The following is a 115343-nucleotide window of genomic DNA, read 5'->3' on the forward strand; positions in this document are numbered from 1 at the left end:
TTACGCTTCGGTGCATCGGTAGAGCTTGCAGTGGGTACAGAAACTGCACTGGGTACAGAACCGTAGAGAGGTGTTTCGGACATCGTTGTCCCTTTCTGGCCTCGAGGCCCTGAGCGTTGATCGCCTTCGGGTCCCCGGGTGTGGGTGATGACGTGTTCAGTCTGCCACCGGACATCGCCGACACGAATAGTTGACGGGGTGCAATGGGTCACATCACCGCGCGCGTATCAGGTAGGTGCCGAGACGAGGCGAACCGCTGGCTATCGCGGTTTCCTGGCACCATCGATGGCATGTCGAAGTTCGTTCGCCTCTCCGGTGCCCTCGCCGGAAGCGCAGCAGTGCTCGTGTTGGTTGTCGGTTGCACCAGTTCGGAAGGCACGCCCGAATCAGTGGAACCTGCTGGTTCTGCCGCGTCCGCGGTGCCGTCCGGCCTCGAGAAATTCTACGAGCAGACGCTCGACTGGGGTTCGTGCGACCAATTTGTCGAAGAAGGAACTGCGCCGCTGGGGCGTGGGATCGACTGCGCCGAGGTGAGCGTTCCCGTCGACTACGCGAATCCGAACGGCGACACCGCGAAGGTGGTGATCTCGCGTTCGAAGGCTACCGGCGACCGCATCGGCTCACTGTTGCTGAACCCCGGCGGGCCGGGTGGGTCCGGGCTGTCGATGGCGACCTCGGGTTCGGGCACCGAATTGCAGGAACGTTTCGACATGATCGGCTTCGATCCGCGGGGGATCGGGGCGTCGACCCCGCAGGTTCGGTGTTTGACGCCGGAGGAGACCGACGCGGAGCGTGCGGAGGTCAACGTCGACATGACGCCGGAGGGCATCGCTCTCGCCGAGGCGGACAGCAAGGACTACGCCGCCAAGTGCGCTGAGCGGACCGGTACGGAGTTCCTCGCTCATGTCGGTACCTACGAGGTGGTGCGAGATATGGACGTCATTCGGGGCGTTCTCGGCGATCCGAAGATGAACTACCTCGGGTTCTCGTACGGGACCCGGCTCGGATCCACGTACGCGGAAACCTTTCCGCAGAACGTCCGAGCGATGGTCCTCGACGGCGCGCTCGACCCCGAGCAGGATCCGGTCGACGAAGTGGTCTTGCAGGGGCAGGGCTTCCAAGGCGCGTTCGACGCCTTTGTCGCCGACTGTGTCTCGCGAACGGATTGCCCGCTGGGTGATGATCCGGCGCAGGCGCAGGCACGCTTTCAGGCACTCGTCGATCCGTTGATCGAGAAGCCGGCACAGACCACCGATCCGCGAGGGCTGAGTTATTCCGACGCGATCACGGGCGTGCAGCAGGCTCTGTATTCGCCACAGTTGTGGACGCCGTTGCGTGGGGGTCTGTCGAGTCTGGCCGACGGACGCGGCGACTCGCTGCTCAATCTCGCCGACATGTACGAAGGCCGTGAGGATGACGGCAGCTACTCCAACATCAACGACGCGTTCAACGCCATTCGCTGCGTGGACGATCCGGCAATCACCGACCGCGCCGAGGCCGGCGAATCCGACACTCGGTACCGCGAGGCGGCGCCGTTCCTCGACGACGGCCGCGGGACGGGTCAAGCGCCGCTCGACCTGTGCGCGTTCTGGCCCGTTCCGGCTACCGGCAGCCCTCACGCGCTCGACCCCCAGGCACTCGCTGACGCCGGTCTGCCGCAGCTGGTCGTCGTGTCCACGACGCAGGATCCGGCGACCCCGTATCAGGCGGGAGTGGATCTCGCGAAGCAGTTGGGCGCTGCTCTGATCACGTTCGACGGAACCCAACACACGGTGGTTCTGGACGGAAACTCCTGCGTCGACGATGCCGTCGTCGACTACTTCGTTTACTTGAAGGCTCCGGAAGAGGGTCTGACATGTTAGCCGGCGCGGCGCCGTACGCTGCGCCTATTCGATGGTGACCAATCACTCTGTTAACCGGGACCACTGATGTAACACAGATTTAACGTGGCTTGCTTAGTCTCGCGTGCATGGATCGCCAAAAAGAATTCGTGCTTCGTACCCTGGAAGAGCGCGACATTCGGTTTGTCCGCTTGTGGTTCACCGATGTTCTCGGGTACCTCAAATCGGTGGCGATCGCCCCCGCCGAACTCGAAGGCGCTTTCGAGGAGGGAATCGGATTCGACGGTTCCGCCATCGAGGGATTCTCACGAGTCTCCGAAGCCGACACCGTCGCTCGGCCCGACGCCTCGACATTCCAGATCCTGCCGTGGGCGCACAAGGACGGTGCGCAGCATTCCGCTCGCATGTTCTGCGACATCACGATGCCCGACGGTTCGCCGTCGTGGGCCGATCCGCGCCACGTACTGCGTCGCCAGCTGAGCAAGGCCAGCGACTTGGGCTTCAGCTGCTACGTCCACCCGGAAATCGAGTTCTTCCTTCTGGAGAACGGCCCGATCGACGGCACTCCACCGATCCCGGCCGACTCGGGCGGATACTTCGACCAGGCCGTGCACGATTCGGCTCCGAATTTCCGCCGCCACGCCATCGACGCACTCGAGTCGATGGGCATCTCGGTCGAGTTCAGCCACCACGAGGCCGCGCCGGGTCAGCAGGAGATCGATCTGCGCTACGCCGACGCACTCTCGATGGCCGACAACGTGATGACGTTCCGGTACGTCGTCAAGGAGGTCGCGATCGGTGAAGGCGTCCGGGCGAGCTTCATGCCCAAGCCGTTCAGCGATCAGGCCGGCTCCGCGATGCACACCCACATGAGCCTGTTCGAGGGCGACACCAACGCCTTCCACAATCCGGACGATCCGATGCAGCTCTCCGAGACCGGCAAGGCGTTCATCGCCGGCATCCTCGAGCACGCCAACGAGATCAGTGCGGTCACGAACCAGTGGGTCAATTCGTACAAGCGACTCGTCCACGGGGGAGAGGCACCCACTGCCGCGTCGTGGGGCCCGTCCAACCGATCGGCTCTCATCCGCGTCCCGATGTACACGCCCAACAAGGCGTCGTCACGTCGCGTCGAGATCCGTAGCCCAGACTCGGCTTGCAACCCGTACCTGACTTTCGCGGTCCTGCTTGCTGCCGGTCTTCGCGGCATCGAGAAGGGCTACACCTTGCCGCCCGAGGCAGAAGACGACGTGTGGTCGTTGACCTCCGCCGAGCGCCGCGCCATGGGTTACAAGGAACTGCCGAGCAACTTGGACAGCGCTCTGCGCGAGATGGAGAAGTCGGAGCTGGTGGCCGAAGCACTCGGCGAACACGTCTTCGATTTCTTCCTGCGCAACAAGCGTCGTGAGTGGGAGGAATACCGCAGCCACGTGACGCCGTTCGAGCTCAAGACCTACCTCGGTCTGTGACGGTGAAACCGCCCGCTGCGAGATCAGCAGTTCCAGGACCGGGTCGACTCGGGCTGGTCGAGCCCACCGCTGCCGACGAGTTGCGTCAGCTCGGTTGGGTCGACGCCGAGAGCATCGAACTCTTGTGGTCGCTGTCGCGTGCCGCGAACGCCGACCTCGCTCTGCGCACCCTTGTGCGGATCAAGGACGGGCTGGGCGACGGGTGGCGCGAACTCGATCAGGCATTGCGCAAGGACAAGAGCCTGCGCGGCCGTTTGTTCGCACTGGTGGGTGCGTCGTCGGCATTCGGCGATCACCTGGCCGCGGATCCGATCGGCTGGAAACTTCTCGACGGCACAGCTCTGCCGACCAAAGACGAGGCGACTGCGGCCTTGCTCAAGGCCGTGGGTGCCACGCTCGACGAGGGTGCCACCGAAGGCTCACTGACCTACCGCGCCACCGTGACCGGACCGGAAGCTGTTGTTGCTCTGCGTAAGAGCTACAAGGATCAGCTGATGCTTGTGGCCGCGGCTGATCTTGCGGCGACCGTCGAGAACGAACCGGTGGTGCCGTATCAGACTGTGGGGCATCAGCTTTCCGACCTGGCTGACGCTGCGCTGACCGCTGCACTCGCGGTAGCCATCGCAACGGTGTGCCCTGAGGGCAGTTGTCCGATCCGGCTCGCAGTCATCGCCATGGGCAAATGTGGTGCGCGCGAACTGAACTACGTCTCCGACGTCGACGTCGTGTTCGTCGCCGAACCGGCCGACGCGACGGCCAGTCGCGTTGCCGGTGAGATGATGCGTATCGGAACCTCCGCATTCTTCGAGGTCGATGCTGCGCTGCGTCCCGAAGGTAAGCGCGGAGAACTGGTTCGCTCGCTCGAATCCCACATCACGTACTACAAGCGTTGGGCCAAGACCTGGGAGTTCCAGGCGCTGCTCAAGGCTCGTCCGATGACGGGCGACATGGAGCTCGGTCGCCAGTACTCCGAGGCGATGAGCCCGATGGTGTGGATCGCCTCCGAGCGCGAGGACTTCGTCCCCGAAGTCCAGGCCATGCGTCGACGCGTCGAGGAAATGGTTCCCCCCGAACTGCGTGAGCGTGAACTCAAACTCGGCCGCGGAAGTTTGCGCGACGTCGAATTCGCCGTCCAACTCCTGCAATTGGTGCACGGGCGCGCCGACAGTTCGTTGCATGTCCAGAGCACCGTCGATGCACTGACTGCATTGGCGGCGGGTGGATACGTCGGCCGCGACGACGCCGCCAACCTGACTGCGTCGTACGAATTCCTGCGTCTGCTGGAGCACCGTCTGCAGTTGCAGAAGCTCAAGCGCACACACACCCTGCCGCCGCCGGACGACGAGGAAGCGCTGCGTTGGCTGGCCCGCGCCGCGCACATGCGACCCGACGGTCGTCTGGATTCCCTGGGAGTCCTGCGCGCCGAGATCAAGCGGAATTCGCATCGGATTCGCCGCCTGCACGCCAAGTTGTTCTACCGCCCGCTTCTCGAATCGGTGGCGCGGATGGACAAGGAAGCACTGGTCCTGGGGCCAGAAGCCGCGGTTCGCCAGTTGGCCGCTCTCGGTTACACGGCACCCGAGCATGCTCTCGGGCATCTGACTGCACTGACGAGTGGCGCTTCACGCAAGGGTCGCATTCAAGCGCTCCTGTTGCCGACTCTGCTCGAATCACTCGCGGACACACCGGATCCCGATGCCGGGCTGCTCGCTTACCGCAGGCTCTCGGACGCGCTCGTCGACCAGACGTGGTTCCTGCGCCTGCTCCGCGACGAGGCTGCGGTGGCCGAGCGTCTGATGACCGTGCTGGGCTCGTCGGCGTACCTACCCGACCTGCTCATCAAGGCTCCCGACGTGATTCGCTTGTTCGCGGATTCGCCGAGTGGACCGCGCCTGGTCGAGCCGAAGCCCGAGGACGTCGCTCGCGGAATACTCACCGCCTCAGGCCGACACAGTGATCCCAATCGTGCTGTTGCCGCGGCCCGCTCGCTGCGGCGACACGAACTTGCGCGAATCGCGTCGGCCGACATCCTCGGCATGCTCGATGTTCCCGCCGTCTGCAAGGCGCTGTCCTCGGTGTGGGCCGCGGTGCTCAATGCGTCGCTCTCCGCTGTGATCAAGGCCAGCGTCACCGAACTCGGGACCGAGGCTCCCGCCAGTTTCTCCGTCATCGGCATGGGTCGACTCGGCGGCGGCGAACTCGGCTATGGATCCGATGCTGACGTGCTGTTCGTGTGCGAACCTCGTGAGGGCGCCGACGAGACTGTCGCGGTCAAGTGGGCCAACAGCATTGCCGACAAGGTCCGCAAGCTCCTCGGGGCACCGAGTACCGATCCGCCGCTCGAGGTCGACACCGGACTGCGCCCGGAAGGTCGCAACGGTCCGATGGTACGAACCCTGGAGTCTTACGACGCGTACTACGCGAAGTGGGCTCAGGCGTGGGAGATTCAAGCGCTGCTTCGTGCGCACCCGGTTGCCGGTGATCCTGAACTGGGACTGCGGTTCCTGCACATGATCGACAAGACCCGCTACCCCGAGGGCGGCGTCAGTGATGCGGCGGTGCGCGAGATCCGGCGCATCAAGGCGCGAGTCGATTCCGAAAGGCTCCCGCGCGGAGCCGATCCGGCGACGCACACGAAACTGGGTCGCGGCGGCTTGGCCGACATCGAGTGGACTGTGCAACTGCTGCAGCTACGCCATGCCGACAAGATCGAGTCGCTGCACAACACGTCGACGCTCGAGACTCTCGACGCCATCGGGGCCGCGGAACTGCTCAGCGAAGGTGACGTCGAACTGCTGCGTGACGCCTGGATCACCGCGACGAAGGCACGCAACTGCCTCGTTCTGGTGCGGGGGAAGCCGACCGATCAGCTTCCCGGTCCCGGACGCGTCCTCGCGGCGGTGGCGCAGGTCGCCGGATACGGCGACGACGCAGGGGAGTTCCTCGACAATTATCTGCGCATCACGCGTCGGGCAAAAGCTGTGGTGGAGAGGGTGTTCGGCGGCGAGTAGCGCTCTCGCTCAGTCTTGGCGAACCGGCGCATTCGCGGCGAACTTACGCACTTCGGCGTCCTGCCACACGTGGGCGGGAACGCCGCCGCCGAGGAGCTCGCGCGCGAGCGCGGGTTGCCCGCCGATCGGTACGTCGCTGCCCGCGATGATCATGTTGCCGTAGCGGCGGCCCTTGAGCATCGCGGGATCGGCGATGATCGCCATGTGTTCGAACTGTGCGCCGATCGTTGCGGCCTCGCTGCGCGCGCCCTGGAGATCCGGGGTGTCGCCGCAGTTGACGATGTAGATACCGCCCGGTGCGAGCACGCGTCGTACGTGGGTGGTGAATTGCGCCGTCGTCAATGGTGTCGGAGTTGTGCTGCCGGCGAAGACATCTCGAATCACGATGTCCCGGGTGGACTCGGTGAGAGTTTCGGTGACGGCGCGGGCTTCTCCGACGCGGATGCGCAGAAGAGGCGCGCGCGGGAGGTCGAACCAATCGCGTACGAGTTCCGCCAGAGCACCGTCGATTTCGACCACCACTTGACGCGCGTCAGGGTACGTGGCGGCGAAGTATCTGGCCATGGAGCAGGCGCCACCGCCGAGATGAAGCACCCGCAGGCGCTCGGCCTTGTCACGTTCGGAATCGACCAGATGCGCGATCCACCGCATGTACTCGAAATCGAGCACCGTGGGATCCGCGACGTTCACGTGGGAACTGGGCACTCCGTTGATCTGGATGATCCAACTGTCATCGGAGTACTGATCGCGGACTAGTTCGCACGTCCCGGTATCGATGGGGAAAGTGCCGGCGACGGGACCGGACTCGCCCCGCTCGGGAGTACTGCTGTGAGTTCTGGTCTTGCGAGTTCCCTTGGCCACTGTGTCCATGTTAGCCGTGCGCCTTTCTGGTAGAGGCGGCTACCAAAAAGGCACACGGACCGACGGTATTCTCGGGCTACTTCAGGCACACTCGTACATGGAGTGTGATCGGCGACACAAATGCCGGCGCGTTCTTTCGTCGTCCGTGCATCACGAAGAATTTCGAGGAGTGCAGGTGAAGGTCAAGGCAGCGGTAGTCAAGGCGCCAGGTCAGGCGTGGGAGATCGAAGAGGTCGAGCTGGGGGACCCGGTCTCGGGTGAGGTGCAGGTCCGACTCGCCGCATCGGGGCTGTGCCATTCGGACGAACATTTGCGTACGGGCGCCAGCCCGCTGCCCTTCTACCCGGCCCTGGGCGGGCACGAAGGCGCCGGAGTGGTGACGAAGGTCGGCCCGGGTGTCGCGAGCGTCGAAGAAGGCGACCACGTGGTTCTCGCCTTCATCCCGGCGTGCGGACGTTGTCCGTCCTGTGCGAAGGGTCTGCAGAACATCTGCGACGAGGGAGCCGGCCTGTTGACCGGGCAGGCGATCTCCGACAAGACGTACCGCGTCACCCTCGACGACGAGCCGGTCATCCAGATGTGCCTGCTCGGAACATTTTCGCCGTACGTGACCGTCAACGAGGCGTCGGTGATCAAGATCGAGAAGGACATCCCGCTCGACAAGGCGGCCTTGCTCGGCTGCGGTGTTGCCACCGGTTGGGGATCGGCCACCGCAATCGGTGGAGCCAAGGTCGGCGACACGGTGGTGGTCGTCGGCGTCGGCGGCGTCGGAATCAACTCGGTGCAGGGTGCGGCGTCCGCCGGAGCACGATTTGTGATCGCGATCGATCCCGTCGAGTTCAAGCGCGACAAGGCAAAGGAATTCGGCGCCACACACACTTTTGCCTCCCTCGAGGAAGCGCTACCGGTGATCGGCGAGATCACCTGGGGCAAGATGGCCGACGTCACCGTGATCACCGTGGGCGAGATTCACGGCGACATCATTCAGCCCGCGCTCAGCGCGACGGGCAAGGGTGGCCAGGTCGTGGTCGTCGGAATGGGGCATTACGCAGATTCGCAGGTGACGCTCAGCCTCTTCGAGCTGACCCTTCTGCAGAAGCGTTTGCAGGGAGCCATCTTCGGCGGGGTAGGGCCACGGTCCCAGATTCCCAAGTTGCTCGATCACTACCGAAGCGGCGCACTCAAACTCGACGAGTTGGTGACCAAGACTTACAAGCTCGAGGAGATCAACGAGGGGTACGCCGACATGCTCGAAGGAAAGAATCTGCGCGGGATGATCGTCTACACGGAGGACGATTACTGATCGTTTCCCTTTGACTGAAGGCTCCGGCCCGGCACCACGCTTCGTGGTGTCGGGCCGGAGTCTTCTGCCCCCACGCACATTTCTGTCGATCGATGAGTCGACTGCCCCCGTAGTGGGCACTCGCAGAGTGAGGAAACCGGGCACCGTGTCCGGATCTCAGTCCACGACTCGACAGAGAAGAGCAGAGCATGCCCTACATCACCACCTCCGACGGAACCGAGATCTACTACACCGAGCACGGCGTCGGCCGGCCGATCGTCCTCAGCCACGGGTGGCCGCTGAGTTCTGACGCGTGGCAGGTCGAGATGAAGTTGTTCGCCGACGCCGGATACCGGACCATCGCGCACGATCGTCGAGGACACGGTCGCTCGTCGAAGACGTACACCGGCAACGACATGGATACATATGCCAAGGACCTGGCTGAGCTGATCGACACACTCGACCTGAAAGACCTGGTCCTGGTTGGCCATTCGACCGGCGGCGGGGAAGTGGTCCGGTACGCGGCGCAGCACGGCAAAGGGCGCGTGGCGAAGGTGATCACCGCCGGCGCCGTACCGCCGATCATGGTCAAGTCGGACGGCAACCCCGAAGGCACACCGATCGAGGTCTTCGACGGCATCCGTGAGGGAGTTCTGCGAGACCGATCGCAGTTCTACAAGGATCTCAGCGAGAGCTTTTACGGCGCGAACCGCGAAGGTGCCGACGTCTCGCAAGGGGCGAAGGACGACTTCTGGCGGCAAGGTATGTTGGTCAACCTCGCCGCGGCCTACGACTGCGTCAAGGCATTCTCGGAGACGGACCAGACCTCCGATCTCGAAGCCATCGACGTTCCGTTCCTCATCGCTCAGGGCGACGACGATCAGATCGTGCCGATCGGCGCAGCGGCCGAGAAGGCGATCAAGCTGGTGAAGAAGGGCACGCTGAAGGTGTATCCGGGCGCACCTCACGGTATCTACGGCTCATATCAGAAGACACTGGACCAGGACATTCTCGCGTTCATCGAGGACTGACGTCAGCGAGGCGGAAGGGAGCGGAGTCGAAAGGACCAGAGTGGGAAGGATAAAATTGCCATGTCTACACACGTTGCCTCACTACGCAATGGCCCCAGTGTCTTCGAGAACGAACTCGGGTCGATCTCGCAGCTCGACACGAGTTCGTTGCCGATCCTGTCCGGTCTGTCGATCAAACGAATTGTTCTCGGTCCCGGCGCGATCCGTGAACCACAATGGAACGTCAACGCGAACCAGATCGCCTACGTCACCAGCGGAACCGTGCTCGTCTCGATGTTGGGCAATGCTGACGAGTTCGCCAGTTTCGTGGTGCGAGCGGGGCAGATGTATCACGTCGAATCCGGCGCGATTTATCACATCGAGAATGTCGGAGAGGAGGAGGCGGAGATCATCGCCGCCCTGCGTACTTCTCTGCCGCAGCACTTTTCGTTGCAGAGTAGCGTCAGCGCAATGTCGAACGCGGTGCTCGGCAATACGTACGATCTCGCCGCATCGGCCTTCGACGTCTTCGGTAGAGCCGATGCGTCCCAGATAGTTCGGCGGGACGGCGCCGCCGTCGTTCCCGATACCGCCGGCCTTCCCAACGCGCATCTCTTCGATCTCGAAGGCCAGATCGCGCCTCTCGCATATCCGTACGGACAGGCGAAAGTGGCGCGAAAGCAGTATTGGGCGGCGCTGGAGGATCTTTCGATGTACTCGTTGACTATTCGCGAGAGTGGAATGCGTGAGCCACACTGGCATCCCGTCACTGCCGAAATGGGATACGTGCATCGTGGTCACGGGCGGATGACGGTCCTCGATCCGGACGGTTCGCTCGACACCTACCTACTGGAGCCCGGTCAGGTGTATTTCGTTCCGCGTGCCTATCCCCATCATATCGAGGTTCTAGGCGACGAGGACATCAATTTCCTCATCTTCTTCGACCAGCCGACACCGGGCGACATAGGCTACCGTGCAACGGCTTCCGCGTTCTCGCGCAGCGTTCTCTCGGCCTCGTTCGGCGTTCCGGAGCGGGAGCTGCCGCACTTCCCTTTCACTCCGATCGATCCGCTCATCGTCTCGCGGATCAATCCGATCGACCGCCAGCACTGACCGGCAAGGACGCCCATCATGGCCACCACGCTCACCGTGACCGATTACGGGACGATGCTCGACTTCACGTACGAGGACGCCCTCCGCTATCACGGTCCGCAGGCCCCGGGCGGCGTGGCGCATGCCTACAAGGTTCTCGAGCGCGCTCTCGGTGTGCTCGGCGGGGAAGGCTCCGTCGAGCGTCGCGAGCTGGTCGTCACCACCGCACACGGCGGACCAGGAGTGCGCGATGCGTTCGAGTTGGTCACGCGCGCGGTGACCGAAGGGCGGTACACCGTTGACAGTTCCTTGGCCAGGCGTGAACGTGGAAATACGCTCGCGCTGTATGTATTTCGGATCACCTATCGCGGCGCGAGCGTCACGCTGACTGTTCGGGAGGGGTTCGTCGTCGACGAGTTCATTACTCTGTCCCGTAAGTCCGACCGGACGGCCGAAGACGAGTCACGGCTGACAGAGCTCAAGCAGGAGATGGCGGATCGAGTGATGTCGAGCCCGGCCGAGAGCGTGTACGACGTCGACACCGGCACGCTCCCCGTCTGAGCGACGGCGGCGCAGGCGTCGGCGTGCAGAAATCTGGGCTGTCTGAAGTCAGCGGCTGGCGAACATCCTTATTCGTTGGTCGCGGCTGCGCTCGAGATGGTTGCGCATGTAGCCACGCGCGGACGATTCGTCCCTGGCGCGGATGGCGTTCAGGATCTCTTGATGTTCCGAATTGAGCAGGTCAGGTTCGCCGTAGTTCGACGGCGGGCCGCTGTCGTAGATTCGCAATTGGGTGGTGAGGCGGATCAGCAGTGAGGTGATCGTGGAATTGTGGGCGGCCTGCCAGAGGGCCTCGTGAAACTTGAAGTTCCCGGAACGCACCTCGGTGCCTTCGGTTGCAGTGCAGCAGAACTCGTGTAATCCGTCCAGGCGAGCAAGGTCGAGATCGCTGTGGCGGAGTGCGGCGGCGCCTGCCGCTTCCGATTCGAGAGCTACCCGCGCCGCGTAGATCTCGATGACGTCCTCGGGTGTGCCGGAACGGACACGAAAACCGCGAGCGGCTCGTTCGAGTAGTCCGTCGTGTGCGAGCCAGTTGAGTGCTTCCCGGATCGGGGTGCGGGATGCGCCGTACGATTCGCACAATTGAGTCTCGTGCAGCGGAGCGCCCTGGGGGAACTTGCCGGCCAGGATGTCGGCTCGCAGGCGCAGGTACTGCCGCGAGGTCTGATCGGACCGGCCGAGCGCAGCCTCCGGCACCAGCAGATCGGTGGTGCTCGTATCGGCGTCGAGATCCATGTGTCCTCATTCCTGTGCATGCAAGTAGAGCGCGTTCGATTATGCCATCGACGACGAGTGAGTACTTGCGTATACGCTAGTACTCATTTAGGTTCGTGCTTGTTCGTTTCCGAGGGAGAGGGTCCGAAGTGGCTGGAGAGACCGCGTCGCCGCTGGTGAGTGCCGTTGAACTCGACGCGATGCTGCGTGAGGGAGGCGTCGCCGTGCTCGACGCGACGGTTCATTTTCCTCCCGCGCGATTTGACGGCGACTATCGCCCGGAGTCCGGGTACGACGGCTGGGTTTCCTCGCACATCCCGGGTTCCCGACACGTCGACCTGATGGACGTCTTTTCCGAAAGGGAAGCGGCGCTGCATTTCACACGCCCGTCAACGGAGCAGTTGATGTCCGATCTCCAATCCAGTGGTATCGAACCGGGTGCGACAATCGTGATCTACGACCAGGGTTCGACCACTTGGGCATCACGGCTCTGGTGGGTGTTTCGCAACGCCGGCATCGAAGCAAGGGTCCTCGACGGTGGCCTCGCCGAATGGACTCGATGCGGCTTCGCCCTCGCGAGCGGCGACGACGTCACCCACACGTCGGCGTCGAAGCGTTGGAGTGTGACGGACCTTGGCCTGTGGGTCGATCTACCTCGCGTTGCCTCACTGTCCTCAGGAGAAGAAGCCGGAACGCTGGTGTGCGCGCTGGCGCCTGAGCAGTACGAGGGAACGGAGAAGACGCGATATTCGCGACGCGGACATATTCCGTCAAGTGTGAATCTGTCTGCGAAGGGTCTTCTCGACGCCGATGCCCGGATGCTTCCGGCGGACGATGTTCGGTCGAAATCTGCTGACGTTCTACCACCCGTCGCTGAACCTGTCGTGATCTATTGCGGCGGTGGAGTTTCGGCGTGCCTGACAGCACTCGCACTGATCCGCGGCGGCTATGAGGACGTCAAGGTCTACGACGGTTCGTTGGAGGAATGGACTGCAGATCCGACTTTGCCGATGGTTGTCGGCGGTGAGCCCGGCGGCGCGCTTGCGGATGTTCGATGTCCGCGGTCCTGAATCGCCGCAGTCCTCAATTACCTCCCGTTCTGAAGGAATTCTCATGTCTGACACTGTCTCTGTCGAAACCGTCGCGTCGGCGATCGACGCACTCCGCGATCAGGTACCGCTCGTCCAGTCGCTGACCAACATCGTTTCTGCGAACTTCTTGACCAATGTTCTGCTCGCCGCCGGCGCAAGCAACGCTCACATCGACAACGTCCACGAAGCGGGTGGGTTCGCTGCCATCGCCGGGGGAGTGCTCGTCAACCTCGGAACGCCGGACGACGGGACAGCCGAAGCTTTCCTGATAGCAGCAGAAGCGGCCCGAACTGCCGGTACGCCATGGGTTTTGGATCCCGTCGGTGTCGGCGGACTACCCTGGCGGAGCGGTATCGCTGTGGATCTGCTGCGCTTTCACCCCAGCGCCATCCGCGGGAACGCATCGGAGATCATCGCTCTGGCCGGACTCGGCGGTGACACCCGCGGCGTCGACAGTGCCTCCGATTCCGCCGACGCGGTGCCCGCCGCTCTGTCACTCTTGAAGCATGCGGATGCCGTGTCGGCATCCGGACCGGTCGACTACATCGTCGGCCGCGATGCGGGCGGTGACACCCAGGGCATCCGAGTCTCCGGTGGCAGCGCGCTGTTGCCGCGCGTGACCAGTACCGGTTGCTCTCTGGGCGGTCTTGTCGCCGCCTACCTCGCCGTCACGTCGACCGCGCTGGACGGATTGGTTGCCGCGCACACGCATGTTGCCGTGGCATCGGAGATCGCCGAGGAAAATGCCTCGGGCCCCGGTTCTTTCGCGGTCGCATACCTCGATGCGCTCTACAGCGTGAATGCGGACACCATCCGCTCACGTGCCCGAATCGAATCGTTCGACCTGCCGGCTGGAGTGCAGAACTGATGGGCATCAAGACATTTTGGTATCTCACCCAGGCAGACGGGGACTACCCGTGGAGCCCCGGTGGGCTGTTCCCCGTGGACGGGGCCAGGCAGATCGAGCTCGCGAAGACCATCGACGACGGCGGATTCGAAGGTGCGCTTGTTGCCACCTGGCCGAACGATCCGTTCATCTCGGCGACGTGGGCGGCAGCGCACACCACGCGCATGAAGTTCCTCGTCGCCGTCTACGCGAACATGACGCCGGCGCGACTGCTGGCGGAGAAGGCATTGACTTTCGACGCCTTCAGCGGCGGCCGACTGTTGATCAACTCGGTCAACGGACGCGAGAACATCCTGACCAAGTACGACATGAACGTGCCCCACGACGAGCGTTACGAGTTGGGGGAGCAGTACTGGGCGGACTTCCGCCGCATCTACGCCGAAGGCACGGAGTCGAACTTTCCCAACACGCCACTGCGTATCGATGCGCCCGCTGGGCATCAGGTTCCGCTGTGGGGTACCGGTGATTCGCCTGCAGGCCTGGCGAATTCAGGCAAGGTGCTCGACACCTACTTGGCGATGTTGCGCGAGACTTCGTTCATCGAAGACAAATTCTCTGCCGCACGGGCGGCGGCGGAGGCAGCCGGGCGCGAGTTCACCGACTTCGGTGCGCTCACCGGTGTGATCGTTCGCCCCACCAAGGCGCAGGCGCACGACCGGTTCCGTTCGTTGTTCGAGAAGACGGGCGTCGAGCAGATCGCTCATGTCTTGGACAACGCAGTGCGTCGTCGTACTCAGGGGAAGCAAGACCTCAAGACCTTCACCGCCCGCGACGCTCAGCGACAGGGTTGGGCGGACAAGATTGCCTCCGGCCGACTTCCGGAACCGGAGGAGTTGTACGTCGGTGACGGGCTGTACGCGGGTATCACGGCGTGGTCACCCCTCGACATCTTCGGCACCGGGTCATCGGCCGTGTACTACGTCGGCGATCCGGATTCGATCACGGACTCGGTACGCACGCTTCGCAGCCGAACCGGTTTGACTGCACTGATCCTGGCAGGTTGGCCTCTGATCGAGGAAGCGAAGTGGGTTGCGGAGCATCTTGTTCCGCGATTCGACGAACTCAGCTGACGGCGCGCCGCAAGACAGTGGCACCGAGACCTAGAACGTCGCGGAGAAATGCTGTGGCAGTGTCGATTTCAGACGCAGTACATTCGAGAAGGATCTTGACTTCCACGTCCTTCTTGACGATGTCGGCAACAACGGCCACGGCGACAACACCGTTGCCGACGGCCGAGCCTCGGAACAGATCGATCCCGTCGCCGTCCGCGCTGACTGCGCCGTCGAGATAGCCGTAGTCGAGCGGATAGATCGCATCGGGGTACCGCGGGTGTGCCGACCCTCGGGGGCGATCGATCACGACAGCTGACGTGGCAGCCAGGTGATCGAGGGCGGCGAACAGATCTTCGCTCATCGTTACCGGTGCTCGCGCAGTAGCTGAGTCGGTGTCAGACCTGCCAGTGCACGCGTATCGCGTGCGAGGTGGGCTTGGTCGGCGTAGCCGGCGCGACCGGCCAGCGACGACAGCGTGAGTTTTGCGCCGCGGCTGAGAGTCAACACGTCCTGCATTCGTTGCACCTTCTGAATCAGTTTGGGGGACAGCCCGACCGCCGATGTGATCGATCGTCTGAAATGACGTTCGGAAACACCGAGGTCTGCAGCAATCTCTCGTATCGGCGTGGAAGGGGAGGAGATGAGCGCGGAGTAACCACGCTCGATTCCGTGGTCGGGTTCCAGTCCGCGCCACAACTGGCCCAGTAGGTGAGCGTCGACTGCCTCGTGGCTCAGGGCGTCGGCAAGTACCCGCGCTTGTCTGGAAGTGAGGATGTCGTCGAAGGCGATCTTCGAATCCTGCACCGCGTCGGCAGCTGTGCCGAGCAGGCTCCGCAGAGCCGGTGGATTGATCCGGATGCCCCACATGGTTGTACCGGCGGCGACCGAAACCAGATCGGCACCGGTGGCAGGTCCGACGAGCCACGACTTTCCGGTGCTGTCGACGATGAAGTCGGCGCAGAGATCGGGAAGAATCCGCTTTGCTTCCGTGGGCGTATGGGCTTCGCTGGTGCTTTTCCACGTGCAACTGAAGAGGCCGGCCGAATCGGTGATCCGAGTCTCGACATAGGTGTGGCCGTTTTGTTCAAGACTCGACGCTACCGTCCGACTACCGTCAAGAGCGAGGGTGTCAGTGCCGGTCATCAGATCATCGTCACACACTCGCCGATCACTTCTCGACCCGAAACAGGAGAAATACCGTGTCCGTCTCTCCGAGACTCGATCTCGTCGGAATCGTCACCAACGATCTCGCGCGTTCCCTCGCGTTCTACCGAACCCTCGGGCTCGACATTCCGGAAACACCCGCTGACGCTCCACACGTGGAGTTCACTTTCGACGGTGGGCTTCGGCTGGCCTGGGACGCGCTGTCCACCATCACGAGCTTCGATCCGGACTTCGCTGTCGGGGAAGGTCGACACCCCGTCGCTTTGGCCTTCGATTTCGGGACACCCGCTGCAGTCGACGAGGCGTATCAGCGCATCACAGCCGACTTCCCCGGACATAAAGAGCCATTTGATGCCGTGTGGGGCCAGCGCTACGCCGTTCTTCTCGATCCCGACGGCAATACCGTGGATCTCTTTGCCGCGCTCTGAATTCGAACGACGCAGGCCCCGAACGAATATCGGTCGGGGCCTGCGGTTGTCGGTGATCGAGTCGTTGTCAGTTCACCAAGCGTTCAGGGTGTCGAGGATCTGGCCTCGGGCCTTCCACAGTTCTGCACCCCAGTACGGCCACGAATGAGTGCCGTTGGCCGGGAAGCTGTACGTTGCCGGAATTCCCAGGGAGTTCATGCGCAGTTGGAATGCCCGTGAGTTCATCAAGGCAAGGGCCTCGAGCCCGATGGCACTTCCGGTATTCACGAAGTCGACGGGCCGACGCGGTTGATCGAACTGCCCGGGCAGGCCGCTCGCAGCGGATATGTACAGCGAGAGCCCAGCCAGTTCGGGTGCAAACACGAAGGGATCGTTGCGGAGCCAAGCGGGGTTCCACGGCGGTCCCCACATTGCATCGACATTGAAGGACCCGGCGCTGACCATGGCCACCCGGATCGCCTCACGCATGCCTGGAGCTGAGATGTTGAGGTATCCCGAGAGCGAACCGGCGAACTTGAACTGATCGCGGTGGTAGGCGGCTAGCGTCAGTGCCGCGCTGCCACCCATGGACAGTCCGAGCACGCCGTTGTTGGTTCGGGAGACGCCGCGCGATTCCAGATAGGCGGGAAGTTCCTGGGTGAGGAAGGTTTCCCATTTGTACGTGACCGGCTGGCGATTCAAATTGCTGTTCGCATACCAGTCGGAGTAAAAGCTGGACTGCCCGCCGACCGGCATGACCAGGGTGACGTTGTCGCCGCGATACTGCTCGAGAGCGTTGGTCTCGAAACTCCATGCGTTTCGGTCGTCGCGTGCTCGTAGGCCATCGAGAAGATAGAGCGCCGCGTTGCCGCCGCGCGAAGCCCACTGGATCTGAACCTTGATCGGTCCCATCGACGAGTCTACGAACACTTCCTCGTAGCCACCGGCCGGGGCGGTACGCGCGGGCGCTGCGGTCGCTACCGATCCGCTGATCAGGCCTGCGGTCAGGGGGAGTGCGAGTGCTGTCGCTGCGAGGCCCAGGATCCGACGCTTGATTCGTTTCGAAATACGGTTTCTCGAAAGATCCGGGTTCGAAATATCTGGGTTCTTCGCCAAATCTGTGTGAGCCTCGTGCATGTATCACTCCCGCCCCAAAGGTGCTTGCACACCGAAATCCGACCGAGCCCCCCGAGGCGCGGAATTCCTTATGACACTAAGTGGTCTGTATTGACCTCGACGGCACCGTTACCGGTTCGTTATCAAACTGGTCCGATTTACCGTAATGCCGTCAGGCGTCGTCGACCGGAGGTTGTGCCACGATTTGCCAACCTCCACGAATCAGGTGTTCACGTACCCGAGCGACGTCCGATTCGTGCGGAATATCGTCGGTGACCTTGGTGATGAGGACGCCGATGTCGATCGGATCGACCGAACCGGGAAAGTCGATCGGATCGACCGGAAGCGGAAAGCCGGCGACGAGATCGTCAGCAAGAACGGCGATCTCGTCGTCGGACAGTTGTCGCCGGAGCAGGGCCATCAAAGGGACGTAGTCCTGCTCCGGCACACCGTTCGGATACCCGGCACGCAGCCAGCCGAGTATCGAAGCCAGAAGTGGTGGAAGACTCAACGAATCGAGCTTCAGTGGTTGTCGAGATCAGCGAGGGGCCACCCGGCGGCAGCAAGGACGGAGGCAACGCGCGCGATGTCCTCGTCCGAGGGAGTCTGGCTCGTCAGATCGGCGATCTGAGCGCTGATCTCGTCGCTCGAGATCACCTGGTCGCTGTTGACGTCGCTCAGTTCTGCGAGTGCAGCGCCGATGGCAATGTCTCGAATTTGCGCGTCCGAGAGTTTGCGTCGTAGCAATGCGACCAGCGGAATGCGGTCCTTGGGCGGTATGCCTTCGGGGTAGCCGGCGCGAAGCCAGTCAAGAATGGATTGAGGAAGGGATGGAGTCGGTGCAGTCACGGTGATGTCTTTCCGCTCGTGAGGGCGCACGGGATCAGAAGATCTCGATGCCGAATGTGTGGCTGAGGAAGCCCTGCATGATGAAGAGGATTCCGGTGACGATCGCGATGAGCACGACCGCGAAGCACACCACTGCGCCTGCCACGGCCAACGGACTGCGAGCCGCGACGGCAGTGCGCCCGCCGCCACTGCCACGTTGTCCGGCGTCGAGCGACTTCAGGCCGATTGCGAAGATCGCCGGTAGTCCGGCGCCCAGCAGGAGGCCGACCAGTACGACCTGCCAGAGCGAGTCGACGGTGTTTTTCAAGATATCCATGTCGATTCCCTCTTTCAGGCTTTGGCGTCGGTGGTGACGCGGGCGTCCGGACCGGGGACCTCTGCAGGCACCAGGCCGCCGTCCCACTCGGCGTTGACGTTGCTCGGATCGATGGGCTCCTTGCGGGAGCGCAGGTACATCCAGCCGGCCAACGCGATGAGCACGGCGAAGACGACCAGGACACCGGGCAGGCCGCCGACGATGTCGGCCAGTCCCCAGCACAGAGCGCCGACGATTGCAGCGGACGGAAGAGTGATCAACCAGGCGACCGCCATACGTCCGGCTACGCCCCAACGAACTTCGGCGCCCTTGCGTCCCAGACCGGTTCCCATGATGGAACCCGTCGCCACATGGGTGGTGGAGAGCGGAAGGCCGAGGTGGCTGGAGGTGAGAATGATTGCAGCAGAGGATGCTTCGGCTGCCATGCCTTGTGGTGCGGCAATCTCGACAAGTCCCTTGCCGAGAGTGCGGATGACTCGCCAACCGCCGAGGTAGGTTCCGGCAGCGATCGCGAGCGCACAGGTGAGCTTGACCCAGAACGGCATGTCCGCGTCGGCGGAAATGGTTCCGTGGGCGACCAGGGCGAGGAAGATGACGCCCATGGTCTTCTGAGCGTCGTTGGTGCCGTGTGCGAGGGAAACGAGTGAAGCCGAACCGATCTGGCCGAGTCGGAAACCTTTGTCCTTGGTTTCTTCTCCGACGTTGGAGGTGATGCGGTAGATGAGCCAGGTGCCGGCCGCGGCAACCAAGCCGGCCACGACGGGAGCGAGAACTGCGGGGATGACAACCTTGCTGAGGACGCCGCTCCAGGCGACACCGCTCATGCCGAGGGACGCGATGGCGGCGCCGATCAGGCCGCCGAACAGTGCGTGTGAGGAACTCGAGGGGATGCCGAGCAACCACGTTGCCAGGTTCCAGATGATGCCGCCGACAAGGCCGGCGAAGACGATGGTGAGCAGCGCTTGGCCACCCACATTTCCGAGGTTCACCACGCCCTTGGCCACGGTGGCAGCAACCTCTACCGAGAGGAAAGCTCCGACCAGGTTCAAGGAAGCAGACAGAGCGACTGCCACCTTGGGCTTGAGGGCGCCGGTTGCAATCGACGTGGCCATAGCGTTGCCAGTGTCATGAAAACCGTTGGTGAAGTCGAACCCCAGAGCGGTTACGACGACGACGAGGAGAACGATGAGTTCCGCATTCACGAGAAGTCATGTTCCAACACCTCCGGGCCTCAAATCGACCTCAGACGTGGTCGTTCCGCGACATTTCCACCACTCGGCACCTGTTGTTCACCTTCGTCCGGATAATTGTCCGTTTTGAAACTCCTGGGGTAGAGAAAATTCATTCGCGTGCATGGTCGTGGAGGTTGTGGAGGCATACGCTCGTTTCATGTCCCTGGGCGAAGAGAAGACGATCTCGGTCACCACATTCCGTAAGAGCGGTGATGGCGTAGCCACGCCGACGTGGGTCGTGCCTCTGCCTGACGGACGTATCGGCTTCTGGACTTCCTCGAAGTCGGGTAAGGCCAAGCGTCTGCGGAACAACCCACGCGTCACCGTGGTGCCGTGCAACAACCGCGGAAAGGTTGCCGACGGTGCGTCGCCGGTCACCGGGACCGCTCAGTTGGTGAGCGGTGGAGCTGAATTCGACGAGATCCGCAGCAAAGTCAAAGCGAAATACGGTGTGATGGTGCCTATTTCGAAATTCTTCAACACCCTTGGTCACATCGGTAATGGTCCGTTCCCGTACGGCGACACCGGCGTGATCATTTCCGTCGATGCGTAGTCGGGATTGCGTAGCGGAGTAGTCTGAAGGTATGGAACCCACGACCGGGCACCTCTGCCTGACGGTTCCACGAATCCTCCGTCAAGGAGCCTCGTCATGGCGCACATCAGCACTCTCGACTATGCAATGGAAGCGCCGCAGCGCCATGTCGGGCAACCTTTCCCGTCGCCGACGCGGACTCCGCGATTCCTGCTTCGTGGGCAAGGTGCCGTCAAGGCATCGGTTGACGGCGCGTGGTTCCCGTGGACCACGAACGTCACGGCGGAGCTTCACGATCTGATATCCGCACTTTCGCTGAGGTTGGGGCCGATCGCGCGGGTTGCGTTCGACTGGAACACGATCAGCAGCGCGCAGCGTCGTATCGACGAGGTCGACGGACTGGAAGTGCGGGGTCCGTACCCTGGCCAGCCCCACGATTTGATGTATCTCGACGACATCTATGGTCGTCAACTCGTTTTGATGATGATTCCGCCGTACACGGATCCGGACCGCGCGTACGAGGTCATGCGGCGGTTGGTGGATCCTGTCCGCAGCGAAACCTATCGGGTGCAGTGAGATCTTTCTGACGTGCGGGGGTCGAATCTCGCGATTCCTGAACATGCGTCCAGTTTGTCTGGTTTGATGGTTCTCGTAACCACGATCTCAGGCGCATTCCCTCAGGTCAGCGCTTGGGCGCGGCAGCTTGACTCCCTGCCGTGTCGTCGGTCCGGCATGTCCACCACCCTCCCACTGTGCGTGAGCGCCGGACCAGAGGAAGCCCCGCCCTCCCCACGGGGGTGGGGCTTCTACTCTGTTCGGGCTGAGCGGCGTTCGCATCGCCGAATCCGCCCGCTTGTTCGGCAGTTCGGGACGCCCTGGCCCGTAGCATCGCCACCGTGAACATTTCCCTACTCGGTGCGGCTGGGCTTCAGGACTGCGCCGACAGTGGAATGGACTGCATGGACGGATTCGAAGCATTCTTTCTTCTTTACGGCGGCGGATTCATTCTCGCCTTGATTTGGCTTTCCCTGTGTCTTGTCGGAACGGCCGATGTGGTTTCTGTGTCCGGGCGAGTCGGTGTGTGGCGCGCTGTCGCCTTCTCTGTCGGGATTTGGCTTGTGCCCATCGTCGGGTTGAGTGCATGGTTTGTTTACCGACGCTCTCGCCAAATCTCGAAGAAGGTCGGTCCGGATCAAGCCCCCCACTGGACTTGAATGAGACTGACATTTTCACTGAGTCCGCACCTAGCCTTGAAACTATGTGGCATCCTGCCGCTGCAGCCAGTTCAAGATCGCTTGGTTGGTCTCTTCGGGTCTTTCTTGTTGGATCCAGTGACCGCAATCGAGATTGACTACTTCCACATTGGGCACGAACTCTGTCAGGTTCTCAGCTCTCGCGATCGCGTCACGGTCGCCGTAGATCATGAGTGTGGGCTGTTGGATGATCGGGTCCACCTCCGCCAGCAGATGCCAGTTGCGGTCAAGGTTCCTGTACCAGTTCACACTGCCCGTGAATCCTGTCGATTCGAAGGCGGAGACGAAAACGGCCAATTCTCTATCGCTCATCAGGGGCTCACCGAGTGGTGTCTCTGCTTTGGCGAGATCGATCAGCGCCATACCCGGCTGAGGTTCCCTGAGGGGTTCGTTCTTCCGGTACAGGTTGCGGAGGAACCGGAAGGTGTTGTCTTCGAACACCGCGTCCGCGACGCCCGGCTGTCGATTGAAATGGACGAAGTAGAAATCACCGCCAAGCACGGCTTCCATGAACTCAATCCACGGCTGCTCTCCGCGATCCTGGTAGGGCAGGCTCAGGTTGATCACTTTGTTTACCCGGTCCGGGTGCAACAGGGTAAGGCCCCACACGACAAAGGCACCCCAATCGTGACCGACAAAGGTGGCATCGTCGTAGCCGTAGTGATCGAGAAGTGCGATGAGATCACCCGCCAAATGTTCGATGTCATAGTCCGTCACTTCGGTCGGACGTGACGAATTGCCGTAGCCGCGTTGATTCGGGACGATGACGTGGTAGCCCGCCTCGACAAGGGCGCGCACCTGGTATCGCCAGGAATAGGCGTGCTCTGGCCATCCGTGACACAACACGATGGGTTTCCCGGCATTGTGTCGCCCTGCTTCGAAGACTTCAAGTTCCACGCCGTTCACTGGGATGAGGACGGGCCTGGGGAAGTCGGATGGATTCACGGATGCTCCTTTGAGTCGAGTACCGATCTCGTGTCTGGATCGACCGGTTGCTCCGACGATAGGAAGCATCGTGGACACATAAAGTCCTAGATCGCTGGCAATCTGAAGAAATGCGGAACGATCCCACAGGCCGAGCACTGCAACTGCTCTCGCTCCTTCAGACCCATCGCTTCTGGCACTGTGCCGAACTTGCCGCACGACTCGATGTCACGCAGCGGACGGTACGTCGCGACATCGATCGCCTACGCGACCTCGGCTATCCGGTCGATTCCACGTCCGGAAAATACGGGGGCTACCGACTTGCAACGGGGGCGCACGTGCCGCCCCTGATCCTCGACGATGACGAGTCCGTGGCCGTAGCCGTCGGACTGCGCTACGCCGCCGAGGCCGCCATCGGCGGCATCGAAGAAACGTCGCTGCGCGCGCTGACGAAGATCGAAACACTCCTGCCCCATCGACTTCGCCGACGTGTGTCGGCATTGCATTCGAGCGTCAGTTCCATACGGCGGGCAGATGACGACATCGTCGATCCCGAAGCACTCAGTGTGCTCGCTGCGGCATGTCGTGACCACGAGCACGTTCGTTTCGACTACCGGCGAGGTGATGGCGAGAGCAGCAGACGGCTCGTCGAGCCGCACCGCCTTGTCACGGCGGGACGTCGTTGGTATCTCGTAGCATGGGACCACCATCGTTCGGATTGGCGAACATTTCGACTGGACCGGCTCTCGGAGCCCTGGCTGGCAGGCAGTCATTTCACGCCACGCGAGATCCCGGGCGGTGACGCGGCAGGCTTCGTCGCGAGATCAGTTGGCTCGCCACCCCGTCACCACGATGCAAAACTCGCCATCGAAGCTACGTTCGCCGACCTCGAGGGCGTACTCAGATGGATTGACCACACACCGATCGAGGTGGCAGCGGACCGCTGCCTTGTCGAGATCCGCAGCGAAGATCTCGGCAGGCTCGCCATGACGGTTGCGCGCATTGCGCTCACCGCCCCAGTGGTCGTCATCGAACCAACCGAGCTTGCCGACACCGTCAGTCGGCTCGCCCTTCACCTCAGGGTCTCGCCACCATGACAGTCAGAAGAGGATTGCGCGACAAGACCATTCACGTCCAAGTTGCCGCGGGGACGTGTTCCCTGCGCAGGCCCCTCGTCTATCGAGACACGTATCCGATTCCCTCTAGGCTTGGAGAGTAAGTGACCGATTCGAAATCATCGCCGCCGGCTTCCGTCCACCCCCCGACGTGGAAGTTCGACTACCCGATCATCCACGCCGAGACTCGCGAACAGTGGCGAACTTGGTTGACGGACAATCACACGTCAGGCCGTGGAGTGTGGTTGTGCTCCTGGCGCACCACCACCAGCCGACCACGCTGCCCCTACCCTCAGGCCGTTGAGGAAGCGATCTGCTTTGGGTGGATCGATTCCACTAACACCATCTTCGACGAAGAGCGCAATTTGCAACTGTTCACACCGCGGAGACGCAAGAGTTCCTGGACCCGACTCAACCGCGAACGCGCAGCTGATATGGAGGCGCGTGGCCTCATGACCGCTGCTGGTCGTGGTGCCATTGCTGCCGCGAAATCCACTGGTTGGTGGACGATTCTCGACCAAGTCGAAGACCTCGAGGAACCATCTGACTTGCAGGCGGCGCTGGACCTGGACACGCAAGCGCGAAGCAACTGGGACAGTTTTCCGCCCAGCGCCCGCAAACAGATGCTGTGGTGGATCGTCAGTGCCGCTCGAGACGCAACACGGGCAGGTCGAATCGCCCATATCGTCAACAATGCGGCCATCGGTCAACGTGCCCGCGGCTGATCCGCGATTCGACCGCGTCCGGTATGAAGGCCGGTCATCATCTGTCCGAGGGTTTTCCTCGGACGAAACAAGTCCACCCGCCCCGCAGAAGCGGGACGGGTGGACTCGGTACTCGCAGGTCTGACTTACGTCAGGATGCGGATCACACGTCGTAGTAGAGCTCGAACTCGTACGGGTGCGGACGCAGGTTGACCGGAGCGATTTCCTGCTCGCGCTTGAGCGAGATCCAGGTCTCGATCAGGTCGGTGGTGAAGACGCCACCCTCGGTCAGGTACTCGTGATCGGCTTCGAGGCGGTTGATGACCGTCTCGAGGCTGGTCGGAGCCTGCGGGATGTTGCGAGCCTCCTCCGGGGGAAGCTCGTAGAGGTCCTTGTCGACCGGAGCCATCGGCTCGATCTTGTTCTTGATGCCGTCCAGGCCGGCCATCATCTGTGCAGCGAAGTTGAGGTACGGGTTACCCGAGGAGTCGGGTGCGCGGAACTCGAGACGCTTTGCCTTCGGGTTGTTGCCCGTGATCGGGATACGGACAGCTGCCGAGCGGTTGCGCTGGCTGTACACGAGGTTGATGGGGGCTTCGTAGCCCGGCACCAGACGGTGGTACGAGTTGATCGTCGGGTTGGTGAAGGCCAACAGCGACGGAGCGTGGTGCAGGATGCCGCCGATGTAGTGGCGAGCCATGTCCGAGAGGCCCGCGTAGCCGGACTCGTCGTGGAAGAGGGGCTTGCCGTCCTTCCACAGGGACTGGTGGACGTGCATGCCCGAACCGTTGTCACCGAAGAGCGGCTTCGGCATGAAGGTGGCGGACTTGCCGTGCTGCCAGCAGGTGTTCTTGACGATGTACTTGAATAGCTGCAGGTCGTCGGCCGCTGCGAGCAGCGTGTTGAACTTGTAGTTGATCTCCTGCTGTCCGCCGGTGCCGACCTCGTGGTGGCCGCGCTCGAGCTCGAAGCCTGCGTTGGTCAGGTTGGTGGAGATTTCGTCGCGCAGGTCCACGTAGTGGTCGTACGGAGCGACGGGGAAGTAGCCACCCTTGGCGCGAACCTTGTAGCCGAGGTTCGGGGAGCCGTCGGCGTTGGTCTCTGCGCCGGTGTTCCAGGAACCGGAGATGGAATCCAATTCGTAGAAAGCGGAGTTCATGCCGGAGTCGTAGCGAACCGAGTCGAAGATGTAGAACTCGGCCTCGGCGCCGAAGAATGCGGTGTCCGCGATGCCGGTGCTGACCAAGTACTCCTCGGCCTTGCGGGCAACGTTGCGCGGGTCGCGGCTGTAGGACTCACGGGTGAACGGGTCGTGCACGAAGAAGTTGATGTTGAGGGTCTTCGCCTTGCGGAAGGGGTCGATCTGCGCCGTGGTGACGTCGGGAAGCAACATCATGTCGGACTCGTGGATCGACTGGAATCCGCGGACCGAAGATCCGTCGAATGCGAGGCCGTCCTCGAACACGTCCTGGTTGAAAGCAGACGCCGGGATCGAGAAGTGCTGCTGGACGCCGGGCAGGTCGCTGAACCGAATGTCGACGTACTCGATGTTCTCGTCCGCGATGTACTTGATGACCTCTTCGGCCGTGGTGAACGCCACGCTTGTGCTCCTTAAGTCGCTTCAGCCAAGTGATGTCGGTTGAATCCGTCGAGGCAGACGGTAGGGAGCTGGTGTTGCCCGCTCGTCAACCCTTTGTTTCGGCAGTGTTACGCGTCGCAGCATCCTGGGGATTTCCGAAGTCCATGTGACCGGCCACACAGTTAAAACCCGGCAAATCTGGACTACGGTGCTGCGACGCCTATCCTGGACAGCATGGCACGTATCACCGGAACTTGGCTCTCTGGGCCGCAAGCAGCTTTGCCGAAGAGCGCGGACGGCCGTGAGCAGTCGTACCGTGGCGAGCTCCTCGGTTTCCCTCAGGAGGGTCCGGGTTCGCTGGTCGGTTCGGGCCGTCGTATCGCGGCACTGTTGGTGGATTGGGTGATGGCTGTGGGAGTGGCCTCGCTCATCACCGGCGACTTCTTCGACGGTATGACCTCGACTGTCACGCTGATGGTGTGGTTCGCCGTCGGTGTCGTCACCGTGGCTCTGTTCAACTTCACCCCGGGGCAGTTCGTCCTCGGACTTCAGGTTGCGCGTATCGAAGGCCCGATCCGAGTGGGCTTCGTGCGCGCGCTCGGACGTCAGGCACTGCTTGTGTTCGTGATTCCCGCGACCATCACCGACATCGACGGTCGCGGTATGCAGGACCGCGCGACCGGCACTTTGCTCGTGAAGTCGCGCTGACACAAATTTCTCGAAGTAAAGAAAGACCCGGGTCCGTGTGGGCCCGGGTCTTTCGTTTTGCTGTGGGGGAGTGTCAGCGACGACGAATGGTTCGCTGCATTCCCTTCATCTTCGCGCCTCCGGGCATCGGGCCCTTGGGAAGCGCTGCTCCGCCGCCGCGTGCGCTCAGTGCAGCGAGGCGACCTTCGATGTTGTCCATGCGCTTGGTGTCGATGTTGCGGGGCAACTTGTTCAAGTAGCGCTGGAGCTGCGAGAGCGGAACCTGGCCCTCGTCGTTGCCGATGATGATGTCGTAGATCGGGGTGTCGCCGATGAGGCGGGCGGTCTTCTTCTTCTCCTGCGCGAGGAGGCCCTTGACGCGTTGCGGCGAACCTTCGGCGACGAGGATGACACCCGGCCGTCCGACGACGCGGTGAACGGCATCGAGTTGGGTAGTGCCGGCGACGGCATTCGTGACGCGCCACGCACCCTGCATGTTGTCGAGCGCCCACGCAGCGGCACCGGCCTGACCTTCAGCCTTCTTGTACACCGATTTCTGGACGCGACGACCGAAGATGATGAAGGCGCCGAGGAGACCGAGAACGATGCCGATCGGCAGCAGGAACCACTGAAGGCCCCAGATGAGGCCGACCAGGAAGAAGACCAGAGCCGCACCGACGAGGGTGCCGATCATCAGCGGCAGGAGGAGCTTGTCGTCCTTGCGCTGCATCTGGAATGCCTGCCAGAGCTGAGTTCTACGTTCCTTGGAAGCCTGCTTGCGGGCAGCCTTCGCTGCAGCCTTTGCCTCTTTGGTGGGTTTGCCCTTACCGGATTTGCTGCCGTTCGCCATGTACCCAGGATACGTCCATTGCTGTGCGCCTTTACTAACCGCCCGCGGTTAATAAAGGCGCACAGCAAAAAGTGGATCAGCGATTCAGGCGCGCCATGAGTGAGCTGGCTTCCTGGGAAGCGTCGCCGCCCTCGGTCAGATGACGCTGCGCCTCGGGAAGTTCACGGCCGTGATGTGCCATGGCCTGCGCATACAGGCGGCCGGCGCGGTACGACGAGCGAACCAACGGACCGGCCATGACGCCGGCGAAGCCCATCTCTTCTGCAGCCTTCGAGTGTGCGACGAACTCCTCGGGCTTGACCCACCGCTCGACGGGGTGGTGCCGGGGCGAGGGTCGAAGGTACTGGGTGATGGTGAGGATGTCGCAACCGGCGGCGTGGAGATCCGCCATCGCCTCGGTGACCTCTTCAGGGGTTTCGCCCATGCCGAGGATCAGGTTGGACTTGGTGACCAGTCCGTAGTCGCGTGCTGCGGTGATGACGTCGAGGCTGCGCTGGTACCGGAATGCCGGACGGATCCGCTTGAAGATGCGGGGGACGGTCTCGAGGTTGTGGGCGAGGACCTCGGGGCGTGAGGCGAAGACCTCGTCGAGCAGTTCGGGCTTGCCGTTGAAGTCCGGCACCAGGTTCTCGACGCCGGTGCCCGGGTTGAGTTCGTGGATCTTGCGGACGGTCTCGGCGTAGAGCCAGGCGCCGCCGTCGGGGAGGTCGTCGCGGGCGACGCCGGTGATCGTGGAGTACCGAAGGCCCATGGCCTGAACGCTTTCCGCGACGCGACGGGGCTCGTCGCGGTCGAGGGCTTCGGGCTTGCCGGTGTCGATCTGGCAGAAGTCGCAGCGGCGTGTGCACTGCTCGCCGCCGATCAGGAACGTGGCTTCGCGGTCTTCCCAGCATTCGTAGATGTTGGGGCAGCCCGCTTCCTCGCAGACGGTGTGCAAACCTTCACGCTTGACCAGGCCCTTGAGCTCTGTGTACTCGGGGCCCATCTTTGCTCGGGTCTTGATCCAGTTGGGTTTGCGTTCGATGGGCGTCTCCGCGTTTCGGATCTCGAGACGGAGCAGCTTACGTCCTTCTGGGGCGATAGTCACGACAGTGATCCTACGCCCGGTGATTACTGCAACGGGGTTCGGGCGAGCCCGTCAGCTGTACTGAACGGTAGTAAAAGTCGGAGTAGGCGAGGCGCTTTCGAAGGTGACGCGCTCGACGTTCCGTTCGGTGACGGGCATGGTTCCGTCGAGAGCAGCGATCACTGCCTCGGTCACAGCGGGAGTGACTTCGTCCACGGTGACGTCGCGACCGAGTTCCTGCGACAGCGTCGTGACTCCGGCGTCACGGATGCCGCAGGGAATGATGTTGTCGAATCCGGTCAGGACCGAATTGCAGTTCAGGGAGAAGCCGTGCAGTGCCACGCCCCGTTGGACGCGCACGCCGATGGCTGAAACCTTGCGCTCGGGCTTCCATTGCCCGTTTGCGAGTTCGGCGGGCAGCCAGACGCCGGAGCGGCCGTCGATGCGCCCGCAGTTCAGGCCGAGGTCCGTGCACACCGTGATCAGTGCTTCCTCGATGCGTCGGACATACCGCACCACGTCGATGGGCTCGGCCAGTTTCACGATCGGATATCCCACCAGCTGGCCGGGGCCGTGCCAGGTGATCTTCCCGCCGCGGTCGACGTCGATGACAGGCGTGCCGTCGACGGGACGATCTTCGGGTTCCGTGCGTCGTCCTGCCGTGTACACCGGCGGGTGTTCGAGGAGCAGTAGCGTGTCCGGTCCGATGTCGTCCGCCCGCGCAGCCGCGAGCTCACGCTGGCGGTCCCACGCGGCGTTGTAGTCGATCGAACCGTGTTGCTCGACGGCGATCGGCAGTTTCGAGAACCGGGCGGAAACGGCAGCGCTGCTCATGGACGTAGAGATTACGCCCGACTTCGGAATCAACCGAGTGCGGCCGCCAGCGCTTCGCCGATCGTGTTGTGGCGGAAAGAGAATCCCGCCCTTTCCAAAGCTGCGGGAATGGCGCGCTGGCCACCGAGGATGCCGCTCTTGGCGAATTCTCCGATCAACGCTTCGAGTGCGAACCCGGGAACGATCCAGGGAGCCGGTCGGTGGACCGCACGGGACATGGCGTCATTGAACTGGGCATTGGTGACAGGGGCCGGACCGGTCAGGTTGACGGGACCGGAGAGTTCGGAATTCGTGAGCGCGAACTTGATCGCGTCGCACTCGTCCTCGAGTGAGATCCACGGAAAGTACTGGCGACCGTTGCCCAGTCGCCCGCCGAGGCCGAACGAATAAAGGCGCCGAAGCCGACCGAGCATGCCCCCATGAGGTGAAATCACGACGCCGGACCGCAGATTGACGACGCGGGCACCCGCCGCACGCGCCGGTTCGGTGGCAAGTTCCCAATCGCGACACGTCGTGGCGAGAAAGTCTGTGCCTGCCGGCGAATCCTCGTCGACGATCTTGTCGCCGGTGTCGCCGTAATAGCCGACGGCGCTCGCGTTGGCGAGGACGGGAACCTTCTGACTCGCGACCGCTTCGGCCAAGACGTCGGTCGCGACGATGCGGCTGTCACGGATCGCTTGCTTGTAGGAACCCGACCACCGTTTGTCGCCGATGCCGACGCCGCAGAGGTTCACGACGGCGTCGGCGCCCTGCAGGACGGAGAGGTCCAGACGGTCGTGGTCCGGGTCCCAACGCGATTCGTCGGGGCCGGCGGTCGAGCGTCGCACCAGACGCACCACGTCGTGGTTGTCGGAGCGCAACGATGACACCAAGGCCGTTCCGATCAAACCGGACGAGCCGGCGATGACTACTCGCATTCGGAAAGCCTCCTTCGATTCAGCGTGCTTCGATATCCGAACGTATATCTCCGACCGTACTGAAAAAGCCGGGGCGCCACCTCCTGATGGAGATGACGCCCCGGCCGGCCGAGCAGTTGCTTACAGGCCCAGATCAGCTTCGAACGAGGCTTCTTCCAACCGCTGCTTCACAGTGGTGAGGAATCGGCCGGCGTCGGCGCCGTCGACCAGACGGTGATCGTAGGTCAGCGGCAAGTAGATCATCGAGCGAACGCCGATGGACTCGTTGCCGTTCTCGTCGGTGACCACCATCGGGCGCTTGACGATCGCGCCGGTTCCGAGCATGGCCGCCTGCGGCGGTACCAGGATCGGGGTGTCGAACAGCGCGCCCTGGCTGCCGATGTTGGTGATGGTGAAGGTGCCACCCGAGAGCTCGTCCGGCTTCAGGCCACCCGAGCGTGCACGCTTGGCGATGTCGGCGATGGCGCGGGCCAAGCCGGCCAGGCCGAGATCGCCGGCGTTGTGGATGACGGGGGAGAGCAAGCCCTGATCGGTGTCCACTGCGATGCCGAGGTGCTCAGCGTCGTAGTAGGTGATCTGCTTGGCAGCCTCGTCGTAGCTGGCGTTGATGTTCGGGTGCGACTTCAGCGCCTCGACGACTGCCTTGGCGAAGAACGGAAGGAACGTCAGGTTGACGCCTTCGCGCTCGATGAAGCCGGCCTTGGCACGGGCCCGCAGGGCGACGATCTTGGTGACGTCCACCTCGAAGGTCTGCGTGAGCTGAGCGGTGTTCTGCAGCGACTCGCGCGTCTTGGTGGCCGTGATCTGCCGAATACGGTTGGCCTTCTGCGTGGTTCCACGCAGGTGTGCCAGTTCGGGTCGGACGCCTGCGGCTGCGGTGGCGGCCGGTGCGGCCGCGGGTGCTGCAGCAGCAGGAGCTGCGGCGGCGGGAGCCTTCTTGGCCTCCGCAGCGGCGAGCACATCCTGCTTGCGGATGCGGCCGCCGACGCCGGTGCCGGTGACGGTCGCGAGGTCGACGCCGTTGTCCGTTGCGAGCTTGCGCACGAGCGGGGTGACGTACGGGCTGCTGTCGCCGGACGCTGCGGGTGCGGCCGCCGGTGCGGGAGCCGCAGCAGGCTTCGGAGCGGGTGCGGCCGGTGCGGCAGCAGGCTTGGGTGCCTCGGCCTTGGGTGCCTCAGCCTTCGGTGCCTCAGCCTTGGGGGCAGGGGGTGCGGCCGGTACTGCGGGAGCGGCCTTGGGTGCCGGAGCCGCGGCGGGTGCGCCGGATCCGACGACGGCCAGCTGGCCACCGATCTCGACGGTGTCGTCTTCCTGCGCATTGATCTCGAGCAGGATTCCGGCGACGGGGGACGGGATCTCTGTGTCGACCTTGTCGGTCGAGACTTCGAGCAGCGCCTCGTCGACGGCAACCTCGTCGCCGACAGCCTTGAGCCAACGGGTGACGGTGCCTTCGGTGACGGACTCGCCGAGGGCGGGCATCGTCACGGCGGTACCTTCAGCGGAACCGCTCGAAGCGGCGGGTGCCTCGGCAGCGGGAGCTTCTTCAGCGGGAGCTTCGGCAGCCGGCGCTTCCTCGGCGGGAGCTTCCTCGGCGGCGGGGGCGGGTGCCTCTGCCGCGGGTGCTGCGGCTTCGCCGGCTTCACCGATCTGGGCGAGCTCGCCACCGATTTCCACGGTGTCGTCTTCCTGCGCGACGATCTTGGTCAGGACGCCGGCGACGGGAGACGGAATCTCGGTGTCGACCTTGTCCGTGGAGACTTCGAGCAAGGGTTCGTCGACTTCGACCGTGTCTCCTTCCTGCTTGAGCCACCGTGTGACAGTTCCCTCGGTGACGCTCTCACCTAGGGCTGGCATCTGGACGGAGAAGGCCATGTCTTTTGACTCCTCGACAGTTGTGTTCGGGTTGTTGAATTTTGTCGACTTGTGGTCGTAATGCATTGTGCTCGAGTGGCGCGCGACGTGCGGCTACTTGTAGCTATTTTGCCGATGTCGACGCGCGGGCGCGGCGTCACCGTCGTTCATCTTTCCATTGATACGCCGGGCGTGTCCGATGAGGGGGATGCCGTCCGTTTCGGGTGTGTCGGCTACTGGCGAGTAGGTATGCGTCGGGCGTCCGGCTGTAACGTCGTAAGCGGACCAAACGGTATGTCGTGCGCAGGCACAACGGACATCGCCTGGCAAACTTGACATATCGCCGGGGTGCATCCGCGGCGTCGGTACCGAGGAGGGTACGACCGTGGGACTGTTCGATCGTTTCAAGCGTCCGCCGAGTGCGGCTCAGGCCGCAGCGCAGAGTGATGCGGATCATCTGGCGAATTGGGCGCACTCGCACGAAGGCGTCGAAGCCTATGTGGAACCGCAGACGACGGTGACCGAGGTGACCGTCGTCCTGGTTGCGAAGGACGGGGAGTGGACTCGTCGTCGTGTCGGCGGCGAACGTGGCGCCCGCAAATTGGGACAAGACCTGAAGATCCCGGTCTACGACGTCCGCAAGACGGGATATCCGCAGCGTATGCGCGATCACGACGAACGTAAGCGAATCGAACGCAAGCGAGCCCGAGAGCAGGAATTACGCGACGGCGCCTGAACTGCTGTGCGCCTTTATTAACCGCGGGGGGTTAATAAAGGCGCACAGCAAGGGGTCAGCCGTTTACCGCGATGTCCTCCAGGACCGAGATCATCGTGCGAACGGGAACGCCGGTACCGCCCTTGCCGGTGTAACCCCACGGCCCTGACGTGTTGTAGGCAGGACCCGCGACGTCGATGTGCGCCCACTGGACACCCTCGGGAACGAATTCCTTGAGGTAGTGAGCTGCGACCAGCATGCCGCCCCAGCGGTGCGGGGTGACATTGGCCATGTCGGCGACCTTGGAGTCGAGATCTCCGCGCAATTCCTCCGGCAGCGGCATGGCCCAGCCGTTCTCGCCGACGCTCTGCGAGATGGAGGCGACGCGGTCACGGAACTCGTCGGTGCCCATGACTCCGGGGGTGCGGTTGCCGAGCGCGACCATCTGCGCACCGGTGAGGGTGGCGGTGTCGATCATGTAGTCGGGATCGTCCTCACCCGCGCGAACCATCGCGTCGGCAAGAATCAAACGGCCCTCGGCGTCGGTGTTGACGACCTCGATGGTGATTCCGCCGTACTGGGTCAGCACGTCGCCGGGACGCTGGGCGGTCGCGGACGGCATGTTCTCGGCCATCGGTACGTATGCGACGACGTTGACGGGCAGGCCGAGCTTGGCGGCAAGCACGACGGTGGAGATGACGGCTGCGGCGCCGCCCATGTCCGAGGTCATGTTCTCCATACCGGCGGCGGGCTTGATGGAGATTCCGCCGGTGTCGAAGGTGATGCCCTTACCCACCAGTGCGACCTTGCGGGCACCACGCTTCTTCGACGCGTATTCGAGGCGGACGAGACGCGGCTGGCGTGACGAGCCCTTGCCGACGCCGATGATTCCGCCGTAGCCACCCTTCTCGAGTGCCTTCTCGTCGAGAACCTGGACGGTGAGCCCGGCCTCGACGCCCAGTGCCTTCGCGCGCGCGGCGAACTCGGCGGGGTAGAGGTGGCTCGGGGGAGTGTTGACGAACTCGCGTGCGGTGGCGACGGCCTCGGCGATGGCAGCCGACCGTGCCAGCGTCGCTTTGGTCTCCTTCGTGCGCGGCGACGGCACCAGAAGTTCGACGCGGGCCAGTGGCTGCGAATCGGGACCGGGAGCCGTCATGGACGACTTGAATTCGGTGAAGCTGTACGCGCCCAACGCAAATCCCTCAGCGGCTGCACCGAGGTCGAGGATCGAGAGCGTGGTTGCGACGGTGTCGATGCCGGACAACGAGCGAGCTGCGGCGCCGGCGGACTTACGGATCTGCTCGCTGCCGAGCTTGTCGGCAGAGCCGAGTCCGACGGCGAGAACGCTGGTGAACGACAGTTCGCTCGGTGCCGGGACACGAGTGAGCTGCTCGGGCTTGCCGGTGGCGCCGACGGCGATGAGGCTGTCGAGGATCTCGGCGAGTACGTCTTCGGCGACGATGCCTTCGCTGAGTGCGATTTCGGGGCCGTCCGGACCCGACGTCAGACCGACGACCAGTATCTCTGCGCGCTTGGCGACTGTGCCGGCGAGAACGAGGTCGGGTCCCAACGATCGGGCTGTGCGAGTGCTCAAGGTGTCTCCTGTGAGGTGAGTGTGCGATGCGTCCGGTTCTGGCGGATGCCTGAGTCGATGTTAGGCCCTTTGCAGTTTGCGGACGGGCGATCGTCACGGCCGGGTGAGCTCTCGCTGCGGACATGTTTCGATCGGCGAAGTCCGATAGGTTGTGGGCCATGACCGACGAACAACTGTTGCAGGGCCCGATCCACCCCGTCCACGTCGAACTCGGCGCGACGTTCGCGCCGTTCGGGGGGTGGCAGATGCCGGTTTCGTACGCCGGCGTCGTGGCCGAACACACCTCTGTGCGTGAGAATGTCGGACTCTTCGACGTCAGTCACCTCGGCAAGGCCGTCGTGCGTGGCGCGGGCGCCGCGGAATTCGTGAACTGCGCACTGACCAACGACCTGAACAAGATCGGGCCGGGTAAGGCTCAGTACACGTTGTGCTGCAACGAGTCCGGTGGTGTCATCGACGACCTCATTGCGTACTACGTCAGCGACGACGAGATCTTCCTCGTCCCGAACGCAGCCAATACCGCGGACGTCGTTGCGGCTCTGGTCGCTGTGGCACCGGACGGAATCACCGTCGAGGATCAGCATCGTGCCTACGGTGTGCTGGCTGTGCAGGGTCCGAAATCGGTGGCGGTTCTGACCGCTCTGGGACTTCCCACCGAGATCGAGTACATGGCGTACGAAGATGCGGAATGGAACGGCGTGCCTGTTCGTGTGTGCCGCAGCGGTTACACCGGTGAGGTCGGCTACGAACTCCTGCCGCGGTGGGACGACAGCGAGCCGTTGTTCCGCGCGCTTCTCGAGGCAGTGCGCGCCGAGGGTGGGCAGGCCGCCGGACTCGGCGCCCGTGACACTCTTCGTACCGAGATGGGGTATCCGCTGCACGGGCATGAGCTTTCGCTCGAGATTTCTCCGCTCGAAGCGCGCTGCGGATGGGCGATCGGTTGGAAGAAGCCGACATTCTGGGGCAAAGAGACCTTGACCGACGAGAAGGCTGCCGGCCCGGCTCGCAAACTCTGGGGGATCAAGGCTCTCGATCGCGGCGTGCTTCGTGCCGGCCTCGGTGTTCTGCGTGACGGCGAGGCAATCGGCGAGACCACCTCGGGGACGTTTTCGCCCTCGCTCAAAGTGGGAATTGCGTTGGCGCTCCTCGATTCCGGTGCCAATGTCTCGGCCGGCGACGAGATCGAAGTCGACGTCCGTGGTCGTGCTCTTCGGTGCGTCGTGGTGTCTCCTCCGTTCGTGGAGACCAACACCAAGTAGAGAGCTTTTTCACGTTCGATAGGATTGCGCCCATGACAGGTGCCGCCGATTTCGTTCGTGTTCAGAGCTCGTCCCCGAAGTCCGACGCCGAGCGCCGTGACATTTTGGCGGCGCCCGGCTTCGGGCGGCACTTCACCGACCACATGGTCTCGATCGACTACACCGCGGGCAAGGGCTGGCACGACGCCCAGGTGTTGCCGTACGGAAACATCGAGCTCGATCCGGCCGCAATGGTTTTGCACTACGGACAGGCCATCTTCGAGGGCCTCAAGGCATACCGTCAGCCGGGTGGCGAGATCAGCTCGTTCCGCGTCGAGGCCAACGCCGAGCGTTTCGCGGCATCTGCGCGCCGTCTGGCCATGCCGGAGCTCCCGTCGCAGATGTTCATCGATTCCATCACCGAACTGATCGACGTCGATCTCGACTGGGTTCCCGCAGCCGGTGGCGAGGACGCGCTCTACCTCCGTCCGTTCATGTTCTCCACCGAAGCCGGACTCGGTGTCCGTCCCGCCGACGAGTACCGCTACCTGCTGATTGCCTCGCCTGCCGGTGCGTACTTCCCGCGCGGCGTCAAGCCGGTCAGTGTGTGGCTGTCCACCGAATACGTTCGCGCGGCCCCCGGTGGTACCGGCGCGGCCAAGTTCGCCGGCAACTACGCCGCTTCACTCCTCGCCCAGGCGCAAGCCGCCGACGAGGGTTGCGACCAGGTGGTCTGGCTCGACGCCATCGAGCGCACGTACGTCGAGGAAATGGGTGGAATGAACCTGTTCTTCGTCTTCGGCTCGGGCCCCGACGCTCGCCTCGTGACGCCGTCGCTGTCCGGTTCGTTGTTGCCAGGCATCACGCGCAACTCGTTGCTCGCCCTTGCCGCCGATTCCGGTTTCGCCGTCGAGGAGCGCAAGATCAGCACCGACGAATGGCGCACCAAGTGCAAGAGCGGTGAAATCACCGAGGTCTTCGCTTGCGGCACAGCAGCAGTCATCACCCCCGTCGGACGCGTCAAGTCCGCCGAGGGCGAGTTCACCATCGCCGACGGCGAGCCGGGTGAGGTGACGATGGCACTGCGCGACACCCTGACGGGTATCCAGCGCGGAACCTTCGCCGACACCCACGGCTGGATGACGAAACTTCACTGATCGCTGGTTCGTTCCGCGAGCAATCGCTCCCGGAAGAACTGCAGAATCTCGTCTCGTGCGACGGTGGTGGGCGATCCCGCCTCGTCGACGAGATGAGCCGTCACCACGCTGTGTGGATTGGCAATGACGTGTTCGAAGAACGGCGACGTTGTCGCGTTGGCCGCTTCGTCGGGTAGTACCTTCCCGACGAAGCGCTCGCCCAAGGCCTTCGAATAGGCGGCGAATCGTTGTGCGCGGCAGAACGAGTCACCTCGAAAGCGGTATGCAAGCACCGTGAGGTCTTCGGCCTCGAGTCTCGAGCGCACGGCTTCGAGTTCTTCGGGCCCGCTGTCGGTTTCGTCCGGTCGATCGAGCGGTAACGACGGTTGGGCGAGAACCGGCGCGATGACCGAGGGTTCGAGCATCATCGACAACGCGAAGTTACCGGTGAAGCACATTCCGATCACGCCTACGCCAGGTCCGCCGCTCTCCTCATGGGCGGAAGCGGCGAGTGAACGCAGCCAACGGACCGCCGGACTCGGTTCGTTGGCAGCGAGGGCGCGGAATTCTGCACTGACGCAGGCTCTCTTGAACACCGTCAGCCCCTCGTTCACTGTGGGGACCGCGCCGTCGTGCCCGAACAGTGACGGAACGAAGACAGTGAAACCGGCGTCGCGCACCCAGCGGGCGAATCGCGCTACATGCGGGCTGATGCCCGGCATCTCCGGCATGACGATTACTGCGGGACCGGTGCCGGCCACGTACACGGACTTCGCCACTGCGTCGATGGTGATCGTTCGACGGTCGAAGTCTTCGAGCGGATCGTCTTCGGTCATGCTCCGGTTCGGCACGGTGAGCCCTCTCAGTAGTCGAAACAATTCCTCTGCACAGTCTTTCGGCGCGGGATCGACTACAGAAGAGGGCGGTTCGCCATGTTTTCGGGCGGGCTCGCCTCGCACCTATCCGGCGCCGCCGTTGCGGAATCGCTTTCGGTAGTCGGCCGGGCTGATGCCGACGCGGTCGGTGAACAGGCGACGGAAGGTTCCAGGATCCTGATAGCCGATGTGCCCCAGGATCTTTCCGAGAGACCAGTCGGTCGATTCCAACAACCGTTTAGCTTTTCGGATCCGTGCACGCTGCAGATAACTGCGCGGCGATTCCCCGGTCTCGTCCTTGAACTTCCGAAGCATGGTTCGGGTGCTGAGGTGAAAAGCACTCGACAGCAGATCCAAGTCGTAAGGTTCCGCCATCCGTTCGACCAGCCACCTTCCGACGTCGTCGGCAAACTGTGTGTGTTTGGCGGGCAGCATCGAGTCGAGGATGTACGGAGCTTGACTGGTTCGGTTTTCGGGCGCCAGCGTAATTCTTGCGGTCGTACGCGCAATCTTGTCGCCGACATGCTCGCGCACGAGTGCTGTTGCGAGGTCGAGCGCGGCGGTGAACGCAGCAGTGGTGGTGACGCCGTCGTCCTGGACGATCAACGAGTCGGTTCGAACCGTCGCACCGGGGTAACGACTTGCGAGGTCCGCACCGTACAGCCACGACGTCGTACATCGGCGTCCGTCGAGCAGTCCCGCCTCGCCCAGCAGATACGCGCCGACGCAGACCGACGACACTCGAACGCCGCGCGCCTCGCACGCACGGATGAACTCGATTTCTCTGTCCCACAGCGACAAACGCGTCGCAGGGTCTTCGGACGGCACGAGTTCGAACCCCGGCACAACCAGGTGATCGATGTCGTGATGCCCCTCCTGCACGCCGAGCGAAAATCCACCTGCCGCAACGACGGGCGTGCCGGACGCTGCGATGACCGATACCTCGAAGGGGTCGGCGGGCGCTCCATCAGCGACGCGATTGGCGATCAGGAGAAGGTCGGTGAAAACGAAGATCTCGGCCGCGAGGCAACCTTCGTACGCAAGGACACCTACTCGCACGACGTCGGATCACAGTCCGAGAGTGAGGCCGACGGCCGTAAGCGTCACAGTGAGTTCGAGTGCGAATCCGAGAACGTCTCCGTTGAGTCCGCCGAATCTACGGACGCAGTGACGCACGCACAGCACACTGATCACCAGCGCCGACGCGGTCACGAGAGGGCCGAGCCACCACCGGTCGGTGGCAAAGCCGGAAGCGGCGATCAGCGGAACCGACCACACGATTGCGGCCCACAACGGTTGTGAATCGGCGACGAGCGCACCGAATCCGCTCGGGCCAGACGCGAGAATACCTCGGCGGCAGGCAAAAACGACGGCCACACGACCCGCAGCGACAGATACGAGAACGGCGATCCACTGCGTGGGGGAGTCGGCAACAGCGAGGACGCCGAAGGAGACCGATTGCAGCCCAAGGAAGATGAACAGCGCCGCGACCCCGAACGGTCCGGCACCGCCGCTGTGCATGACCTCGCGGGCGCGCTCCGGTGGACCGTAACAACCCAGTCCGTCGACGGAGTCTGCCAGTCCGTCCACGTGCATCCCGCGTGTCCCGAGAGCGAGCGCACCGACCGTCAGCAAGCCTGCGAGATAGGGATTCAGGCCGATACTGGTTGTGCCCCAGAGCAGAAACGTCGCGGCAATGCCGAGAGCGATCCCGGTGAGCGGAGCTGCGGCGATGGCGCGACGGCCGGCAGTTCGATCGATGTCGGAGGGACCACGAACCGGAAGGACCGTCAGCCACGAGAAGGCCAGCGGCACTCCGGACAGCGGGCCCGCCACGCTCACTCCGCCGTATCGGTCTTGGTCAGGTCGATCGACTCGGGTTCGTCGACAGGTGCGCTGCCCTGAGTGCTGACACCGGCTTCGGAGAATGTCGCCATCTTGCCCAGGATTGCCACTGCGCCCTGAAGAATCGGGAGCGCTGTGACTGCGCCTGAACCTTCACCGAGACGCATGTCGAACTCGACGATCGGGTCGAGACCCATGCGGGTCAATGCGATGGTGTGGGCGGGTTCGGTGGAGCGGTGTCCGGCGACCCACCATTCACGTGCGCCGAAAGCCAGTTCGTCGGCAACCATGGCGGCTGCGGTGACCACTACGCCGTCGAGGATCACCGGCGTGCGACGCGAAGCTGCCTGGGCCAGAAAGCCGGCCATCGCGGCGAGGTCGGCACCCGAAGACGTGCGCAGCAGCGCGACTGTGTCGCGAACGTGCGGACGGGCACGCCGGAGAGCGTCGCGAATCGCTGCGGTCTTGCGGATCCATCCGGCGTCGTCGATACCGGTACCTCGACCCACGACCGCGACGGGTTCACTGTCCGTGAGTGCGGCGATGAGTACGGTTGCGGGCGTCGTATTGCCGATGCCCATGTCGCCGGCGATGAGGAGATCTGCGCCCCCGTCGATTTCCTCGTCCGCGATCGCTCGGCCGGCGGCGATGGCCTGAAGGGTTTCCTCGTTCGACATGGCGTCTTCGCGGTCGATGGACCCGGAAGACCTGCGCACCTTGTGGTTCGAGACGGACGGATCGGTATCGCCGTCCACTGCGATGTCGACGACGCGTACCGTGGCGCCGGCAACCTCGGCGAGGACGTTGACCGCCGCGCCGCCCCCGAGGAAGTTGGCGACCATCTGTGCGGTCACTTCCGGCGGATAGGCGGAGACGCCGTTGCGGGCGATTCCGTGATCACCCGCGAACACGACGACGCGAGGCCGAGCGAAAGCGTGTGGGGGACAAACTCCTTGGCAGGCTGATGCCCAGCCGGCGAGAGCCTCCAGTCGGCCCAGCGAACCGGCCGGCTTGGTCAGATCACGCTGACGCGCATCGGCCTGCGCTCGCACCTCGCGGTCGGGCGGGGTGACGGGTTCGAAGTCGGCGCTACTGACTGGCGCGACGTCAGGGTTGGCATCTGGATTCGCCCCTGAAATGGCCCCTGGATTGGCCTCGGTACTCACATCGTGCCTTCCGGTTGTGCAGCAGTATCTTTCAAGATGAGCGGTAACCCTGCAACCACTAGTACGACACGATCGCACACCGCCGCGATACGAGCGTTGAGAGTGCCGATCTCGTCGCGGAACAATCGTCCGGACCGCGTCTCGGGGATGACGGCCAAACCCACTTCGGGGCTGACCAGCACCAGGTGTCCGCGATAGTTCTCGACACTGGCGACCAGGCTGTCCGCAGCGGGCGTGACGGTGCCGCGCGGTGCGTCCCAGGCGCCTTGCCGATCGAGTTCCGTGGTCAGCCACGTTCCCAGATCGTCGACCAACGTCGCTGTGTGTGAATCGCTTTCGAGCTGCGCCGCGAGATCGCCGGCATCTGCGGTTTCGACAGTCGACCAATGGGAAGGCCGCCTGTTGCGGTGCTGGTCGATCCGGCTCTCCCAGTCTGCGTCGGAGACATCACGTCTGGCTGTCGCCAGATACCGGATCGGTGCCGAACTTTCGGGTAAGTGGCCTCCACAAACCAAATCCTCGGCGTGCGCGGACTTACCAGACCGCGCGCCGCCGAGGACCAAAGTTCTATACGTGTTCGTCACGCTCAGATTGCGTCGCCCGGCCCCACACGAGGCTTCGGTGCGCGCAGCTTGCGGATCTGCGACGCGCGAACGAACGCGTACCAGCCGAGCTTGAAGCCGCCGTCGGTGCTGTCGGGGAAGCGCTCGGCGACGCGGTTGTTGATCATGCGACCGAGCCAGATGCCTTCACCGACCATGAAGAGCATCATCACGAGCATTGCCAGTGTGACGATCTGCTGGAGCGCGGGCGTGACGAACATGGTCATGATGAGGATCAACGCGAGCGGCATGAACAGCCCGACGAGGTTGCGGCGAGCGTCGATGAAATCACGGACGTAGGCGCGAACCGGTCCCTTGTCGCGGGGGAGCAGGTACTTGTCCTCGCCGGCGAGCATGCGGGCGCGGCGGTCTGCCGACGATGCGCGACGCTCGGCGGCTTCGGCCTTGCGGTCCTCCTTGGAGCCGCGGGTCGCCTTGCGGCGGGCGCGGGCTTCCTTCGCGGTCAGCGGGGCAGGGGCAACGGGGCCACGCCTCTTCGCCTCGGCGTCACGACGCTTGGGTGTGGGGCGGCCCTTGCCCACCTGCTCGATGGGCGCCTCTTCGGAGGCCGAGGATGCCTCAGTGCCCTCGACGTCACGTTTGTCGGAGTTGTCTGAGTCACCGCGGCGTAGCAATTTCACACCTCCAGGCTATTGGATAAGTGCACGGTCTGGGAAACCGACCTCGGTCTTTCTGAAAAACCCGATCGCCCGAGGCACTGAAACGCGCGAGATCGTGAAACATCGGGGTCATTCGGGACTCTTAGACTTCGTCTATGCGGGTAATAGTTGCTCCAGATTCGTTCGGTGAGACGTTGACGGCCGTCGAAGCGGCCGAATCCATTTCTGCCGGTTGGCGACGTGGCCGACCCGAAGACGACGTCGTCACCGCGCCACAATCCGACGGTGGTCCGGGATTCGTCGACGTCTTGGCCACGGCCGGGGGCGACATCCGGACTGCACGGGTGTCCGGGCCTTTGACCGCCGCCGTCGACGCCACGTGGCTGTTCGATTCGGACACGGCGTACATCGAGTCCGCCGAGGCCGTCGGGCTCGGCCTGCTCGGAGGTCTGCCGACGCGGGACACCGCACTCGCCGCGCACAGTCGCGGTGTGGGAGAGCTGATCGCTGTCGCGCTCGAGGCAGGCGTGAGGACGGTTGTCGTCGGACTCGGTGGGAGTTGCTGCACCGACGGGGGACGTGGACTGGTGGAGGCGCTGGGCGGCCTGGAGGTTGCAGCGGCGGCTACGGCAGGCACTCAGTTGGTCGCCGCCACCGACGTAGAACACGTACTTCTCGGCGAGCACGGTGCGGCAGCGGTGTTCGGCCCGCAAAAGGGCGCCGACGCCGAAGCCGTCGCTGTCCTCGAAGCGCGGAACGCGAGATGGGCCGAACAGTTGGAGTCCGCCACCGGAAAACGAGTGTCGGATTTTCCGGGTGCCGGCGCCGCGGGTGGTATCGGTGCCGCGCTCTTTGCGCTCGGTGCACAGCGGCGATCCGGGGCCGACGTCGTCGCGGATCGCACCGGACAGGCCGCGCTACTGGCTTCCGCTGACCTGGTGATCACGGGCGAAGGCAAGTTCGACCACCAATCTCTGCGCGGCAAACTAGTCACAACGCTCGCTTCGGCGGGGGCAGCGCACGGCGTTCCGACGCTCGTCTTTGCCGGCCAGGTGACGCTCGACGAGGCGGACTATGCGTCGACCTCGATAGTCGCGGCGAAGTCGGTGACGGATTTCGCCGGGTCGGTGGAACGTGCGATGGAGGAAGCGTCGGCGTGTCTCGAGGGACTCGCCGAACACACGGCACGCGAGTGGAACTTCTGGCGCGGCGTCCGGAGGTGAGGATCCACAAGCGTCGACGCGCCGTTGCCGTGTCTGGAAGACCGGATAGGATGAAGACGAATCGCACCCGGTAAAGGACTGGCGGGAATAAGTCGGCAGCGGCGTACCGTTGAAGCGTTCACGGGTTGGTACGAACATTAGGGAGAGCCCATGACTGTGCAGAACGAGACCGCCACCCACGGCGTCAAGATGACCGAGGCCGCGTCCGCCAAGGCGAAGGCACTCTTCGATCAGGAGGGTCGCGACGACCTCGCGCTGCGTATTGCAGTGCAGCCCGGCGGCTGTGCCGGACTGAAGTACCAGCTGTTCTTCGACGACCGCACGCTCGACGGTGACCTCACTGTCGACTTCAACGGCGTCAACCTGGTTGTCGACCGGATGAGCGCGCCGTACGTCGAAGGTGCGTCCATCGACTTCCTCGACACCATCGAGCAGCAGGGCTTCTCGATCGACAACCCCAATGCAACAGGCTCCTGCGCCTGCGGTGACTCGTTCAACTGAGTCTGTCGATCACAACTCAATTCACGAACAACTGACGCGGAACCGACATTCGGTTTCGCGTCAGTTGTTTGTGGTGACTCGTACGTAGACCGTTCCGATCCGACAGCTCGGGCGCCGATGACGGCGCTACGGGCGGTAACGTGAACTTTTGCTCCTCTTTCATTCTTGTACTCACTTCGCTGAAAGGCCACGATCCGTGACTATTGCGGTAACCGGTTCCATCGCCACCGACCACTTGATGCGCTTCCCCGGCCGCTTCGCCGATCAGCTCCTCGCCGATCAGCTCGCCCACGTTTCGCTGAGTTTCCTGGTCGACGATCTCGTGATTCGCCGCGGTGGTGTCGGCGGCAACATCGCTTACGCCATGGGCGTGCTCGGTGGGTCCCCGCTACTCGTCGGCGCAGTCGGTGCCGACTTCGCCGAGTACCGCACGTGGCTCGAGGACAACGGCGTCGACTGCAGCGCGGTCCGTATCTCGGACAAGGCACATACGGCGCGTTTCGTGTGCACCACCGACGAGGACATGGCGCAGATCGCGTCGTTCTACCCCGGTGCGATGAGCGAGGCTCGCGAGATCGAACTCGCGGCAGTGGCCAAGACTGCGGGCGCAGTCGAGTTGGTGCTGATCGGCGCCAACGACCCCGAGGCCATGGTTCGCCATACCGACGAATGCCGTCTGCTCGGGATTCCGTTTGCAGCGGATCCGTCGCAGCAGCTTGCCCGCCTGTCCGGTGACGAGGCCAAGGCGCTCATTCACGGCGCGAAGTACTTGTTCACCAACGAGTACGAGTGGGGTCTGCTTCAGCAGAAGACTGGTCTGAGCGAGGAAGAGATCCGCGCGCAGGTCGGCATCCGTGTCACCACCCTCGGCTCCAAGGGTGTGGAAATTGTTGACGCCGAAGGTAATTGGGTGCGCGTCGACGTAGTGCCCGAGACCGGCAAGGTGGATCCGACGGGCGTTGGTGACGGCTTCCGCGCCGGGTTCCTGCTCGCACACGGCGCCGGTCTGAGCTTCGAGCGTGCTGCACAGTTGGGATCTTTGGTCGCTGTGTTGATTCTCGAGACCGTGGGAACGCAGGAGTGGGTGTTCAATCGCGACGAGGCACTCAAGCGCCTTACCGACGCATACGGCAGCGCGGCAGCGGACGAGATCGCGACGATCCTGCCGAAGTAGGGCTCCGCCCCGTGAGTGGTTGAGGAGTCCGGAGACTCCCTAACCGCTCACGGGGCCGAAGGCCTAGATATTGACCGGGTACACCGGTTCCTGGATCTGCGGCACGATGCGCTTCTCCACGAAGATTCCGTGCCAGACCATGAAGGTCAGGACGGTCCACAGGCGTCGGCTGTGGTCGGACACGCCCTCGCGGTGATCGTTGAGCATCTTCACGACGGCCTGCTTGTCGAAGATGTGGTCGGTACCCGACTCCTCGATCTGCAGATGTGCCCAGTCGAAGAGTTCGGTGCCGCGCAGCCAGTGGCGTAGGGGAACCGGGAATCCGAGCTTCGCACGGTGCAGAACATGGTGCGGCACAATGCCTTCCAGGGCCTGGCGCAGTGCGTACTTGGTTGTGTCCTTCGTGATCTTCTGATCGAGCGGTACGCGTGACGCGACGTCGAAGACCTCGGGATCGAGGAACGGCACACGCAGTTCCAGCGAGTTGGCCATCGTCATCTTGTCTGCCTTGACGAGGATGTCGCCGCGCAGCCAGGTGAACAGGTCGAGATGCTGCATCCGCGCAACCGGATCCCAGTCCCGTGACTGCGCGTAGATCGGCGCAGTGACGTCCTGGTGAGTCCACTCGGGGCGGAAATCGCGCAGGACGGCGCGGAGCTGAGCGTCGTTGAAGCTACGAGCATTTCCGTAGTAGCGCTCCTCGAGCGTCAAGGAACCGCGGTTGAGCAGACTCTTGCCACGAGTGCCGTCCGGGATGCGTTCGGACAACTTGCCGGCAGCCCGACGCAGTCCCTTGGGGAGGTACTCGAAAGGCTTGAGCGACAACGGCTCACGGTAGATCGTGTAGCCGCCGAACAGCTCGTCGGCACCCTCGCCGGACAGCACGACCTTGACGTGCTTGCGCGCTTCCTTCGCGATGAACCACAGCGGAATCAATGCCGGATCGGCTACCGGGTCGTCGAGGTACCAGACGATCTCGGGAATGGCAGCGGCGAACTCGGCGGGGGAGACCACCTTGACGACGTGCTTCGCGCCGATCGCTGCGGCAGATTCTGCAGCGACGTCGACCTCGGAATAGCCCTCACGTTCGAAACCGGTCGTGAAGGTGATCAGGTTGGGGTTGTGGCGCATCGCCAGCGCCGCGATCGCCGTGGAGTCGATACCACCGGACAAGAACGAACCGACGGTGACGTCGGCGCGCATGTGCTTGGCGACCGAATCCTCGAGTGCCTCGGCGATTTCCTGGTAGCGCGCCTTCTCGGTGCCAGGTGCAAAAGGCTTGGCCGGGAACTTCGGCGTGAAATACCGCGTGAACGTGGGCTCCTCGCCCGGACGCACCCGAGCGAAGCTGCCCGACTCCAGGCGTCGGATCTGCTTGTGCAGTGTTTCCGGCTCCGGTACGTACTGCAGAACGGTGTAGTGCTCGATGGCACGCGGATCCAGCTCGGTACCGATGCCGATCAGATCGGTGAGTTCGAGCAGGCTCTTCTTCTCGCTGCCGAACGCGGTGCCGCCGGCGCCGGTCGCGATGAACAGCGGCTTGATCCCGAATGGATCGCGCGCGATGAACAGCTCGCGTGTGTCGGTGTCCCAGATCGCGAACGCGAACATTCCGCGCAGGCGCCGGACCGCGTCCTCACCCCAGTAGTGGAATGCAGCGACGATGGCCTCGGAGTCGCCCTCGGTGAAGAACTTGGCGTCGTGGTCCTTGACCAGTTCGGCGCGGATCTCCAAGTAGTTGTAGATCTCGCCGTTGAACGTGAGCGCATAACGCTCCGGGTTCTCCGGTGGGCCCCAACGCAGCGGCTGGTGGGAATGAGCGATGTCAATGATCGCCAGGCGGTTGAACCCGAAGACGAGGTGATCGTCGTTCCACGTCCCGTGTTCGTCCGGCCCGCGGTGACGAAGGCAATGCATCGCCTGGTCGACCCGCGAGACGGCGTCCTCGCTGGTTCCGCCAGATGTCAGTAGCCCGAGCAGTCCACACACAGCGTCCGGTTCCTCGATTCAGAATTTTTGTACAGAAGGCTCCCGGACACGAGTGTCGGGGAGAGGTCAACGAACTCTTGACGAAAGTATGCCGCAGATCGACGTCCCTGCCGATCGCGGCGGAACGAATCGACGTGATGTGCGTCGCCGAAACGACCTGAGCCGTTCCTGAGCAGCACCTGAGAGAGCTGTGTGACGTCCGCCGCGACACGGGCGAGGACCCGAGGATGGATAGCGCCCGGCTTTGGTCTACGCTGCGTAGTAATTGGGCCTTCCCTCCGGGCATGCCCTAGTTGAATTTTGTGGCGATCAGGAAGGCGTGAACGTGGCGCAAGGTCGGATCCTTCGGCGAGCGGGGCTGGCAGTATCTCTGGGCATTGCTGCCTTGCTGCTGTCGGGTTGCTCCATCGACAACGAAGTGCTTCGTTTCGGGTGGCCTTCGGGCATCACCCCGGAGGCGACGCGCATGCGTGAGCTGTGGACGTGGTCGGTTGTAGCCGCCCTCGTCATGGGTGTGCTGGTGTGGGGGCTGGTCTTCTGGGCCGTCATCTTCCACCGCAAGAAGAAGGACTCGCCGGAATTCCCGCGTCAGACGGCATACAACGTGCCGCTCGAACTCGGTTACACGGCAGTTCCCTTCGTCATCATCGCGGTTCTCTTCTACTTCACCGTCATCGTTCAGAACCATGTTCTGGACAAGACGGACAATCCTGACGTCGTCGTAGACGTCACGGCCTTCCAGTGGAACTGGAAGTTCGGCTACCGCTCCATCGAGTTCGGTGACGGCTCCGCCAAGTACAACGGAATCGACGTCGAGGCCGAAGAGGCTGCAAAGACCGAGGGTTCCACCGTGAACGAACACGGGGAAGACGTCCCCGGCCCGATCCACGGCAACAGCACCGAGGACCTGAGCTACCTGCACTACGACAAGATCGAGACCGTCGGCTCCAGCCAGGAGATCCCGATCCTCGTTCTGCCCACCGGCAAGCGGATCCAGTTCGAACTTGCTTCCTCGGACGTCATTCACGCTTTCTGGGTGCCTGAGTTCCTGTTCAAGCGCGACGTTCTCCCGAACCCCAAGGAGAACCACTCGGACAACATCTTCCAGATCAGTGAGATCGAGAAGGAAGGCGCGTTCGTCGGGCGTTGTGCAGAAATGTGTGGCACGTTCCACGCGATGATGAACTTCGAGGTTCGTGCGGTTTCGCCCGAGGACTTCGCCAAGTACATCGAACTGCGCAAGGGTGACGCGGAGGGCAAGGGTGGTCTGACGACCGCCGAGGCTCTGCAGGCAATCGGTCAGTCGCCGGTGGCTACGTCGACCACGCCGTTCAACACCGACCGCGAGTACCGTCAGGCAACCGTCGCCACTGCAGGCAACTGAGCCGGCCAGCCTCTTCACTGAACAAGGACAAGTGCTGATATGAAGATCGAAGCCAAGCTCTTCGAGATCCTGACGATGTTCTTCATTCTCGTCGCGATCATCTACGGAGTGTTCACCGCTCTGTCACGCACAGGTATCGAGTGGGCCGGACTGACGGCCATCGTCCTGTCTGCAGGTCTGACGCTCATCGTGGGTACCTACTTCCGCTTCGTCGCCCGTCGTCTGGACACCCGTCCCGAGGACTACGACGACGCTGAAATCTCGGATGGTGCAGGAGAACTGGGCTTCTTCAGCCCGGGTAGCTTCTGGCCGATCCTGCTTGCCGCTGCTGCTGCACTCGCGGCAGTGTCGCTGGCGTACTTCCAGCCGTGGCTCATCGCAGTCGCAGTTGTCTGTGTGCTCGCCGCAGCCGCAGGCCTGGTGTTCGAGTACTACACCGGACCCGAGAAGCACTAGTTTCACCCGCACTCGAACAGAGGCGCCGCACCCACCCGGGTACGGCGCCTCTGTTGTCGTTTATGTGAGTTTCGGTGGTAGGAGGGTGCCTGTCAACAACCGCTCTCTGTCAATCGTGGAGCGAGTATTCGAGGTCGTAGCGGTGCAGACCGTCGACGACCTCCAGCTCGAGAGTGCCTGAGATGCCCTTCAACTCGCCGGTTCCGGACCCCGGCACGATCTCGTACAGAAGCTTCTGCGTTCCGTCGATCATCTGACCGAACTGCTGCAGGGCGAACGATCCCACAGCTTCGTCGACCTGCCCCGTGACAAACTCCAAAGCGACATAGCCCGCTGCACCGGCTGTCGGATCGCCCGCGGACAGCATCAGTCCGGACGACGTGCCTTCGACGCCGCCGATGAACGTCTTGTCGAACTCGAAGCGTCCGACGCGTCCGGAGAGCTCAGGATCGGCGGGGCGAAGATCGATCTCGAAGGTGCCGCGTGCATGGGATGTCATGGTCCGAGTATCTCACCAGGCGACAACGCCTCGAGGGGACTCCCGAGAACGTGCAACACTCGGTAGATGATTCTCGAACATGCCGTCCTGCAGGTCGATCCGTCGCAGTCAGCGCGTTTCGAGGCCGCATTCGACGTGGCCCGAACCATCATCTCCGAGGTTCCCGGATTCATCAGGCTGCGGCTCTCGCACTGCCTGGAATCACCGGAGCGATATCTCCTGCTGGTCGAGTGGGAAGACGTGGAGTCACACACCATCGGGTTCCGTAAGTCGCCAGGATACGAGAAGTGGCGAGAACTTCTCCATCACTTCTACGAGCCGTTCCCGACGGTGGAGCACTATTCGACTGTGCTCGAGGTCTAGCAAAGCGTAGTGCCTGCTGTTGTCGGCGCTCAGACGACGAACCGGGGGAGTGGTGCCCACTTGGAGGTTGTCCATACTGAATCGCTCAGAGAACGAGTGAGGCCCCGAACCGGAATCCGGTTCGGGGCCTCACTGGTCAACTGACGTTCTTAGTGGAGTTCTCCACTTGAACCATCGGACTTGCCGTTGGTTCGGTTCTGGTAGTCCAGAAGGATCTGAAGCTGCTCGTGCTCAGCTTCGTGATGAGCGGCTTCGAGAGCCTCGCTCTCCTCGACTGGGTCAGCGGTGATCAGGCTACCGCTACCGGGCTTGCCGGCGAGGCCGAGCTTGTTCATCTTCTTCGGGACAGCAGCACCCTGGTACTCGAGCGGGATCGGGTGTCCGTGCTCGTCGACGGGGCCGAGCGGCTGGTGGATCTCGATGTACTGGCCGTTCGGCATCCGCTTGATGATGCCGGTCTCGATGCCGTGTTCGAGGACTGCACGGTCACTGCGCTGCAGGCCGATGCAGAACCGGTACGTCACGAAGTACGCGATGGGCGGAAGGATGACCATGCCGATACGGCCGATCCACGTCATTGCGTTCAGCGAGATGTGCAGGTGGTACGCGATGATGTCGTTGATGCAGGAGATCGTGAGCACCAGGTAGAACGCGATGGACATCGCACCGATAGCGGTACGGACCGGCACGTCGCGCGGGCGCTGCAGGATGTTGTGGTGAGCGTCGTCTCCGGTGAGACGCTTCTCGATCCACGGGTACGCGATCAACAGTGCGAAGACGAGGCCCATGATCAGGGCGACGGCGAACACTGCAGGGATCGTGTACCGGTTGAACAGGTAGATCTCCCACGCCGGCCACAGTCGAGCAAGGCCGTCCGTCCACATCATGTAGATATCGGGCTGGGAACCTGCCGAGACCTGTGACGGGTTGTACGGACCGATGTTCCACACGGGGTTGATCTGGAACAGACCACCGAGCAGTGCGAGCACGCCGAAGGTCATGGCGAAGAACGCGCCACCCTTCATCGCGAAGACCGGGAGGATGCGGACGCCGACGACGTTCTGTTCCGTACGGCCGGGGCCGGGGAACTGCGTGTGCTTCTGGTACCAGACCAACGCGAGGTGGCCGGCGATCAGAGCCAGGATGATGCCCGGGAACAGCAGCACGTGAGCGACGTAGAGACGCGGGATGATGAGGTCGCCGGGGAAGTCGCCGTCGAAGATCAGCCAGTGCATCCAGGTACCGACGATCGGGATACTCATCGTGATACCACCGAAGGCGGCGCGGAGGCCGGTGCCCGAGAGCAGGTCGTCGGGGATGGTGTAACCGAAGAAGCCTTCGAACATCGCCAGGATGAGCAGCAGGCAGCCGATGACCCAGTTCGCTTCACGTGGGCGACGGAAGGCGCCGGTGAAGAAGATGCGAGCGAGGTGAACGATGATCGACGCCGCGAACATCAGTGCAGCCCAGTGGTGAATCTGGCGAACGAAGAGACCGCCGCGCACCTCGAAGGAGATGTTCAGGGTCGTCTCGTAGGCGCGAGACATCGTGACACCGCGAAGCGGCTGGTATGCGCCCTGGTAGACGACGTGTGCCATCGACGGATCGAAGAACAGCGTCAGGAACACACCGGAGATCAGCAGGATCACGAAGCTGTAGAGCGCGATCTCGCCGAGCATGAAGGACCAGTGCGTCGGGAAGACCTTGTTGATCTGCCGGCGCATGCCTGCGGCGAGGTGGTAGCGGGAGTCCATAGCCTCCGCTTGTCCAGCCGCTGCCGCGCTGATCTTGGACGGTTTGGTTGTTGTTGTGGTCACGGTCGACGCTCCCAAAATGCCGGGCCGAGTGCTTCGATGAAGTCACCGTCGGCGACCAGGAAGCCCTCTTCGTTCACTGTAATAGGCAACTGCGGAAGTGCGCGAGCAGCGGGACCGAAGATCGGCTTGCCGTAGGTCAGTGCGTCGAACTGCGACTGGTGGCAGGGGCACAGAATACGGTTGCTCTGCTGTTCGTAGAGCGAGGTGGGGCAACCCAGGTGGGTGCAGATCTTCGAGTAGGCGAAGTAATCGCCGTAGTTGAAGCTTTCCTGGCCCTTACGCTTGGTGACACGCGCGGTGTCTTCCGTGCGAAGGCGGATGAGCATCACCGAGTTACGAATGCCGCGCAGTGCTGCGAGCAGAGCGTGCTCGTCGCCACGGTCGGACTCGCGGAACGGGAAGACCGTTTCCATCGAACCGGCATCGAGATCTTCCGGGCGAACGAGGACGATGTCCTCGGGACGGCCGGTGTCACGACGCAGGTAGATGGTCTCGCCCGGGTAGTTCGGGGTCCAGCCGGACACCCACAGAGGTGAGTCGTCGCCCTTGGCCCACGGGTTCTTGATGAGTCCGCCGAGGGGCATGACCATCATGACGCCGAGTGCGCCGCCGCCGAACATCAAGCTGCGCTTGATGGCCTTGCGGCGGGGGAGGGTGGACGTCTCGAGGGTGTCGCCGAGCTCGGCGACGATCGTGCGACGATCGACCTCGGTGGAACCACCGTCGTGGCGGTCCTGGATCGAGACCTCTTCGGGGATGAACTTCTTGGTGAACTGAACGGCACCGATGCCGACGCCGAGGATCGCCAGACCCATGGTCAAGCCGATCAGCGGGGTGTACAGGCTGTACTTGCCGTAGTTCTCGTCACCGGCGCCTGCGTACTCCCACGGCCAGAACAGGTAGATCGCGATGAACGCGATCGCCGAAACGCCGGCGAGGCCGAACCAGAAGGCGACGTTGCGCTCGGCGCGCTTTTCCGCCCTGGTGCCCTTTACCGACCAACGATCACGGCGGTAGACGACATCGACGCCATCGAGATTGGTACCCAGCTTGACCAGGTCGTCGCGTGACATCGCGTCGAGCTCTTCATCTGTGTACTTCTTAGGCGTATCGCCGCCATGCTGGCCAGCGTCGCTCATGACCTTGCTCCGATCCACAATGCTGCACCGACGACAGCGATGATTCCGACGGCCCACATGGCGAGACCCTCAGAGGCCGGACCGAGGCCACCGAGCCCGTACCCACCGGGGTCCTTCGACTCGCCCGACGACTTGACGTAGGCGATGATGTCCTTCTTCTCCTCGATCGTCAGCTGACGATCCGAGAACTTCGGCATGTTCTGGGGACCGGTAACCATGGCAGCGTAGATCTGCTGCTCGCTGGCCGGATCCAGGACCGGGGCGTACTTGCCCGAGGACAGTGCGCCACCGCGGCCGGTGAAGTTGTGGCACGACGCGCAGTTGAGCCGGAAGAGCTCACTGCCGCGTCCGACGTCGCCACCGCGCAGCGAGGACTGGGCGATTTCGCCGTTCTCGTCGCGGATGAGCGTCGGGCCGCCGCCGTTGGCCTGGATGAAAGCGCCGAGGGCGTCGGTCTGCGCAGCATCGAACTTGGGGTCCTTGCGTGCAGCCTGGGCCTCGTTGCGAGCTGCCGGCATACGACCAGAGGAGACCTGGAAGTACACGGCTGCTTCGCCGACGCCGATGAGGCTGGGACCGCGGTCCTGCACGCCCTGCAAGTTCGCGCCGTGGCACGTGATGCATGACGTGTCGTACAGCTGCTTGCCTTCACGAATCAGGGCTGCTGAATCGTCACTGGCGGTCGCAACCTGCGGAGCTGGTGTCAACGCCGAAGCGAGGAAACCTGCGCTGATCAATCCCATCATCAATACGAGCGCGCCAGTGACGCGCCGGCGGATTTTCCGCTGGCGACGCGACTTCGCGGCATTCGCTGAGTTATCGGATGCGGGAGGGGGGGATGAACTCATCTGTATCCCTTTGGTATGTCGGGACGGAACTGGACGTCAGGGGCTGCCTGGGGCGTACAGCTGATTAACGGATGAAATAAATCGTGGCAAACAGCGCGATCCACACGATGTCGACAAAGTGCCAGTAGTACGAAACAACGATCGCGGCGGTGGCCTGGGCGGGCGTGAACTTGCTGACCCGGGTACGTGCGATCAAGAAGACGAAGGCGATGAGACCGCCGATGACGTGCAGACCGTGGAAGCCGGTGGTCATGTAGAACACCGAGCCGTACACGCTGCTCGAAATCGTGGTGCCCTCGTGCACGAGGTGGTAGTACTCGTAACCCTGGCCGGCGACGAAGAACGCCCCCATGACCAAGGTGATGGTGTACCAGCGACGAAGTCCGAAGACGTCGCCACGCTCAGCCGCGAAGACACCCATCTGGCAGGTGAACGAAGATGCGATAAGCACCAAGGTCACCGGCACGGCCAGATAAAGGTTCAATTCGGTTGGCTCCGGCGGCCAATTTCCGTTCGCCTGAGCTCGTGCCACGAAGTACATGGCAAAGAGCCCTGCGAAGAACATGAGCTCACTTGACAACCACACGATGGTGCCAACGCTGACCATATTCGGCCGGTTCAGCGAGTGCACGCGTTGGGTGATTGCCGATCCTGAAGTCCCTACTGCGCTCGTCACAGACAGAAGTATGACGCTTCGTCGTAAGAGACGACCACTCGGGTCCACCATCGGCGCGTCGCTCGGCTCGAGTTCGCGGGATCGGGCGGCGAACGCGCTGGTGGCGTGGTCGGAATATGCTGGCGCGATGGCAGCTACACACAAGAGTAGACCGTGGTTCCTGAGAATTTTCGGCACGAAGATTCCGACACCGCTCGATGCAGGGCGGTCGGATCTGGTCGTCGTTGCCGAAGGCTTCGACGACGCCGAGGCGAGCTCGACGGCTCTCGAACGTGCCGCCTCCACCGAGCCGGAGTTCAGGGCGGAGTCCGAAGTGGTTCTGCGGCATCATCTCGACCTCCCGGAGGGCTCGGTAGCCGATGCCGAGAGCATCGTCGCCCAGGACGGATATGTGCGAGGCGTGGGTCGGCCCGAGGACGTGACTCCGGTGGTCGAGAATTCGGTTCGCGTCGTCTTCGAGCGTGTCCAGGTGCTTGACGCCCTGCATTGCTCCCAGGAGCGGTCACGAATGGCCGGTCTGGCGCAGCGACTCGGTGGTTCGGTCGCCGGGTGGGACGCGCTCCAGCCCCCGATACTTGTGGAGGCGCCGCCCAAACGCGGTCGCAGAAAGTCCTGAGCGGCCCTATTCGGTTTCCTCGTTACCTCACTGACTAGGCTGCGAGGGTCATCGGCAGCACAAAATGGCAGCGCGAAACGACAGCTCGAAACGACAGCTCGAAATCCAGCCCACTTGAACGACAGGGGACCAAGGCACTATGGCCGGCACCGACGCATCCAACGCCGTGAACGTCGATTCGAGTGCAGTGGTGCGGTCCTGGCCGATGATTCTCGGTTTGCTCACGGACGGCAGTGACTTGTCGGAAGCCGACAGTCGCTGGGCTATGGGCGAGATCATGTCGGACAACGCCACCTCCGCTCAGATCGCTGCTTTCGGGGTCGGTCTGAAGATGAAGGGAGAAACCCCCGCGGAGTTGGAAGGGCTCGCCGCCGCGATGCTCGAACACTCCAGGCGCGTGCCGGTCGATTCCGACGTCGTCGACATCGTCGGCACGGGTGGTGACCGCTCCAACACGGTGAACATCTCGACGATGGCCTCGATCGTGGTTGCCGCGTCCGGTGTGCGAGTTGTCAAGCACGGCAACCGCGCTGCTTCGTCCAAGAGCGGTGGCGCCGACGTGCTCGAGGCGCTCGGCGTTCGCATCAACCTCGGGCCGGAGCAGGTTGCGAGGTGTGTCGAAGAGGTCGGCATCGGCTTTTGTTTCGCGCCGGTCTTCCATCCCGCACTGCGCTTTGCGGCGGTGCCTCGCAAGGAAATCGGCATTCCAACGGCATTCAACGTGCTCGGTCCACTGACCAATCCGGCTCGTCCGCGTGCCGGGCTGATCGGGTGCGCATTTCCGAAACTGATCTCGGTCGTCGCGGGAGTCCTTGCGCAGCGCGGCAATTCGGCGTTGGTGGTACGGGGAGACGACGGACTGGACGAACTGACCACATCGACGACGTCGACGGTTCACATCGTCGGCGGTGGAAGTGTGCGAACTGTCACGCTGGATCCGCGTGACCTCGGAATCGACCGCGTTCCTCTCGAAGAGTTGCGTGGAGGCGACGCCGAAATCAACGCCACCGTCGCCAGAACGCTGCTTTCCGGGCAGAAGGGGCCGGTCCGGGACGCGGTCCTGCTGAACGCGGGAGCAGCCATCGCGGCATTCAACGGTGTCGGCGACGATCTCGAGAGTGCGATCTCTGCCGGGATGACTGCAGCCGCTGCCGCGATCGACAGCGGCGCGGGCGCTGAACTGCTTCACAAGTGGGCGGCGCTCACCGCCGAGCTGGCCGACCAAGCCTGATCGAGGGGCTATTCACCCAGCGAGAAACCGGCCTCGACGTCTGCGCTGGAGAATGACTGGAACGCAATGTGTGTGGCGGTTCGGAGAACGCCGGGCACCTTGTTGATTCCTCCGGTGACCACGTCGGCGATCTGGGCGTGGTCACGCACTTTCACGATGGCGATCAAATCGACGTCACCTGCGCACGAGTAGACCTCGGTCACTCCGGACAGGTCGGCGACGGCCTGCGCGGTTTCCGGGATCCGAGCGGACTCGGCGTGAATCATGACGATGGCGTTGATCATTTCTCTCCTCGATTTCCCTGCGGGTTGTGATGACCCGGTGGTTTCGATCGAGCTTAGGGGTGCCGCCCCGCCGTTACGTCATCGATGTTCGGATTCGGTTCCGGCTCGGGCGAGTCGGCACCAGGCTTCCCACTTGCCGGCGCCGCTCACAGGTTCGACGTATCCGGATGTCGCCGACACGATTCGGACACCGTCCGACGAGAGCCACCTTGCGATCAGTCCCAGTTCTTCGGGTGACGCGCCGCGGAACGGGGCGTCGTCCGGTAGGACGGTTTCGGCCGCCGCGGTGATGGCGTCGACGACGGGCATCGGGTGAGTCCCACGTCTGGCGAGCCCGGCGGACGCGAGACGCCCGGACCGGATCACCGACAGCTCCCAGCCGCCGTCTCCGGTGGGGCGGGCGAGAACGAGTTGTTCGATCGCCGCGACTGCGGCGAGTCGCTGAGTGCGCCGCACTGCGGTGGCGACTGCGACCGTTCGGTCACGCAGACGCGCAGCATTCTCGAACAACGCGTGTGCGGACAGCTCGTCGATCCGGGCCTGCATCTGTTGGAGGGGAGCGTCGTTGGTTCCTCGGAAGAATCCACGCACGGCCTCAGGGGCGGCCGCGTAGTCCTCTGCGTTGATTTCCGGGGTCCAGGAGGCTGGACACGCCCCCAGTTCGCGAGCGGGGCAGTCAGGGCCGTGAACGGCGCCGCGTCCGAGACGCTTGGTACACGTGCGCAGACGACTGAACTCTGCGACGGTGTCGGCGACGTCGACTGCGTCGGCGCGAGAGGTGAACGGGCCGATCGAATCGGCCGTGGGCGTGCGAACCACGGACAGTCTCGGAAACGCCTCGTCGGTGAGGGTGATCCACCAACCTCGCTTGGGAAACTTGGAGCGACGGTTGTACGGCGGCGCATGCGCGCTCAGCAGTCGTAGTTCACGCACCCCGGCTTCGAGAGCGTGCGCGCACTCGACATGGTCCACGCGGGTGGCCAGCGCGACCATTTCCTTCATCCGGCCGCGGGTCTCCGAACCGGTGAAGTAGTTGCGGACGCGGCGTCGAAGGTCGGTAGCAGTTCCTATGTAGAGGGCTTCGTCGGAAGGACCGCGGAAAAGGTAGACACCGGGGCTTCGCGGCAGGTTTGCGGCGAAGGACCGTTTGGCCCGTTGATGCGAGGAAATGTTGGGCAGGTAGTCGACTAGTTCGCTGTAACTGTGGACACCCTGGTTTCCGACCCTGTCGATCAGTCCGTGGAGGACGTCGACGGTCGCACGCGCGTCGTCGAGAGCCCGGTGCGTCGGCTGGGTGGTCACTTGGAAGAGATGGGCGAGTGCGGAGAGTTTCACCGAAGGTGCTTCGTCGCGTGTGAGTACGCGCCGGGCGAGTTTGACGGTGCACAGGACACGGAACGCAGGCCACGGGCGCGCGCTGCGTGACGCCGCTGCTTTGAGGAAACCGATGTCGAACGGCGCGTTGTGTGCCACCAGCACCGCGCCCTCGGCGAACTCGAGAAATGCAGGCAGGACACGTTCGATGGGAGGTGCGCCGATCAGCATGGCCGTGGTGATTCCGGTCAGTTCGACTATGTAGGGCGGAATCGACCGGCCGGGGTCGACGAGTGTTGCCATTTCGCCCAGTACCTCGCCGCCGCGGATCTTGACGGCGCCGATCTCGGTGATGGAGTCCTGGTCGGCGCTGCCCCCTGTGGTCTCGAGGTCGACGACGACAAATGTTGTCTCGCTCAGCGGTGTGTCCAGTTCGTCGAAGCTCAGTTGCCGCCCGACGTCGAACTTCTCCCCGTCGGAGAACGGGGGCGGAGACGGAAATTCTCGGGCCGAGGCGGGACTCACACCGCAGACAGTAGAAGTACCCCCCGACACGAATTCGAGAGTGCAGACACGGAATCCGACCCGCACGGACTTCCGTTGCGAAATCGGTCGATGAACGCCCGACAAAAGTAGGAGAGACGAGGATCACACTTGCGGTGGGAACTCGCGAATGTGGACGCGCGCCTACTTGTGAGTAGGGCGAGTCGAGGGGGTCTTCGGTGCGTCTGTCGACGGCTGAAACCGCGTCCGTGACCGGAACAAGTTCTAGTTTCAAGTAATCATCGTTGAACTGCATGGAAGATCGGATTGTCGGGTTTGGTGAGCCTTGGCAGTGGGTAGCGGGCGCGGGTTTGACGGCCTGGAGTGGGTCGCCGAACCGACCTGTTGTTATCTCCCCGTGACCCGCCGGGCGTATCGCGGGCGCGGCACCACGATTTCCGGCGAATCGGGCGCGATTGTCACGAAGCGGTCGACATCGTCGCGATCATTTCGTAACCTTCCTGAGACCTAACGAAGTCTTGCCGGACCAAACAGGACCGGCATCGTCAGGAACCGCCTAATCGGGATCTCCGCGAGGAACCCGAACCGGGAACCCAAGTTTCCACTGGGGTGAATCCCGCCTGGGGTGCAGCACGCAGGATCGCTGCAGACCACGCGGGTAGGGCTGATCTTCCCAGCCCGAACCCGTCAGCTAACTCGGTCGGCGGATGAATGGAAGAAATGGAGCACCCCTTAAGTGGCGTCACAGAGTTTCAAGCGTTCAGCGCAGTTGGCAGTAGCCGGCGCGCTCGCAGTCGGAGCATTCGCTGCAACCGCTGCACCTGCCTCGGCAGACCCCATCACCATCCCCGGCGTCGGCACGTTCGAGGTTCCGGGCGTTTCTATTCCTCAGTTGCCGGTCATTCCGGGCATCACCGACATCGCACCGGCTGCACCGGCCGCTCCCATCTCCAGTGCTGGTGAGCAGGCAGTTCGCGCCGCAGAGAGCAAGCTGGGCTCCCCGTACGTGTACGGCGCAGCCGGCCCGGACGCATTCGACTGCTCCGGTCTCGTTCAGTGGGCATACAAGCAGGCCGGTCTCAACCTGCCTCGCACGAGCTACGACCAGGCTGCAGCCGGCGTTGCCGTCGCACAGTCCGATCTTCAGGTCGGCGACGTGATCTCCTTCTACGGCGGATCGCATTCGGGCATCTACGCCGGTAACGGCAATGTCATCCACGCGTCGACCGCTGGTCAGCCCGTGAAGCTCGCTCCGGTGTCCTCGATGCCGTACGACGGCGCTCGCCGTTACTGATTTCTGAACACGCTCGACGGCTGTCTCCGGTAGGCAGTCGGAACGATCCGCCGCTGTGATGCGGCGGAGCTCGGGGGAGCTCCGGATCTTCGAATGTGGGCCTCGAATCTTCGATTCGGGGCCCACATTTTCGTTTCGCGACAATTCGCCCGGTACTTCACCCCGACACGCCTACCGGCGAGTAGACACAAACGTATGCCGTTCCGTAACCTTATCGAGACATTGCGCGGCCGAGACAGGTACTGTGGATAGTTGACAGCCAGCTAACAGATCGTCGACCGGTCCCGGTCGGCGTCGCTTCACCGAGACGGAGAGTTGCATTCCGTGGTTTCATCGAAAAACAACAGTCGAGTACGGGCCGCATTGACAGTGGGAGTGCTGGCGTTCGGACTCGTTGCAGGGCCTTCGATGCAGGCCGGTGCCGACCCCGTCATCACCAACCCCACCGAGGCGCTCGACAAGCTCGGTGAACTCTCCCGGGTTTCCGAGCAGACCAACGAAGCGCTGCACAACGCGCAGATCGACCTCGACGCGAAGCTGGCAGTCGCGAATGATGCGGACGTGCGATCGGCAGCCGATCAGGGTCTTCTCGACGCGGCTTCGGCGCGCGTCGCCGAGTTCGCTCCGGCGGTAAACCGTATTGCCACAGCGAATTACCAGGGTGCGCGAACCAATCGCCTCTTTGCGTTGATGGTGAGCGACTCGCCGCAGCAGTTGCTCGACCAGATGTCTGCGCTCGACGTGATTTCCAACGACGCGGCAGTACAGGTCTCTCAGTTCAACCAAGCCACTGCCGATGCGCGTGCCGCCTCGGAAGCGTCGAAGCGATCGGCCGAAGAAGCGCGAACCGCCGCCGATCAAGCCCGCGCGCTCAGTGACGATTTGCAGCGCAAGCAGAGTGAACTGCAGACGCAGATCGCCGACGTGACCAAAGCCTTCCAGAATCTCACCGACGACGAACGTAACCAACTGAGCGGTACGCCTTTCCCGCCGGACGTCGATCTCAGCAAAATTCTGGCTAACTTGACCCCTGGCTCGGGTGCTGCTGCTCTGCAGGCAGGCCTCACGCGGATCGGTGACCCGTACGTCTGGGGCGCGACCGGCCCGAACGAGTTCGACTGCTCAGGTCTGGTGGTGTGGGCCTACAAGCAGATCGGAAAGACTCTGCCGCGATCGAGCCAAGCGCAGGCGCAGGGCGGTGTACCGGTGTCGAGGGACCAACTACAGCCCGGCGACGTCGTGACTTTCTACAGCGACAACTCGCATGTCGGCATCTACGCCGGCGACGGAAACATTCTGCATGCGTCGACGTTCGGCGTACCGGTGAAGGTCCAGTCGATGGCAGGCATGGAGTTCTCCACTGCGCGTCGTTACTGACGGCTTGCTGCGCCCGAGCGGCGTGTGGCCAGCCGCCGTGAAGCGTCGAGTCGAGTTCTCCTACACTCGGCACCGTGCCGACTGAACCGATGACGACGCCCGACGTCGGCGCAGATCGACCACGCCGTTGGGAGTATCCGGCCCTCGTGGCGCTCGGTGTAGCCGTGGTGCTCGTTCTGGGCCTGACGATCTTCCTGACGAACAGGTCCGATTCCGACGAAAATGCCGCCGCCGAACAGGACGCGGAACGCAGCGCTCAAGTCCAGAGCTTTCTCGATGCATGGGCCGCGGCTCAGATGTCCGACGATCCGTCGGGGCTGGCGAAGTTCGTCGACAGTGCCGCCGCACCCGGTGTGCTCGAGGCGGAAGTTCGACGAGCCACTGCTGCGGGAGCGCTTGAATTCTCCGACTGGGGATACGAGATTCCCAGCGGCGGCCTGACTCCGGCGCCGCGAACCGGTGCGCCGGGCGGAGACGTCGAAGTATGGAATGCGCAAGTTCTGTTGCGGTACGCCCTCGACGGCGTCGACGCATTGCCCACGCGCAAGGCAGTGTCCATGACGCTCGCGAAACGCGGCGATCAGTGGTCGGTTCTTGCGGACGGGTCGATCGTCGGACTGGACGGCGCCCGAACGGCGGGCGAATCCTGGAACGGCCCCTGGGACTTCGGCCCGCTTGCCGTCGCCGAGAATTCTGCGGGTAACGCGCTGGTGATCGGCCACCCGGGTCAGCAGGCGTTCGTCGACGCTTTGGCTGCCGATGTGGACTCAGCCATCGAGAACACGACGCAGTTGTGGGGGCCGTGGTGGTCCGAGCGCGCGGTGCTCATGGTGGCGGGGTCCGCTGAGGAATTCACCGCACTGGTCGGCTCCCATCACGACGGCGCTTCGATTGCCGCAGTGTCGGTCGCGGATGCGACGGCGGACGGGTCATCCGACGTGAGTGGCCAGCGAGTGGTCTTCTCGCCTGCCGCGGCTTCGAGGTTGACCGACATCACCAGGCGAACGGTGTTGCGCCACGAACTGATGCACATAGCCGCCCGATCGAAAACCCGTGACGGGTCGCCGATGTGGGTATTGGAAGGGTTTGCCGAATACGCGGGAAACCGTGGATCCTCGCGGGCCTGGGGTGAGATCGCGCCGACTCTGGCGGCAGCGGTACGCTCCGGCGATACTCCGACCGAGTTTCCGGACGACACGCAGTTCAGCGGTGTACCGGTCGTGAGTTCACTGGCGTACGAATCGGCGTGGTCGATCAACGCGTATATCGCCGATCGATTCGGAGAAGCAAAGCTGACCGACCTCTTTCGCGCTCTCGCCTCCGGAAAGATGACTGCCGAAGACCTCGATTCGCGGATCCGAGCGGTCGTTGGCGTCGGAACCGAGGAACTGCGAGCCGGATGGGTCGACTGGACCAACAGCCATCTGGGCTGAGCGGTTCGCGGCTGGGTCGATTGCAGCGGCGAGGTGCCCTTCGCACGTTTGAAGCACCGAGTGCCCTACGGTGGACGGATGCGCCGGACCCTCTTGGTGACCAACGATTTTCCTCCTCGCCCCGGAGGTATCCAGTCCTATCTCCACACGTTCGCCGGGCATCTGCCGCCGGACAAGTTGGTGGTGTACGCACCGCGGTGGCGGGGCGACTCGCACAAGAAGTTCGATGCGGCACAGCCTTTCGAGGTTGTTCGGCACCCGACGACGCTGATGCTGCCGTCGCCTTTTGTCGCTCGTCGAGCCGCGAAGTTGGTCAAGAAGCACGACTGCGAGTCGGTCTGGTTCGGTGCGGCAGCGCCGTTGGCGTTGTTGGCGCCGGTTGTTCGACGTGCCGGAGCGAGCCGAGTGATCGCGAGTACTCACGGCCACGAGGTCGGATGGTCGATGATTCCCGGTGCGCGGCAGTCGTTGCGTGTGATCGGTGACCACACCGATGCGGTGACGTTCGTCAGCAAATACACCCGTGGGCGGTTCTCGGCGGCCTTCGGCCCGCAAGCGGCGCTCGAGCACCTTCCTTCCGGAGTGGACACGTCAGTGTTCCACCCGGACTCGGTCGCCCGCGCGGAACTGCGTAAGCGATACGGGCTGGGCGAGCGGCCCACGATCCTGTGCCTGTCGCGGCTCGTGCCACGCAAGGGGCAGGACATGCTCATCAAGGCGCTGCCGACCGTACGCAAGAGCATTGACGGGGCGGTACTGGTGATCGTCGGAGGTGGGCCGTACGAGGACCATCTCCGCCAATTGGTGCGTAAGACCGGGATGGACGATCACGTCGTCTTCACGGGCACGGTGCCCGCCGCAGAGTTGGCGGCGCACCACACGATCGCCGACGTGTTCGCCATGCCGTGCCGTACCCGAGGCGCCGGATTGGACGTCGAAGGACTGGGAATCGTCTACCTCGAGGCCTCGGCTACCGGTGTGCCGGTCATCGCCGGGCGCAGTGGTGGCGCTCCGGAAACGGTGCAGCAGAACAAGACCGGGCTCGTGGTCGACGGCACCTCTGTTCGCGACGTCGCCGAATCCGTGATCGAGGTGCTGTCCGATCGTGATCGCGCGGCCGCGATGGGAGCAGCCGGCCGGGCATGGGTTGCCGAAGACTGGAAGTGGGACACGCTCGCTTCGAAACTGCGTAATCTCCTCGGCTGAGCAAACGGGACTCGAACGCGAACGGCCCGCACCGAATTCGGTGCGGGCCGTTCATGTCGGCACGTTCGTGTCGGCAGAGGACTGATCGGCGAAAGACTACTTGGCGTAGATCTTTTCGATGTCGGCGGCAAAGCTCTCGTGCACGACGTTGCGCTTGAGCTTCATCGTGGGCGTGAGTTCGCCTGTGTCCTCGGAGAAGTCGACCGGAAGAATGCGGAACTTCTTGATCGCCTCGGCGTGTGAGACGAGCTTGTTGGCCTCGTCGATGGCGTCCTGGATTTCGCCGACCAGTTCGCCGTCCGAAACCAGGTCGGCCGCTGTGGTTCCTGCGGCCTTGTTGTTGCGCTCGTTCCAGGCGGGGAGAGCTTCGGCGTCGATGGTGATGAGGGCGCCGATGAAAGGCTTCTGGTCGCCGACCACGATGGCCTGGCTGATCAGCGGGTGCGCGCGAAGGGAATCCTCGAGCTGAGCGGGGGAGACGTTCTTGCCGCCTGCCGTGACGATGATTTCCTTCTTGCGGCCGGTGATGGTGATGTAGCCGTCCTTGTCGACGGTGCCGAGGTCGCCGGTGTGGAACCAGCCGTTCTCGATCGACTCGGCGGTGGCCTTCTCGTTGCGCCAGTAGCCGGTGAAGACCACCGGTCCCGAGAGGAGGATTTCGCCGTCTTCTGCGATACGAACGGAGTTGCCGGCCAACGGCTTTCCGACAGAGCCGACCTTCTGTGCGCCGATGGTGTTGACGGCGAAGGCCGCGGTGGTTTCGGTCAGTCCGTAGCCCTCGTAGATCGTGACGCCGATACCGCGGAAGAAGTGGCCGAGTCGAGCGCCCAGAGGTGCACCACCGGAAATGGCCAGCTGGCACTGCCCGCCGAGCGCTGCGCGCAGCTTCGAGTACACGAGCTTGTCGAAGAGAGCGTGCTTGGCCTTGAGAACGATGCCGGCGCCGCCCTTGTCCTGCGCCTCGCTCCACGCGACGGCGGTGTCTGCGGCCGCGTCGAAGATCTTTCCCTTGCCGTCGCCGTGCGCCTTGGCGCGTGCGCTGTTGTAGACCTTCTCGAACACGCGCGGCACCGAGAGGATGAAGTCGGGCTTGAACTCGCCGAACGTCGGAACGAGGTTCGGGATGTCACTCGTGTGCCCCAGCGCTGCACCGGCGTCGAACGACGCGATGCTGACTGCGCGAGCGAGAACGTGCGCGAGCGGCAAGAACATCAGCGTGCGGACGCCAGGAGTCTTGAGCAGCGTGCCGAGGTTGGAGTCGAGGATGCCCTTCGACTCGGCAATCAGGTTGGAGTGCGTCAGCTGGCAGCCCTTGGGTCGGCCCGTGGTGCCCGACGTGTAGATCAGGGTCGCGGGATCGGATGCCTTCAGTGCCGCGACGCGGGCGTGGACGTCCTCGTCAGAGATGTCGGCGCCCAGTGCGGTCAATTCCTCGACGACACCCTTACCGCCCGCCGCGGCATCGATCTGGTAGACCGTGCGCAGCGCGGGTGCGGCTGCAGCGACGTCCTTCACGGTCGCGGCATGTGCGTCGTTCTCGACGATGAGGTCGATTGCTTCGGAGTCCTCGAGAATCCAGCGAACCTGCTCGGCTGCGGAGGTTTCGTAGATCGGAACCGTCACGCCGCCGGCCGCCCAGATGGCGTAGTCGACGAGCGGCCATTCGAAGCGAGTCGCCGACATGAGGCCGACGCGATCGCCCTGCTCGACTCCGATCGCGATCAGGCCCTTGGCGACGGCAGTCACCTGAGCGGCGAAATCGCCTGCAGTGACATCGACCCATGCATTTCCGACTTTGCGCTTGTAGACAACCGCCGCCGGCTTCGTCTTCGCGAAGGCGAAGACCGAGTCGACCGCGGAGGCATCCTCGGGAATGGTGAACGTCTGGGGTGCGCTGAACTCAGGCACGAAATACCTCCGACACTGCGAAATACTGACGAGTAGGGTTTTCGTCTCCTACTGTAGTCGCATGTCCGACGCAGTTGTGGCCAGGCTTACAGTCTGTCCGGTATGTAGTGTTGCGACACCCCTCGACGCTTCGCGGACGCGATATGTGAAGCTACTTCGGTGAGCAGCATTCAGGTCGCAGACCAGACTTTCATCGCCGCCCCGCCCGAGCGGGTCGCCGAACTGTTGTCCTCGCGCGCGCAGTGGCGTCGCTGGTTCAGTGATCTCGAGCTCGAAGTCCGGGAAGATCGCGGTCCCGCAGGATTCCGTTGGGGAGTGTCAGGTCAGCTGGTCGGCACCATGGAGGTGTGGCTCGAACCGGTCATGGACGGGACGATCGCGCACTACTTCCTGCACTGTGAGCCGGTCGGCGTATCGCCGTCCGATCTGGCGACCCTCGACCTCGCCGGGATGAACCGCAAGCGTCGGGTCGATGGCAAGGTCATGTCGTTCCAGCTCAAGCGCGAACTCGAAGCGGGACGTGCCGCCGGAGTAGCACCGGACTGATAATCGAAGCACTGCACGCTGTGCAGGTTCTGGACTTTTGACGAAGGAAGGTAGCGCAGTCGTATGGCCGAGAAGACCAAGGGGTTGATCAGCATCGACGCTCCTGCCGACGCCGTGATGGACGTCATCGCCGATTTCGAGCGGTACCCCGAGTGGGTGGCCGCGGCGAAGTCCGTCGAGGTGACGGCGCCGGGACAGGGCGGCCGCGCGGACCGAGTACGTTTCGTCCTCGACGCGGGGATGGTGAAGGACACCTACGAACTGCAGTATTCGTGGGCACCGGACGGTATGGCGGTGAGTTGGGAGCTGATCTCGGGCGAGATTCAGAAGTCCCAATTCGGTTCGTACACCCTCGAGCCCGGCCCGAACGGCACCACGTCGGTCACCTACGAGTTGACGGTCGACCTGACGATTCCGATGATCGGACTGTTCAAGCGCAAGGCCGAGAAGATCATCACCGACACAGCTCTGAAGGAACTGAAGAAGCGAGTCGAGGGCTGAGTGCCGGAGCAACGATCGCGCGTCCAACTGTTCGTCGGTAAAGGCGGAGTAGGCACGACGACGCTTGCCGCAGCGACTGCTGTGTCGGCTGCGACCGATGGGGCGAGAGTGCTGCTCGTGTCGATCGATCAGGCAGGTTCTCTTGCAGACGTCCTGGGCGTGCCGAATCCGCGAACGACCACATCTCTCACCGAGCGTCTCGACGTCCGGCAACTCGACACGTCAGCGCTCCTCGAGGACAAGTTCCGAGGATTGTCGGGGTTGATCGACGCTGCAGGAACTTTCGGAGCGGGAGATCACGAACACGGTTCGTCGTTCGAGGGCTTGGAACCGGAAGAGTTGACGGGATCCCTGGGCATCCAAGACATGCTCGGGCTCGCCGAGATCGTCGACTTCTCGGACAGCGGCGACTACGACCTCGTGATCGTGGACTGTCCGGCCGCAGCCGAAGCGCTGCGGATACTCGGCTCGCCGTCGATGGTGTCGGAGTATCTCGAGCGATTGTGGCCGCGGCACAGGCGGATGGTCGCTGTGACAGGTACGGACATGCGGCTGCTCCTGCTCGTGTCCGTCGTCGAACGCGTGCTCGCGTCGGTGGATCGGATCGCGGTTCACCTCTCGGATCGGGAGAACACCGGCGTGCGTGTGGTGACGTCGGCCGACGGCGTGTCGGTCGCGGCGACTCGTCGGACGTTGTCCGGGCTGGCTCTGGCCGGGTTGCGAGTTGACGGGATTGTGGTCAACAACCTTGTCCCGCAGTTCAACTCGTCCGCCGGGAAGGGTGTCGACGATTCACCGGCGGCGCAGTGGCTCGCGTCGATCCGGGCGGCTCAGGCACTCGTCGTGGACGAACTGCGTGGATCAGCCGATGGAATGTCCGTCACAACGGTCGAACGCGCTTGCGCCGAACCGGTAGGGTTGGCCGCTCTGGGCGAGATCGCGGCCACGTTCGAGGGTGGAACGGGCACGGATTCGGGCACCGTCGGTACCGCGGACAACATCGTGGTGTCGTTGGAGTCCGGGACCGGAGTCGATTCGGTGTACGTGATGCGGATGTACCTTCCGCTCGTGGATCCGTCGTCGTTGTCGTTGGGCCGGGTGGAGGACGATGTGCTGGTGGGAGCAGACGGCGTACGACGCAGAGTTCGTTTGGCGTCGGTGCTGCGTCGTTGTGTCGTGAACGGGGCGGAGTTGGACGGCAGTTACCTGATCATCCGGTTCAGCCCGGATCCCGCGGTGTGGCCGGTATGAGCGAAGAGCACGAGCGCCTCGTCGCGGAGTTTCGCGCGCTGGCGGAAACCGTTCTGACGCGCCTGGAACCGGTGCTGCAGAAGGCTGCAGCAGCGACGGCCGACGTTGCGAGTGACTCGGCGTCCACGGACACGCAGCCGGTGTTCACCGGCTGCAGCTGGTGTCCGGTGTGCGCCCTCGCCGCACTGGTTCGCGGTGAGCACCACGAACTGTTGGCATTCCTCGCGGGTCAAGCAGCAGCATTCCTTGCGTTGCTTCGTGAGATTCTCGACGAGTTTCTCGGGGGGCCGTCAGGCCCCGATCGTGGACCCGAAGGCGGTCCGACGACGCCAGGTGCGGAGCGAACTCGCACGGCGGCATTTGTCCCGATCAACGTGACGGTCAAGGACTGACTCAGTACCCCGGGTAGAGCGAACGGCCCGAGATGAGCACAATCGACACAATGGTCACCGACGCACGAGGCACCGATTCAGGGTGCGCACTCCAGCGGACGCCGCTCGCGCGGGAATCGTCGCGATGAGCGCGCGCCGCTTGAAAGCGGTCTCCGACTCCACCATGGACGACATCTTGACGGTCGGCATCGACGTCGGCGGGACGAGTATCAGGGCCTCCGTCGTGGACGTCGACGGACAAGTGCTCGAGATGATTCAAGCCCCGACCCCGCAGTCGGCCAGGGCACTCGAAGACGGTCTCGATCGCGTCGTGCGCGAATTGGTCACCAGGCACGAGGTATCGGCCGTGGGGTTGGCGGTCGCCGGCTTCATCACCTCCGATCGAAGCTCGGTTCGGTTCGCTCCGCACTTGCCGTGGGTGGACGCGCCGGTCGGAAGTGACTTGAGCAAGCGGCTCGGCTTGCCGGTCGTTCTCGAACACGACGCCAATGCGGCGGCTTTCGCGGAGCATCGATTCGGCGCGGCCGCAGGTGGCCGCAATGTCGTGATGGTGGCAATCGGGACCGGCATCGGTGGTGCGCTGCTGATCAACGGTGAGCTGTACCGGGGGAGTCACGGCGTCGCCCCCGAACTGGGCCACATCCAGGTCGTTCCGGGCGGGCGTCAGTGCGCGTGTGGCAAACGTGGGTGTTGGGAGCGCTATTGCAGCGGAACGGCGCTCGTCGACACGGCAATCGAACTGCTTGCCGCCGACCCGGCCGCGTCGACGGTCCTGGCGCGCGAGGTAGCGGTGGATCCTGGTTCGCTCACCGGTCGCCGGATCGCCAACGCCGCGCAGGACGGTGACCCACTCGCGCTGGCAACGATCGCCGAGTTCACCCGTTGGCTGGCCGTGGGTCTGGCCATGGTCGGTGACGTCTACGATCCCGATCTGGTCGTGATCGCCGGCGGCGTCGCGAGTTCTGCCCCACTGTTTCTCGACGACGCCCGCGAGCAATACGCGACATTGTTGACCGGGGCGAAGCACCGCCCACTGGCCCGCATCCGTTCCGCTCAGCTGGGCGAAGCTGCGGGCATGGTCGGCGCCGCCGCTTTGGCCCGATCGGTAGTGCCTCAGGATCTCGGTGGGGTCGACGGCGCTGGAACCACGTCTGCCGGACTGTGATCGGGTCGATCCTGCAGGGGCGTGTGTAGCGGGGGTTACCGGTCGGCAGTAAGGTCGTACTCAGCGAAATTCAGCTGTGAATGGGAGGGACGCCGTGTGGTATTGGCTCTTCAAGTATGTGTTGCTGGGGCCGATTCTCTGGCTGCTCGGGCGTCCGACGGTCAAGGGTCACGAGAACATTCCGACTGACGGGGCGGCCATTCTGGCCAGCAATCACCAGGCGGTTCTGGACTCGTTCTACCTTCCGCTTCGCGTCAACCGCCGCATCACGTTCCTTGCCAAGAGTGAGTACTTCACCGGTTCCGGTCTGAAGGGCGCTTTCCAGAAGTGGTTCTTCACCGCGGTCGGTCAGGTCCCCATCGACCGAACCGGTGCAGACGCGGCGCAGGATGCACTCAACGCCGGTCTCAAGGTCCTCGGTTCGGGCAGCCTGCTGGGTATCTACCCCGAGGGGACGCGCTCGCCTGACGGTCGCCTCTACAAGGGCAAGACCGGAATGGCGCGCCTCGCACTTGAATCGGGCGTCAAGGTGATCCCGGTAGCGATGGTCGGCACCGACAAGATGAATCCGATCGGCTCACGGATGTGGCGTCCCGCCAAGGTCACCGTGATCGTCGGCGAACCCATCGATTTCTCCCGCTTCGAAGGCATGGGCGGAAACCGCTTCGTCGAGCGCGCTGTGACCGACGAGGTGATGTACAAGTTGATGAAACTCTCCGGCCAGGAGTACGTGGACATCTACGCGGCAAGCCTCAAGAACCAGGCGCCCACGAAACCCGAAGCTGCCGTCGACGTTCCGGCGGAAGGCGGCGAGTCGGTTGTCGATCTCGTGGCCTCGGCCGAGTCGAAGGAATCCGCGAAGACCGACAAGGATTCGCTCCCGGACGCACAAGCCAGCTAGAGATTTCCCACACCGGCCGCACGCGCATTGGCTCCAGAGCCTGCGCGTGCGGCATAGTTTTCGGACGTGCGCTACTTCTACGACTGTGAATTCATCGAAGACGGTCGAACCATCGATCTCGTGTCCATCGGCGTTGTCTGTGAGGACGGCCGAGAGTACTACGCGGTTTCGACGGAGTTCGATCCCGCCCGTGCCGGTAGTTGGGTGCGCAAGAACGTGCTGCCGAAGTTGCCGCAGCCTTCGTCGCCGCTGTGGAAATCACGCGAGAAGATCCGCGACGATCTTCTGAAATTCTTCGTTCCGCGGCCGATGGTGGTTCCGGAGCTCTGGGCGTGGGTCGCCGCCTACGACCACGTCGCGCTGTGCCAGTTGTGGGGCGACATGACGGAACTACCGCAGTCGATGCCGCGGTACACCCGCGAACTCCGACAGTTCTGGGAAGACAACGGCAGTCCTGCCCTCCCGTCGGCGCCCGCCGACGCACACGACGCACTTGCCGACGCCAGGCACAACCTCGTGAAGTTCGACGCCATTTCGGCTGCACGGTCACTTCGCTGACCCAGGTTTCGGTGCGCGGGAAGTGTTCCGATTGGGCTGCGATCGAGAGCCTGTGTGACGCGCCGACGAGCGAGCGAATATCCTGTAGAGGTGAACTGGACTGTCGACGTGCCGATCGACCGCTTGCCCGAACTCCCGCCGCTGCCTGCCGGACTGCGTAAGCAGCTCGACGAGGCGCTCGCGAAGCCCGCTGCTCAGCAGCCCTCGTGGCCCGCTGACCAGGCGGCCGCCATGCGGACTGTGCTCGAGAGCGTGCCTCCCATCACGGTGGCCAGCGAAGTCGAGGCGCTGCAAGAGCGTCTCGCGCAGGTCGCGCGTGGTGAGGCATTTCTGCTCCAGGGCGGTGACTGCGCCGAGACCTTCGCGGACAACACCGAGCCGCACATCAAGGGAAACATCCGCACGTTGCTGCAGATGGCCGTCGTGCTCACCTACGGTTCCTCGATGCCGGTCGTCAAGGTCGCTCGCATCGCCGGCCAGTACGCCAAACCGCGCTCGGCCGACATCGACTCGTTGGGTCTGAAGTCCTACCGCGGCGACATGATCAACTCGCTCGTCGCCGACGAGGCAGTCCGCGCCCACGATCCTTCGCGACTGGTGCGTGCATACGCCAACGCCAGCGCCGCGATGAACCTGGTTCGCGCACTCACCGGCGCCGGCATGGCCGACCTGCACAAGGTGCACGATTGGAACCGCGAATTCGTCGCAGCGTCTCCCGCGGGCGCACGCTACGAGCAACTGGCAGCCGAGATCGACCGCGGCCTGCAGTTCATGAACGCGTGTGGCGTCACCGATCCGAGCCTGCACCAGGCACAGATCTTTGCCAGCCACGAGGCCCTGGTTCTCGACTACGAGCGCGCGATGCTGCGTCTCGACAACGACAGCGATCACCCCAAGCTCTACGACCTGTCGGCTCACTTCCTCTGGATCGGTGACCGCACTCGTCAGCTCGACGGCGCGCACATCGCCTTCGCCGAGTTGGTGTCCAACCCGATCGGCCTCAAGATCGGCCCGAGCACGACGCCGGAAATGGCGGTGGAATACGTCGAGCGTCTCGACCCCACCAACAAGCCAGGTCGTCTGACTCTGATCTCGCGCATGGGCAACGGCAAGGTCCGCGACCTGCTGCCGGCGATCATCGAGAAGGTCCAAGCCACCGGTCACCAGGTCATCTGGCAGTGCGATCCGATGCACGGCAACACCCACGAAGCCTCCACCGGGTACAAGACGCGCCACTTCGACCGCATCGTCGACGAGGTTCAGGGATTCTTCGAGGTCCACAACGGTCTCGGCACGCATCCGGGTGGCATCCACGTCGAGCTGACCGGTGAGAACGTCACCGAGTGCCTCGGCGGCGCGCAGGACATCTCCGACCTCGATCTCGGCGGTCGCTACGAGACGGCGTGCGACCCCCGATTGAACACCCAACAGTCGTTGGAGCTCGCGTTCCTCGTGGCCGAGATGCTGCGAGGCTGAAACCTTGCTTCGCCGAAGCTGATTCGCGCCGGCATTGATTTCCGGCAAACGCCCTCACCCGCTCGCGCAGGTGGGGGCGTTCGCTATTGCGTGAATCGTGTGACGAATCGGCGCTGCCAGGGCATTTCGACGGCGCGAGGTGAGTAACGCGCGCGAACGTACGCGGTGGCGTCCTTACTGGGCACTCCGTCCATGACGGCAAGAGCGGCCAACGCTGTTCCGGTGCGGCCGTATCCACCACCGCACGCGATCTCGACTCTTTCGGTTTCCGAGCGCACCCACACTTCGTGCAGGGCCCTGCGCAGCGCATCGGGATCGCTCGGCAACCAGAAATCTCGCCAGCGGACCCACTCCGACTCCCACTCGGTGTCGGGAGGTTCTTTACCGGTCAGATAGACGCCGAAGGTGGGGAGAGGTCCGGAAGGAAGTGGATTGCGGAGTCCTCGACCCCGAATCGATCTCCCCGACGGCAAGTCGAGTATCCCAATGCTCTCGGGTTCCCACGTGGCCATGAATTCAGATTAGGCCGAAGCGGACTGTCAGGGAATTGCGACGACGCTGATGTCGGTGCCCTTGGCAACGAGGTCGTTCTTGACGCTCTGGCTGATGATGACCGAGCTGTCGTTCTGGGTGAGCTGACGCACGGTGATCTCGAGGCCGAGGCGGCCGAGTTCTTCGCGTGCTGAGGAGACGGAGCGGCCGATCAGCGAGGGAACCTTGACGGAGTCGGAGATGAGGAGAACCACGGAGGTGCCGGCGTTGACGGAGGACCCGACTGCGGGATCGGTGCCGATTACGCTACCGCCCTCGACGGCGTCGTCGAACGTTGTTCTGGTGGTGCTGACTGAGATGCCTACCTTGTCGAGGGCGGCGCGCGCAGCGTTCTCGGACATGCCCTTCACATCGGGAATGTCCACGGGCGGTGACCCTTTGGATGTGATGACCTTGACCGAGGAGCCCACGGCAACTTCGGTTCCCGGTGCCGGGTCGAGCGCGGCCACGCCGCCGATCGGGATCTTGGAGCTGAATGTGTCCCCGCCGTCGACCGCGACGAGAGTGCGGTCGGCGAGTTGTGCGACCAGGGCCGAGACGTCGCCGCCGGCCGGAATGGGCGGGACAGTCGGACGCCCGAGCGAAGTCAGTAACGCCACGGTCGAGCCTTTGGTGACCCTCGAGCCGGAGGCCGGGTCTGTCCCGATCACCGTGTCGATGGGTTGGGCGTCGGAGTACTGACCCTGGACGTCGGGGGAGAGCCCGGCGTCCTGCAGAGCGGTGACCGCAGTGTCCTTGGTCAGCCCGTCGATCGAGGGAACGGCTGTATAGCGGCCCGATCCCATCCACCATCCGCCGAAGCCCAACGCGAGCGCGAGGACCGCGATGACGAGCAGCCAGATCAGGGTGGCTCGTCGCGATTTACGACGTGCCTCGACAAAATGAGCATGCGGATCGTCGTGCCCCGGGTGGTCGTCGCCGAAATCGGAACCGTCGTCGAAATCCGAGTCACCGTCGACCGTCGCCGGACGAGCAGTTTGTGCGGTGACCGCGCGAGTGTGCTGGATACCGCCAGGGGGAGGAGAGCCCGTGCCGAGCGCCGTGGTGGCTGCCACAGCCGGGGCCACGCCGGACGCCAATACCGTCGTGGCAGCAGGGTTCGGGCGCGCAGCAGAGTTCGGATGTACCTCCGTGGGAGGCGCGGGCGCCGGTTGTGGCCGGGCCGGGGCAACTTGCGCGCTCTGGTGCTGGGCGCTTCGACGCGGAGCGGGAACGCGGTATGACGGAAGTTCCAGTTGCTCGCTCACACTGCGAAGTGCAGCTGCCATCTCACCGGCGTCGGCGAAACGATGTGCGGGCTCGCGGTGAGTGGCTTCGGCGACCAGACGATCGAACTGCGCCGGTACACCGGGGATACGTGAACCTGGGCGCGGGACATCGTCGTGGATGCGTTGGTAGGCGATGGAGAGTGACGTATCGCCGGTGAACGGTGTTGTACCGGTGAGAAGTTCGAACATCAACACACCGGTCGAGTAGACGTCGCTTCGAGTGTCGGCAATTCCTGACGTCACCTGTTCCGGCGACAGATAGGCCGCGGTGCCGAGGATCACGCTGTTGGAGGTGGTGGTTGCTGCCGCAGCTGCACGCACCAATCCGAAGTCGGCGATCTTCACTTCGCCGGTGTCCGAGATCAAGATGTTCTCGGGTTTGACGTCACGGTGAACCAGTCCCGCTCGATGCGCCACCGCCAACGCGTCCAGGACAGGTGCCACGACTGCAGCGACTGCGTGTGGCGGCATCGGTCCGCGCTCACGAAGGAGTTCACGCAAGGTGCCACCGTCGACGAGTTCCATCACGAGGAACACGTGATTGCGATCGCTGCCTTGGTCGTAGACGGCCACAAGGGCCGGATGCTTGAGTCGGGCCACGGCCCGGGCCTCGAACTCGAAACGAGTCAGGAACGCTGGATCGCCGGCGAATTGCGGGTCCATCACCTTGATCGCGACAGGTCGATCCAACCGTGTATCGAGGCCTCGATACACGGTCGACATACCGCCGCGCGCGATCGGTGCGTCCACTCGATAGCGGCGCTCGAGCATTTCGCCGATCAACCCTCGACCTCCGTAATGACTGTTCCTCCGTGCTTGCGATCTGCGTGCTTGTGATCTGTCTGCTTGCGGTCTAGGTGGTAGCTGTCGGCATGTGGGTGGTTGTTTACCGCGTACTGGCTCCCGCAGTGAGGGCACCCATTTACATCCACCGCGAAATCCCGGTTACTGATACGCCGCATCCCGTCCATCGTAGCCAGCGATACCGACGCGGAAGTCTCGAGAACGTCACAGAGCGCTGTGACCTGAGCGGAGCGGCAGTTTCGAGCACTGCACCGGGCGGTACACAGCGGGCTCGCCGGACCGGATAAACTTCTCGCGGTGAGCGCGATTCCTTATTGTGATGATGTCCTGGATTCTTCGGTTTCCCTGTTCCAGCTGGTGGATGTGGCGAAGAACGTCGGGTTGCCGGTGAGCAAGGTTCACCAGTTGCTTCGCGATCACAAGATCATCGCAGTCAAGCGGCATGGCGTTCTCGGTGTCCCCGAAGTGTTCTTCGGCGAGGACGGCCAGATCGTCAAGTGGCTGCCCGGTCTGCTGGCGGTGCTGCACGACGGCGGCTACACCGATGTCGAAATCCTCCGCTGGTTGTTCCTGGCCGACGATTCCCTGCCGGGGCGCCCGGTGGACGCACTGCATGGTGATCTCGCGCGTGAGGTCATCCGCCGCGCACAGGCCATGGCTTTCTGAGCTGCCGGCCTTCTGACAACTCACCGCATGCGGTTTTTCGCCGCGTAGGTTGCCGACCGGACCAGACCCGGCGCAGCGACTCGAAGTCGCGTGCGTCCTGGAACGGACACACGTCGATGCAGTATCCGGAAGTCGGCGCGCTCGACCTGGTCGAGAATTGCTCCGTACAACACGAAAGCCGTGCGGATCGACGGCTGGACCCGCCGATCGAGCATCGGGATGCCAGATTCGGCAGACCGATACCGCCCCCGCGTCACGGCAATGAAGTGTGCCAGCGCGCGCTTGACCCGAACGTCCACCGTTCCGGTTCTGCGCCCGTGCTCGAGCATCTCGATGTCGACCCCGAATGCGGCGAACTCGCCCGCCGGTAGATACAGACGTCCCCGGTCGAGGTCTTCACCGACGTCGCGGATGAAGTTGGTCAGCTGAAACGCCTCACCGAGATTCGACGCGGGCACTACCGCTTCCTGCTGCGGAACGCTCACTCCGAGAATCGGGAGCATCTGCAAACCGATGACGACGGCAGAGCCGTACATGTACTCGCTGAGTTCGTCCATCGTGTTGTAAACGGGTCGAAACTTCGCCGTGTCGGGGGCGTCCATCCGCATGGACTCGAAGAAGGCGTCGAAATATGCGCGCGGGATGTCGAACGTCTTCACAGCATCCGCGAAGGCCGGGAGTACGCGTGTCAGGTCGAGGGGAACCGTCGACGGGAAGCCACCTGTCGCAGTGGGGTTGTCGAGTGCGTTGACGGCTGCACGTTCGACGTCGGCGAGCACCGTGCCTCGTTCATGCGGACCCGAGGGTTCGTCCACGATGTCGTCGACGACGCGAGCAAATGCGTAGAGCGCGTGAACTGCGCGGCGTCGAGGTACGGGCAACAACCGGGTGGCCAGAAAGTACGTTCGGCCGTGTTCCCTCGTCACGTCCTCGCAGAATTCATAGGACGCAGGCAGTGCGTTCATGACACGCGGATCACGCAGATCCTGACGTCGAGGGCGCCGAGGCGGCTGACGTCATTTCGATCGGTTTCTCGTGTTTGCGTCCACGAAGTCGCAGTGGGTCTTCCGTCTGCAAGGACATCGCCGCGATCACGGCAGCGACGATGGCCAGAGCCACGTGCGGGAAGGTGTACAGGCCGATCGATCCGTCCGGCTGGAACACCAGCATCAGCCAGGTGGACAGCCCGGTCAGTACGGCGAGAGTCGTCGGCGACATTGCGAAACCGGCCGCTACTGCCAGCGGCCAGGAGTAGTACCAGGGGAGTGCTGCGGGGGACAGAACGACGATGGCGACCATCACGATCACGATGCCCATGACGGCGTCGCGTTCGGTCTTGCGGTAGCGCCACCACACGACGGCGATGATCGCGATCAACACAACCGCCGAGATGGTCCGGGAGACTTCGAGGATGTCGTTGAAATGGTCGCCGGCGAACCAGGAGGTTGCCATGGTTCCGATGTGCGCCACGATCGTGGGCAGCGAGAGCCAGTTGATGATCTTTGCCGAACCGGAGAGTGCCGTCGTCCAGCCGAGGCCGACTCCGGCGATCAGTGAGGTGGATCCGAGTACCGCCACGAACACCGCGAAACCTGCGCCGGCTGTCTTGACGAACGATCGGATCGGTGACGCCGGTTCTCGCCCGGCCGCTGCGGCGTCCTCCCGATCGTGGATCATCCAGATCCAGACTATGAAGGGAAGTGCGACGCCTGCGGTTGCCTTGATCGCGACGGCGAGCGCGATCAGCCCGATCCCGAAGAGGTGCTTGCGTTCGAGAGCGAGCGCAATGCCTGCGGCCATGAGGCCGACCATGAGCATCTCGTTGTGAACGCCGCCGATCAGGTGGATCAGGACGAGGGGATTGAGTACTGCGAGCCACAGGGCGATCGAGGTGTTTCCGCCGAGCTTCGTCGCGAGATGGGGAACGGCCCACATCATCAGGGCGAGTCCGGGCAGCATCGTGATCCGCAACAGCATCGTGCCGGCGATGACGTTCTCGCCGGTCAGCCGAACGATGGCGTCGGCAAGGAGAAGGTGAACCGGACCGTACGGGGTAGTTGTCGTCGTCCACACGTTGGAGACGTTGTCGAGCAGGATTCCCGGATTGACGACGGGGCCGACGGCATACGGGTCGAAGCCGTTGCGCAACAACGCGCCTTGCGCCAGGTAGGAGTAGGCGTCACGGCTGAACATGGGCACCGCGAACAGCAGCGGAAACGTCCAGACCGGGACGACGTAGCGCAGGCCGCGCAACGAGACGTCACCGCGCAGAGTCGAGCGGCCCAGTCGAACCCAGGCGGCGATCATGCACAGGACACCGATCCAGACGATGGCCGCCGACAGAATCGATCCGTGGCCGAAACGGAGCCAGGACAGATGCATCGACTCGAGCAGCGGATCTTGGCGCCGGACGCTACCGGCACCGAATCCGCCGAAAGTGATCATGACTGCGCCGAAGAAACCGAGCAGTGCACTGTGACCTTCGGGAGTCCGAAGGAAATTGGCGGCCCTTAGGTGCCACGGTCTTTCAGTGGCTGCGGCAGAGGACGTCATCGGTGCAGGTTCCTCCCCCGAGGAGATCGGTGTCGATCGGCGCGTGCAGCGCCCGAGTCGGTGAATCGTGGATGAATGGTCGGTTACGAGGGGCCAGTTTAGTTGCTCGCACGAGTGCCCACCGCGCTGGCTCGCTCGCGTGTACCGGTAATACGTTCGGCGGCGAGCCGTCCGGACAGCAGAACGGTCGGTACTCCCACCCCCGGAACGGTTCCCGATCCGGCGAGAACGACGTTGTCGAAGCCGCGGGCGAGGTTCTTGCGTCGGAACGGCCCCGTCTGGGTGAAGGTGTGTGCCGCTGCGAACGGGCTACCCGCGGCCATGCCCTTCTCGAGCCAGGTCTGCGGGGTGTCGACGTGATCGATCTCGAACCCTTCGACCAGTCCCGTGTAGCCACGTTCTTGCAGCGTGAGGATGATTTCGCGCACGTAGGGCGGGCCGAGAGTCGACCAGTCGAGACTTGCACTGTCCAGATTCGGACACGGCGCGAGGACTGACAGCGGTTCACGGATTCGGCCGTCTCGCGAGAAGGCCAGGCTCGGATCGGTCTGTGCCGGTCGGGTGACGAGCAGTGACGGATCACTCATCAGTCGCCCGCGGCCGCGGCGTGCCGTGATCTCGGCGAAGGTACGCTTCCACGCCTCGCCGAAGTCGATCATGTGGTGTCGCTGCGCGGGCCATTCGTCGGCGACCGCGGAGGAAACAGTGCCGTGAATCACGACAGCGGACGGCGATGTACGCACCGGGCGCGGACGCAATCGCGTATGCGGGCGCAACAGCGAGTCCGTGACGGCCATGTCGGGAGTGAGGACGGCGGCGTCACAGTCGAAGCGCTCGCCGTCGCGTGTGTGAACGGTGTGCACGCGCCGTCCGCTCACCTCGAGGCGTTCGACAGTGCGGCCGAGATGCAGAATTCCGCCGGCCTCGGTGAAGGCGTCGGCCATCGACTCGGCGATCGTGCGCATCCCGCCCTCGGGGAAGTAGACGCCGAGTGAGGTGTCCATGTGAGCGATCGCCCCGTACACCGCGAGGGCCCGAGACGGAGCAACGCCCGCATACAGCGCTTGGAAGGTGAAGATCCGCCGGAGGCGAGGGTCGCGGATCTTGCGATCCACCTGCCCGCCCAGTCTCCCGAATCCTCCGAGTGCGACGAGCCGGCTCAGATCTTTGACTGCGTCACGCGAATTGACCAGTCCGAGGGGAGAATCGAAGTCGGCGTCCATGAAGCGGTCGAATTCCGCGTCGAAGATCCGGTTCAGCCATCGCCGCAACGCACGGTATCGCTGCGCTTCTTCCGGCCCGCAGACACGGGAGACCTCGGCAGCCATGTCTTCTGGATCGGCGTGGACATCGAGAGCGGTGCCGTCTGCGAATCGCGCGTGGTACGTCGGATCGAGCTTGTGCACAACGAATTTGGGGTTTGTCGAGGCTGGGTCGGCACCGACGGCGGCAAGCGCGTCTTCGACGAGTTCGGGCATCGTGAGCACCGTTGCGCCGTTGTCGATGCTGTAGTCATTGCCCTGGTAGACACCGACTCGCCCACCGACCGAGCTGTTGCTCTCGAGAATCGTGACGTCGCGGCCGGCGCCACGCAGATACAACCCCGCAGACAGTCCGGCAAGTCCCGCGCCGACGATCACGACTCGATCGGTCGGCGAGCTGACGGTTCGAGTGCGGTGCACGTGTGCCACGGTCAGTAGCTTCGCTTCGTGGCCGCGATCGCCATGTCGGTCAGGCGAGCCTTGGACTCTGCCGTTGCCGTGCTCGAGTCGAGGGCGTTCGCAGCTGCCTCGACGAGGGTGTCGATCTGCGTTTCGACGTCGGTGACGGCGCCCAGATCGGTGATCACCTGGCGCAGAGTGTCGACCTCGGTGTCGGTCAGCTGGGTGCCGATTCCGTTGCGGAGCAGTTCTGCTGCCGCCGGATCTGCGGCGTCGGCGCGGGCAAGCGCCATCGCGAACAGGACAGTTCGCTTACCGGCGATGAGATCGTCGCCCGACGGTTTGCCCGTGACGGACGGATCTCCGAAGACACCGAGCAGGTCGTCGCGAAGTTGGAAGGCGATACCGATGTCCGTGCCGAAGGTCCGGTAGGCGTCGACCAACTCGGCGTCCGCACCGAACAGCGCGGCGCCGAGGTGCAGTGGGCGTTCGATCGTGTACGCGGCGGTCTTGTAGCGGTTGACCCGCATGGCTGCCTCGACGGTCTCGTCGCCTCGGGCTTCATTGCTGATGTCGAGGAATTGGCCACCGAGCACCTCGGTGCGCATTGCCGACCAGACCGGGCTGACACGTGCGGCCGCATCGGGGCTGATCCCGGATTCTCGGATCATGTCGTCCGCCCAGGCCAAGGCCAGGTCGCCCAGAAGAATGGCGACGGCCTCGCCGAAGTGCGCGGAATCGCCGCTCCACTCCTCGCCTCGGTGCTGGTCCTCGAATTCGACGTGAACGGTCGGGAAGCCGCGCCTGGTCGTGGATGCGTCGATGATGTCGTCGTGGACGAGCGCGCAGGCCTGCACCAGTTCGAGGGCGGCGCACGCACGAATCACCGCGTCTGCGTCCTTACCGTTCGGGTCGCCTCCGGCGCCGAGCCATCCCGTCCAGGCGAACGACGGTCGGACGCGCTTTCCTCCGCGCAGGACGAAGGCCTCGAGGGTGCTGACGGCCTCCTCGTATCCACCGCCGATGTTCGAGACGAGTTCGCGGCGTGAAGCGAAGAAGTCGCGGAGCGCTGCTTCGAACAGACCTGGCAGTTCGAGTGAGGTCGGATGCGGTGCGGTGTTGGTCGAACTCTGTCCAACGCGCGCGGTTCCTGCGGACAGGGTGGCCTCCAAGATCGGTATGTTCTCGCGCCGGATGGTTACACGGAAGCGAGCTTGGGGCCCAGCTTAGTAGGGGTTGGATTCAACGGCGGGTCGGGCCGTGAACTGCGCGATCCTGACATTCGGGATACGCAGTACTGGGCGATGAGCTTGTTTGCAGCTGGAAAACATATGCTTGACCGGTGACATTCGATCCAGTCAGGGGCCGCTCCAGCGAGGGGTGGGCCACCCGAACACCGTCGATCGTCGATCGGATCGCTTCCTCGACAGGTAGCCGTATTCCGTTCTCGGTCGAGTTTTCGCCGCCGCGTGACGCGGACGCCGAAGCGCGCCTGTGGCGTGCGGTGCGTACCTTCGAGCGGCTCGGACCGGCGTTCGTCTCGATGACCTACGGCGCAGGTGGCTCGACGCGCGATCGTACGGTGCGTGTCACCGGCGAACTTGCCGAAGAGACGACCCTGCTGCCGGTTGCTCACCTGACTGCTGTCTCACACAGCACCGAAGAGCTTCGCGCCATGGTCGGTGCCTACGCCGATCGTGGGATCAGCAACATCCTCGTATTGCGCGGCGATCCGCCCGGCGATCCGCTCGGCGAATGGAAGAAGCATCCCGAAGGCGTCGAGTACGCCGAGGAACTCGTGCGGATGGTCCGTGACCTGGGCGACTTCCACGTCGGCGTCGCGTCGTTCCCCGAGGGGCACTACCGCGCTCCGGACTTGGCATACGACACGAAGTACCTGGTGTCGAAGTTGCGTGCCGGCGCCGAGTACTCGATCACGCAGATGTTCTTCGACGTGGAGGACTACCTGCGTCTTCGTGACCGGGTGAGTGCGTACGACGCAGAACAGGGCGCCAAGCCGATCATCCCGGAGATCATGCCGGTGACGTCGCTGCGCTCGGTGCGGCGCATGCTCGAGCTCTCGGGCTCGTCGTTGCCCCCCGCTCTCGAGCGTCGATTCGACGCCGCGGCCGGAAGCGGTCCGGACGAGAACCGTGCAGCGGTCCGCGAACTCGGCATCGATCTGGCCACCGAGATGGGTGAGCGGTTGATCGCCGAAGGCGCTCCGTGCCTGCACTTCATCACTTTGAACTTTGCGCGCGCCACCAGTGAGGTCCTCGAGCGACTCGGTCTCACCCCCGACACCTCTGTCGGGACAGCACAAGCCGTCTGATCCCGGTTGCCCCGCTCGACACCAATCGAGTGGGGCAATCGAGTGGGGCAATCGCCAGGCGCTACTTCGTGGTGTTTTTCGGATTCCTGTTGTCAGCTTGCTTGCTGGCAGGTGATTTCGTGACAGGCGTCTTCATGACCGGTGCTTTCGCTGCGGGCGCGCGCTTGATCGGTGCTCGATTGCGCGCCATCCAGGCCATCGCACCGACGACAATCGCGACACCGAGCGCCAGCCCGGCCATGATTCCTGCCCACCCGGCGAAGCTTCGGGTGCTTGGGTCCGCGTAGTTGACCTCGGCGCGCATTGTCGACACCTCGCCGGCGGGCAAGGTCCACGACACCCGGGAATCGCCGTCTCGTGTTCCGTTGGTCGTGCCGACCCGTGCCGGGAAGGCGATGCTGACCTGGACGTCGGCGCCCTGAGTTGGAACCGTCTTCAGGTCTGCCTTGCCGTCGAGCGTGACGGTGTCCCCGGATCGCTTGAGGGTGATCTGGAACGACCCGGACCCCTCGGCGTACATGGAGCCCAGTTGGGCGACGTCACCGAAGGACAAGTCGCTGAAGAACGCCTGGCTGCCGACGTACCCGTCCTTCTTGTACTCCTGAACCCGTATCTTGTCCTCCAGCGACGAAGGTGGGGTCAGCTGCGGACCCTTGTCCGCCTCGTTCGCCGGAATAGCGGCAGCTACCACCTGTCCGGTCACACGATCGTTCGCGGACACTCCCATCGACACCTGCACGCGGATGCACCCGGCAAGCAAGGGAACAAGCATGAGGGCGAGCGCGGCAACCGTCAGGAAACGTTTCCGACTGGTCGGCTTGGCGGCGGGATCGGTGGACTGTTGCACAGTGGTCATCGTGCCAGCCGTGGCGTAGCCAGTCATCGAGGCGGGGGCGTGTCGGCGGGTGAAGTTCGGCGGGTGACCTTCACGACCTGCTCGAACGACGCATCCAACGACGAGTCGCGCCCCGGCGGCTGTCCGACAGTGCGATTCGAGCCGCACTGCGACCACTGGCTCCGGACACACCGCCACCGGGATGAGTCGATGCTCCGGTCAGATACAACCCGTCTGCTCCCGGAACGCGATGGCCGGACAGTTCCGGAAGCGGTCGCCACAACATCATCTGATCGAGTGACATCTCGACGTGCATGACATTTCCGCCGATCATCCCCAATTCCGACTCGATGTCCCGGGGAGTCTGAATGAACCGGTCGAGGACGGAATCGGCGAACCCGGGTGCGAAAGCCTCCATCTCGCCGACGATCCGGTCGGCCTCCGCCTCGGCGACCGATGCCCAATCGCGATGTCCGCTGAGGCGATACGGCTGCCACTGCGACCACAGTGTCACCTGATGCCGACCGGCCGGGGCGATCGTGGGATCGATTCCGCTGAAACTCATTCCGAGAACCGCAGGGCGAGGAGGAAGTTCCCCCGCCAGTGCTGCGCCGTGTGCAGTGCGCAAGTGTGCGCGATCGGAGACGAGTAATTGCAATCCCGAGGTACTTTCCCGTGTCGTGGCGTCGCCGCGGTACGACGGAAGCGCGGATGTCGCCAGTCGAAGTACCGCGCCGATGCCGGGGCCGACCCTGATTTTCCGCCGCCAGTGATCGAGCGTGGTTCGGTCGAAGCCCCCTCGGCCCAGGAGATCGAGCGTGGTCAGGATGTGGCACCCGGCGATTACCTTGCGAGCGTGAACTTCTCGACCGCTCTCGGTTGTGGCGGTCCAGTGACTCGAGTTTCGGCGGATCGACGTCACGCCGTCACCGAGCGCGACCGTGGCGCCGTCGACAGCCATCCGGGAGGCCAGCGCAGCACTCAGTGCGCCGCTTCCACCGACTGCTCGCCCTGGCGGCAAGACGTGCATGAGGGCCGCGAAGCCGACCATCGGAGCGGTTCCCGGTTCCGACATCGCAGGCCCGGACTGGGCGCCGAACCACGCAAGCGCTGCTTTGAGTGCCTCACTGTCGAAATACTCGTCGAGCAGTGCGTCGCCAGGCGCGAGGAACTGCCGAGACAGTTCGCTGTTGCCGCGTGCGGTGGCGAGACCTCCGAACGCACCGATCAGGTTCGATCCGGTGGGCGGTGCGGAAAACGCTTTCATGACATGTCGACTGCGCTCCGACCAGACCGCGACGAATCGCCGGTAGGAGTCGGCGTCCTTTGTCCCGCATGCTCGTTCGATGGACCAGCAGGTTGCGTCGAGGTCGCGGTGAAACACGATGCCCGGCCCGTCGGTGCCCGGGGCGGGCGGCGCGAACGCCCACGGGTCACAGTCGATGTAGCGCAGTCCGTGCGCGCCGAGTCCGAGTTCCTCGATGATGCCGCTGTGTCGGATCATGAGGTGTGCCGACGACCCCCGGTCCACCTTGTATCCGGGAAATCGCTCGACGGTCGAGACGGCGCCGCCGAGAACCGTGTCCTTCTCCAGAACCTCGACCGACCAACCCTCGCGTGCGAGGTAGGCGGCCGATACGAGCGCGTTGTGTCCGGAGCCGACGACGACGGCGTCGAGAAGCGCGCTCACAGTGGGAGTCCACGGCCGAGGACTGCGAACGGCCGGTTGTCGCCGGCAAAACGAAATCTGCGGAGCACGTCACGAAAGCCGAGGCGACGGTACAGCCGCCAGGCTCGGTTGTCCTCGTCGTACACCTCGGGTGTCGACAACAGAACACTGCGTTCGGGTCGATCGACGAGGAGGTGACGCAAGAGCGATTCGCCCAACCGGTGACCTTGTCCGTTCGGATGCACGTGGAGTTCGGTGAGTTCGAAGTAGTCGCTCAGAATCGCGTCGATCTCGCTCTGGGGACGACCCGAGCGCCGAAGCCCGTGCAGTACCTGTTGATGCCACCACTGGTCCGGGCTCCCGCGATACCCGTAAGCGATCCCCACCAGCGGCAGATTTTCGTGTGACGGTTGCTGAGGAACCGCCAATGCGCCGACGGCCTTCCAGCCAGGCCGGTTCGCGTGCTCCTGCCACATCGGTGCGCGATGGAACTCGGTTCCTCGCGGATAGTCCATCGCGGTGACGTACACGGCCAGTGCCTCGTGGAGTCGACTCGCGAATTCTGCGCGATCGAGGTCGACCGTATGTGGTGTCCAGGCGATCTGCGGGTCGACCGGTCTCACCTCTTCTCTTGACGGCGTGTCGGTGGGTGCAGTTATATTGAATAGGTCGAACAGATGTTCGATGTGGGTGATCCGGAGATGCCCGAAGGGAAGCGGGCATCTCCGGCCCACCTGGTCTTGGATCCTCACGGTGCAGGAGGTGCCCCGATGTCCGAGCGTGTGAAGCCTGAACGTGTGAAGTGCCAACGAACTCTTCCTGCCGAGTTGTCGAGTCCGTCGGATGCCGCAATTTCTCGATTGCCGATGTCGGCGAGGCGGTCCTTCGGCGCGACGGACGCCAGCCACCGCACTGCTCGAGTGGGAAAGTCCGGTGTGGCGTGGGGGCTGCTCCGGAAGGCGGATGCGCTTCTCGAGGAAGCGATTGGGGCGGGCGATCCTGCCGACCGGTTCCGGTGTGCCTATCTGGCGGCCCTACGTGGTGCCGGGGCAGTGTTGGCCGCAGCTCCTGCCGGTGCCGGCTCGAAGCGCAAGCGAAGCGGAAACGCGTGGGTTCTGATGGACGCCGCAGCGCCCGCGTTCGGAGCGTGGTCGAAATTCTTCGCAGGGTGGTCCGCTACGCGTGCGGCCGTGGAAACCGGCGTGTCGATCGTGATCACGGACTCCGATTCCGACGCATTCTTCGCCGAGGTCGGCCGTTTTCTCACAGCGGTCGAAGATTTCATCGGTCAGGACGCGTCCGAGCATTTGCGAGCGTCGTGAACAAATGGTCCGTGTCGGCAGTTGTTTCCGGGGAATTTCCTGGTCCGCACAGGCAAATGGAGCCGAATCGGGGCCCTTCGGCACGAATACGTACGCTTGTGGCGGAACTCGTACCCGGAGTTGGTGGTCCGAGACCTAAACTGCTCGTATTATGAAAACAGGTAATCGTCCAACTTGATTACCCGCCGCCTCACACCGTGGGGTGGTTGCCAAACTTCCAGTGCCGGGGGAGGTACCGTGCCACTCTCCGAGCACGAGCAGCGCATGCTCGATCAGATCGAGAGCGCTCTCTATGCCGAAGACCCCAAGTTCGCCTCCAATGTGAGGGGCGGCCGTATGCGGGCGCCGTCGAGTAGACGGCGGTTCCAAGCAGCGGCTCTATTCGTGCTGGGTCTGGTCCTGCTGATCGCGGGGGTTGCACTCCCGCTCAAGCCGGGCGGTTTTCCGATCATCAGCCTGTTCGGTTTCTTGTTCATGTTCGGCGCAGGGGTGTTGTTCCTCTGGGGTGGTGGACGTAAGTCTGCGCCGGCCGCCGACTCCGCTTCCGAAGGTGGCAATCATCCCTCCGGTCCGCCGGGTAGGGGTAGTGCCGGCGGATCCGGGCGGGGACGCGGCCGGAAGTCTGGCGGCGGATTCTCGTCGCGGATGGAAGATCGATTCAAACGCAGGTTCGAGCAGGACTAGCTCTCCCGCCCTTCTTCGGGCGTACTTCGAGAGTGATGCAGTTCGGACGTGACGCCCTCTTCAGGGCACGGACGACCACACGTGTGGCGGTCGGCAACCAAGGTTGCCGACCGCCACACGCCGTTGCTGTGGGTGTTGTACGTGTGCGCCGGCAATCCATCGAGTGAATCAGTGACGTGCGAGCGAATCGCTCGCCACTCCTGCTGCCTCAGGGCATGCCCGCGGGCTTCCTCCACTTCGCTCCACTCGGCCCTCCACTTTCCTCCACCCTGGTCGAACTGCAACGCACGACCAGACCTCGTCCCGCTCACGTCTATTCGAAAACCGCGCTTGTACTGCGATTTTGTGTGGGGGAGCAACAGATCGTGGCGTAAAGGGTCGATCTGACGGCGGTGTGGGCCGGGACACGGTTACAAATTTCCCCCACGTCTCCCCACCTGCGCTGACCTGCTATTTATCAGCAAATGATGCTGAATAGGGACCATGTGCTCCTTGTTTGTGGGGGAAAGTGGGGTACTGTGGGTTCGGGCGGAGAGCTGAAGCACGATCCGCTCGATAGGGAGGGTTTCAGCGCAAGCTCGCAGGAGGTGTCGAGTGTTCCTCGGTACCTTCACGCCGAAGCTCGACGACAAAGGTCGGCTCACGTTGCCGGCAAAGTTCCGAGACGAACTGGCAGGAGGATTGATGATCACCAAGAGTCAGGATCACAGCCTCGCCATCTACCCCCGGGACGAGTTCGTCAAGCTTGCTCGAAAGGCAGCGGCAGCTCCACGCAATGATCCGGCAGCTCGGGCGTATGTCCGTGCCCTGGCCGCCGGCACAGATGAACAGCACGCCGATGCCCAGGGGCGAATCACCCTCTCGGCTGATCATCGGCGTTACGCAAACCTGTCCAAGGAATGCGTAGTGACCGGCTCCGTCGATTACCTCGAGATCTGGGATCTAGCAGCCTGGGAGAGGTATCTCGGAGACAACGAAGAGGACTATTCGCAGGCAACAGGCGAATCTCTCAGCGAGATCGTCTAGGCGAAGAGCCCCCGGCGAATGCCGCGAGGCCTCTGCCCGGAAAGACCCTGACGCACTTCCCCAGCGCCAGGTTCTCCTTCGGGCAGGGACCTCGAAGCATTCGCCTTCTCGAACAGTCATCGCCTTCTCGGAAAGTCAGCACCTTTTCGTAAAGTCATCGGAAATCATGAAAGTAGGAGCCGGAGCAATCATGGTGGATCACGAGGTGAACGAACCCTCGGATGCCGATGGCTTCGCGCACGTCCCTGTACTTCTGCACCGCGCCGACGATCTTCTCGGCCCTGCCATCACCGCCGTCGGTGACGGTGGAGCGGGCGCATACATGATCGATGCAACGTTGGGGCTCGGTGGCCACTCCGAATTCTTCCTGGGCAAGTACCCGGGCCTTCACCTCATCGGTCTCGATCGCGACACCAACGCACTCCGGATCGCTTCCGAGCGTCTGGCGCCATTCGCGGACCGAACGACGTTCGTGCACACCACGTATGACGGGATCGAGGACGCGCTCGAACAGGCAGGTCTGCCGTCGACGGAGTCGGTTCACGCGATCCTTTTCGATCTGGGTGTGTCGTCGATGCAGTTGGACGAAGCCGACCGAGGTTTTGCGTACTCGATCGACGCTCCTCTCGACATGCGGATGGATCAGACGGTCGGGCTGACCGCGGCAGAGGTCCTGAACACTTACAGTCACGGCGACCTTGCTCGCATTCTGAGCACGTACGGCGAAGAACGGTTCGCGGGAAAGATTGCGTCCGAGATCCTTCGGCAGCGTGAGCGTGAACCCTTCACCACCAGTGCAGCTCTGGTCGAATTGCTGTACCGAACAATCCCGGCAGCCACGCGGCGTACGGGGGGACACCCGGCCAAGCGCACCTTCCAAGCGCTGCGGATCGAAGTCAATGCCGAGTTGGATTCGCTTCGTGCAGCCGTTCCTGCCGGGCTCGACGCACTGGCAGTCGGTGGGCGAGTGGTGTTCATGTCCTACCAGTCGCTCGAGGATCGAGTTGTGAAGGCGGAGTTGGTTCCCCGCTCGAAGTCCACCAGTCCTGAAGGACTACCGGTCGAGTTGCCGGGTATGGGACCGGAGTTCCGCATTCTCACCCGTGGCGCAGAACGTGCGTCAGAGCAGGAAATCGAAGAGAACCCACGATCAGCTCCGGTGCGTTTGCGTGCCGCAGAACGCATTTCCAGGAGGCGGGCATGAGTCGTCAGGGCAAATCCGGTGCAGCGCAACGTGCATACGACAAGCGCACCGCACGGGCGGCAGGCCGGACCGGAACTGTCGCTGCTGCCGGCCCGTCTATCTCTCCTCGGGCGATGCTCAAGGGCAGAGTGCCGTTCGTGGCCTCCGTCATCGGACTTCTGTCCATCGGTCTCGCGGTGACTCTGCTGCTGACCACTCGCGCTGCCGAGGATTCGTACCAACTCAGTGATGCACGTGCATACAACCAGTCTTTGGTCGAGCAGAAAGCAGCGCTCGAACGTGACTTCCAGTCGCGTAACTCGGCTCCGGAGTTGGCAAATCAGGCAAGCGCTCTCGGCATGGTCCCCGCCAAGGACCCTGCACGACTGGTAGTTCATCCGGACGGTTCGGTCGAGGTCGTCGGAACGCCGACTCCCGCGACTGCCGGAGCTATGCCTCCGCTCGATGCGCCCACATCGGTGCCCGCACCGACTGCGACACCCCCGCGCACCACAACGCCGGTTGCTCCCGGAGCCACGCCGAGCGTTCCGAATAACACGCGAAACCTCGCGCAGAGTGAACAATTGGTTCCTGTGATCCCCACGACGACAGCACCCGCCACCACGACGGCGGTGCCTGCTCCGCCTGAGGAACGTCGGTGAGTCAGAACTCCCGTAACAACCCCGGTCGGCGTCCGCGCCGCTCGGCCACCGCCTCATTTCCGTTTCGTCAGCGAGTCGGTCGTATCACCATGTGTGGTGCGCTCGCCGTTGCGGCATTGCAGCTCTTGTGGATTCAGGGAATCGACGCGCCGAGTCTGGCTGCGGAATCTGCCAATCAACGAACCACGACCCAGGTCGATCCGGCTGTACGTGGCTCGATAACCGATCGCAACGGAAACCCCCTCGCCTTCACCATGGAAGCCAAGGCGCTGACTTTCCAGCCGGTGCGGGTACGCAAGGAACTCGAGGAAGCGCGCGCCAAGAGCATCGAGCAGGGCGCCGAGGGTGACAAGCAGGCGCCGGAAGTGAGCGATCGCCTCGCCGAGATCGCCGCCGGAATCCACGCCAAGCTCGGCGATACCGTTCCGGAAAAAGATCTGCTTCAGAAGATGAACAGCAACGAGACTTTCACGTACCTCGCGCGCAGCGTGGATCCGGCGGTTGCTGCCGAGATCTCGGACAAGTTCCGGGAGGTCGGCCTCGAGCGTCAGGACATCCGCGAGTACCCCGGTGGCTCTCTGGCCGCGAATCTCGTCGGCGCGACCGGCTGGGACGGGCACGGTTTGCTCGGTCTCGAAGATTCGATGGACTCCACGCTCGCCGGAACCGATGGATCCGAAACGTATGACCGCGGTTCCGACGGCGCTGTGATCCCCGGTAGCTGGCGTGACAAGCAACCGGCAGTCAACGGTTCGGGTGTCGAGCTGACCATCGATTCGGACCTCCAGTTCTACGTTCAGCAGCAGGTCCAGATCGCCAAGGACAAGTCGGGCGCAAAGAACGCTTCGGTTGTGGTCATGGACTCCAAGACGGGACAGGTGTTGGCCATGTCCAACGACAGCACCTTCAACCCCGCAATCGGCATCGACAAGAACGCGCCGACAGCCGAAATGGGCAATCCGTCGGTCAGTACGCCGTTCGAGCCCGGATCGGTGAACAAGATCGTCACCGCAGCAGCGGCCATCGAGGACGGTAAGACAACTCCGGACGAAGTTCTGCAGGTCCCGGGCAGCATCACGATGTCCGGTGCCACAGTCAAGGACGCGTGGGATCACGGTGTGGCCCCGTACACCTCTACCGGTGTATTCGGAAAGTCCTCGAACGTCGGCACCTTGATGCTCGCTCAGCGAGTGGGCGAGGATCGCTACGCAGACATGCTGAACAGGTTCGGCCTCGGACAACGCACCGACGTCGGACTTCCCGGCGAGAGCGCGGGCAGCGTTCCGAGTCGCGACCAGTGGTCCGGCGGAACCTTCGCGAACCTGCCGATCGGGCAGGGTCTCTCGATGACAACCCTGCAGATGACCGGGATGTACCAGGCCATTGCCAACGACGGCGTGCGAATTCCTCCGCGGATCGTGAAGTCGACTGTCGATTCTTCCGGCACGCGGACCGAGACGCCGCAGCCCGAGGGCGTCGAGGTGGTCAGCGCCCAGACAGCGGCGACCGTTCGGGACATGTTCCGGTCGGTCACTCAGGAAGACACCGGCAACCAACGAGGAACCGGTGTTGCCGCGGGTGTGGAGGGATACCAGGTCAGTGGAAAGACCGGGACCGCGCAGCAGGTGGATCCCGCGTGCAAGTGCTACTCCAACTCCAACTACTGGATCACCTTCGCGGGAATCGCGCCTGCGGACAATCCTCGATTCGTGATCGGAATCATGCTCGACGCACCGGTTCGCGGCGTGGACGGCGGCGGCGGTCAGTCGGCGGCACCGTTGTTCCACAACATCGCGTCGTGGATGCTCCAGCGTGACAGTGTCCCGATGTCGCCGGACCCCGGTCGCAAGTTGGTGTTGCAGGCGGACTGATTGCGGTGTGTCGGTTTCGACACGGTCTTCGGGTGAATCCCGGACACGGTAATCTCAAACGTCGCAGTAACCTCATTCATCGCAGTGCGCCGAACTTTGCTTGCGTTGCGACCGCCATAGACAACGACCGCCATAGACAACGACCGCGATAGAACAACGACAATTGCCAGGAGTCGAGTGACAGTGCCGAATCGTTTGCAATCGTCGAACTCGGACGGCGCTCCCGGGACGCGTCCGACACAACCGGTTGCTACCGCGATCACGGCGCTCTCCGAACTGTCCGGGGCTCGCCTCGAATGGGTGGGGCAACCGGGATCACAGTCCTCGGAGGTCGTCGTCAAGGGCGTCGACCTGCGTGCGCAGGGAATCGTGACCGATGACCTCTTCGCCGCTCTGCCCGGTGCACGGACCCATGGCGCTCAGTTCGCCGTCGACGCTCTGGGGCGCGGTGCGACCGCGATCTTGACCGACGAGGCCGGCCTCGAACTGATCGAGGCCGCGGACAAGGCGCCTGACCGGTCCGTCCCAGTTCTCGTTCATCCGAACCCGCGGGATGTGCTCGGTGAGATCTCCGCGGAAATCTACGGCCGGCCCTCAGAGAAGATGCAGGTCGTCGGCATTACCGGTACATCGGGCAAGACCACGACGTCGTACTTGCTCGAAGCTGCGATTGCCGGAGCCGGCCGCAAGCCCGGCCTGGTCGGGACCATCGAGACTCGAATCGACGGCCGCCGGGTGCCCAGCGCTCTGACCACGCCGGAAGCTCCGCAACTGCATGCTCTGTTCGCCGTGATGGCAGAGCAGGGGATCGATACCGTCGTCATGGAGGTCTCCAGTCACGCTCTTGCTCTCGGACGCGTCGACGGCATCCGCTTCGACATCGGCGCGTTCACCAATCTTTCGCAGGACCACCTGGATTTCCATCGGGACTTCGAGGAGTACTTCCAGGCCAAGGCTCGGTTGTTCGATCCTGAGTCGACGGTGCGAGCCGAGCATGCCGTCGTCTGCGTCGACGACGTGTGGGGTCGACGGATGGCCGAGTTGGCCGCGACCGACGAGAGCGACGCGGTGACCACGGTCTCGACCTCGACGGCCGAGGCCGAGTGGACGGTCGGCGCAGTCGAGGTTGCCGAGGACGGCTCGCAGACCTTCGAGTTGGTCGGGCCGGATGGACAGTCGTGGCCAGTCTCACTTCGTCTCCCCGGGCGATACAACGTGGCCAACGCTGCGCTGGCGTTGACCGTCAGTTTTGCTGCGGGACTCGACCCGGACGCGGCTGTTCGAGCGCTCGGGACCGTGGACGTCCCGGGGCGAGTTCAGCGGATCGACCGGGGGCAGAGCTTTCTCGCCGTGGTCGACTACGCCCACAAGCCGGCAGCGCTCGAAGCCGTGATCGCCACGCTGCGCAACCAGGTTCCCGGCCGAGTGGCCGTGGTGGTCGGTGCGGGCGGTGACCGCGACGCCGGCAAACGGGCACTCATGGGTGAAGCGGGTGCGCGAGGCGCAGACCTGCTGATCGTCACCGACGACAACCCACGCACCGAGGATCCGGCGAAGATTCGCGCTTCGGTGATGCAAGGCGCCATGGACGTGCCCGAATCCGAACGCGGCGAGGTTCGCGAAGTGGGGGACCGGGCCGCCGCGATCGAGCAAGCAGTCCGGTGGGCACAGCCAGGAGATGTCGTCCTGGTGGCAGGCAAAGGCCACGAAGTAGGTCAAGAAATCGACGGGGTCAAACACCCGTTCGACGACCGCGAGGTGTTGGGCGAAATGATCGGCCGATTCGCGATCAACACAGCACATGGAGGCAAGCAATGATCCCGATGACGCTCTCTCGGATCGCCGAGATCGTCGGAGGAACCCTGCACGACGTCGACGATTCGTCGACGCAGGTGACTGGAACCGTCGAATTCGATTCGCGCAAAGTAGCTCCAGGTGGGCTCTTCCTCGCCCTACCCGGAGCGCGTGTCGACGGTCATGATCACGCGGAAGCGGCGGTGGTAGCGGGCGCTGTGGCGGTGCTCGCGGCGCGGCCGGTCGGAGTTCCGGCAATCGTCGTTCCATCGGTGCCGAACGACGGTCCCAGTGCAGTGATGCTGCTCGAACACGACACCGACGGGTCCGGAGCCGCGGTCCTGCATGCCCTCGGCCTTCTGGCCCGAGCAGTCGTCGACGAACTGGCAACTGATGGCACACCGGCCGATGGTGGACTGACGCTGGTCGGTGTCACTGGTTCTGCCGGCAAGACCTCGACCAAGGATCTGATAGCAGCGCTGCTGCGCGAGTGCGGCGAGGTGGTTGCGCCCCCCGGGTCGTTCAACAACGAATTGGGTCTGCCGTGGACAGTGCTCCGCGCCGACGAGAATACCCGCTTCCTCGTTCTCGAGATGTCGGCCCGTGGGGTCGGTCATGTCGGCGAACTGACGAAGATCGCGCCGCCGAAGATCGGCGTAGTTCTCAATGTGGGCACTGCCCATCTCGGTGAGTTCGGTTCGCGTGAAGCGATCGCGGTCGCCAAAGGTGAACTGGTGGAAGCACTCCCGTCGGCAGCCGACGGTGGAGTTGCGGTCCTCAACGCCGACGACCGCATGGTCGCCGCAATGGCGAGTCGAACCAAGGCCCGGATCGTATTCGTCGGTCAGTCGGAAGACTGCGACGTTCGGGCGACCGACGTGGTTGTCGACGACCAGGCCAGGGCTTCCTTCACACTGAACTGTTCACAGGGTTCTGCACGTATTCGCCTGGCCGTTCACGGCGAACACCACGTGAGCAACGCCCTGGCCGCGGCGGCCGTCGCACTCGAGAACGGCCTCGCGGTTGCAGACATCGCACGTGTCCTCGAGGGCACGAAGGCAGCGTCCGCGAGGCGGATGGAAGTCACCGAGCGCGCCGACGGCGTCACCGTCGTCAACGACAGTTACAACGCCAATCCCGATTCCATGCGCGCCGCCCTCAAAGCGTTGGTGTCCATGGCGCGATCGGATCGGCACTTCGGTCGCCGTAGCTGGGCTGTGCTCGGAGAGATGGGTGAGCTCGGACCGGAATCAGTTGTCGAGCACGACGCGATCGGTCGCCTGGCCGTCAGACTCGATGTCAGCAAGTTGATCGTCGTCGGAACGGGCCGCACCTCGCGTGCGATGCATCAAGGTGCGGTGATGGAGGGGTCGTGGGGTGACGAGTCCGTCGTCGTGCCCGACGCAGCTGCGGCAATCGCCATTCTCGAAGCGGAACTCGAACCGGGCGATCTCGTCCTGGTGAAGGCGTCCAAGTCGGTTGAACTGTGGACGGTCGCCGAAGCGATACTGGCTGCAACGCCCAACACCGACAGCGAGAACACCGGTGACGCGAACACCGATGGCGAGAACGGCGGGGATTCGCAGTGATCCAGATTCTTCTCGCCGCCGGCATCGCGCTGGCGGTCTCCATCATGCTCACGCCGATCCTGATCAAGGCGTTCTCGAAACAAGGTTTCGGGCAGGAGATCCGAACCGAAGGTCCAGCCAGTCACCAGGCCAAGCGCGGCACTCCCACGATGGGCGGCGTCGCGATCCTGACCGGAATCTGGGCCGGCTATCTCGGCTCACACCTCATCGGTCTCGGCATGGACAACGCGGAGGGGCCATCGGCGTCCGGCCTACTCGTTCTCGGTCTGACCACCGCGCTCGGTGGAGTCGGTTTCCTCGACGACTTCATCAAGATCCGCAAGCAGCGCAATCTGGGACTGAACAAGACAGCGAAGCTGGTCGGACAGTTCGTCGCTGCCATTGTCTTCGGAATCCTGGCCCTTCAGTTCCGCGGTGACGACGGGCTGACTCCGGGCAGTGTTCATCTGTCGTACGTGCGCGACATCGCCACCGTCTCACTCGGGTCCGTGGTCTTCATCGCCTTCTGCTACCTACTGGTCAGCGCCTGGTCCAATGCCGTCAACCTGACCGACGGCCTCGACGGATTGGCCGCCGGTGCGATGAGTTTCGTTCTCGGCGCCTACGTCATCATCACGTTCTGGCAGTTCCGCTACTCGTGCGAGACGAATCCCGGCAAGGGTTGCTACGACGTCCGAGACCCGCTCGACCTCGCGGTGCTCTGCGCGGCCGGCGCCGGCGCGTGCATCGGATTCCTCTGGTGGAATGCCGCACCCGCCAAGATCTTCATGGGCGACACCGGTTCACTTGCCCTCGGCGGCATGCTCGCCGGATTGTCGATCACCACCAGCACGGAACTGTTGATGGTTGTCATCGGTGCACTGTTCGTCGCGGAGGCCGCGTCGGTGGTGATCCAGGTAGCGGTGTTCCGGTCCAGCCGACGGCGGGTGTTCCGAATGGCGCCGTTCCATCACCACTTCGAACTCGCCGGGTGGGCTGAAACCACGGTCATCATCAGATTCTGGTTGCTGGCGGCTATTGCGTCGGCTATCGGATTGGCACTCTTCTACAGCGAATACCTCGCAGCGCTCGGAGGCTGAAAACCATGACCAGCTCAGCGGATTCCGAGAACGACCTGTCCTGGCTCCGCGGTACGCGAGTGCTGGTCGCCGGTGGGCGGGTGTCCGGTCAAGCGACCATCGAACCTCTCGTCGCCCTCGGTGCTGTCGTGACGGTTGCCGATTCGACCTTGGACTTCGCGGAGCGCTGCGCGGAGCTCGGCGCGGACATGGTGACCACCACCTCGATCGAGGATGCCCCGGATTCGATCACCGAGTACGGGCTCGTCGTCACCAGTCCGGGCTTTCGGCCGGATGCACCGATCCTTGCAGCCGCCGCCGGTCACGGGATTCCCATCTGGGGAGACGTCGAGTTCTCCTGGCGCGTCGACCACAGCGGGCACTTCGGCACACCCCGTAAATGGCTCGTCGTGACGGGGACGAACGGAAAGACCACGACGACGTCGATGCTGGCCTCGATTCTCGACGCCGCCGGAGTTGTCGGCCGAGCCTGCGGAAACATCGGGCTGCCGATACTCGACGCACTCGCCGAGACGTCGCCGCGCGTGGAGTACCTCGCTGTCGAACTGTCGTCCTTCCAATTGCACTGGGCGCCTTCGGTGCGTCCGGATGCCGGCGTGGTCCTCAACGTCGCCGAGGATCACCTCGACTGGCACGGCGGAATGAGCGCGTACGCCGAGGCCAAGTCGCGGGCGCTGAGCGGAAAGATCGCGGTGGTCGGCCTCGATGACGCGATCGCTTCCGAACTGGGAACTCGCGCAACTGCAGACATTGTCACCGGGTTCAGATTGGGTGAACCGGGCGAAGGGGAACTGGGTGTCGAAGCGGGACACCTCGTGGACAACGCATTCGGCGATCACGTCCGCTTGGCCGAAGCAGCGTCGATAGATCCCGCCGGCCCGGCAGGCGTCATGGACGCGCTGGCCGCCGCCGCGTTGGCGCGGGCACTCGGATTCGAGGCAGACGTCGTCGAACGCGGTCTGGCCGCACACAAGGTCGGCCCACACCGAGGGGCGCTGGTCGGCCGTGTCGGGTCCGTTGTGTACATCGACGACTCCAAGGCCACCAATCCGCACGCAGCCCGACCGTCGATACTCGCGCACGATCGCGTCGTCTGGGTTGCAGGCGGTCTGCTCAAGGGAGCCAGCGTCGACCAATTGGTGAGCGAAGTCGGCCCTCGACTCTCCGGCGCTGTCCTTCTCGGGCGTGACGCTGGTGTGATCGAGGACGCGCTCGCGCGACACGCGCCCGATGTTCCCGTGGTGCACGTGATGTCGGGGGACGATGCAGTGGTGAGCGAAAACAGCAGCAACTCGACTCTCACCATCCGGCTGCCGTCGGGTGCCGACGCGGATGCCGTCATGGCCGCAGTGGTAGTCGAAGCTGCCGAGTTGGCGTCCCCCGGTGATGCAGTTGTACTCGCCCCGGCCGCCGCGTCCTTGGACATGTTCGCCAGCTACGGACATCGTGGTGACAGCTTCGCCGCCGCCGTCGCCGCATTACCCGATCCGTTCACGGATTCGCCTGGCCAAGCCGGGAACTTGCTATGACCAAGGGTCCCAAGACCCGAATCGGTGCCTGGTTGGCGCGGCCGTTGGCGTCGTTCCACCTGGTGGTGACGATTGCCACGATGTTGACTGTCTTGGGGCTCGTGATGGTTCTGTCGGCGTCGAGCGTCGAGCAGTACGTGTCCGGTGGCTCGGCGTATTCGTTGTTCACCCAGCAGTTGATCTTCGCGATTCTCGGAGCTGTGCTCTTCTACGTCGCGCTGCGGATCCCGGCGAGAGTGCTCCGGCAGTATTCGTTTCCGCTGTTCGTCGTCGTGCTGATCATGCTGGTACTCGTCCTGATTCCGGGAATCGGCACAGAAGCGCAGGGCGCGCGTCGCTGGTTCAACGTCGGCGGGTTCTCGGTGCAGCCCTCGGAAATCATGAAGGTCGCGTTGGCGATCTGGGGCGCCCATCTGTTGGCTTCGCGGCGGCCGGACGACCGATCCGTGAAGTCGATCCTGATTCCGCTCGTGCCCGCAGCAATGCTGGTCTTCGCGCTGGTCGTCGCGCAACCGAACCTCAGTACGACCATCGCATTGGGAATCATCGTCGGGGCCCTGCTGTGGTTCGGTGGGCTGCCACTGAAGCTCTTCGGCTCGATCGCGGTGACGGGCGTCGTCGTGGCGGGCGTGCTGGCGATGACGGCCGGTTATCGTTCCGATCGAGTTCAAGCCTTCTTCAACAAGAGCGACGACCTGCAGGGCAACAACTATCAGGCCAAGCAGGCTTTGTATTCGCTCGCCGACGGGGGCCTTTTCGGACGCGGACTCGGTCAGAGCGTCGCCAAGTGGAACTACCTACCCAACGCGCACAACGACTTCATCTTCGCGATCATCGGCGAAGAGTTGGGATTTGTCGGCTGCGCAGTGGTGATCGGTTTGTTCGCTGTATTCGTCTACACGGGATTGCGGATCGCAGCCCGCAGCATCGATCCGTTCTGGCGGCTCCTGTCGGCCACTGCAACTACCTGGATCGTCGGCCAGGCAATGATCAACATCGGTTACGTCATCGGACTGCTGCCGGTGACCGGACTCCAGTTGCCCTTGGTCTCCGCCGGCGGTTCGTCCTTGGCGATCACATTGTTCATGTTCGGTGTCATCGCCAATGCAGCGCGCCACGAGCCCGAAGCAGTTGCCGCTCTGAACTCCGGGCAGGACGGCAAGATCTCGAAGTTGCTCAGACTGCCGAAGCCCGTGCTGTACCACCCGCCGTCAGGGGGCCGGCCGATCCGTCGACCGAAGCCCGCACGGCAGATCGAACCGGCACGCGGACGCGACGGCCGGCGCGCGATCGAGACGGGCGATCGACGCAAGCGGGCAGATCAAGGTGCTCGCCCTTCCTCGGATTCCAACCGAGGTGCGGCCGCTGGGTCACGGAAGCGCACCGCGGGAGGGCAGAATGGTCAGCGTCGGCAGGCGCCGACACGTAGGGCACAAGATCCACGAGAAGTTCGAGAGCGAGGAATTCGTAGGTGAGCGGCAACAAATCGGCTCTGTCGGTAGTGGTGGCAGGGGGAGGCACGGCTGGTCACATCGAACCCGCACTTGCTGTCGCGGACGCGGTCAAGGCCGCTGCGCCCGACACCAGAATCACTGCGCTCGGGACGGCGCGTGGTCTCGAAACCACCTTGGTGCCGGCTCGCGGGTACACGCTCGAGCTCATTCCCCCGGTTCCGCTTCCTCGTAAGCCCACGATGGATCTCGTCAAACTGCCGACACGCATCCTCGCCTCGGTGCGCAAGACCCGTGAGGTACTCGATTCCGTCGACGCCGACGTGATCGTCGGTTTCGGTGGTTACGTCGCGCTTCCGGCGTATCTTGCCGCACGTGGCGGTGTTCTTCGGCGCCGCCGCAAGATTCCGATCGTCATCCACGAGGCGAACGCCAGTGCCGGCATCGCGAACAAGATCGGTGCTCGCCTGGCGACGCGGGTGCTTGCTGCTGTTCCGGGTTCCGGAGTGAAGAACCGCGGCGATCAGGACGCCGAGATCGTCGGCATCCCGGTTCGCGCGTCGATCGCCAATTTCGATCGAGCTGGACTCCGCTCGCAAGCTCGCGAGTACTTCGGACTACCTCAGGACGGTCCCGTTCTGCTCGTCTTCGGCGGATCGCAAGGCGCGAAGTCGCTCAACGACGCGGTGTCCGGAGCAGCGGAAGAACTGGCGAAGGCCGGGATCTCGGTCCTTCACGCACACGGACCCAAGAACTCCCTCGAAGTCACGCAGTACTCGGAGACGGCACCGTATGTGGCTGTTCCTTATCTTTCGCGGATGGATCTCGCGTATGCCGCAGCCGACGCGACTATCTGTCGTTCGGGCGCGATGACGGTCGCCGAGGTCTCGGCGGTCGGGCTTCCGGCCGTCTACGTTCCGTTGCCGCACGGCAATGGTGAGCAGGAACTCAACGCGAAACCCGTTGTCGCAGCGGGCGGTGCGATCATCGTCTCCGACAACGAGCTCACGCCGACGTTCGTCGCCGGTACCGTCGTCCCGATGCTGAGCGACAGCGCGCGCCTCGACAAGATGAGCAGTGGCGCTGCCAACGTCGGGCACCGCACCGCGGCAACCGAGATCGCACGGATCGTGCTCGACATCGCGGCAAAGGAAAACGCCGTCCAGGAAAACGCAAGGGGAAACCGATGACCGCGCTGCCCGCCCACCTCGAGCGAGTACACATGGTCGGAATCGGCGGTGCCGGTATGTCCGGCATCGCTCGAATTCTGCTTTCCCGCGGGGGCCTCGTCTCGGGTTCGGACGCCAAGGAGAGCCGAGGAGTCCTGGCGCTCCGTGCACGCGGGGCGCAGGTCCGCATCGGCCACGACGCCGATGCTCTCGACCTGCTGCCGGGTGGTCCGACCGTCGTCGTCACGACGCACGCGGCTATCCCGAAGGACAACCCGGAACTCGTCGAGGCCGCTCGCCGCGGAATCCCGGTGATTCTTCGTCCGGCTGTCCTTGCATCACTGATGCAGGGCAATCGCACGTTCCTGGTTTCGGGTACACACGGCAAGACGTCGACAACGTCGATGCTCGTGGTCGCCCTGCAGCACTGTGGTTTCGACCCTTCGTTCGCCGTTGGCGGCGAACTCAACGAAGCGGGAACGAATGCCCATCACGGCAGCGGTGACGTCTTTGTCGCGGAGGCGGACGAGAGTGACGGGTCGCTGTTGCAGTACGACCCCAACGTGATCGTCGTGACCAACATCGAGGCCGATCACCTCGACTATTTCGGGAGTGTCGAAGCGTATGTGAAGGTGTTCGACGATTTTGTCGACAAGTTGCGTCCGGGTGGGCTCTTGATTGCTTGCCTCGACGACCCGGGATCGGCGGATCTCGCGAAGCGAATCGTGGCCTCGGGCCGTTCGGACATCCGGGTACTCGGTTACGGATCGGCAGACGCGCAGGAAGTGGAGGCGGGCACCGCCTTCGAGCCTGTCGACGGTGTCGAGGTCGGAGTCCGACTACTGGGCTTCCATGCGCACGATGTCGGGGGAGTCCTGCAGTTCCACCTGGCGGGCGAGAGCGCCGCGCGAACCGTGCGGATGGCAGTGCCGGGTCGTCACATGGCGCTCAACGCACTTGCGGCTCTACTGGCTGCCCGTGACGCCGGCGCCGAGACGGAGGAGATCGTCGAGGGGCTCGCCGGATTCGGTGGCGTACACCGCCGGTTCCAGTTCACCGGCCGCGAGCGTGGTGTCCGGGTGTTCGACGACTACGCCCACCATCCGACCGAAGTTCGTGCGGTTCTCGGCGCGGCGGCGGATCTGGTTCGACCGGAGGACGATTCGTCGTCGACCAATTCGGCAGCCGGACGCGTGATCGTGGTCTTCCAACCTCATCTCTATTCACGCACCGCCGCGTTTGCCGAGGAGTTCGCGCAGGCGCTGGACTTGGCCGACGAGGTTGTCGTTCTCGATGTCTACGGCGCTCGCGAAGAGCCGATGCCGGGCGTCAGTGGTGCGCTGGTCGCTCAGTCGGTCACGAAACCTGTTCACTATCAACCGGATCTGTCACAGGCGCCGAAGCAGGTGGCGGCGTTGGCTCACCCCGGCGACATCGTCATCACGATGGGTGCCGGTGACGTGACCATGCTCGGCAAACAGATCCTCGATGCTTTGCGTTCGGCGCCGCATCCCGCGCCGCGATGACACCCGACGCACGAAGTCGGCGCGGGCGTCGAGATCCTCGAGCCAGACAAGCCACCAGTACGCGTCGGCGCAGTACTCGCACCGAATCGCGATACTCGACGCGGTCGACGGAGCCGGCTCCCGAACCCACACCGACTCGTAAGTGGTTCAAGCGACCGCTGATCGTGGCACCGCTGGCAATCGTGCTGGTGGTGGGAATTGCGTTGACGGCTTGGTTGTCTCCGGTGCTCTCGGTCCGGGGCACCGAAATTCTCGGTGCGACGACCGTCAGTGAGGAACAGATCCTTTCGCTCCTGGCCGTACCGACCGGTCAGCCGTTGATGCGGGTAGACACCGGCGCCGCCGCCGCACGTGTGGCGACGATTCCGAAGGTGGCCTCGGCTCGTGTGCAGCGGATGTATCCGTCGACTATCCGCGTCACCGTCACCGAACGGGTACCGGTCGTCTTCGTCGACTCACCTGAGGGTGCACACCTGCTGGACGAGAAGGGCGTCGACTTCGAGATGGGCGTCCCGCCGCCCGGGGTTCCGCGTCTGGTGACACCGACGCCCGGGTGGAACGACGAGCCGACGCTTGCCGCGCTCGAGGTGTTGTCGGTGTTGCCGCCGGATCTGAGATTTCAGGTGGGAGAGGTTGCCGCTCGGTCGATTTCGAGTGTCACGCTGACTCTGCTCGACGGTCGCGTCGTAAACTGGGGCGGTGTCGAGCACTCGGATCGTAAGGCTGCTGTGACGCTTCCGCTGTTGACCCAACCGGGGCAGACGTACGACGTGTCCAGTCCTGATCTGCCGACGGTCCGATAGCGCACGGTGCAGCCGTGCGTCAGTGCGCAGCAAATACTTCGGTGTGTCTCGGCGCGCCTAATGGCGGAACGCGACGACGGTGCATAGCGTTTCGTTTCAGATCGAATACTTGACATAACTCTAACCCTGTGGTTGAGGTTTAGGGTTGTTCTCGAACACCAGCAGTACCAAATACACCAGCAGTAAAAAGACAGCAGCACTGACAAGCAGCGTGAAACACGACACGGAAGGCGAGAGCCGATGACGCCCCCGCACAACTACCTCGCCGTAATCAAGGTCGTCGGCATCGGCGGCGGCGGCGTGAACGCAGTCAACCGCATGATCGAACAGGGACTCAAGGGAGTCGAGTTCATCGCGGTCAACACGGACGCGCAAGCCCTTCTGATGAGTGACGCCGACGTCAAGCTCGACGTCGGTCGTGAATTGACCCGTGGCCTCGGCGCCGGTGCCGACCCGGAAGTGGGTCGCAAGGCAGCCGAAGATCACAAGGACGAGATCGAAGAGGTCATCAAGGGCGCCGACATGGTGTTCGTGACCGCAGGCGAGGGCGGTGGCACCGGAACCGGCGGTGCCCCTGTCGTGGCAAGCATCGCCCGGAAGCTGGGCGCACTCACCGTCGGTGTCGTGACGCGACCGTTCTCTTTCGAGGGCAAGCGTCGTGGGGGACAGGCGGATACCGGAATCCAGGCGCTCCGCGAGTCCTGCGACACACTGATCGTCATTCCCAACGATCGCCTGCTCCAGTTGGGTGACGCGGCCGTCAGCCTGATGGACGCGTTCCGCAGCGCGGACGAGGTTCTCCTCAACGGCGTCCAGGGCATCACCGACCTCATCACCACTCCGGGTCTGATCAACGTCGACTTCGCGGACGTCAAGGGTGTCATGTCCGGTGCCGGTAGTGCGTTGATGGGAATCGGTTCCTCGCGGGGTGAGGGACGCGCGATCAAGGCGGCGGAATCCGCGATCAATTCCCCGCTCCTCGAAGCTTCGATGGAAGGCGCCCGCGGCGTGCTCCTGTCGATCGCCGGCGGTAGCGATCTGGGTCTGTTCGAGATCAACGAGGCGGCTTCGCTGGTGCAGGAAGCTGCCCACATCGACGCCAACATCATCTTCGGAACGGTCATCGACGATTCACTCGGTGACGAGGTTCGTGTGACGGTCATCGCTGCGGGATTCGACGGAGGAGCTCCGGCTCGTCGTCCCGTGGAGTCGACCGCGCAGGGACGTGGAGCTATCGGCGCCGGGCGCGCGGGTGAGGTCGGCCGGTCGCCGGTGGCCGCCGAACCTGCTGGCGAGCAGCCGATTTCCGCAGCGCGCGAGACCACCGGTTCGGGCAGCTTGCCTCCGATCGGTGGCCCCCGCCATGCGCCGGTCCAGGAAGACGAGGGCGACGACGACGTCGACGTGCCGGTCTTCATGCGTCGCTGACGTAGGGCTACAAACAGTTTCGAGAACAGGGTGCCCGGAATTTCTGGGTACCCTGTTCTTGACTGGATGTCCGGTCACGTCTGAGCCGGACGACAACTTTCGACGTTTGTGAGCACACTTATCTTGAGTACCGAGAAGTCGACCACCCGCACCCGCATTCGCCGCGTCGTGACCAGCCGAGCCGGTGGTGTTTCCGCGTCACCGTACGAGTCGTTCAATCTGGGCGATCACGTCGGAGACGATCCGGCAGCCGTCGATGCGAATCGCCGACGTCTGGCACGCGAAATAGGCGTCGAGCCTGACCATCTCGTGTGGATGGAACAAATCCATTCGCGCAACGTCACTGTCGTGACGGAACCGACCGACGAAGTGATTCCGGTGACGGATGCTCTGGTCACCACTGTTCCCGGCCTGGCGCTCGCCACCCTCAGTGCAGATTGTGTTCCCGTTCTGCTCTCCGACGAGGAGGCCGGTGTGATCGCGGCCGTTCATGCCGGACGGATCGGTGCCCGCATCGGTATCGTCCCGCGCGTCCTCGCGGAGATGGTGCGTCAGGGCGCGGACGTTTCGCGTATCGGCGCCTTCCTCGGTCCGGCTGCGAGCGGACGCCAGTACGAGGTTCCCGCTGCGATGCGCGCGGACGTGGAAAAGCACTTGCCGGGCAGCGCAACTCGCACCGAGAAGGGCACGCCGGGACTCGATCTGCGTGCGGGACTGCGTAAGCAGTTGCTCGCCGCGGGTGTGTCCGGTGTCGCCGAGGACCCGCGGTGCACGATCGAGGATCGCGCGTTGTTCAGTCATCGCCGAGAATCTCTGACCGGGCGTCAAGCTGCAGTGATCTGGATGGAAGCGCCCGCAGCGCAGGAAACCGTCTAGGCAGAAATGCGCGAGACGGAAATGCGGCTGACAGAAATATCGACGGCACTCGACTCGGTGAGGGCGCGATTGGCGGCCGCCTGCCTTGCCGCCGGTCGCGAGGTTTCCGACGTAGCACTGCTGCCGGTGACCAAATTCTTTCCGGCGTCCGACGCTCGAATCCTGTACGAACTGGGTTGCCGTGAATTCGGTGAGTCGCGTGAGCAGGAAGCAGTGGAGAAGGTCGCGGACTTCGACGGCGCTGCACAGACGGGCGCGATCGATGATCCGGTTCGCTGGCACATGATCGGACAGTTGCAGCGCAACAAAGCTCGATCGGTAGCGAAGTGGGCCTATGCAATTCACTCGGTGGACAGTGCGCGACTGGCCGATGCACTCGATCGGGCTGCGCTGAGTGCTTTGTCGGGCGGTGAGCGCACGGAGCCGCTCCGGGCGCTCATCCAGGTAAGTCTCGACGGAGACCCCGCGCGTGGCGGAGTTCCGACGGGCGAGCTAACGCCTCTCGCCGAGCGGATCGAATCAGCCGAAGGTCTCGAATTCGCGGGACTGATGGCCGTCCCGCCGCTTGGATCAGATCCTGACGAGCAGTTCGAAATCCTCCGCAGGGCACATCTTTTGATCCTCGAATCGCATCCCCGGGCAACCGAACTCTCGGCCGGTATGACCGGCGATCTGGAGGCTGCAGTGCGCCACGGATCAACCTGCGTGCGTGTCGGAACCGCACTGCTCGGCTCACGACCAGTAATCTCGAGGTGATCGCTCAGGTGATCGCCCAACCCGTCCACACCGCTGCGACCGGTCGCAGTCGGATTGATTCCGCCGCGCCAAGGAAGGTCGATCAATGAGCAACCTGCATAAGTTCAAGGCTTACTTCGGCATGGTTCCCCTCGATGACTACGAGGACGAATACGTGGAGGAGCCCGATCAGGCTCGCCGCGCACCCCGTCGTAGTCACGACGGCTATGCCGAGCGCGACGACCGCGAGTTCGTCGAACCTGCTTTCTCGAAGGCGAGCTACGCGCCCAGTCGTCGTGACGAAGAGGACGCGGAGTTCGATCGCTACGATTCCCGGCCCCGCGTCGACACCGTTCCCAGCCGCAGCAGCCGCCCGGCGATGGCGCCGCGCCCGGCAAGCCGTGGCAACCTCGCGGTCGACGCGCGCGCAGAGCGACCCGAAGCGCGACGTGCGCCGGTTGTCGACGACGGCGGCCCGCTCGCCAAGATCACGACACTGCGTCCGCAGAGCTACGCAGAGGCCCGCACGATCGGTGAGCGGTTCCGGGACGGCACTCCCGTCATCATGGATCTGGTCGACATGAGCAACGCCGACGCGAAGCGTCTGGTCGATTTCGCCGCCGGCCTGGCGTTCGCATTGCGTGGTTCTTTCGACAAGGTAGCCACCAAAGTGTTTCTTCTCTCACCGGCCGACATCGACGTTTCCGCCGAGGAGCGCCGTCGGATCGCCGAGACGGGTTTCTACAGCCAGAAATGATGGTTTCGACCGCAGTCCGGCCCCTGAGCAGGGGTGACGTGAGCACATTCGAACGGCGGCCCGCCTCGGCGGACGCCGCATTCGGACCCATCGCCGGCCGTTACAAGACGGACTCGATGCGGACCGGTTCCGGAATTGCTGCGGTGTGTCTGTTTTGGACACACCGCAGAAGTCAGGCAGAGTGAGGGTGTGGACGCGCTTCTCTCTGTGATCTATCTGGTGCTGGTTGTCTTCTGGCTGTTGCTGATCGGCAGAGTGATCGTCGAGTTCGTTCGTTCGTTTGCCAGAGATTGGCGACCGACCGGATTGGTCGCAGTCATTCTCGAAACCATTTTTACGATCACCGATCCTCCGGTGAAACTGCTCCGCAGGTTGATCCCCCCGATCAACCTCGGTGGAGTTCGCTTGGATCTATCCATCATGGTCTTGCTTTTCATCGTCATCATCCTGATGTCGGTTGTTCGCTGAGCGCAGTCCGAGTGAGTGGTATGCCAGAATGGATGCCATAACTCATCCAGTGGTTCGCCACTACGTAGTTCGCCACTACGTAGACTGTGTTGCAACTGAATGCTTGCTAGACCGCCAAATGACGCGTGAAGGGATCCTTCCATGCCGCAACTGACTCCAGCTGACGTGCACAACGTTGCGTTCAGCAAGCCGCCTATCGGCAAGCGTGGCTACAACGAGGACGAGGTCGACGCATTCCTCGACCTCGTCGAGCAGGCGCTGTCGCAGCTCATCGAAGAGAATGCGGACCTGCGCCAGCGCGTAGGTGAGCTGGATCAGGAGCTCGCGGCTGCCAAGAAGTCGCCGGCACCTGCTCAGCAGGCAGCACCCGTCGCAGCGCAGCCCAAGCCGGAGCCCGCTCGGGTCGTCGAACCGCCCAAGCCTGCACCTGTTGCAGCGCCGGTCCCCGCCGCCGCTGCCGTTGCAGCGCCGCAGAGCGGCGACACCCACATGCAGGCCGCAAAGGTCCTCGGACTGGCTCAGGAGATGGCGGATCGCCTCACCAACGATGCCAAGACCGAGTCCGAGCAGCTGCTCGGCAGTGCCCGCACCAACTCCGAGCAGCTCATGAGCGAGGCTCGCAGCAAGGCTGACGGCATGATCGCGGATGCGCGCAACAAGTCGGAGGCGATGCTCACCGACGCTCAGACTCGCTCCGAGACCCAGCTTCGCCAGGCTCAGGAGAAGGCAGACGCTCTCAAGGCGGACGCCGAGAAGAAGCACACCGAAATCATGGCGACCATCAACCAGCAGCGTTCGGTCCTCGAGGGCCGTATCGAGCAGCTCAAGACGTTCGAACGCGAGTACCGGGTGCGCCTGAAGTCCTACCTGGAATCGCAGCTCGAAGAGCTCGAACAGCGCGGCTCGGCCGTTCCGGTCGACGGTGGACAGGATTCCTACAGCCCGTCCTTCGCCAAGGGAAACAGCTGACCGAGAGCGCCCCGTCGGCTCAGCTATCGGACCGGACAAAGGTTGATACGTGCTGGTCGTGACGTTGGTTCTCGCGGGAGTTGGTTTCGCTCTCCTGATCGTCGCCCTGACCACAGGGTCGCTGATCTGGGCGTGGGCATGTATCGCGATTTGTGTAGCAGGTGCCGTCCTCCTGCTGGTCAGTGCGCTGACCAGCAGGAAGGCGGTTCCTTCGTTGGATGACCCGGCATCGGGCAGCGGAATGTCGCCTTACGGTCGAGTCGAGAGTTCCTCGAATTCGTCGATCGACGATGCAGCCACCGCCAACGATGACAATCAGAGAAATCATGGCGAGTCGCCGGGTGGCCCCGACAAGTCCTAGGGCGAGTTCCGACAAGGTCCAGGACGAGTATTAGACTGTCCAACACGAATACCAGGCTGTGATCCGGCAATCACCGGGGAGCTTTCGGAAGAACGGTTCTTGTCGCTTCAGGCGCCCAGAACTCAGTAGAACCGAACGGGTGAGCCCGTCACAGCTCGATCGAGTGGCACCTCGGAATCCAAGCGCGGATCTACGGGGTGCAAACGGGGTGGTACCGCGGTGTCGGCGCACAAGCGCCACGTCGTCCCCGTGCCGAGTCCGACTGGCACGAGGAGATCGCCATGGCGAGTAACGGGTATCCCAAAGTCGACTACGGTGTCCCCGCCGACACCGGAGTCAAGTTCCCCGAACTGGAACAGAAAGTCCTGAAACAGTGGGACGACGACGACACCTTCCGTGCGTCGGTTTCCAATCGGGACGGCAGCGAAGAGTTCGTTTTCTACGACGGACCGCCCTTCGCAAACGGCTTGCCGCATTACGGTCACCTGCTGACGGGGTACGTCAAGGACCTGGTGCCGCGCTTCCAGACCATGCGTGGACGCAAGGTCGAGCGACGCTTCGGCTGGGACTGCCATGGCCTGCCCGCAGAACTCGAAGCGGAGAAGCAACTCGGCATCAAGGACAAGGCCGAGATCGAAGTCATGGGTCTGGCCAAGTTCAACGAGTACTGCAAGGCCTCGGTGCTCAAGTACACCGACGAGTGGCGCGACTACGTCACCCGCCAGGCACGTTGGGTCGACTTCGACAACGACTACAAGACCCTGGACGTCGACTTCATGGAGTCCGTCATGTGGGCCTTCAAGGAGCTGCACGACAAGGGCCTGATCTATCAGGGCTTCCGCGTGCTGCCCTACAGCTGGTACGAGCAGACTCCGCTGTCCAATCAAGAGACTCGTCTCGACGACGCGTACAAGATGCGTCAGGATCCTGCAGTCACGGTCGACATGCCGCTGGTCGCTCCGGGTTCACCATTGGACGGCGCAAACGCGATCATCTGGACCACGACTCCGTGGACACTGCCGTCCAACTTGGCCACTGCGGTTCATCCCGAGGTCGACTACGTCCAGGTGCTCGGCGAGGACGGAAAGCGGTACGTGCTCGCGGAAGCACGGGTTGCTCATTACGCACGTGAGCTGGGGGAGGACCCCGAGGTCGTTTCCCGTCACAAGGGCGCCGAGCTGGTCGGACTGTCGTACACACCGCCGTTCGACTTCTTCCTCGGACATCCGAACGCGCACGTCGTGCTTTCGGCCGACTACGTGACAACCGATTCCGGAACCGGAATCGTCCACCTCGCACCGGCTTTCGGTGAGGAGGATATGGATGTCGCCACGGCCAACGGTATCGAGGTCGTGCAGCCGCTCGATCCGGGTGGAAAGTTCACCTCGATGGTTCCGCCGTACGAGGGCTTGATGGTCTTCGACGCCAACCCGGTCATCATCAAGGACCTCAAGGCCGCTGGAAAGCTGCTGCGGCACGAGACGATCGAGCACTCGTACCCGCACAGTTGGCGCAGTGGGCAGCCGCTCATCTACATGGCGGTTCCCTCGTGGTTCGTCGCGGTCACCAAGTTCCGCGATCGCATGGTCGAGCTGAACAAGGACATCACGTGGGTGCCCGAGCACATCCGTGACGGCCAGTTCGGCAAGTGGCTCGAAGGTGCACGCGACTGGAACATCAGCCGAAACCGCTACTGGGGCAGCCCGATCCCGGTGTGGGTGTCGGACGATCCGCAGTACCCGCGTACGGACGTCTACGGATCGCTCGATCAGTTGGAGGCAGACTTCGGTGTGCGTCCGACCGATCTGCATCGCCCGATGATCGACGACCTGGTCCGCCCGAACCCCGACGACCCGACCGGGAAGTCGATGATGCGCCGCGTTCCCGAGGTGCTCGACTGCTGGTTCGAATCCGGTTCGATGCCGTACGCGCAGGTGCACTACCCATTCGAGAACCGTGAATGGTTCGAGGGTCATTTCCCGGGCGATTTCATCGTCGAGTACAACGGGCAGACTCGCGGCTGGTTCTACACGCTGCACGTGCTGGCCACCGCACTCTTCGATCGTCCGGCGTTCAAAACCGTTGCTGCGCACGGCATCGTGCTCGGCGACGACGGACTCAAGATGAGCAAGTCCAAGGGCAACTACCCGGACGTGAAGGAGGTGTTCAACCGCGACGGCAGCGATGCGATGCGATGGTTCCTGATGTCTTCGCCGATCTTGCGCGGCGGAAACCTCATCGTGACCGAGCAGGGCATCCGCGAAGGTGTGCGTCAGGCATTGCTCCCGCTGTGGAACGCCTGGAGCTTCCTGCAGTTGTACGCCCCGGAATCCGGTGTGTGGCGTACCGACTCGGAGAACATCCTCGATCAGTACATCCTGGCCAAGCTCGCTACCACCCGCGACGTGATCACCGAGGCCCTCGAGGTCAACGACATCGCCGGCGCGTGCGACGAGCTTCGGTTGTTCTGTGATGCGCTCACCAACTGGTATGTGCGACGGTCTCGTTCGCGGTTCTGGGACGAGGATCGCGACGCGATCGACACCCTGCACACCGTGCTCGAGGTCGTGACGCGTCTCGCTGCGCCGCTGTTGCCGCTGGTGTCCGAGGTGATCTGGCGCGGGCTGACCGGGGAGCGCTCGGTTCACCTGGCTGATTGGCCCGAGGCGTCGGAGCTCCCCGCGAACCCCGAGCTGGTAGCGGCGATGGACGACGTCCGGACCGTGTGCTCCACGGTGCTGAGCCTGCGCAAGGCGCAGAATCTGCGTGTTCGTCTTCCGCTGCCCGAGGTCACGGTTGCGGCGCCGGATGCCGAGCGTCTGCGTCCGTTCCTCGGACTGATCGCCGACGAGGTCAACGTCAAGAAGGTTGATCTGACCGATGACGTCGACGTGCACGGGCGCTTCGAGATCGCGGTCAATGCGCGTGCTGCAGGACCGCGTCTGGGCAAGTCCGTTCAGACTGTCATCAAGGCGGTCAAGGCGGGCGACTGGACCGAGAACGCGGACGGCGTCGTGGTTGCGGCGGGCATCGAACTGCTGCCCGAGGAGTACACGCAGAAACTGGTTGCGGCCGAGCCGGATTCGACGGCTGCACTGCCGGACGGTGCGGGACTGGTCGTACTCGATTCCGCGGTGACGGAGGAACTCGAAGCCGAGGGATGGGCGAAGGACCGTATCCGTCAGTTGCAGGATGCGCGCCGCGCCGCCGGTTTCGACGTCTCGGACCGGATCAACGTCGTGCTCGAGGTTCCGCAGGACTGCAAGGAGTGGGCGGAGCGTCATCGCGAATTGATCGCCGGTGAGGTTCTGGCCACCTCCTTCTCGGTGGGTGAAGCGGGAGACGACGCCGTCGATCTCGGTGACGGTATCCGCGCCGCGATCACGAAGGTCTAATACCGCCATAGCTACTCCGGCTCCCCGATGAATGTCTGTATGTCGGGGTGCCGGAGTAGTTTGCTCTCATGAGCACGAGCAAGGAAACCGTGGCGCGCATTCTCGAGCAGTTGGAACCGCTCGACGTGCGGGCAAGGGCGATGTTCGGCGAGTACGGACTGTATTGCGACGAGAAGATCGTGGGCTTGATCTGCGGAGACGTTCTGTTCGTCAAACCCACCGAGGTCAGTACGGAGTTCGGATCAGAGGCCGATCTGGCTCCGCCGTACCCGGGAGCGAAGGATTATTACCGGGTGACGGAGGAACGGTTGCAGGACCTCGATCACCTGCACGCCTTCATTCAACGGACTGCCGACGTATTGCCCCTGCCGAAGAAGAAGTCGCCGAAGAAGAAGGCGCGGACGTAAATTCTGCACCTACTTTTGAGAGAACCGTAACGCCCGATGAATCAAGGTGATCCCACACGAAGTCGTAGGTGGGTGCTGCATCTCGACATGGATGCGTTTTTCGCTTCCGCCGAGCAGTTGACGCGTCCCACTCTGCGAGGTCGCCCGGTGCTGGTCGGCGGCTTGGGCGGGCGCGGGGTGGTGGCCGGGGCAAGTTACGAAGCGAGAGTTTTCGGTGCGCGTTCGGCAATGCCGATGCATCAAGCACGCCGGATGGTCGGTGGTGGAGCGGTGGTATTGCCACCGCGGATGTCGTTGTATTCGGTTCTGAGTAAACGCACCTTCGACGCGTTGCGCCTTCGTATGCCGATCCTCGAGCAACTGTCGGTGGACGAGGCTTTCGGGGAACCGGTGGAGTTGGCCGGTGTCGGAGCTGACGAGGTCCGCGCGTTTTGCGAGGACCTGCGGGCGTTGATCAAAGCCGAGACCGGGTTGGTCGCTTCGATCGGGGCCGGCGCAGGTAAGCAGGTCGCCAAGATCGCGTCGGGACTGGCAAAGCCCGACGGCGTCGCAGTGATTCCTCCCGGGATGCAGCACGAGTTGCTCGATCCACTGCCGGTGCGAAAGCTCTGGGGGATCGGTCCCGTCGCCGAGGAAAAGCTCAAGCGTCTCGGCATCGAAACCATCGGTGGGTTTGCCCGCACTCCCATAGCGGAGGTGGCGTCGATACTCGGAACCACTGTCGGTCCGGGGTTGCATCGGCTTGCGCAGGGGATCGACGATCGGCCGGTCGCCGAGCGTGCCGAATCCAAGCAGATCAGCGCGGAATCCACTTTCGCCGCAGACATCGTCACGATGGCGCAACTGCGCGCCGCCGTCGAAAGTAGTGGTCGTGCAGCATTTTCCAGGCTGGAGAAGGACGGAAGAGCTGCTCGCACCGTCGTACTGAAGCTCAAGAAGTCCGATATGAGTATCTTGACTCGATCCGTGACGCTGCCGTTTGCCACCATCGACCGCCAAATCCTCATCGCGACTGCGCAGAAACAGGTCATCGATCCACAGGAATTGGGGCCGATTCGCCTGGTCGGTGTGGGATTCGCCGGTTTGTCCACCGTTCGGCAAGGATCACTTTTTCCCGAGTTGGATCAGGATGTTCCCGGCTATCCGGTCGAGACTCTCACGGGCGCCCTCGATGAGGCCGAACTCGACGTTCCGGTGGCAGCACGTGTCCCTCAGCGCTACTGGCACCCCGGTTTGGACGTGAAGCATCCAGAATACGGACACGGTTGGGTGCAGGGCGCCGGGCACGGTGTGGTCACCGTTCGCTTCGAAACCCGTTCCAGCGGAACGGGAATCGCCAAAACCTTTGCCGAATCCGATGAGGTGCTCGAGGTAGCAGATGCGGTCGACAGCCTTCTCTGAGGATGTCCTTAGACTTTTTCCGCTTACCGTTGGGTAATGTTGTCGACGATCCTCGAGCAAGCACGATGTTCGACTGACGCTCGAATGTGAACACCCGAATGGATAGGACTGAGAAGTTGAAGCTTCAGAAGATGACCGTTGCAGCCGTGGCGATCGCAGCAGCCCTGACGATGACCGCTTGTGGCTCGGATGACAAGACCGACTCGCCCACCACGACGTCGAAGACCACGACGACCACGACGGCCTCGGACTCGACAGATGCGCCGGTCGCGTTGCCGACCGCCCCTGAGCTCAACGCCAAGGTCGCCCAGGCACTCGACGAAACCGTTCCGGCCGCAGACAAGGTCAACCTCGTCCAGGGCGCCGAGGCTGATCCCGAGCTGATCAACCAGGTCGCCGCTGCCGCCAAGGCTGCCGGCGCGCAGGTCGAGATCCTCGACCCGGTCACCGACACGGGCAGCGAGACGGCAGCAGCTTCGCTGAACATCGTCGTCAACGGCCAGCCGCTGCAGCAGGGCCTGCAGGCTTCGTTCGTCTACGAAGACGGCGTCTGGAAGCTCTCGAAGACCACCGCTTGCCAGATCGTCGGCGTTGCAGGTCTGACCTCGCCGGCTTGCGCTGCTTGATCTCTCGGTAACACCTGAAACACCAGAGCGGCCGCCGACTCCCGAAGGGGAGTGGGCGGCCGCTCTTCACGTGGTAAGCGACGTCAGTGATGGAATCCCTCGGTGACGCGCGGCCGCGGCATCGGGCTGTCCAGTTCGTCGAGGAACGCGGTTTCCTCTTCGATGATGCGCAGCAGATTGGCCGCCAGGTCCATGCTCAGTCCGTTACGAACCACGATGCGCTGCACTGTCAGATCCGCGAGATCGTCCGGCATGGGGTAGGCCGGCACCAACCAGCCCTTGCCTCGCAACCGGTCCGAGAGGTCGTACAGCGTCCAGTTGGACGTGTGCCCCTCGGCGAGGCGCCACGCGAAGACCGGGATGTCGGAACCGTCGTTCCACAGTTCGAACGCGTCGAGTTTCCCGATCCCTTCGGCGAGAAATTTCGCCACGTCCTGGGAGGACTGCTGGATCGCGCGATAGCCGTCGTGGCCGAGACGCAGGAACAAGTAGAACTGCAGGATCACCTGAGCGCCGGGGCGCGAGAAGTTCAGTGCGAAGGTCGGCATACTGCCGCCGAGGTAGCTCACCTTGAAGACGAGGTCGTCGGGAAGTAGATCCTGCGATCGCCAGACCACCCAGCCGAGGCCGGGGTAGACGAGCCCGTACTTGTGCGCCGAGGTGTTGATGGAGTGGACGCGCGGGAGCCGGAAATCCCATTCGAGTTCGGGCTGAAGGAACGGTGCGATCATCGCACCGGAAGCGCCGTCGACGTGGATGGGGACGTCGAGTCCCGTCTTCGCCTGGATCGCATCGAGTGCCTTCGAGATTTCCAGGACCGGCTCGTACATCCCGGTGTACGTGACGCCCATGATCGCGACGACGCCGATGGTGTTCTCGTCGACATACTTGTCCAGATCGTGACCGTCGAGGGTGCGGTGTTCCTCGCTGATCGGCACGTAACGCGCTTCGACGTCCCAGTAGTTGCAGAACTTCTCCCAGCACACCTGGACCGCGGAACTCATGATGAGATTTGGCTTTTCGGTGGACTTGCCCGCGGCTTTTCGTGCGTGCTGCCAGCGTCGTTTCATCGCCAGGCCGCCGAGCATGCAGGCTTCGGACGAACCGATCGTCGAGGTGCCGATTGCGTCCTTGGGGGAGGGCGAGTGCCAGAGGTCGGCAAGGATGCGCCAGCAATAGGTTTCGATCGCGGCGGTCTGCGGATACTCGTCCTTGTCGATCATGTTCTTGTCGAACGACTCGGCATACAGTTTGGTGGCGTGATCGTCCATCCACGTGCTGACGAACGTCGCGAGATTGAGCCGCGCATTGCCGTCGAGCATCGTTTCGTCGTGGACGATCTGATACGCGGTCTCGGGAAGCATGCCGTCGGGTTCGAGTGTGTACTTCGATGCAACCGAATCCTCGCCAGGCCTCGAGAAGATCGGATTGACGGCTACGTAATCGGTGTGATCTGACCTTCTGGGTTCCGGCATGAACTCTGGCTCCTCACATCAGTGTGTCGCGTTGGTCTGTTTCGTACCTACTCTCACCGTTCAGTGTGGACGGGCAGTTGTCAAAGGGTCCATGATCAATCAAGTATCCGGTCTGAAGTCCTAGTCTGCACACATCGTAGAAAGCGGCGAAAGAACACACGGTGGTGACAATCATGAGTGGGCCTACGATGCGAGGCAAGGACAGGCGAGAATCAGAGGCCCTGCGCCCGCCGCGCCGCAATCGAGGACGGACTTCTGTTTCGCTGATCGCAACTGCGACGAAAGGGCCGGATCGCAGATGGCTTGCCTCCTG

108 protein-coding genes, 1 pseudogene and 1 riboswitch (1 of these 110 only partly in view) are annotated in these 115343 nt (G+C 63.5%); of the genes and pseudogenes, 66 read left to right on the plus strand and 43 right to left on the minus strand.

The features are described from left to right. Positions 1 to 83, minus strand: partial view of a 3-methyl-2-oxobutanoate hydroxymethyltransferase gene (gene panB, locus GN300_RS27845; protein WP_007735454.1) — the 5' portion only. 787 nt of this gene lie to the left of the window's left edge; the window shows 83 of its 870 coding nt (coding positions 1–83); it begins with the start codon at positions 81 to 83; its stop codon lies off the left edge, out of view. 207 nt (positions 84 to 290) lie between these two features. On the opposite strand from panB, the gene GN300_RS27850 reads away from it, so the two are divergent. From GN300_RS27850 to GN300_RS27860, 3 genes are all read left to right on the plus strand, one after another. After that, entirely contained in the window at positions 291 to 1862 is a 1572-nt protein-coding gene (locus tag GN300_RS27850; RefSeq protein WP_063316174.1) for an alpha/beta hydrolase, read from the plus strand. 107 nt (positions 1863 to 1969) lie between these two features. Then, positions 1970 to 3310, plus strand: coding sequence for a glutamine synthetase family protein (locus GN300_RS27855; RefSeq protein WP_003941637.1), 1341 nt, complete (start codon positions 1970 to 1972; stop codon positions 3308 to 3310). Next, positions 3307 to 6321: a bifunctional [glutamine synthetase] adenylyltransferase/[glutamine synthetase]-adenylyl-L-tyrosine phosphorylase gene (locus tag GN300_RS27860; protein WP_063316173.1), complete on the plus strand. Its 3015-nt coding sequence runs from the start codon at positions 3307 to 3309 to the stop codon at positions 6319 to 6321. Before GN300_RS27855 ends, GN300_RS27860 begins: the two co-directional genes overlap by 4 nt. Positions 6322 to 6330: 9 nt before the next feature. Here GN300_RS27860 and GN300_RS27865 read toward each other — a convergent pair whose 3' ends face one another. After that, positions 6331 to 7191: a spermidine synthase gene (locus tag GN300_RS27865; RefSeq protein ID WP_063316172.1), complete on the minus strand. Its 861-nt coding sequence runs from the start codon at positions 7189 to 7191 to the stop codon at positions 6331 to 6333. Between the two features lie 166 nt (positions 7192 to 7357). Here GN300_RS27865 and GN300_RS27870 point away from each other — a divergent pair, with 166 nt between their 5' ends. The 4 genes from GN300_RS27870 to GN300_RS27885 all read left to right on the plus strand — a co-directional run bounded on the left by GN300_RS27870 (position 7358) and on the right by GN300_RS27885 (position 11127). Continuing rightward, positions 7358 to 8485, plus strand: a complete 1128-nt coding sequence (locus GN300_RS27870) for an NDMA-dependent alcohol dehydrogenase (protein WP_003941634.1) — start codon at positions 7358 to 7360, stop codon at positions 8483 to 8485. 188 nt (positions 8486 to 8673) lie between these two features. Next, positions 8674 to 9495: an alpha/beta fold hydrolase gene (locus GN300_RS27875; RefSeq protein ID WP_003941629.1), complete on the plus strand. Its 822-nt coding sequence runs from the start codon at positions 8674 to 8676 to the stop codon at positions 9493 to 9495. Positions 9496 to 9555: 60 nt separating this feature from the next. Then, complete coding sequence (locus GN300_RS27880; protein ID WP_007735448.1) at positions 9556 to 10587, plus strand: cupin domain-containing protein; 1032 nt, start codon at positions 9556 to 9558, stop codon at positions 10585 to 10587. 18 nt (positions 10588 to 10605) lie between these two features. After that, complete coding sequence (locus GN300_RS27885; protein ID WP_063316171.1) at positions 10606 to 11127, plus strand: hypothetical protein; 522 nt, start codon at positions 10606 to 10608, stop codon at positions 11125 to 11127. 48 nt (positions 11128 to 11175) lie between these two features. On the opposite strand, the gene GN300_RS27890 is transcribed toward GN300_RS27885, so the two are convergent. Beyond that, the gene (locus tag GN300_RS27890; RefSeq protein WP_007735446.1) at positions 11176 to 11862 is read right to left on the minus strand and encodes a GntR family transcriptional regulator; all 687 of its coding nucleotides are present in this window, start codon (positions 11860 to 11862) and stop codon (positions 11176 to 11178) included. A gap of 128 nt (positions 11863 to 11990) precedes the next feature. Here GN300_RS27890 and GN300_RS27895 point away from each other — a divergent pair, with 128 nt between their 5' ends. The 3 genes from GN300_RS27895 to GN300_RS27905 are packed head-to-tail and all read left to right on the plus strand — an operon-like array spanning position 11991 to position 14909. Next, entirely contained in the window at positions 11991 to 12911 is a 921-nt protein-coding gene (locus GN300_RS27895) for a sulfurtransferase (protein WP_082845759.1), read from the plus strand. Between the two features lie 43 nt (positions 12912 to 12954). Beyond that, positions 12955 to 13800, plus strand: coding sequence for a hydroxyethylthiazole kinase (gene thiM / locus GN300_RS27900; protein WP_054186673.1), 846 nt, complete (start codon positions 12955 to 12957; stop codon positions 13798 to 13800). Further along, positions 13800 to 14909, plus strand: coding sequence for an LLM class flavin-dependent oxidoreductase (locus GN300_RS27905; RefSeq protein ID WP_007735443.1), 1110 nt, complete (start codon positions 13800 to 13802; stop codon positions 14907 to 14909). Before thiM ends, GN300_RS27905 begins: the two co-directional genes overlap by 1 nt. Here GN300_RS27905 and GN300_RS27910 read toward each other — a convergent pair. Both GN300_RS27910 and GN300_RS27915 read right to left on the minus strand, forming a co-directional pair. Further along, positions 14902 to 15252, minus strand: a complete 351-nt coding sequence (locus GN300_RS27910) for a hypothetical protein (protein ID WP_063316170.1) — start codon at positions 15250 to 15252, stop codon at positions 14902 to 14904. The genes GN300_RS27905 and GN300_RS27910 overlap by 8 nt on opposite strands. A gap of 2 nt (positions 15253 to 15254) precedes the next feature. Then, on the minus strand, positions 15255 to 16034 hold the full coding sequence (locus tag GN300_RS27915) for an AraC family transcriptional regulator (RefSeq protein ID WP_233405715.1): 780 nt from the start codon (positions 16032 to 16034) through the stop codon (positions 15255 to 15257). A gap of 56 nt (positions 16035 to 16090) precedes the next feature. On the opposite strand from GN300_RS27915, the gene GN300_RS27920 reads away from it, so the two are divergent. Continuing rightward, complete coding sequence (locus tag GN300_RS27920; protein ID WP_007735439.1) at positions 16091 to 16483, plus strand: VOC family protein; 393 nt, start codon at positions 16091 to 16093, stop codon at positions 16481 to 16483. A gap of 72 nt (positions 16484 to 16555) precedes the next feature. Here the strand turns inward: GN300_RS27920 and GN300_RS27925 are convergent, their stop codons facing one another. The 5 genes from GN300_RS27925 to GN300_RS27945 form a co-directional block, all read right to left on the minus strand. Next, positions 16556 to 17599: an alpha/beta hydrolase family protein gene (locus tag GN300_RS27925; RefSeq protein ID WP_172827113.1), complete on the minus strand. Its 1044-nt coding sequence runs from the start codon at positions 17597 to 17599 to the stop codon at positions 16556 to 16558. A gap of 151 nt (positions 17600 to 17750) precedes the next feature. After that, the gene (locus GN300_RS27930) at positions 17751 to 18089 is read right to left on the minus strand and encodes a DUF3349 domain-containing protein (RefSeq protein ID WP_007735437.1); all 339 of its coding nucleotides are present in this window, start codon (positions 18087 to 18089) and stop codon (positions 17751 to 17753) included. Positions 18090 to 18100: 11 nt separating this feature from the next. Continuing rightward, on the minus strand, positions 18101 to 18427 hold the full coding sequence (locus tag GN300_RS27935; protein WP_003941653.1) for a DUF3349 domain-containing protein: 327 nt from the start codon (positions 18425 to 18427) through the stop codon (positions 18101 to 18103). Positions 18428 to 18461: 34 nt separating this feature from the next. Further along, positions 18462 to 18743, minus strand: a complete 282-nt coding sequence (locus GN300_RS27940; RefSeq protein ID WP_063316168.1) for a hypothetical protein — start codon at positions 18741 to 18743, stop codon at positions 18462 to 18464. Positions 18744 to 18757: 14 nt separating this feature from the next. Next, on the minus strand, positions 18758 to 19945 hold the full coding sequence (locus tag GN300_RS27945; RefSeq protein WP_007735433.1) for an inorganic phosphate transporter: 1188 nt from the start codon (positions 19943 to 19945) through the stop codon (positions 18758 to 18760). Positions 19946 to 20132: 187 nt separating this feature from the next. Here GN300_RS27945 and GN300_RS27950 point away from each other — a divergent pair, with 187 nt between their 5' ends. Together GN300_RS27950 and GN300_RS27955 are read left to right on the plus strand one after the other, a co-directional pair. Further along, positions 20133 to 20528, plus strand: a complete 396-nt coding sequence (locus GN300_RS27950) for a PPOX class F420-dependent oxidoreductase (RefSeq protein ID WP_042445944.1) — start codon at positions 20133 to 20135, stop codon at positions 20526 to 20528. A gap of 96 nt (positions 20529 to 20624) precedes the next feature. Next, positions 20625 to 21083 carry a DUF5994 family protein gene (locus GN300_RS27955; protein ID WP_042921868.1) on the plus strand — a complete coding sequence of 153 codons (459 nt, stop codon included), beginning with the start codon at positions 20625 to 20627 and terminating at the stop codon, positions 21081 to 21083. A gap of 680 nt (positions 21084 to 21763) precedes the next feature. Here the strand turns inward: GN300_RS27955 and GN300_RS27960 are convergent. Next, a complete protein-coding gene (locus tag GN300_RS27960; protein WP_063316285.1) occupies positions 21764 to 22705 on the minus strand; it encodes an alpha/beta fold hydrolase in 942 nt (313 codons plus the stop codon). A gap of 110 nt (positions 22706 to 22815) precedes the next feature. On the opposite strand from GN300_RS27960, the gene GN300_RS27965 reads away from it, so the two are divergent. After that, positions 22816 to 23781, plus strand: a complete 966-nt coding sequence (locus tag GN300_RS27965; RefSeq protein ID WP_063316167.1) for a YafY family protein — start codon at positions 22816 to 22818, stop codon at positions 23779 to 23781. A 122-nt stretch (positions 23782 to 23903) separates the two neighbouring features. Next, positions 23904 to 24524, plus strand: a complete 621-nt coding sequence (locus GN300_RS29940) for a YdeI family protein (protein WP_063316166.1) — start codon at positions 23904 to 23906, stop codon at positions 24522 to 24524. A 142-nt stretch (positions 24525 to 24666) separates the two neighbouring features. Here the strand turns inward: GN300_RS29940 and glnA are convergent, their stop codons facing one another. Further along, entirely contained in the window at positions 24667 to 26103 is a 1437-nt protein-coding gene (glnA, locus tag GN300_RS27975) for a type I glutamate--ammonia ligase (protein ID WP_003941609.1), read from the minus strand. Positions 26104 to 26316: 213 nt separating this feature from the next. On the opposite strand from glnA, the gene GN300_RS27980 reads away from it, so the two are divergent. Continuing rightward, a complete protein-coding gene (locus tag GN300_RS27980; RefSeq protein WP_003941579.1) occupies positions 26317 to 26790 on the plus strand; it encodes an RDD family protein in 474 nt (157 codons plus the stop codon). 73 nt (positions 26791 to 26863) lie between these two features. Here GN300_RS27980 and GN300_RS27985 read toward each other — a convergent pair whose 3' ends face one another. The 5 genes from GN300_RS27985 to sucB form a co-directional block, all read right to left on the minus strand. Further along, complete coding sequence (locus GN300_RS27985; protein ID WP_003941625.1) at positions 26864 to 27619, minus strand: DUF4191 domain-containing protein; 756 nt, start codon at positions 27617 to 27619, stop codon at positions 26864 to 26866. A 76-nt stretch (positions 27620 to 27695) separates the two neighbouring features. Beyond that, positions 27696 to 28706: a lipoyl synthase gene (gene lipA / locus GN300_RS27990; RefSeq protein WP_003941610.1), complete on the minus strand. Its 1011-nt coding sequence runs from the start codon at positions 28704 to 28706 to the stop codon at positions 27696 to 27698. A 51-nt stretch (positions 28707 to 28757) separates the two neighbouring features. Next, positions 28758 to 29519 (minus strand): lipoyl(octanoyl) transferase LipB, encoded by a 762-nt coding sequence (lipB, locus tag GN300_RS27995; protein WP_063316165.1) that lies wholly within the window; start codon positions 29517 to 29519, stop codon positions 28758 to 28760. A 29-nt stretch (positions 29520 to 29548) separates the two neighbouring features. Continuing rightward, positions 29549 to 30436, minus strand: coding sequence for a TIGR01777 family oxidoreductase (locus tag GN300_RS28000; protein ID WP_030537054.1), 888 nt, complete (start codon positions 30434 to 30436; stop codon positions 29549 to 29551). A 120-nt stretch (positions 30437 to 30556) separates the two neighbouring features. Continuing rightward, positions 30557 to 32308 (minus strand): 2-oxoglutarate dehydrogenase, E2 component, dihydrolipoamide succinyltransferase, encoded by a 1752-nt coding sequence (gene sucB, locus GN300_RS28005; RefSeq protein WP_063316284.1) that lies wholly within the window; start codon positions 32306 to 32308, stop codon positions 30557 to 30559. A gap of 364 nt (positions 32309 to 32672) precedes the next feature. On the opposite strand from sucB, the gene GN300_RS28010 reads away from it, so the two are divergent. Next, on the plus strand, positions 32673 to 33023 hold the full coding sequence (locus GN300_RS28010; RefSeq protein ID WP_003941713.1) for a hypothetical protein: 351 nt from the start codon (positions 32673 to 32675) through the stop codon (positions 33021 to 33023). 55 nt (positions 33024 to 33078) lie between these two features. Here the strand turns inward: GN300_RS28010 and GN300_RS28015 are convergent, their stop codons facing one another. Then, positions 33079 to 34596: a leucyl aminopeptidase gene (locus GN300_RS28015; RefSeq protein WP_063316164.1), complete on the minus strand. Its 1518-nt coding sequence runs from the start codon at positions 34594 to 34596 to the stop codon at positions 33079 to 33081. A 158-nt stretch (positions 34597 to 34754) separates the two neighbouring features. Between GN300_RS28015 and gcvT the strand changes: the two genes are divergently transcribed. Further along, complete coding sequence (gcvT, locus tag GN300_RS28020) at positions 34755 to 35855, plus strand: glycine cleavage system aminomethyltransferase GcvT (RefSeq protein ID WP_063316163.1); 1101 nt, start codon at positions 34755 to 34757, stop codon at positions 35853 to 35855. A gap of 32 nt (positions 35856 to 35887) precedes the next feature. Beyond that, positions 35888 to 36991, plus strand: coding sequence for a branched-chain amino acid aminotransferase (locus tag GN300_RS28025; protein ID WP_003941766.1), 1104 nt, complete (start codon positions 35888 to 35890; stop codon positions 36989 to 36991). Here GN300_RS28025 and GN300_RS28030 read toward each other — a convergent pair. The 6 genes from GN300_RS28030 to GN300_RS28055 all read right to left on the minus strand — a co-directional run bounded on the left by GN300_RS28030 (position 36985) and on the right by GN300_RS28055 (position 42099). Then, the gene (locus GN300_RS28030; protein WP_082654849.1) at positions 36985 to 37806 is read right to left on the minus strand and encodes a dienelactone hydrolase family protein; all 822 of its coding nucleotides are present in this window, start codon (positions 37804 to 37806) and stop codon (positions 36985 to 36987) included. The two genes, GN300_RS28025 and GN300_RS28030, sit on opposite strands and share 7 nt — an antisense overlap. Positions 37807 to 37929: 123 nt before the next feature. Beyond that, positions 37930 to 38904 carry a GlxA family transcriptional regulator gene (locus tag GN300_RS28035; protein ID WP_063316162.1) on the minus strand — a complete coding sequence of 325 codons (975 nt, stop codon included), beginning with the start codon at positions 38902 to 38904 and terminating at the stop codon, positions 37930 to 37932. A 9-nt stretch (positions 38905 to 38913) separates the two neighbouring features. After that, on the minus strand, positions 38914 to 39681 hold the full coding sequence (locus GN300_RS28040; RefSeq protein ID WP_082845758.1) for an adenosylcobinamide-GDP ribazoletransferase: 768 nt from the start codon (positions 39679 to 39681) through the stop codon (positions 38914 to 38916). A gap of 2 nt (positions 39682 to 39683) precedes the next feature. Continuing rightward, the gene (gene cobT / locus GN300_RS28045) at positions 39684 to 40829 is read right to left on the minus strand and encodes a nicotinate-nucleotide--dimethylbenzimidazole phosphoribosyltransferase (RefSeq protein WP_047270132.1); all 1146 of its coding nucleotides are present in this window, start codon (positions 40827 to 40829) and stop codon (positions 39684 to 39686) included. 23 nt (positions 40830 to 40852) lie between these two features. Next, positions 40853 to 41440: a bifunctional adenosylcobinamide kinase/adenosylcobinamide-phosphate guanylyltransferase gene (gene cobU / locus GN300_RS28050; protein ID WP_054828420.1), complete on the minus strand. Its 588-nt coding sequence runs from the start codon at positions 41438 to 41440 to the stop codon at positions 40853 to 40855. 2 nt (positions 41441 to 41442) lie between these two features. Then, the gene (locus GN300_RS28055) at positions 41443 to 42099 is read right to left on the minus strand and encodes a DUF3043 domain-containing protein (protein ID WP_007730051.1); all 657 of its coding nucleotides are present in this window, start codon (positions 42097 to 42099) and stop codon (positions 41443 to 41445) included. 134 nt (positions 42100 to 42233) lie between these two features. Between GN300_RS28055 and GN300_RS28060 the strand changes: the two genes are divergently transcribed. From GN300_RS28060 to GN300_RS28070, 3 genes are all read left to right on the plus strand, one after another. Continuing rightward, a complete protein-coding gene (locus GN300_RS28060; RefSeq protein ID WP_063316161.1) occupies positions 42234 to 43301 on the plus strand; it encodes a glycerate kinase in 1068 nt (355 codons plus the stop codon). Positions 43302 to 43451: 150 nt separating this feature from the next. Further along, positions 43452 to 43802: an iron-sulfur cluster assembly accessory protein gene (locus tag GN300_RS28065; protein ID WP_007730053.1), complete on the plus strand. Its 351-nt coding sequence runs from the start codon at positions 43452 to 43454 to the stop codon at positions 43800 to 43802. A 196-nt stretch (positions 43803 to 43998) separates the two neighbouring features. Next, complete coding sequence (locus GN300_RS28070; protein ID WP_003941700.1) at positions 43999 to 44976, plus strand: carbohydrate kinase family protein; 978 nt, start codon at positions 43999 to 44001, stop codon at positions 44974 to 44976. Between the two features lie 63 nt (positions 44977 to 45039). Here the strand turns inward: GN300_RS28070 and asnB are convergent, their stop codons facing one another. Beyond that, positions 45040 to 46965, minus strand: a complete 1926-nt coding sequence (asnB, locus tag GN300_RS28075; RefSeq protein ID WP_003941790.1) for an asparagine synthase (glutamine-hydrolyzing) — start codon at positions 46963 to 46965, stop codon at positions 45040 to 45042. Positions 46966 to 47284: 319 nt separating this feature from the next. Here asnB and GN300_RS28080 point away from each other — a divergent pair, with 319 nt between their 5' ends. Together GN300_RS28080 and GN300_RS28085 are read left to right on the plus strand one after the other, a co-directional pair. Then, complete coding sequence (locus GN300_RS28080; RefSeq protein WP_063316160.1) at positions 47285 to 48349, plus strand: cytochrome c oxidase subunit II; 1065 nt, start codon at positions 47285 to 47287, stop codon at positions 48347 to 48349. 39 nt (positions 48350 to 48388) lie between these two features. After that, a complete protein-coding gene (locus GN300_RS28085) occupies positions 48389 to 48805 on the plus strand; it encodes a cytochrome c oxidase subunit 4 (RefSeq protein WP_003941723.1) in 417 nt (138 codons plus the stop codon). A 109-nt stretch (positions 48806 to 48914) separates the two neighbouring features. On the opposite strand, the gene GN300_RS28090 is transcribed toward GN300_RS28085, so the two are convergent. Then, on the minus strand, positions 48915 to 49304 hold the full coding sequence (locus tag GN300_RS28090) for a DUF3224 domain-containing protein (RefSeq protein WP_063316159.1): 390 nt from the start codon (positions 49302 to 49304) through the stop codon (positions 48915 to 48917). A 66-nt stretch (positions 49305 to 49370) separates the two neighbouring features. Between GN300_RS28090 and GN300_RS28095 the strand changes: the two genes are divergently transcribed. Then, positions 49371 to 49667, plus strand: coding sequence for an antibiotic biosynthesis monooxygenase (locus tag GN300_RS28095; RefSeq protein ID WP_019748908.1), 297 nt, complete (start codon positions 49371 to 49373; stop codon positions 49665 to 49667). 149 nt (positions 49668 to 49816) lie between these two features. On the opposite strand, the gene GN300_RS28100 is transcribed toward GN300_RS28095, so the two are convergent. The 4 genes from GN300_RS28100 to GN300_RS28115 all read right to left on the minus strand — a co-directional run bounded on the left by GN300_RS28100 (position 49817) and on the right by GN300_RS28115 (position 54147). Continuing rightward, positions 49817 to 51421, minus strand: coding sequence for a cytochrome bc complex cytochrome b subunit (locus GN300_RS28100; protein WP_007730057.1), 1605 nt, complete (start codon positions 51419 to 51421; stop codon positions 49817 to 49819). A gap of 59 nt (positions 51422 to 51480) precedes the next feature. After that, a complete protein-coding gene (locus GN300_RS28105) occupies positions 51481 to 52623 on the minus strand; it encodes a ubiquinol-cytochrome c reductase iron-sulfur subunit (protein ID WP_007730058.1) in 1143 nt (380 codons plus the stop codon). After that, positions 52620 to 53471, minus strand: coding sequence for a cytochrome c (locus GN300_RS28110; protein WP_003941682.1), 852 nt, complete (start codon positions 53469 to 53471; stop codon positions 52620 to 52622). The genes GN300_RS28105 and GN300_RS28110 overlap by 4 nt, the downstream gene beginning before the upstream one ends. Positions 53472 to 53535: 64 nt before the next feature. Continuing rightward, positions 53536 to 54147 carry a heme-copper oxidase subunit III gene (locus tag GN300_RS28115; RefSeq protein WP_007730060.1) on the minus strand — a complete coding sequence of 204 codons (612 nt, stop codon included), beginning with the start codon at positions 54145 to 54147 and terminating at the stop codon, positions 53536 to 53538. A 127-nt stretch (positions 54148 to 54274) separates the two neighbouring features. Here GN300_RS28115 and GN300_RS28120 point away from each other — a divergent pair, with 127 nt between their 5' ends. Together GN300_RS28120 and trpD are read left to right on the plus strand one after the other, a co-directional pair. Further along, on the plus strand, positions 54275 to 54763 hold the full coding sequence (locus GN300_RS28120; RefSeq protein WP_063316282.1) for a hypothetical protein: 489 nt from the start codon (positions 54275 to 54277) through the stop codon (positions 54761 to 54763). Positions 54764 to 54902: 139 nt separating this feature from the next. After that, the gene (trpD, locus tag GN300_RS28125) at positions 54903 to 55994 is read left to right on the plus strand and encodes an anthranilate phosphoribosyltransferase (protein ID WP_003941751.1); all 1092 of its coding nucleotides are present in this window, start codon (positions 54903 to 54905) and stop codon (positions 55992 to 55994) included. Between the two features lie 8 nt (positions 55995 to 56002). Here the strand turns inward: trpD and GN300_RS28130 are convergent, their stop codons facing one another. Both GN300_RS28130 and GN300_RS28135 read right to left on the minus strand, forming a co-directional pair. Beyond that, positions 56003 to 56278, minus strand: a complete 276-nt coding sequence (locus GN300_RS28130; protein ID WP_003941677.1) for an Lrp/AsnC family transcriptional regulator — start codon at positions 56276 to 56278, stop codon at positions 56003 to 56005. A 78-nt stretch (positions 56279 to 56356) separates the two neighbouring features. Further along, complete coding sequence (locus GN300_RS28135; RefSeq protein ID WP_167349886.1) at positions 56357 to 58117, minus strand: DEDD exonuclease domain-containing protein; 1761 nt, start codon at positions 58115 to 58117, stop codon at positions 56357 to 56359. Between the two features lie 522 nt (positions 58118 to 58639). Beyond that, positions 58640 to 58818, plus strand: a riboswitch (cyclic di-AMP (ydaO/yuaA leader). Between the two features lie 14 nt (positions 58819 to 58832). Here GN300_RS28135 and GN300_RS28140 point away from each other — a divergent pair. The 4 genes from GN300_RS28140 (at position 58833) to GN300_RS28155 (ending at position 63406) form a co-directional block, all read left to right on the plus strand. Then, on the plus strand, positions 58833 to 59390 hold the full coding sequence (locus GN300_RS28140; protein ID WP_063316158.1) for a C40 family peptidase: 558 nt from the start codon (positions 58833 to 58835) through the stop codon (positions 59388 to 59390). 324 nt (positions 59391 to 59714) lie between these two features. After that, positions 59715 to 60767 carry a C40 family peptidase gene (locus GN300_RS28145; RefSeq protein ID WP_003941704.1) on the plus strand — a complete coding sequence of 351 codons (1053 nt, stop codon included), beginning with the start codon at positions 59715 to 59717 and terminating at the stop codon, positions 60765 to 60767. Positions 60768 to 60841: 74 nt separating this feature from the next. Continuing rightward, positions 60842 to 62200 (plus strand): peptidase MA family metallohydrolase, encoded by a 1359-nt coding sequence (locus GN300_RS28150; RefSeq protein WP_223304499.1) that lies wholly within the window; start codon positions 60842 to 60844, stop codon positions 62198 to 62200. 78 nt (positions 62201 to 62278) lie between these two features. Beyond that, on the plus strand, positions 62279 to 63406 hold the full coding sequence (locus tag GN300_RS28155; protein ID WP_063316157.1) for a glycosyltransferase family 4 protein: 1128 nt from the start codon (positions 62279 to 62281) through the stop codon (positions 63404 to 63406). Between the two features lie 96 nt (positions 63407 to 63502). On the opposite strand, the gene GN300_RS28160 is transcribed toward GN300_RS28155, so the two are convergent. Beyond that, complete coding sequence (locus tag GN300_RS28160; protein WP_003941777.1) at positions 63503 to 65314, minus strand: long-chain fatty acid--CoA ligase; 1812 nt, start codon at positions 65312 to 65314, stop codon at positions 63503 to 63505. A gap of 159 nt (positions 65315 to 65473) precedes the next feature. On the opposite strand from GN300_RS28160, the gene GN300_RS28165 reads away from it, so the two are divergent. The 8 genes from GN300_RS28165 (at position 65474) to GN300_RS28200 (ending at position 72104) form a co-directional block, all read left to right on the plus strand. After that, the gene (locus tag GN300_RS28165) at positions 65474 to 65860 is read left to right on the plus strand and encodes a hypothetical protein (RefSeq protein ID WP_003941776.1); all 387 of its coding nucleotides are present in this window, start codon (positions 65474 to 65476) and stop codon (positions 65858 to 65860) included. A gap of 63 nt (positions 65861 to 65923) precedes the next feature. Further along, complete coding sequence (locus tag GN300_RS28170) at positions 65924 to 66361, plus strand: SRPBCC family protein (protein WP_003941701.1); 438 nt, start codon at positions 65924 to 65926, stop codon at positions 66359 to 66361. Next, a complete protein-coding gene (locus GN300_RS28175; protein WP_063316156.1) occupies positions 66362 to 67612 on the plus strand; it encodes an ArsA family ATPase in 1251 nt (416 codons plus the stop codon). Continuing rightward, on the plus strand, positions 67609 to 68004 hold the full coding sequence (locus tag GN300_RS28180; RefSeq protein WP_007730069.1) for a hypothetical protein: 396 nt from the start codon (positions 67609 to 67611) through the stop codon (positions 68002 to 68004). Before GN300_RS28175 ends, GN300_RS28180 begins: the two co-directional genes overlap by 4 nt. Positions 68005 to 68128: 124 nt before the next feature. Then, positions 68129 to 69169, plus strand: coding sequence for an ROK family protein (locus tag GN300_RS28185; protein ID WP_020969875.1), 1041 nt, complete (start codon positions 68129 to 68131; stop codon positions 69167 to 69169). Between the two features lie 94 nt (positions 69170 to 69263). After that, on the plus strand, positions 69264 to 70070 hold the full coding sequence (locus GN300_RS28190; RefSeq protein WP_029538272.1) for a 1-acyl-sn-glycerol-3-phosphate acyltransferase: 807 nt from the start codon (positions 69264 to 69266) through the stop codon (positions 70068 to 70070). Positions 70071 to 70136: 66 nt separating this feature from the next. Further along, complete coding sequence (locus GN300_RS28195) at positions 70137 to 70628, plus strand: polyadenylate-specific 3'-exoribonuclease AS (protein ID WP_003941683.1); 492 nt, start codon at positions 70137 to 70139, stop codon at positions 70626 to 70628. Positions 70629 to 70718: 90 nt separating this feature from the next. Continuing rightward, positions 70719 to 72104 (plus strand): class II 3-deoxy-7-phosphoheptulonate synthase, encoded by a 1386-nt coding sequence (locus tag GN300_RS28200; protein WP_007730070.1) that lies wholly within the window; start codon positions 70719 to 70721, stop codon positions 72102 to 72104. An 83-nt stretch (positions 72105 to 72187) separates the two neighbouring features. On the opposite strand, the gene GN300_RS28205 is transcribed toward GN300_RS28200, so the two are convergent. Both GN300_RS28205 and pknB read right to left on the minus strand, forming a co-directional pair. Beyond that, positions 72188 to 72616, minus strand: a complete 429-nt coding sequence (locus GN300_RS28205; protein ID WP_003941706.1) for a protein-tyrosine phosphatase family protein — start codon at positions 72614 to 72616, stop codon at positions 72188 to 72190. A gap of 27 nt (positions 72617 to 72643) precedes the next feature. Beyond that, on the minus strand, positions 72644 to 74707 hold the full coding sequence (gene pknB / locus GN300_RS28210; RefSeq protein ID WP_082845757.1) for a Stk1 family PASTA domain-containing Ser/Thr kinase: 2064 nt from the start codon (positions 74705 to 74707) through the stop codon (positions 72644 to 72646). 318 nt (positions 74708 to 75025) lie between these two features. Here pknB and GN300_RS28215 point away from each other — a divergent pair, with 318 nt between their 5' ends. Further along, positions 75026 to 75394 carry an Rv2175c family DNA-binding protein gene (locus tag GN300_RS28215; RefSeq protein WP_003941747.1) on the plus strand — a complete coding sequence of 123 codons (369 nt, stop codon included), beginning with the start codon at positions 75026 to 75028 and terminating at the stop codon, positions 75392 to 75394. A gap of 20 nt (positions 75395 to 75414) precedes the next feature. Here GN300_RS28215 and GN300_RS28220 read toward each other — a convergent pair whose 3' ends face one another. The 4 genes from GN300_RS28220 to GN300_RS28235 all read right to left on the minus strand — a co-directional run bounded on the left by GN300_RS28220 (position 75415) and on the right by GN300_RS28235 (position 80780). Continuing rightward, positions 75415 to 76359, minus strand: coding sequence for a phytoene/squalene synthase family protein (locus tag GN300_RS28220; RefSeq protein WP_007730072.1), 945 nt, complete (start codon positions 76357 to 76359; stop codon positions 75415 to 75417). A gap of 10 nt (positions 76360 to 76369) precedes the next feature. Then, positions 76370 to 77947: an alpha-(1->6)-mannopyranosyltransferase A gene (locus tag GN300_RS28225; RefSeq protein ID WP_063316154.1), complete on the minus strand. Its 1578-nt coding sequence runs from the start codon at positions 77945 to 77947 to the stop codon at positions 76370 to 76372. Between the two features lie 98 nt (positions 77948 to 78045). Continuing rightward, on the minus strand, positions 78046 to 79638 hold the full coding sequence (gene crtI, locus GN300_RS28230; RefSeq protein ID WP_063316153.1) for a phytoene desaturase family protein: 1593 nt from the start codon (positions 79636 to 79638) through the stop codon (positions 78046 to 78048). Between the two features lie 2 nt (positions 79639 to 79640). After that, on the minus strand, positions 79641 to 80780 hold the full coding sequence (locus GN300_RS28235) for a polyprenyl synthetase family protein (protein ID WP_007730074.1): 1140 nt from the start codon (positions 80778 to 80780) through the stop codon (positions 79641 to 79643). Between the two features lie 170 nt (positions 80781 to 80950). Between GN300_RS28235 and GN300_RS28240 the strand changes: the two genes are divergently transcribed. After that, entirely contained in the window at positions 80951 to 81940 is a 990-nt protein-coding gene (locus GN300_RS28240) for a methylenetetrahydrofolate reductase (protein ID WP_003941803.1), read from the plus strand. A gap of 61 nt (positions 81941 to 82001) precedes the next feature. Here the strand turns inward: GN300_RS28240 and GN300_RS28245 are convergent, their stop codons facing one another. The 3 genes from GN300_RS28245 to GN300_RS28255 all read right to left on the minus strand — a co-directional run bounded on the left by GN300_RS28245 (position 82002) and on the right by GN300_RS28255 (position 85067). Then, positions 82002 to 82796 carry a hypothetical protein gene (locus GN300_RS28245; RefSeq protein WP_063892119.1) on the minus strand — a complete coding sequence of 265 codons (795 nt, stop codon included), beginning with the start codon at positions 82794 to 82796 and terminating at the stop codon, positions 82002 to 82004. A 70-nt stretch (positions 82797 to 82866) separates the two neighbouring features. After that, on the minus strand, positions 82867 to 84465 hold the full coding sequence (locus tag GN300_RS28250) for an NAD(P)/FAD-dependent oxidoreductase (protein WP_042452826.1): 1599 nt from the start codon (positions 84463 to 84465) through the stop codon (positions 82867 to 82869). Then, the gene (locus GN300_RS28255; RefSeq protein ID WP_003941672.1) at positions 84462 to 85067 is read right to left on the minus strand and encodes an N-acetyltransferase; all 606 of its coding nucleotides are present in this window, start codon (positions 85065 to 85067) and stop codon (positions 84462 to 84464) included. The genes GN300_RS28250 and GN300_RS28255 overlap by 4 nt, the downstream gene beginning before the upstream one ends. A gap of 147 nt (positions 85068 to 85214) precedes the next feature. On the opposite strand from GN300_RS28255, the gene GN300_RS28260 reads away from it, so the two are divergent. The 25 genes and pseudogenes from GN300_RS28260 (at position 85215) to GN300_RS28380 (ending at position 113555) form a co-directional block, all read left to right on the plus strand. Beyond that, positions 85215 to 85766, plus strand: a complete 552-nt coding sequence (locus tag GN300_RS28260) for an SAV_6107 family HEPN domain-containing protein (RefSeq protein ID WP_231783463.1) — start codon at positions 85215 to 85217, stop codon at positions 85764 to 85766. A gap of 237 nt (positions 85767 to 86003) precedes the next feature. Then, positions 86004 to 86450 carry a DUF3040 domain-containing protein gene (locus tag GN300_RS28265; RefSeq protein ID WP_003941660.1) on the plus strand — a complete coding sequence of 149 codons (447 nt, stop codon included), beginning with the start codon at positions 86004 to 86006 and terminating at the stop codon, positions 86448 to 86450. A 594-nt stretch (positions 86451 to 87044) separates the two neighbouring features. Then, positions 87045 to 87476: a division/cell wall cluster transcriptional repressor MraZ gene (gene mraZ / locus GN300_RS28270; protein WP_003941779.1), complete on the plus strand. Its 432-nt coding sequence runs from the start codon at positions 87045 to 87047 to the stop codon at positions 87474 to 87476. A 190-nt stretch (positions 87477 to 87666) separates the two neighbouring features. Further along, a complete protein-coding gene (gene rsmH / locus GN300_RS28275; RefSeq protein WP_007730079.1) occupies positions 87667 to 88680 on the plus strand; it encodes a 16S rRNA (cytosine(1402)-N(4))-methyltransferase RsmH in 1014 nt (337 codons plus the stop codon). After that, on the plus strand, positions 88677 to 89321 hold the full coding sequence (locus GN300_RS28280) for a hypothetical protein (protein ID WP_003941715.1): 645 nt from the start codon (positions 88677 to 88679) through the stop codon (positions 89319 to 89321). The genes rsmH and GN300_RS28280 overlap by 4 nt, the downstream gene beginning before the upstream one ends. Then, complete coding sequence (locus GN300_RS28285; protein WP_003941764.1) at positions 89318 to 91192, plus strand: penicillin-binding protein 2; 1875 nt, start codon at positions 89318 to 89320, stop codon at positions 91190 to 91192. The genes GN300_RS28280 and GN300_RS28285 overlap by 4 nt, the downstream gene beginning before the upstream one ends. Positions 91193 to 91375: 183 nt before the next feature. Continuing rightward, positions 91376 to 93010 carry a UDP-N-acetylmuramoyl-L-alanyl-D-glutamate--2,6-diaminopimelate ligase gene (locus GN300_RS28290; RefSeq protein WP_042921840.1) on the plus strand — a complete coding sequence of 545 codons (1635 nt, stop codon included), beginning with the start codon at positions 91376 to 91378 and terminating at the stop codon, positions 93008 to 93010. Then, positions 93007 to 94575, plus strand: a complete 1569-nt coding sequence (gene murF / locus GN300_RS28295) for a UDP-N-acetylmuramoyl-tripeptide--D-alanyl-D-alanine ligase (RefSeq protein ID WP_063316152.1) — start codon at positions 93007 to 93009, stop codon at positions 94573 to 94575. Before GN300_RS28290 ends, murF begins: the two co-directional genes overlap by 4 nt. Continuing rightward, positions 94572 to 95654, plus strand: coding sequence for a phospho-N-acetylmuramoyl-pentapeptide-transferase (mraY, locus tag GN300_RS28300; RefSeq protein ID WP_063316151.1), 1083 nt, complete (start codon positions 94572 to 94574; stop codon positions 95652 to 95654). The genes murF and mraY overlap by 4 nt, the downstream gene beginning before the upstream one ends. A gap of 5 nt (positions 95655 to 95659) precedes the next feature. Then, entirely contained in the window at positions 95660 to 97183 is a 1524-nt protein-coding gene (gene murD / locus GN300_RS28305; protein ID WP_063316150.1) for a UDP-N-acetylmuramoyl-L-alanine--D-glutamate ligase, read from the plus strand. Further along, entirely contained in the window at positions 97180 to 98658 is a 1479-nt protein-coding gene (gene ftsW / locus GN300_RS28310; protein ID WP_007730088.1) for a putative lipid II flippase FtsW, read from the plus strand. Before murD ends, ftsW begins: the two co-directional genes overlap by 4 nt. Beyond that, entirely contained in the window at positions 98655 to 99824 is a 1170-nt protein-coding gene (murG, locus tag GN300_RS28315; protein ID WP_003941767.1) for an undecaprenyldiphospho-muramoylpentapeptide beta-N-acetylglucosaminyltransferase, read from the plus strand. The genes ftsW and murG overlap by 4 nt, the downstream gene beginning before the upstream one ends. Then, positions 99821 to 101329, plus strand: a complete 1509-nt coding sequence (gene murC, locus GN300_RS28320; protein WP_030537033.1) for a UDP-N-acetylmuramate--L-alanine ligase — start codon at positions 99821 to 99823, stop codon at positions 101327 to 101329. The genes murG and murC overlap by 4 nt, the downstream gene beginning before the upstream one ends. Positions 101330 to 101493: 164 nt before the next feature. Beyond that, positions 101494 to 102132, plus strand: a complete 639-nt coding sequence (locus tag GN300_RS28325) for a cell division protein FtsQ/DivIB (protein ID WP_063316280.1) — start codon at positions 101494 to 101496, stop codon at positions 102130 to 102132. 240 nt (positions 102133 to 102372) lie between these two features. Then, entirely contained in the window at positions 102373 to 103560 is a 1188-nt protein-coding gene (ftsZ, locus tag GN300_RS28330) for a cell division protein FtsZ (protein ID WP_003941788.1), read from the plus strand. Positions 103561 to 103668: 108 nt separating this feature from the next. Next, positions 103669 to 104436: a peptidoglycan editing factor PgeF gene (gene pgeF, locus GN300_RS28335; RefSeq protein WP_007733207.1), complete on the plus strand. Its 768-nt coding sequence runs from the start codon at positions 103669 to 103671 to the stop codon at positions 104434 to 104436. A gap of 6 nt (positions 104437 to 104442) precedes the next feature. Further along, positions 104443 to 105192 (plus strand): YggS family pyridoxal phosphate-dependent enzyme, encoded by a 750-nt coding sequence (locus tag GN300_RS28340; RefSeq protein ID WP_063316149.1) that lies wholly within the window; start codon positions 104443 to 104445, stop codon positions 105190 to 105192. 85 nt (positions 105193 to 105277) lie between these two features. Continuing rightward, a complete protein-coding gene (locus GN300_RS28345) occupies positions 105278 to 105928 on the plus strand; it encodes a cell division protein SepF (RefSeq protein WP_003941752.1) in 651 nt (216 codons plus the stop codon). A gap of 189 nt (positions 105929 to 106117) precedes the next feature. Further along, positions 106118 to 106396 carry a YggT family protein gene (locus tag GN300_RS28350; protein WP_003941780.1) on the plus strand — a complete coding sequence of 93 codons (279 nt, stop codon included), beginning with the start codon at positions 106118 to 106120 and terminating at the stop codon, positions 106394 to 106396. A 141-nt stretch (positions 106397 to 106537) separates the two neighbouring features. After that, complete coding sequence (locus tag GN300_RS28355) at positions 106538 to 107365, plus strand: DivIVA domain-containing protein (RefSeq protein WP_003941722.1); 828 nt, start codon at positions 106538 to 106540, stop codon at positions 107363 to 107365. 49 nt (positions 107366 to 107414) lie between these two features. Next, positions 107415 to 107600, plus strand: a pseudogene (locus tag GN300_RS30035) (hypothetical protein); the annotation flags it as partial. 407 nt (positions 107601 to 108007) lie between these two features. Further along, on the plus strand, positions 108008 to 111121 hold the full coding sequence (ileS, locus tag GN300_RS28365) for an isoleucine--tRNA ligase (protein WP_047270136.1): 3114 nt from the start codon (positions 108008 to 108010) through the stop codon (positions 111119 to 111121). 68 nt (positions 111122 to 111189) lie between these two features. Further along, positions 111190 to 111528, plus strand: a complete 339-nt coding sequence (locus GN300_RS28370) for a TfoX/Sxy family protein (RefSeq protein WP_003941748.1) — start codon at positions 111190 to 111192, stop codon at positions 111526 to 111528. Between the two features lie 36 nt (positions 111529 to 111564). Continuing rightward, positions 111565 to 112929 (plus strand): DNA polymerase IV, encoded by a 1365-nt coding sequence (locus GN300_RS28375; RefSeq protein ID WP_042452844.1) that lies wholly within the window; start codon positions 111565 to 111567, stop codon positions 112927 to 112929. Positions 112930 to 113060: 131 nt separating this feature from the next. Next, entirely contained in the window at positions 113061 to 113555 is a 495-nt protein-coding gene (locus GN300_RS28380; RefSeq protein ID WP_223304502.1) for a hypothetical protein, read from the plus strand. Positions 113556 to 113638: 83 nt separating this feature from the next. On the opposite strand, the gene GN300_RS28385 is transcribed toward GN300_RS28380, so the two are convergent. Continuing rightward, positions 113639 to 115030: a glutamate decarboxylase gene (locus GN300_RS28385; protein ID WP_042921836.1), complete on the minus strand. Its 1392-nt coding sequence runs from the start codon at positions 115028 to 115030 to the stop codon at positions 113639 to 113641. Positions 115031 to 115343 lie beyond the last annotated feature (313 nt).

The organism is Rhodococcus sp. Ni2 (assembly GCF_021352185.1).
Lineage (GTDB): Bacteria > Actinomycetota > Actinomycetes > Mycobacteriales > Mycobacteriaceae > Rhodococcus_F > Rhodococcus_F qingshengii.

Coding starts and splice junctions, on each gene's coding strand:
- GN300_RS27850 (WP_063316174.1), top strand. CDS start 291: ATGTCGAAGTTCGTTCGCCTCTCCGGTGCCCTCGCCGGAAGCGCAGCA.
- GN300_RS27855 (WP_003941637.1), top strand. CDS start 1,970: ATGGATCGCCAAAAAGAATTCGTGCTTCGTACCCTGGAAGAGCGCGAC.
- GN300_RS27865 (WP_063316172.1), bottom strand. CDS start 7,191: ATGGACACAGTGGCCAAGGGAACTCGCAAGACCAGAACTCACAGCAGT.
- GN300_RS27875 (WP_003941629.1), top strand. CDS start 8,674: ATGCCCTACATCACCACCTCCGACGGAACCGAGATCTACTACACCGAG.
- GN300_RS27880 (WP_007735448.1), top strand. CDS start 9,556: ATGTCTACACACGTTGCCTCACTACGCAATGGCCCCAGTGTCTTCGAG.
- GN300_RS27885 (WP_063316171.1), top strand. CDS start 10,606: ATGGCCACCACGCTCACCGTGACCGATTACGGGACGATGCTCGACTTC.
- GN300_RS27890 (WP_007735446.1), bottom strand. CDS start 11,862: ATGGATCTCGACGCCGATACGAGCACCACCGATCTGCTGGTGCCGGAG.
- thiM (WP_054186673.1), top strand. CDS start 12,955: ATGTCTGACACTGTCTCTGTCGAAACCGTCGCGTCGGCGATCGACGCA.
- GN300_RS27905 (WP_007735443.1), top strand. CDS start 13,800: ATGGGCATCAAGACATTTTGGTATCTCACCCAGGCAGACGGGGACTAC.
- GN300_RS27910 (WP_063316170.1), bottom strand. CDS start 15,252: ATGAGCGAAGATCTGTTCGCCGCCCTCGATCACCTGGCTGCCACGTCA.
- GN300_RS27915 (WP_233405715.1), bottom strand. CDS start 16,034: ATGACCGGCACTGACACCCTCGCTCTTGACGGTAGTCGGACGGTAGCG.
- GN300_RS27925 (WP_172827113.1), bottom strand. CDS start 17,599: ATGCACGAGGCTCACACAGATTTGGCGAAGAACCCAGATATTTCGAAC.
- GN300_RS27940 (WP_063316168.1), bottom strand. CDS start 18,743: ATGGATATCTTGAAAAACACCGTCGACTCGCTCTGGCAGGTCGTACTG.
- GN300_RS27950 (WP_042445944.1), top strand. CDS start 20,133: ATGTCCCTGGGCGAAGAGAAGACGATCTCGGTCACCACATTCCGTAAG.
- GN300_RS27955 (WP_042921868.1), top strand. CDS start 20,625: ATGGCGCACATCAGCACTCTCGACTATGCAATGGAAGCGCCGCAGCGC.
- GN300_RS27965 (WP_063316167.1), top strand. CDS start 22,816: ATGCGGAACGATCCCACAGGCCGAGCACTGCAACTGCTCTCGCTCCTT.
- GN300_RS27980 (WP_003941579.1), top strand. CDS start 26,317: ATGGCACGTATCACCGGAACTTGGCTCTCTGGGCCGCAAGCAGCTTTG.
- GN300_RS27985 (WP_003941625.1), bottom strand. CDS start 27,619: ATGGCGAACGGCAGCAAATCCGGTAAGGGCAAACCCACCAAAGAGGCA.
- lipB (WP_063316165.1), bottom strand. CDS start 29,519: ATGAGCAGCGCTGCCGTTTCCGCCCGGTTCTCGAAACTGCCGATCGCC.
- GN300_RS28000 (WP_030537054.1), bottom strand. CDS start 30,436: ATGCGAGTAGTCATCGCCGGCTCGTCCGGTTTGATCGGAACGGCCTTG.
- sucB (WP_063316284.1), bottom strand. CDS start 32,308: ATGGCCTTCTCCGTCCAGATGCCAGCCCTAGGTGAGAGCGTCACCGAG.
- gcvT (WP_063316163.1), top strand. CDS start 34,755: ATGACCGACGAACAACTGTTGCAGGGCCCGATCCACCCCGTCCACGTC.
- GN300_RS28025 (WP_003941766.1), top strand. CDS start 35,888: ATGACAGGTGCCGCCGATTTCGTTCGTGTTCAGAGCTCGTCCCCGAAG.
- GN300_RS28030 (WP_082654849.1), bottom strand. CDS start 37,806: ATGACCGAAGACGATCCGCTCGAAGACTTCGACCGTCGAACGATCACC.
- GN300_RS28060 (WP_063316161.1), top strand. CDS start 42,234: ATGCGGGTAATAGTTGCTCCAGATTCGTTCGGTGAGACGTTGACGGCC.
- GN300_RS28065 (WP_007730053.1), top strand. CDS start 43,452: ATGACTGTGCAGAACGAGACCGCCACCCACGGCGTCAAGATGACCGAG.
- GN300_RS28085 (WP_003941723.1), top strand. CDS start 48,389: ATGAAGATCGAAGCCAAGCTCTTCGAGATCCTGACGATGTTCTTCATT.
- GN300_RS28090 (WP_063316159.1), bottom strand. CDS start 49,304: ATGACATCCCATGCACGCGGCACCTTCGAGATCGATCTTCGCCCCGCC.
- GN300_RS28095 (WP_019748908.1), top strand. CDS start 49,371: ATGATTCTCGAACATGCCGTCCTGCAGGTCGATCCGTCGCAGTCAGCG.
- GN300_RS28100 (WP_007730057.1), bottom strand. CDS start 51,421: ATGGACTCCCGCTACCACCTCGCCGCAGGCATGCGCCGGCAGATCAAC.
- GN300_RS28105 (WP_007730058.1), bottom strand. CDS start 52,623: ATGAGCGACGCTGGCCAGCATGGCGGCGATACGCCTAAGAAGTACACA.
- GN300_RS28110 (WP_003941682.1), bottom strand. CDS start 53,471: ATGAGTTCATCCCCCCCTCCCGCATCCGATAACTCAGCGAATGCCGCG.
- GN300_RS28120 (WP_063316282.1), top strand. CDS start 54,275: ATGGCAGCTACACACAAGAGTAGACCGTGGTTCCTGAGAATTTTCGGC.
- trpD (WP_003941751.1), top strand. CDS start 54,903: ATGGCCGGCACCGACGCATCCAACGCCGTGAACGTCGATTCGAGTGCA.
- GN300_RS28130 (WP_003941677.1), bottom strand. CDS start 56,278: ATGATCAACGCCATCGTCATGATTCACGCCGAGTCCGCTCGGATCCCG.
- GN300_RS28155 (WP_063316157.1), top strand. CDS start 62,279: ATGCGCCGGACCCTCTTGGTGACCAACGATTTTCCTCCTCGCCCCGGA.
- GN300_RS28170 (WP_003941701.1), top strand. CDS start 65,924: ATGGCCGAGAAGACCAAGGGGTTGATCAGCATCGACGCTCCTGCCGAC.
- GN300_RS28180 (WP_007730069.1), top strand. CDS start 67,609: ATGAGCGAAGAGCACGAGCGCCTCGTCGCGGAGTTTCGCGCGCTGGCG.
- GN300_RS28185 (WP_020969875.1), top strand. CDS start 68,129: ATGAGCGCGCGCCGCTTGAAAGCGGTCTCCGACTCCACCATGGACGAC.
- GN300_RS28205 (WP_003941706.1), bottom strand. CDS start 72,616: ATGGCCACGTGGGAACCCGAGAGCATTGGGATACTCGACTTGCCGTCG.
- GN300_RS28220 (WP_007730072.1), bottom strand. CDS start 76,359: ATGAACGCACTGCCTGCGTCCTATGAATTCTGCGAGGACGTGACGAGG.
- GN300_RS28225 (WP_063316154.1), bottom strand. CDS start 77,947: ATGACGTCCTCTGCCGCAGCCACTGAAAGACCGTGGCACCTAAGGGCC.
- GN300_RS28245 (WP_063892119.1), bottom strand. CDS start 82,796: ATGACCACTGTGCAACAGTCCACCGATCCCGCCGCCAAGCCGACCAGT.
- GN300_RS28260 (WP_231783463.1), top strand. CDS start 85,215: ATGTCCGAGCGTGTGAAGCCTGAACGTGTGAAGTGCCAACGAACTCTT.
- rsmH (WP_007730079.1), top strand. CDS start 87,667: ATGGTGGATCACGAGGTGAACGAACCCTCGGATGCCGATGGCTTCGCG.
- GN300_RS28280 (WP_003941715.1), top strand. CDS start 88,677: ATGAGTCGTCAGGGCAAATCCGGTGCAGCGCAACGTGCATACGACAAG.
- murF (WP_063316152.1), top strand. CDS start 93,007: ATGATCCCGATGACGCTCTCTCGGATCGCCGAGATCGTCGGAGGAACC.
- murD (WP_063316150.1), top strand. CDS start 95,660: ATGACCAGCTCAGCGGATTCCGAGAACGACCTGTCCTGGCTCCGCGGT.
- ftsW (WP_007730088.1), top strand. CDS start 97,180: ATGACCAAGGGTCCCAAGACCCGAATCGGTGCCTGGTTGGCGCGGCCG.
- murC (WP_030537033.1), top strand. CDS start 99,821: ATGACCGCGCTGCCCGCCCACCTCGAGCGAGTACACATGGTCGGAATC.
- ftsZ (WP_003941788.1), top strand. CDS start 102,373: ATGACGCCCCCGCACAACTACCTCGCCGTAATCAAGGTCGTCGGCATC.
- GN300_RS28340 (WP_063316149.1), top strand. CDS start 104,443: ATGCGCGAGACGGAAATGCGGCTGACAGAAATATCGACGGCACTCGAC.
- GN300_RS28345 (WP_003941752.1), top strand. CDS start 105,278: ATGAGCAACCTGCATAAGTTCAAGGCTTACTTCGGCATGGTTCCCCTC.
- GN300_RS28355 (WP_003941722.1), top strand. CDS start 106,538: ATGCCGCAACTGACTCCAGCTGACGTGCACAACGTTGCGTTCAGCAAG.
- ileS (WP_047270136.1), top strand. CDS start 108,008: ATGGCGAGTAACGGGTATCCCAAAGTCGACTACGGTGTCCCCGCCGAC.
- GN300_RS28370 (WP_003941748.1), top strand. CDS start 111,190: ATGAGCACGAGCAAGGAAACCGTGGCGCGCATTCTCGAGCAGTTGGAA.
- GN300_RS28375 (WP_042452844.1), top strand. CDS start 111,565: ATGAATCAAGGTGATCCCACACGAAGTCGTAGGTGGGTGCTGCATCTC.
- GN300_RS28380 (WP_223304502.1), top strand. CDS start 113,061: ATGACCGTTGCAGCCGTGGCGATCGCAGCAGCCCTGACGATGACCGCT.
- GN300_RS28385 (WP_042921836.1), bottom strand. CDS start 115,030: ATGCCGGAACCCAGAAGGTCAGATCACACCGATTACGTAGCCGTCAAT.